This window comes from Streptomyces sp. Y309 (assembly GCF_056712025.1).
In genome coordinates this window covers 112,443-227,785 of the sequence record NZ_JBWYAE010000002.1, presented here as the reverse complement: position 1 = coordinate 227,785, position 115,343 = coordinate 112,443, and the positions used below count along the sequence as shown (strand labels likewise).

General features: G+C 70.0%; 94 protein-coding genes, 2 tRNA genes, 8 pseudogenes and 1 riboswitch (2 of these 105 cut by a window edge). Of the genes and pseudogenes, 36 read left to right on the top strand and 68 right to left on the bottom strand.

Going from position 1 to position 115,343, the window contains the following annotated elements; all coding sequences use genetic code 11:
- The 4 genes from AC0KTA_RS40400 to AC0KTA_RS40385 form a co-directional block, all read left to right on the top strand.
- Positions 1–174, top strand: partial view of an AfsR/SARP family transcriptional regulator gene (locus AC0KTA_RS40400; protein ID WP_481056936.1) — the end only. Its footprint begins 693 nt before the window's first position; the window shows 174 of its 867 coding nt (coding positions 694–867); its start codon lies off the left edge, out of view; its stop codon occupies positions 172–174.
- 531 nt (positions 175–705) lie between these two features.
- Complete coding sequence (locus AC0KTA_RS40395; protein WP_481056935.1) at positions 706–1,527, top strand: AfsR/SARP family transcriptional regulator; 822 nt, start codon at positions 706–708, stop codon at positions 1,525–1,527.
- A 204-nt stretch (positions 1,528–1,731) separates the two neighbouring features.
- Positions 1,732–2,691, top strand: a complete 960-nt coding sequence (locus AC0KTA_RS40390) for an aromatase/cyclase (RefSeq protein ID WP_481056934.1) — start codon at positions 1,732–1,734, stop codon at positions 2,689–2,691.
- Between the two features lie 345 nt (positions 2,692–3,036).
- Complete coding sequence (locus AC0KTA_RS40385; RefSeq protein WP_481056933.1) at positions 3,037–5,472, top strand: condensation domain-containing protein; 2,436 nt, start codon at positions 3,037–3,039, stop codon at positions 5,470–5,472.
- A 236-nt stretch (positions 5,473–5,708) separates the two neighbouring features.
- On the opposite strand, the gene AC0KTA_RS40380 is transcribed toward AC0KTA_RS40385, so the two are convergent.
- Both AC0KTA_RS40380 and AC0KTA_RS40375 read right to left on the bottom strand, forming a co-directional pair.
- Complete coding sequence (locus AC0KTA_RS40380; protein ID WP_481056932.1) at positions 5,709–6,731, bottom strand: AfsR/SARP family transcriptional regulator; 1,023 nt, start codon at positions 6,729–6,731, stop codon at positions 5,709–5,711.
- A 44-nt stretch (positions 6,732–6,775) separates the two neighbouring features.
- Positions 6,776–7,579 carry a thioesterase II family protein gene (locus AC0KTA_RS40375; protein ID WP_481056931.1) on the bottom strand — a complete coding sequence of 268 codons (804 nt, stop codon included), beginning with the start codon at positions 7,577–7,579 and terminating at the stop codon, positions 6,776–6,778.
- Positions 7,580–8,228: 649 nt separating this feature from the next.
- Here AC0KTA_RS40375 and AC0KTA_RS40370 point away from each other — a divergent pair.
- The 3 genes from AC0KTA_RS40370 (at position 8,229) to AC0KTA_RS40360 (ending at position 11,353) form a co-directional block, all read left to right on the top strand.
- Positions 8,229–10,025 carry an acyl-CoA dehydrogenase family protein gene (locus tag AC0KTA_RS40370; protein ID WP_481056930.1) on the top strand — a complete coding sequence of 599 codons (1,797 nt, stop codon included), beginning with the start codon at positions 8,229–8,231 and terminating at the stop codon, positions 10,023–10,025.
- A gap of 87 nt (positions 10,026–10,112) precedes the next feature.
- A complete protein-coding gene (locus tag AC0KTA_RS40365) occupies positions 10,113–10,454 on the top strand; it encodes an acyl carrier protein (protein ID WP_481056929.1) in 342 nt (113 codons plus the stop codon).
- Positions 10,451–11,353 (top strand): 4'-phosphopantetheinyl transferase family protein, encoded by a 903-nt coding sequence (locus AC0KTA_RS40360; protein ID WP_481056928.1) that lies wholly within the window; start codon positions 10,451–10,453, stop codon positions 11,351–11,353. Before AC0KTA_RS40365 ends, AC0KTA_RS40360 begins: the two co-directional genes overlap by 4 nt.
- A 197-nt stretch (positions 11,354–11,550) precedes the next feature.
- Here the strand turns inward: AC0KTA_RS40360 and AC0KTA_RS40355 are convergent.
- A tRNA-OTHER gene (locus AC0KTA_RS40355) sits at positions 11,551–11,637 on the bottom strand.
- Positions 11,638–11,862: 225 nt separating this feature from the next.
- Here AC0KTA_RS40355 and AC0KTA_RS40350 point away from each other — a divergent pair.
- Positions 11,863–12,300 (top strand): hypothetical protein, encoded by a 438-nt coding sequence (locus AC0KTA_RS40350; RefSeq protein ID WP_481056927.1) that lies wholly within the window; start codon positions 11,863–11,865, stop codon positions 12,298–12,300.
- A 100-nt stretch (positions 12,301–12,400) separates the two neighbouring features.
- On the opposite strand, the gene AC0KTA_RS40345 is transcribed toward AC0KTA_RS40350, so the two are convergent.
- The 8 genes from AC0KTA_RS40345 to AC0KTA_RS40310 all read right to left on the bottom strand — a co-directional run bounded on the left by AC0KTA_RS40345 (position 12,401) and on the right by AC0KTA_RS40310 (position 25,937).
- Entirely contained in the window at positions 12,401–13,231 is an 831-nt protein-coding gene (locus AC0KTA_RS40345; RefSeq protein WP_481056926.1) for an alpha/beta fold hydrolase, read from the bottom strand.
- A 119-nt stretch (positions 13,232–13,350) separates the two neighbouring features.
- A complete protein-coding gene (locus AC0KTA_RS40340) occupies positions 13,351–14,142 on the bottom strand; it encodes a thioesterase II family protein (RefSeq protein ID WP_481056925.1) in 792 nt (263 codons plus the stop codon).
- On the bottom strand, positions 14,139–15,125 hold the full coding sequence (locus AC0KTA_RS40335) for an LLM class flavin-dependent oxidoreductase (RefSeq protein ID WP_481056924.1): 987 nt from the start codon (positions 15,123–15,125) through the stop codon (positions 14,139–14,141). Before AC0KTA_RS40335 ends, AC0KTA_RS40340 begins: the two co-directional genes overlap by 4 nt.
- A 268-nt stretch (positions 15,126–15,393) precedes the next feature.
- Positions 15,394–16,968 (bottom strand): long-chain-fatty-acid--CoA ligase, encoded by a 1,575-nt coding sequence (locus AC0KTA_RS40330; protein WP_481056953.1) that lies wholly within the window; start codon positions 16,966–16,968, stop codon positions 15,394–15,396.
- Between the two features lie 104 nt (positions 16,969–17,072).
- Positions 17,073–23,345 carry a type I polyketide synthase gene (locus AC0KTA_RS40325; RefSeq protein ID WP_481056923.1) on the bottom strand — a complete coding sequence of 2,091 codons (6,273 nt, stop codon included), beginning with the start codon at positions 23,343–23,345 and terminating at the stop codon, positions 17,073–17,075.
- Positions 23,346–23,380: 35 nt separating this feature from the next.
- Positions 23,381–23,704: an acyl carrier protein gene (locus AC0KTA_RS40320; RefSeq protein ID WP_481056922.1), complete on the bottom strand. Its 324-nt coding sequence runs from the start codon at positions 23,702–23,704 to the stop codon at positions 23,381–23,383.
- A gap of 255 nt (positions 23,705–23,959) precedes the next feature.
- Complete coding sequence (locus AC0KTA_RS40315) at positions 23,960–25,417, bottom strand: MFS transporter (RefSeq protein WP_481056921.1); 1,458 nt, start codon at positions 25,415–25,417, stop codon at positions 23,960–23,962.
- A 148-nt stretch (positions 25,418–25,565) separates the two neighbouring features.
- Positions 25,566–25,937 (bottom strand): nuclear transport factor 2 family protein, encoded by a 372-nt coding sequence (locus AC0KTA_RS40310; RefSeq protein ID WP_481056920.1) that lies wholly within the window; start codon positions 25,935–25,937, stop codon positions 25,566–25,568.
- A gap of 476 nt (positions 25,938–26,413) precedes the next feature.
- Between AC0KTA_RS40310 and AC0KTA_RS40305 the strand changes: the two genes are divergently transcribed.
- Positions 26,414–27,196 carry an AfsR/SARP family transcriptional regulator gene (locus tag AC0KTA_RS40305; protein ID WP_481056919.1) on the top strand — a complete coding sequence of 261 codons (783 nt, stop codon included), beginning with the start codon at positions 26,414–26,416 and terminating at the stop codon, positions 27,194–27,196.
- A 59-nt stretch (positions 27,197–27,255) separates the two neighbouring features.
- Here the strand turns inward: AC0KTA_RS40305 and serS are convergent, their stop codons facing one another.
- From serS to AC0KTA_RS40245, 12 genes are all read right to left on the bottom strand, one after another.
- Complete coding sequence (gene serS, locus AC0KTA_RS40300; protein ID WP_481056918.1) at positions 27,256–28,533, bottom strand: serine--tRNA ligase; 1,278 nt, start codon at positions 28,531–28,533, stop codon at positions 27,256–27,258.
- A gap of 133 nt (positions 28,534–28,666) precedes the next feature.
- Complete coding sequence (locus AC0KTA_RS40295; protein ID WP_481056917.1) at positions 28,667–28,900, bottom strand: acyl carrier protein; 234 nt, start codon at positions 28,898–28,900, stop codon at positions 28,667–28,669.
- A 15-nt stretch (positions 28,901–28,915) separates the two neighbouring features.
- The gene (locus AC0KTA_RS40290) at positions 28,916–29,935 is read right to left on the bottom strand and encodes a beta-ketoacyl-ACP synthase III (RefSeq protein WP_481056916.1); all 1,020 of its coding nucleotides are present in this window, start codon (positions 29,933–29,935) and stop codon (positions 28,916–28,918) included.
- Positions 29,932–31,002, bottom strand: coding sequence for a ferritin family protein (locus tag AC0KTA_RS40285; protein ID WP_481056915.1), 1,071 nt, complete (start codon positions 31,000–31,002; stop codon positions 29,932–29,934). Before AC0KTA_RS40285 ends, AC0KTA_RS40290 begins: the two co-directional genes overlap by 4 nt.
- Before the next feature lie 76 nt (positions 31,003–31,078).
- A complete protein-coding gene (locus tag AC0KTA_RS40280) occupies positions 31,079–31,699 on the bottom strand; it encodes a hypothetical protein (protein ID WP_481056914.1) in 621 nt (206 codons plus the stop codon).
- A gap of 18 nt (positions 31,700–31,717) precedes the next feature.
- Positions 31,718–32,203: an SRPBCC family protein gene (locus tag AC0KTA_RS40275; RefSeq protein WP_481056913.1), complete on the bottom strand. Its 486-nt coding sequence runs from the start codon at positions 32,201–32,203 to the stop codon at positions 31,718–31,720.
- Positions 32,203–33,489, bottom strand: a complete 1,287-nt coding sequence (locus tag AC0KTA_RS40270; protein ID WP_481056912.1) for an aspartate aminotransferase family protein — start codon at positions 33,487–33,489, stop codon at positions 32,203–32,205. The genes AC0KTA_RS40275 and AC0KTA_RS40270 overlap by 1 nt, the downstream gene beginning before the upstream one ends.
- Before the next feature lie 59 nt (positions 33,490–33,548).
- Complete coding sequence (locus AC0KTA_RS40265; RefSeq protein ID WP_481056911.1) at positions 33,549–34,688, bottom strand: acyl-CoA dehydrogenase; 1,140 nt, start codon at positions 34,686–34,688, stop codon at positions 33,549–33,551.
- 37 nt (positions 34,689–34,725) lie between these two features.
- On the bottom strand, positions 34,726–36,333 hold the full coding sequence (locus AC0KTA_RS40260) for an aldehyde dehydrogenase family protein (RefSeq protein ID WP_481056910.1): 1,608 nt from the start codon (positions 36,331–36,333) through the stop codon (positions 34,726–34,728).
- Positions 36,334–36,558: 225 nt separating this feature from the next.
- Positions 36,559–38,028, bottom strand: coding sequence for an MmgE/PrpD family protein (locus AC0KTA_RS40255; RefSeq protein ID WP_481056909.1), 1,470 nt, complete (start codon positions 38,026–38,028; stop codon positions 36,559–36,561).
- Positions 37,979–39,043: a diacylglycerol/lipid kinase family protein gene (locus AC0KTA_RS40250; RefSeq protein WP_481056908.1), complete on the bottom strand. Its 1,065-nt coding sequence runs from the start codon at positions 39,041–39,043 to the stop codon at positions 37,979–37,981. Before AC0KTA_RS40250 ends, AC0KTA_RS40255 begins: the two co-directional genes overlap by 50 nt.
- A 127-nt stretch (positions 39,044–39,170) precedes the next feature.
- A tRNA-OTHER gene (locus tag AC0KTA_RS40245) sits at positions 39,171–39,257 on the bottom strand.
- A 184-nt stretch (positions 39,258–39,441) separates the two neighbouring features.
- Between AC0KTA_RS40245 and AC0KTA_RS40240 the strand changes: the two genes are divergently transcribed.
- From AC0KTA_RS40240 to AC0KTA_RS40225, 4 genes are all read left to right on the top strand, one after another.
- Entirely contained in the window at positions 39,442–40,557 is a 1,116-nt protein-coding gene (locus tag AC0KTA_RS40240; RefSeq protein ID WP_481056907.1) for a DUF2156 domain-containing protein, read from the top strand.
- Positions 40,558–40,632: 75 nt separating this feature from the next.
- A complete protein-coding gene (locus tag AC0KTA_RS40235; protein ID WP_481056906.1) occupies positions 40,633–40,911 on the top strand; it encodes a hypothetical protein in 279 nt (92 codons plus the stop codon).
- Between the two features lie 160 nt (positions 40,912–41,071).
- Complete coding sequence (locus AC0KTA_RS40230) at positions 41,072–42,178, top strand: fatty acid desaturase family protein (RefSeq protein ID WP_481056905.1); 1,107 nt, start codon at positions 41,072–41,074, stop codon at positions 42,176–42,178.
- Positions 42,179–42,455: 277 nt separating this feature from the next.
- Positions 42,456–43,925, top strand: coding sequence for an MFS transporter (locus tag AC0KTA_RS40225; RefSeq protein WP_481056904.1), 1,470 nt, complete (start codon positions 42,456–42,458; stop codon positions 43,923–43,925).
- Positions 43,926–44,090: 165 nt separating this feature from the next.
- Here AC0KTA_RS40225 and AC0KTA_RS40220 read toward each other — a convergent pair whose 3' ends face one another.
- The gene (locus AC0KTA_RS40220) at positions 44,091–44,366 is read right to left on the bottom strand and encodes an acyl carrier protein (RefSeq protein ID WP_481056903.1); all 276 of its coding nucleotides are present in this window, start codon (positions 44,364–44,366) and stop codon (positions 44,091–44,093) included.
- A gap of 220 nt (positions 44,367–44,586) precedes the next feature.
- Between AC0KTA_RS40220 and AC0KTA_RS40215 the strand changes: the two genes are divergently transcribed.
- The 3 genes from AC0KTA_RS40215 to AC0KTA_RS40205 all read left to right on the top strand — a co-directional run bounded on the left by AC0KTA_RS40215 (position 44,587) and on the right by AC0KTA_RS40205 (position 47,872).
- Positions 44,587–45,120 (top strand): flavin reductase family protein, encoded by a 534-nt coding sequence (locus AC0KTA_RS40215; RefSeq protein ID WP_481056902.1) that lies wholly within the window; start codon positions 44,587–44,589, stop codon positions 45,118–45,120.
- Positions 45,121–45,325: 205 nt separating this feature from the next.
- Positions 45,326–46,501, top strand: a complete 1,176-nt coding sequence (locus tag AC0KTA_RS40210; RefSeq protein WP_481056901.1) for a cytochrome P450 — start codon at positions 45,326–45,328, stop codon at positions 46,499–46,501.
- A 165-nt stretch (positions 46,502–46,666) separates the two neighbouring features.
- Entirely contained in the window at positions 46,667–47,872 is a 1,206-nt protein-coding gene (locus AC0KTA_RS40205) for a cytochrome P450 family protein (RefSeq protein ID WP_481056900.1), read from the top strand.
- A gap of 339 nt (positions 47,873–48,211) precedes the next feature.
- On the opposite strand, the gene AC0KTA_RS40200 is transcribed toward AC0KTA_RS40205, so the two are convergent.
- The 4 genes from AC0KTA_RS40200 to AC0KTA_RS40185 all read right to left on the bottom strand — a co-directional run bounded on the left by AC0KTA_RS40200 (position 48,212) and on the right by AC0KTA_RS40185 (position 50,229).
- The gene (locus tag AC0KTA_RS40200; protein WP_481056952.1) at positions 48,212–48,580 is read right to left on the bottom strand and encodes a PIN domain-containing protein; all 369 of its coding nucleotides are present in this window, start codon (positions 48,578–48,580) and stop codon (positions 48,212–48,214) included.
- An 8-nt stretch (positions 48,581–48,588) separates the two neighbouring features.
- Complete coding sequence (locus tag AC0KTA_RS40195; RefSeq protein WP_481056899.1) at positions 48,589–48,846, bottom strand: hypothetical protein; 258 nt, start codon at positions 48,844–48,846, stop codon at positions 48,589–48,591.
- Positions 48,847–49,391: 545 nt separating this feature from the next.
- Entirely contained in the window at positions 49,392–49,754 is a 363-nt protein-coding gene (locus AC0KTA_RS40190) for a hypothetical protein (RefSeq protein ID WP_481056898.1), read from the bottom strand.
- A gap of 295 nt (positions 49,755–50,049) precedes the next feature.
- Positions 50,050–50,229, bottom strand: a complete 180-nt coding sequence (locus tag AC0KTA_RS40185) for a hypothetical protein (RefSeq protein WP_481056897.1) — start codon at positions 50,227–50,229, stop codon at positions 50,050–50,052.
- A 212-nt stretch (positions 50,230–50,441) separates the two neighbouring features.
- Here AC0KTA_RS40185 and AC0KTA_RS40180 point away from each other — a divergent pair, with 212 nt between their 5' ends.
- The 4 genes and pseudogenes from AC0KTA_RS40180 (at position 50,442) to AC0KTA_RS40165 (ending at position 56,447) form a co-directional block, all read left to right on the top strand.
- Positions 50,442–54,683 carry a glycosyl hydrolase family 18 protein gene (locus AC0KTA_RS40180; protein ID WP_481056896.1) on the top strand — a complete coding sequence of 1,414 codons (4,242 nt, stop codon included), beginning with the start codon at positions 50,442–50,444 and terminating at the stop codon, positions 54,681–54,683.
- A 91-nt stretch (positions 54,684–54,774) separates the two neighbouring features.
- Positions 54,775–55,096 (top strand): annotated as a pseudogene (locus AC0KTA_RS40175) (IS30 family transposase); the annotation flags it as partial.
- A 29-nt stretch (positions 55,097–55,125) separates the two neighbouring features.
- Positions 55,126–55,311: a hypothetical protein gene (locus tag AC0KTA_RS40170; RefSeq protein ID WP_481056895.1), complete on the top strand. Its 186-nt coding sequence runs from the start codon at positions 55,126–55,128 to the stop codon at positions 55,309–55,311.
- Positions 55,312–55,385: 74 nt separating this feature from the next.
- A complete protein-coding gene (locus tag AC0KTA_RS40165; RefSeq protein WP_481056951.1) occupies positions 55,386–56,447 on the top strand; it encodes a M20 family metallopeptidase in 1,062 nt (353 codons plus the stop codon).
- A gap of 208 nt (positions 56,448–56,655) precedes the next feature.
- Here AC0KTA_RS40165 and AC0KTA_RS40160 read toward each other — a convergent pair.
- A pseudogene (locus AC0KTA_RS40160) lies at positions 56,656–57,023 on the bottom strand (transposase); the annotation flags it as partial.
- Positions 57,024–57,256: 233 nt separating this feature from the next.
- On the opposite strand from AC0KTA_RS40160, the gene AC0KTA_RS40155 reads away from it, so the two are divergent.
- Positions 57,257–58,033, top strand: a complete 777-nt coding sequence (locus tag AC0KTA_RS40155; RefSeq protein ID WP_481056894.1) for an SAVMC3_10250 family protein — start codon at positions 57,257–57,259, stop codon at positions 58,031–58,033.
- A gap of 3 nt (positions 58,034–58,036) precedes the next feature.
- On the opposite strand, the gene AC0KTA_RS40150 is transcribed toward AC0KTA_RS40155, so the two are convergent.
- Positions 58,037–58,669, bottom strand: a complete 633-nt coding sequence (locus AC0KTA_RS40150) for a hypothetical protein (protein ID WP_481056893.1) — start codon at positions 58,667–58,669, stop codon at positions 58,037–58,039.
- A gap of 612 nt (positions 58,670–59,281) precedes the next feature.
- On the opposite strand from AC0KTA_RS40150, the gene AC0KTA_RS40145 reads away from it, so the two are divergent.
- Positions 59,282–59,794 (top strand): hypothetical protein, encoded by a 513-nt coding sequence (locus AC0KTA_RS40145; protein ID WP_481056892.1) that lies wholly within the window; start codon positions 59,282–59,284, stop codon positions 59,792–59,794.
- A gap of 30 nt (positions 59,795–59,824) precedes the next feature.
- On the opposite strand, the gene AC0KTA_RS40140 is transcribed toward AC0KTA_RS40145, so the two are convergent.
- A complete protein-coding gene (locus AC0KTA_RS40140) occupies positions 59,825–60,589 on the bottom strand; it encodes a LysM peptidoglycan-binding domain-containing protein (protein ID WP_481056891.1) in 765 nt (254 codons plus the stop codon).
- A gap of 2 nt (positions 60,590–60,591) precedes the next feature.
- Positions 60,592–60,756, bottom strand: a riboswitch (cyclic di-AMP (ydaO/yuaA leader).
- Between the two features lie 1,136 nt (positions 60,757–61,892).
- On the opposite strand from AC0KTA_RS40140, the gene AC0KTA_RS40135 reads away from it, so the two are divergent.
- Entirely contained in the window at positions 61,893–63,170 is a 1,278-nt protein-coding gene (locus AC0KTA_RS40135; protein ID WP_481056890.1) for a HEPN-associated N-terminal domain-containing protein, read from the top strand.
- A 147-nt stretch (positions 63,171–63,317) separates the two neighbouring features.
- Entirely contained in the window at positions 63,318–63,911 is a 594-nt protein-coding gene (locus tag AC0KTA_RS40130) for a hypothetical protein (RefSeq protein ID WP_481056889.1), read from the top strand.
- A 191-nt stretch (positions 63,912–64,102) separates the two neighbouring features.
- Here AC0KTA_RS40130 and AC0KTA_RS40125 read toward each other — a convergent pair whose 3' ends face one another.
- The 3 genes and pseudogenes from AC0KTA_RS40125 to AC0KTA_RS40115 form a co-directional block, all read right to left on the bottom strand.
- On the bottom strand, positions 64,103–64,444 hold the full coding sequence (locus AC0KTA_RS40125; protein WP_481056888.1) for a hypothetical protein: 342 nt from the start codon (positions 64,442–64,444) through the stop codon (positions 64,103–64,105).
- 195 nt (positions 64,445–64,639) lie between these two features.
- Positions 64,640–64,834, bottom strand: a pseudogene (locus tag AC0KTA_RS40120) (helix-turn-helix domain-containing protein); the annotation flags it as partial.
- Positions 64,835–65,560: 726 nt separating this feature from the next.
- Positions 65,561–65,785: pseudogene (locus AC0KTA_RS40115) on the bottom strand (helix-turn-helix domain-containing protein); the annotation flags it as partial.
- A gap of 120 nt (positions 65,786–65,905) precedes the next feature.
- Between AC0KTA_RS40115 and AC0KTA_RS40110 the strand changes: the two are divergent.
- Positions 65,906–66,283, top strand: a complete 378-nt coding sequence (locus AC0KTA_RS40110) for a hypothetical protein (protein WP_481056887.1) — start codon at positions 65,906–65,908, stop codon at positions 66,281–66,283.
- On the opposite strand, the gene AC0KTA_RS40105 is transcribed toward AC0KTA_RS40110, so the two are convergent.
- Positions 66,234–67,424: a hypothetical protein gene (locus tag AC0KTA_RS40105; RefSeq protein WP_481056886.1), complete on the bottom strand. Its 1,191-nt coding sequence runs from the start codon at positions 67,422–67,424 to the stop codon at positions 66,234–66,236. The genes AC0KTA_RS40110 and AC0KTA_RS40105 overlap by 50 nt on opposite strands.
- A 1,682-nt stretch (positions 67,425–69,106) precedes the next feature.
- Between AC0KTA_RS40105 and AC0KTA_RS40100 the strand changes: the two genes are divergently transcribed.
- Positions 69,107–73,174, top strand: coding sequence for an AAA domain-containing protein (locus AC0KTA_RS40100; protein WP_481056885.1), 4,068 nt, complete (start codon positions 69,107–69,109; stop codon positions 73,172–73,174).
- Positions 73,171–74,001: a hypothetical protein gene (locus tag AC0KTA_RS40095; protein WP_481056884.1), complete on the top strand. Its 831-nt coding sequence runs from the start codon at positions 73,171–73,173 to the stop codon at positions 73,999–74,001. The genes AC0KTA_RS40100 and AC0KTA_RS40095 overlap by 4 nt, the downstream gene beginning before the upstream one ends.
- A 64-nt stretch (positions 74,002–74,065) precedes the next feature.
- Here the strand turns inward: AC0KTA_RS40095 and AC0KTA_RS40090 are convergent, their stop codons facing one another.
- The 3 genes from AC0KTA_RS40090 to AC0KTA_RS40080 all read right to left on the bottom strand — a co-directional run bounded on the left by AC0KTA_RS40090 (position 74,066) and on the right by AC0KTA_RS40080 (position 76,988).
- Positions 74,066–74,695 carry a hypothetical protein gene (locus AC0KTA_RS40090; RefSeq protein WP_481056883.1) on the bottom strand — a complete coding sequence of 210 codons (630 nt, stop codon included), beginning with the start codon at positions 74,693–74,695 and terminating at the stop codon, positions 74,066–74,068.
- Positions 74,696–75,666: 971 nt separating this feature from the next.
- Complete coding sequence (locus tag AC0KTA_RS40085; RefSeq protein WP_481056882.1) at positions 75,667–76,068, bottom strand: DUF6283 family protein; 402 nt, start codon at positions 76,066–76,068, stop codon at positions 75,667–75,669.
- Between the two features lie 92 nt (positions 76,069–76,160).
- Positions 76,161–76,988: an endonuclease I family protein gene (locus AC0KTA_RS40080; RefSeq protein ID WP_481056881.1), complete on the bottom strand. Its 828-nt coding sequence runs from the start codon at positions 76,986–76,988 to the stop codon at positions 76,161–76,163.
- A 317-nt stretch (positions 76,989–77,305) separates the two neighbouring features.
- Between AC0KTA_RS40080 and AC0KTA_RS40075 the strand changes: the two genes are divergently transcribed.
- Positions 77,306–77,779 (top strand): Haze protective factor 1, encoded by a 474-nt coding sequence (locus AC0KTA_RS40075; protein ID WP_481056880.1) that lies wholly within the window; start codon positions 77,306–77,308, stop codon positions 77,777–77,779.
- Between the two features lie 126 nt (positions 77,780–77,905).
- Here AC0KTA_RS40075 and AC0KTA_RS40070 read toward each other — a convergent pair whose 3' ends face one another.
- The 3 genes from AC0KTA_RS40070 to AC0KTA_RS40060 form a co-directional block, all read right to left on the bottom strand.
- Positions 77,906–79,231, bottom strand: a complete 1,326-nt coding sequence (locus AC0KTA_RS40070) for a NucA/NucB deoxyribonuclease domain-containing protein (protein WP_481056879.1) — start codon at positions 79,229–79,231, stop codon at positions 77,906–77,908.
- Between the two features lie 452 nt (positions 79,232–79,683).
- Entirely contained in the window at positions 79,684–79,929 is a 246-nt protein-coding gene (locus AC0KTA_RS40065; RefSeq protein WP_481056878.1) for a DUF6207 family protein, read from the bottom strand.
- A gap of 199 nt (positions 79,930–80,128) precedes the next feature.
- On the bottom strand, positions 80,129–80,788 hold the full coding sequence (locus AC0KTA_RS40060) for an HNH endonuclease family protein (protein WP_481056877.1): 660 nt from the start codon (positions 80,786–80,788) through the stop codon (positions 80,129–80,131).
- A gap of 206 nt (positions 80,789–80,994) precedes the next feature.
- On the opposite strand from AC0KTA_RS40060, the gene AC0KTA_RS40055 reads away from it, so the two are divergent.
- Positions 80,995–81,972 carry an endonuclease/exonuclease/phosphatase family protein gene (locus AC0KTA_RS40055; RefSeq protein WP_481056876.1) on the top strand — a complete coding sequence of 326 codons (978 nt, stop codon included), beginning with the start codon at positions 80,995–80,997 and terminating at the stop codon, positions 81,970–81,972.
- 267 nt (positions 81,973–82,239) lie between these two features.
- Positions 82,240–82,398 (top strand): annotated as a pseudogene (locus tag AC0KTA_RS40050) (IS5/IS1182 family transposase); the annotation flags it as partial.
- A 7-nt stretch (positions 82,399–82,405) separates the two neighbouring features.
- Here the strand turns inward: AC0KTA_RS40050 and AC0KTA_RS40045 are convergent.
- The 6 genes and pseudogenes from AC0KTA_RS40045 to AC0KTA_RS40020 all read right to left on the bottom strand — a co-directional run bounded on the left by AC0KTA_RS40045 (position 82,406) and on the right by AC0KTA_RS40020 (position 86,435).
- Entirely contained in the window at positions 82,406–82,840 is a 435-nt protein-coding gene (locus tag AC0KTA_RS40045; protein WP_481056875.1) for a DUF6283 family protein, read from the bottom strand.
- Positions 82,841–82,868: 28 nt separating this feature from the next.
- Positions 82,869–83,011, bottom strand: a pseudogene (locus AC0KTA_RS40040) (DUF742 domain-containing protein); the annotation flags it as partial.
- A gap of 348 nt (positions 83,012–83,359) precedes the next feature.
- On the bottom strand, positions 83,360–83,632 hold the full coding sequence (locus AC0KTA_RS40035) for a hypothetical protein (RefSeq protein ID WP_481056874.1): 273 nt from the start codon (positions 83,630–83,632) through the stop codon (positions 83,360–83,362).
- A gap of 72 nt (positions 83,633–83,704) precedes the next feature.
- On the bottom strand, positions 83,705–84,187 hold the full coding sequence (locus AC0KTA_RS40030) for a hypothetical protein (protein WP_481056873.1): 483 nt from the start codon (positions 84,185–84,187) through the stop codon (positions 83,705–83,707).
- Positions 84,177–85,031 (bottom strand): LexA family protein, encoded by an 855-nt coding sequence (locus AC0KTA_RS40025; protein ID WP_481056872.1) that lies wholly within the window; start codon positions 85,029–85,031, stop codon positions 84,177–84,179. The genes AC0KTA_RS40030 and AC0KTA_RS40025 overlap by 11 nt, the downstream gene beginning before the upstream one ends.
- A 329-nt stretch (positions 85,032–85,360) precedes the next feature.
- Positions 85,361–86,435, bottom strand: a pseudogene (locus AC0KTA_RS40020) (IS630 family transposase).
- 272 nt (positions 86,436–86,707) lie between these two features.
- On the opposite strand from AC0KTA_RS40020, the gene AC0KTA_RS40015 reads away from it, so the two are divergent.
- Positions 86,708–87,148, top strand: a complete 441-nt coding sequence (locus tag AC0KTA_RS40015) for a hypothetical protein (protein ID WP_481056871.1) — start codon at positions 86,708–86,710, stop codon at positions 87,146–87,148.
- A gap of 1,799 nt (positions 87,149–88,947) precedes the next feature.
- Positions 88,948–89,649 carry an MmyB family transcriptional regulator gene (locus AC0KTA_RS40010; protein WP_481056870.1) on the top strand — a complete coding sequence of 234 codons (702 nt, stop codon included), beginning with the start codon at positions 88,948–88,950 and terminating at the stop codon, positions 89,647–89,649.
- A gap of 731 nt (positions 89,650–90,380) precedes the next feature.
- Here the strand turns inward: AC0KTA_RS40010 and AC0KTA_RS40005 are convergent.
- Complete coding sequence (locus tag AC0KTA_RS40005; RefSeq protein WP_481056869.1) at positions 90,381–91,106, bottom strand: hypothetical protein; 726 nt, start codon at positions 91,104–91,106, stop codon at positions 90,381–90,383.
- Between the two features lie 461 nt (positions 91,107–91,567).
- Between AC0KTA_RS40005 and AC0KTA_RS40000 the strand changes: the two genes are divergently transcribed.
- On the top strand, positions 91,568–91,855 hold the full coding sequence (locus tag AC0KTA_RS40000; RefSeq protein WP_481056868.1) for a helix-turn-helix domain-containing protein: 288 nt from the start codon (positions 91,568–91,570) through the stop codon (positions 91,853–91,855).
- 53 nt (positions 91,856–91,908) lie between these two features.
- Here AC0KTA_RS40000 and AC0KTA_RS39995 read toward each other — a convergent pair whose 3' ends face one another.
- Together AC0KTA_RS39995 and AC0KTA_RS39990 are read right to left on the bottom strand one after the other, a co-directional pair.
- Positions 91,909–92,778 carry a hypothetical protein gene (locus AC0KTA_RS39995; RefSeq protein WP_481056867.1) on the bottom strand — a complete coding sequence of 290 codons (870 nt, stop codon included), beginning with the start codon at positions 92,776–92,778 and terminating at the stop codon, positions 91,909–91,911.
- The gene (locus AC0KTA_RS39990; RefSeq protein WP_481056866.1) at positions 92,775–93,683 is read right to left on the bottom strand and encodes an ABC transporter ATP-binding protein; all 909 of its coding nucleotides are present in this window, start codon (positions 93,681–93,683) and stop codon (positions 92,775–92,777) included. Before AC0KTA_RS39990 ends, AC0KTA_RS39995 begins: the two co-directional genes overlap by 4 nt.
- A 645-nt stretch (positions 93,684–94,328) precedes the next feature.
- On the opposite strand from AC0KTA_RS39990, the gene AC0KTA_RS39985 reads away from it, so the two are divergent.
- Positions 94,329–94,760 (top strand): hypothetical protein, encoded by a 432-nt coding sequence (locus AC0KTA_RS39985; RefSeq protein ID WP_481056865.1) that lies wholly within the window; start codon positions 94,329–94,331, stop codon positions 94,758–94,760.
- A gap of 821 nt (positions 94,761–95,581) precedes the next feature.
- Here the strand turns inward: AC0KTA_RS39985 and AC0KTA_RS39980 are convergent.
- A complete protein-coding gene (locus AC0KTA_RS39980) occupies positions 95,582–95,767 on the bottom strand; it encodes a hypothetical protein (protein ID WP_481056864.1) in 186 nt (61 codons plus the stop codon).
- Between the two features lie 369 nt (positions 95,768–96,136).
- On the opposite strand from AC0KTA_RS39980, the gene AC0KTA_RS39975 reads away from it, so the two are divergent.
- On the top strand, positions 96,137–96,538 hold the full coding sequence (locus AC0KTA_RS39975) for a hypothetical protein (RefSeq protein WP_481056863.1): 402 nt from the start codon (positions 96,137–96,139) through the stop codon (positions 96,536–96,538).
- 882 nt (positions 96,539–97,420) lie between these two features.
- Here the strand turns inward: AC0KTA_RS39975 and zapE are convergent.
- From zapE to AC0KTA_RS39900, 15 genes and pseudogenes are all read right to left on the bottom strand, one after another.
- A pseudogene (gene zapE / locus AC0KTA_RS39970) lies at positions 97,421–97,918 on the bottom strand (AFG1/ZapE family ATPase); the annotation flags it as partial.
- A gap of 302 nt (positions 97,919–98,220) precedes the next feature.
- Positions 98,221–99,579, bottom strand: coding sequence for a helix-turn-helix domain-containing protein (locus tag AC0KTA_RS39965; RefSeq protein WP_481056862.1), 1,359 nt, complete (start codon positions 99,577–99,579; stop codon positions 98,221–98,223).
- Between the two features lie 357 nt (positions 99,580–99,936).
- Positions 99,937–100,059 (bottom strand): hypothetical protein, encoded by a 123-nt coding sequence (locus tag AC0KTA_RS39960; protein WP_481056861.1) that lies wholly within the window; start codon positions 100,057–100,059, stop codon positions 99,937–99,939.
- An 824-nt stretch (positions 100,060–100,883) separates the two neighbouring features.
- Positions 100,884–104,408, bottom strand: coding sequence for a LysM peptidoglycan-binding domain-containing protein (locus AC0KTA_RS39955; protein ID WP_481056860.1), 3,525 nt, complete (start codon positions 104,406–104,408; stop codon positions 100,884–100,886).
- 1 nt (position 104,409) lies between these two features.
- Positions 104,410–104,799, bottom strand: a complete 390-nt coding sequence (locus tag AC0KTA_RS39950) for a pilus assembly protein TadG-related protein (RefSeq protein WP_481056859.1) — start codon at positions 104,797–104,799, stop codon at positions 104,410–104,412.
- A gap of 92 nt (positions 104,800–104,891) precedes the next feature.
- Positions 104,892–105,275, bottom strand: coding sequence for a hypothetical protein (locus AC0KTA_RS39945; protein WP_481056950.1), 384 nt, complete (start codon positions 105,273–105,275; stop codon positions 104,892–104,894).
- Positions 105,276–105,421: 146 nt separating this feature from the next.
- Positions 105,422–105,835, bottom strand: a complete 414-nt coding sequence (locus AC0KTA_RS39940; RefSeq protein ID WP_481056858.1) for a TadE/TadG family type IV pilus assembly protein — start codon at positions 105,833–105,835, stop codon at positions 105,422–105,424.
- Positions 105,832–106,053, bottom strand: coding sequence for a hypothetical protein (locus tag AC0KTA_RS39935; RefSeq protein WP_481056857.1), 222 nt, complete (start codon positions 106,051–106,053; stop codon positions 105,832–105,834). Before AC0KTA_RS39935 ends, AC0KTA_RS39940 begins: the two co-directional genes overlap by 4 nt.
- 40 nt (positions 106,054–106,093) lie before the next feature.
- Positions 106,094–106,993, bottom strand: coding sequence for a hypothetical protein (locus AC0KTA_RS39930; protein WP_481056856.1), 900 nt, complete (start codon positions 106,991–106,993; stop codon positions 106,094–106,096).
- Positions 106,990–107,973: a type II secretion system F family protein gene (locus tag AC0KTA_RS39925; RefSeq protein WP_481056855.1), complete on the bottom strand. Its 984-nt coding sequence runs from the start codon at positions 107,971–107,973 to the stop codon at positions 106,990–106,992. The genes AC0KTA_RS39930 and AC0KTA_RS39925 overlap by 4 nt, the downstream gene beginning before the upstream one ends.
- Complete coding sequence (locus AC0KTA_RS39920; RefSeq protein ID WP_481056854.1) at positions 107,970–109,442, bottom strand: TadA family conjugal transfer-associated ATPase; 1,473 nt, start codon at positions 109,440–109,442, stop codon at positions 107,970–107,972. Before AC0KTA_RS39920 ends, AC0KTA_RS39925 begins: the two co-directional genes overlap by 4 nt.
- A 52-nt stretch (positions 109,443–109,494) precedes the next feature.
- Entirely contained in the window at positions 109,495–110,415 is a 921-nt protein-coding gene (locus tag AC0KTA_RS39915; RefSeq protein WP_481056853.1) for a hypothetical protein, read from the bottom strand.
- A gap of 2 nt (positions 110,416–110,417) precedes the next feature.
- Positions 110,418–111,098 (bottom strand): SAF domain-containing protein, encoded by a 681-nt coding sequence (locus AC0KTA_RS39910; RefSeq protein WP_481056852.1) that lies wholly within the window; start codon positions 111,096–111,098, stop codon positions 110,418–110,420.
- Positions 111,099–111,124: 26 nt separating this feature from the next.
- Positions 111,125–111,790 (bottom strand): ATP/GTP-binding protein, encoded by a 666-nt coding sequence (locus AC0KTA_RS39905; protein WP_481056851.1) that lies wholly within the window; start codon positions 111,788–111,790, stop codon positions 111,125–111,127.
- A gap of 224 nt (positions 111,791–112,014) precedes the next feature.
- Complete coding sequence (locus tag AC0KTA_RS39900; protein ID WP_481056850.1) at positions 112,015–112,605, bottom strand: hypothetical protein; 591 nt, start codon at positions 112,603–112,605, stop codon at positions 112,015–112,017.
- Positions 112,606–113,222: 617 nt separating this feature from the next.
- Between AC0KTA_RS39900 and AC0KTA_RS39895 the strand changes: the two genes are divergently transcribed.
- Positions 113,223–113,528: a hypothetical protein gene (locus AC0KTA_RS39895; protein WP_481056849.1), complete on the top strand. Its 306-nt coding sequence runs from the start codon at positions 113,223–113,225 to the stop codon at positions 113,526–113,528.
- Positions 113,529–113,555: 27 nt separating this feature from the next.
- On the opposite strand, the gene AC0KTA_RS39890 is transcribed toward AC0KTA_RS39895, so the two are convergent.
- Together AC0KTA_RS39890 and AC0KTA_RS39885 are read right to left on the bottom strand one after the other, a co-directional pair.
- Positions 113,556–114,281, bottom strand: coding sequence for a hypothetical protein (locus tag AC0KTA_RS39890; protein ID WP_481056848.1), 726 nt, complete (start codon positions 114,279–114,281; stop codon positions 113,556–113,558).
- A 671-nt stretch (positions 114,282–114,952) separates the two neighbouring features.
- Positions 114,953–115,343, bottom strand: the 3' end of a protein-coding gene (locus tag AC0KTA_RS39885) for a methyltransferase domain-containing protein (RefSeq protein WP_481056847.1). The gene runs 797 nt beyond the window's last position; only the last 391 of its 1,188 coding nucleotides appear in the window; the start codon falls outside the window, past its right edge; it ends in the stop codon at positions 114,953–114,955.

The following is a 115,343-nucleotide window of genomic DNA, read 5'->3' as shown; positions in this document are numbered from 1 at the left end:
GGGGAGGCCCTGGAGGTCTACCAGCGGCTGCGCACCACCCTGGTCAGGGAACTGGGCCTGGAGCCGTCTGCGGGACTGCGCCGGCTGCAGCACTCCATCCTCACCACCGGACCCGAACCCGCCGCACCGACGGCGCCCGAGACAGCCAACGAACCCCTCATCCCCGCAAGATGAACACCCCACCCGCTTCGCCTCCTTCACCCCCTCCGCTGCTGTCCCTGCGCCCGCCGCCTCGAACGCGGCGGGCGCACGCGTCTGTTCGCGGGGCCGGGGGCGGGGGTCTGGTGCCCCCGGCGGCCCGGCCGGCGGGCCCGGGCGGCCGGGGGAGCTGGTGAGCGGGGAGACGGAAGGCGGAAGGCGGCCGCCGCCCGGCCCGCCCGCCGCCCCGCCCCCGTGCACAAAAGGCCGCACCCCGTAAACAGAAGAACGGAAGAACGGAAGAACGGGAAAGCGGGGGAGGTTTTCTCTTGGACGGTAGCGGGGACGGGTTTTCGCCGATATGCCGCGCGAGTTGTGCTCCAGCGGTCTTTCACGCTTTCTCGAGCGGCCCCCGGTAGGGGGTGAATTCGCGGCCGGTGGCGGCTGGTCGGGGAAGCCTTGAGTCCTGGTCGACCAAAAGGAGGGGGCCGGGCAATTACGGCTAGTGTGCTCGCGGCGACGGAAATCAGTCACTGAGAGGAACTCGACGAGGTACGGAGGAAACCAGTGAAGATTCAGGTTCTGGGTCCGTTGAGTGCCGAGGTCAACGGGGGATCCATCGTCCCGACGGCCGGCAAGCCGCGGCAGATTCTGTCGCTGCTGGCCCTGTATCCCGGACGGGTGATGCCCGTCCCCATGCTCATGGAGGAGATCTGGGGGACCGAGCCGCCGCAGAGCGCGCTCACCACGCTGCAGACCTACATCCTGCAGCTGCGCCGGCGCCTGGGCACCGCGATGGGCCCCGACGCCCCGGGCGCGGCCAAGGAAGTCCTGGCCACCCGGCACGGCGGCTACCTGATGCAGATACCGGCCACCAGCGTGGACGTGCACGAGTACGAACGCATGGTCACCGAGGGGCGTGCGGCGTTCGAGGCGGGCGACGACGACGCCTCGGCCGGCTGTTTCCGCCAGGCCCTTGACCTGTGGCGGGGGCCCGCGCTGGTCGACGTGCGCCTGGGGCCGATCCTGGAGATCGAGGTCATGCGCCTGGAGGAGAGCCGGCTCGGCACCGTCGAGCGGCGCATCGACGCCGACCTGCGCCTGGGCCGGCACTCCGAACTCATCGCCGAACTCACCGAGCTGACCGCCCGCTACCCCCAGCACGAAGGACTGCACTCCCAGGCCATGGTGGCCCTCTACCGCTCCGGCCGGCAGGCCTCCGCCCTGGACATCTACCGCAAGCTGCGCGTGCGCCTGATCGAGGAACTGGGCGTGGAGCCCTCCCCGCAGGTGCAGCGCCTGCACCAGGCCATGCTGGCCGTCGACCCCCAGCTCGACGTCGTCGCCGGCCCCCGGCGCAGCTCGACCTTCGACCTCTACGCCGCCTGACCCCCCGCCCCCGCCCCCTGCCCCCTTCCAGGCCCCCCGGGAGGGCCCGGCCCGGGGCAACGGCAGGCTCCAGGGGGACTCCGGCCGTCCTTGAGCGGCACCGGACAGACTCTGTCGGACGGCCGCCGTCCGCAGGGCACGCCGAGCGCGGCCGGGCGCCGACGGCACGCGGGCGGCCCTTTTCGACGAGAGAAGGTGGTCTTGGTGGCGGGTGAGCGTGTACGCCGTCTGTCGCACGCGGTCGAGGTGGCCGCGCCCGCGGGAGTCGTCTACGGGTTGATCGCCGATGCCGAGCGCTGGCCGCTGTACTTCCCGCCCAACGTGCACGTGGAGCGCCTCGACTTCGACGGGGTGCGCGAACGGCTGCGGATGTGGGTCCTGGCCGACGGACAGGTCAGGTCCTGGATCTCCACCCGGATCCAGGACTCCGCCCGGCGCCGGGTCACCTTCCGCCAGGACCAGGTCATGGAGCAGGCCGAATCGATGGGCGGCACCTGGACGGTGACCGCGCTGGGGCCCGGGCGCTGCCGGCTGAGCGTGGACCACGAGTTCACCGCCGCCGGCGAACGGCCCCAGGACGTGGCCTGGCTTCAGGCGGCCACCGCCGCCAACGCCCGCTCCGACCTGAAAAGCCTGCGCTTTGTGGCCCAGCACTGGGCGCGCCTGGACGAACTGGTGATGTCCTTCGAGGAGTCGGTACGCGTCAAGGGGCCCGCCGAACTCGTCTACGGCTTCCTCTACGACGTCGCCGACTGGCCCGAGCAGGTCCCGCACGTGCGCCGGGCCGAGGTGGCCGAGCCCCAGGTCGGCGTCCAGCAGGTGGCCCTGGACCTCGCCGGCGGAGACGGCGGCGGCGTGCGCACCGTCACCTCGGTACGGGTGTGCTTCCCCCACGCCGGCCGCATCGTCCACAAGGAGACCGCGCCGCGCCGGCTGCTGGCCGCGCACTGCGGCGAATGGTCGGTCGTGCCCGACGAACACGGCGTCACCGTGCTGGCCCAGCACCACGCCGTGCTGCGCGAGAAGGACATCGAAGCGGTCCTCGGCGCCGGCGCCACCCTCAGCGACGCCCGCCGCCGCGTGCAGGCCGAACTCAGCTACCAGAGCCTGCAGACCCTGCGCCTGGCCCAGCAGCACGCCGAATCCGCCGTCCGCGTCCTGTAACCGGGCGGCGGCAGGGGGCGGGGCCAGGGGCTGCCGGACCTGGCGGGCCCCGGCCCCTGAGGGCCGCTCGACAGGCCGGCCAGGCGGCACGGAACACCGCTCAAGACGCCCACCGCACCGCCCGCGCCCGCCCCGCGCAGGCCACACCCGCCCCGGCGGGCAGGCCAGGGCAGCGGCTGCACCGGGCAGGGCAGCACGCGGGGAAACCTGCAGCGGCCGCTGTCAGCGGCACGTCAGCCCGCCGTGGGGCCGCGGACCATACTCGGTCCCCGCGCTCGAAGGAGAGGAGGGAGGGGCCCCTTCGCCGCCGCACTCCGTGCGGGGTGCGCGGGCCCCGCAGAGCCGATGACCGTCGAACGCACCGTACAGGTGTCGCTGACCGCCGTGCTTGCCCTCAACGGCCCGGCACACGACGCCCCGTGCACCCTCGAACTGCGCGGCCCCCTCCAGGCCGAGCTGCTGGACGCCGCGCTCGCCCGCCTCGCCGCCGACCGGCCCGCACTGCGCCAGATCGAGCCCCCCACCGTGCGCCGGACACCGGGAGGCCACATCCTTACCTGCGCCGCCGCCTACCCGCTGGGCGTACTCGCCGACCTGCTCACCGCCGCACCCGCCCACCCCCACACCGCCCCCGCCGACACCGGATACGACACCGCTGCCGGCGACACCGAGTACGGCACCGCTGTTGGCGGGACCGGATACGACACCGGGCAGGGCGGAACCGGGTACGACACCGCCGTCGGCGACACCGGGCACGGCACCGGGGACGGCGGCGCCGGGTACGGCGGGACCGGGTACGGCGCCGGGTACGGCGGCACCGGCAGAGCCGAGGACGGTGACACCAGGTATGGCACCGGGGACGGGACCGGATACGGCGCCGGGGACGGCGGCGACACCGGGGACGGCGGCACCGGGGACGGCGGGATCGGATACGGCGCCGGGGACGGCGGGGGCGGGCCGCAGGGTCTGTCTGCCCGGCGGCGGCCGGTGCGGCTGCCGGAGCCGCTGGCGCTGAGCCCGCTGCAGCGTGAACTGCTGGCCGGCACCGCCGAGTTCCCCCACCAGCAGATCGCCCAGCTGCTGCGGCGCTGGCACGGGCCGCTGGACACCGGCCGGTTCACCGCCGCCTGGCAGCGCGTCTTCGACCACGAGAGCGTGCTGCGCGCGGCCCTGGTCTTCGATCCCCACCCCGCGCTTGCGCTGCACGCCCATGCCCGCGCGGACGTGCGCCGCCACCGGCACGGCACGCTGAGCCGGCGGGCTCTGATGGAACAGGAGCGCCGGCGCGGCTTCGAGCCGGGCCTGCCGGGCCTGCTGCGGGCCGCGCTGCTGGACGGGCCGCCCCCCGAACCGCAGCAGGGCAGTGTGTCGCCCACCGACGTCATCCTCACCTACCACCGCGGGTTGCTGGACGGGCGCAGCGTGCGCCTGCTGCTGCAGGAGTTCTACCGCGCCTATCTCGCCGCGGGCCGCGGGCACGGCGGCGAACGCCGCCCCGACCTGCGCGACTACCGGCGCTGGCTGGCCGCCCAGGACCCGGCGCCGGCCCGGGACTTCTGGACCCGCACCACCAACGCGGCCGGCCTCGGCGCCGGGCTGCCGCGCGCCCGGGCGGGCGCCGTCACCGGCCGCCGCGGCACCGGCCGCACCCTGGCCCGGCTCAGCCGCGCCGAGGCCGCGCGCCTGGCGGAGTGGGCGGCCCGCTGGGGAGCCACGCCCAGCAGCGCGCTGCAGACGGTGTGGGCGATGGTCCTGTTCGCCGCGGCCGGCCCGGGACGCGGCCCGGCCCCGGTCACCTTCAGCGTCACGGTGTCCGGGCGCGGCATCGCGATGGAGGGCATCGAACGCGTTCCCGGCCCCTTCGACAACCCGCTGCCCCTGAGCCTCACCGTGGACCCGGCCGCCCCGGTGGGCGCCCTGCTGCGCGCGGTGCGCGACCGGGTCCTGGACCTGTCCGCCTACGAATGGGTCTCCGCCGGACAGATCCGCCACTGGCTCACCCCCACCCCCGCCGGCACCAACACCGGCGGTGGCGGGGGCGGGCCGGCGACGCTGCTGTGTTTCGAGCATCCTCCGCGCCCGCCCAGGGGCCTGGCCGCGGAACTCGCCGCGCAGGGCGTCCGCGTGGAGGACACCGGCCCGGCCACCGGCGCGACCGCCTTCGCCGTCGGTGTCGTCGCCCACCACGACAGCGCCGGAGATCTCGTGCTGAGCGCGGTGCACGACCGCGGCCGGCTGCACGACGACCAGGTGGCGCAGCTGCTCGCCCACAGCGCCCGGCTGCTGCGCGAACTGCCCGCCGGCGCGGGGGAGTCGACCACCGTCGCCCAGGCGCTCTCCCCCCTGGCCCGCACCGAGACGCCGCGCCTGTACGAGCCGGTGGCCCGGCCGGCCGGGCGGCGCCTGCTGCACCTGCGCGGCCCGGCCAGGACCGGCGCCGGAACCATCTGCCTGATCGCCCCGCCCGGCACCCCCGAGCGCTGCCACACCGACTTCGCCCGCCGCTACCAGGGGCCCCAGGCCCTGGCCGTGCTGCGCGCGGACGCGGACCGGATGCCGCAGTGCCTCACGGCGCTGCGGCCCCTGCTGGGCGCGGGCGAGCGCCTGGTGCTCGGCGGCTTCTCCGGGGCCGGCGCGCTGGCCTGCCACCTCGCCGGGCACATCGCGGCCGCCGGCGGCCGGGCGCCGCTGGTGGTCCTGGGCGCGCCGCACGCCGCGGGCGAGGGCCGGATGCGCGACCTGGCGCGGGCGCTGGCCGCGGCCGCCCGGCGCCCGAGATGACCCCGGCCGCCGTACAAAGCAGCAACAGGGCGGCAGGGAGCGGCGGCCGGCCCGGGAGCCGGGGGAAGCCCTGGACGGGCCGCCGCGGACAGGGGGGCGAGATACCCGAGCACCCCGGCGGCCGGGGCCGGGGTGCTCGCGTATCTCGCCCCGCAACCGTGCCGCGCACCGCCACAGCCGTCCTGGAGCACCGCTGGTGTACGGGCAGAAGGGGGCCAGGGGGGCGGGGGGTGCGGTCAGCGGCCTCCGGCCGCGGCGCCGGCCGCGGCCGTCAACTGCTCGAAGCGGCGCAGCAGTTGTTGCTGCTCCAGCCGCAGGCCCTCGATGCGGTGGTGCAGGCGGGCGATCTGGCTGCCCAGCGAGACAACCGACGCCTCACCCCCGCCCCCGCCTCCGCCCCCGCCTCCGGCCCCGGGGCCGGTCCTGACATCGCCCCGGTCCGGGCCCCGGTCCGGGCCGGTGTGCCGCGGGGCAGGGGGGCTCGGCCGGGCCAGGGCCGGGTCCTGTCTGAGGATGGCTTCCATGCGGCCGCGCAAGCCCGGGCCCGGCTCCACGCCGAGTTCGTGCACCAGGCGTTTGCGCGCCCGGTCGTAGACGCCGAGCGCCTCCGCCTGGCGGCCGCAGCGGTAGAGCGCGACCATCAGCAGGTCGTAGAACCGCTCGCGCATGGGGTGATCGCAGGTCAGCTCCTCCAGCTCGCCGGTGACCTCGCCGTGCCGCCCGGCGAGCAGCGACGCCTCGTAGAGCATCTCCAGGGCGCTGATGCGGTGTTCCTCCAGCTGCGCGGCCTCGGCCGCGCAGATGTCGCCGTGCGTGCTGCCCTCCAGGGCCGGGCCGCGCCACAACGACAGCGCCCTGCGCCAGAGTCCGGCGGCCCGGGCCGGGTCGTGGGGCGCGGCCTGCCGGGCCTGTGCGGCCAGGTGGTTGAAGCGCTGGGCGTCGGTGCCGGCCGGGCCCAGGCGCAGCACATAGCCCAGCGAGCGGGTGGTGATCCACTCGTGCGGCGGCCTGCCGGGCGTCCCGGCGGGCTCGGGCAGGCGGCGCCGCAGCCGGGCCACATGGGCCTGCAGGGCGTTCGCCGCGTTCGCCGGGGGGTGATCGCCCCACAGTTCGTCGATCAGCCGGTGCACCGACACCTCGTGGCCGGCCTTGACCACGAGCGCGCCGAGCAGGGCGCGCTGCTTGGCGCCGGCCGGATGGATCCACCGGCCGGCTGCCTCGTCCTGGATCTCCACGGGACCGAGGATGCGGAACTGCATCTGTCCCCCTTCATGTCGCAAGCGGGCAGTGGGTGGCGCCGCGGTCAGCGGGACGTGCCGGCCCGCCCCGCCGACGCCGCCCCGGCCGCCCCGGCGGCTTCAGTGGGCTCGGCGGGCCGGGCGGGCTCGGTGAGGGCCGTGGTCACGTCCTGGCGGATCCGTGCGAGCAGCGGGCCGGGGTCGTCCTGGAAGTAGAAGTGGCCGCCCTGAAGGACCCGCAGGCCCAGGAAGCGCTCGGTGTGCCGCTCCCAGCCGGCCAGGCGCCGCGGCGGCACCGACACGTCCTCGCTGCCCCCGAACACCGACAGCGCCACCGGCAGCGGCCCGGTGCCCGGCCGCGGCCGCCAGGTCTCCGCCAGCCGCAGGTCGCCGCGGATCAGCGGGTCGTACAGCGCCCACAGATCGGGGTTGTCGAAGACCTCCTCGGGGGTGCCGCCCAGCAGCTCCAGGTGGGTCTGCAGTTCGGCGTCGGGCAGCTGGTGACGCTGGGTGTCCTGGCCCTGGGCGCCGGGGGCGGCGCGCGCGGACAGCCCCAGCCACACCGGCAGCGCCCGGCCCCGGGCGGCGAGCTGGACACACATCTCGTAGGCGAGCACGGCGCCCATGCTGTGCCCGAAGAAGGCGTAGGGGGGCTCGAGTTCGGGTGTGATGCGGCGCAGGAAGAAGTCGGCGAGGCGCACGGCGTCGTCCAGCGGCGGCAGGTCACCGAGCCGGCCGCGCCCGGGGGCGTCCAGCAGGCGCACGTCCCACCGGCCGGGCAGCAGGCCGGGCCAGTGGCGGTAGGTCACGTGCGAGCCGCCCGCGTGGTGGAAGACGAACAGGCGCAGCGCCGTCGGGGTGGCGTCCATCGCTCTCCCTCAAAAACGGGGCCGCACATTCCCTGTGCGGCCGGGGGGAAGTCGGGGCGGAAGTCATGCGCGCAAAAACGCGGGCGAAAAGTGCGGGAGGAAGTGCGGGTGGAAGCAGGGGCGGGCGGTTCTTCACCGGGCAGGGGTGCGCGGTGCGGATTTCGTTTCCCGGTGTACTTTCGAAACCCTAGTGGGTGTACGGAAAACGGGGCGCGGACGCCAGGGGGATTCCGCTCGCCGTGTGAGCGTTCTTGAGTGCCTTTCAGCCCGCCGGACCGCACGGGAAACCCCGGGAAACACGGGGAAACCACGGGGAACGCGGGGAACACGGGAAGCCGGGGAAGCACGGGAAGGTCCGGGAAGCGCCGGGGGGATCTTTTCCCGCGCCTGCGGCCCGCCCGCGAATGATCCGCCCGTAAATGATCGGGGCATAAATGATCCGGTGCGCGCAATTCGGGAAAGCCCCGCCGGGCGGGCGCGCGGGGCCCGCCGGGATGTGCCCGGTGTACAGGGGGGGGCGGGGTCTGTGGCCGTCCGCGTGCGCATCTCAAGTGATCCTCCAGAGGGGTTGGTGAGGCTCGGCACACAAGGTTGGTGAGGACTGCCGCGGGACGCGGGGTGTCCTTGCCCGGCGGAAGGTGGCGGATCGATGGCTTGGACGACGCTCGCCGTATCCCACAACGAGGCGGCCGGCCGGCCGCGGGCAGCGGACCCCCTGCATTCCGAGGCGGCGGTCGCCGCCCGCGTCGCCGACCTGGAGCGGCGTTTCGGCGACCCCTGGGATGCGGCCAACACCCTGGGGCACGCCGGGATCCTGGCCGCCGACGAGCGCGGGCTGCCCCAGGCCGAGGCCGAGCAGCTCCTGGACGGCTTCGGCCTCAACGCCGAGTTCGTGCCCGCGGCCCTGGGCGGGCGCCTGGTGCGGGCCGACTCCCTGGCCCGGGTGCTGCGCGCGGTCTTCCGCCGCGACCAGGCGCTGGGCACCGGCTACGGCGCCTTCTCGGTGCTGGCCGGCGCCTCGGTGTGGGCGGCCGGCAGCCGCGCCCAGCAGCGGTGGGCGGCCGGCCTGCTGCTCGGCGGCGGCCGCCTGGCCGTCTCCTACCGCGAACTGGCGCACGGCAACGCCTTCCTGCGCGACGAGTTCACCCTCACCCCCGGCCCCGGCGCGGGGCGGGTGCTCAGCGGCACCAAGCGGGTCATCATCAACGCCGACCGGGCCCGCGGCCTGGTGATCGTGTGCCGCAGCTCCGCCGGTGCGGGCAGCCGGTCCCACTCCACCCTGCTGCTGGACCGCGAGGCGCTGCCCGCCGGCCGGGTCCGCGACCTTGAGCGCTATCCGATGGTGGGGATGCGCGGCTGCCCGATGACCGGCCTTGAGTTCACCGACTGCCCCGTGCCCGAGTCCGGCCTGCTGGGCGCGGAGGGTGACGGCGTCGAACTGGCCCTGCGGTCCTTCGCGTTCACCCGCAGCGTGCTGCCCTCGATGGTGCTGGGCGGCGCCGACACCGCGCTGCGCACCGCGCTGCGCTTCGCCGTCCTGCGCGGGGTCGGCGGGCGCGCGGTGGAGCGCAACCCGCAGGCACGCCGCACCCTGGCCGGCGCCTTCACCGACCTGCTGATCTGCGACAGCCTGGCCCTGGCGAGCACCCGCGCGGCCGGCCTGTGCCTGGGCATCACCGGCGTCTACGCCGCGGCCACCAAGTACCTGCTGCCCATCCTGCTGCACGACGCCGTGCACGAGCTGTCCGTGCTGCTGGGCTCCAGCATCTACGTGCGCGACGGCGAGTTCGGCATCTTCCAGAAACACGTACGGGACCTGCCGGTGACCAGCCTCGGGCACGCCGGGGCGGCCGCCGCGCTGTCCACCATCAGCCCCGAGCTGTCCGCCCTGGCCCGCCGCTCCTGGCTCACCGGCACGCCTGGCGGCGCCGCCGCCCCTGCCCTGTTCACGCTGCGCGGCGAGCTGCCCGCCCTGGACTTCGCCCGCCTGGGCACCCTGGCCGCCGACGACGTGCTGTGCGCCGAACTGGCCGCCGCCGAAAGCCTGGACACCTCCATGGCGGGGGAGTGCGCGGGCGTGCTGCGCCCCCTGCTGGGCCACCTGGCCGGCGAGCTGCGCCGGCTGCGCGAGGCGTGCGCGGCCCTTGCCCCCTTGAGCCGGCACTCGCTGGCCAACCCGCACACCTACGCGCTGGCCGACCGCTACACGCTGCTGCTGGCCGCCGCCGCCTGCCTGGGCGTGTGGCGCCACCAGCAGGCCGGCACGGACACCTTCCTGGCCAGGCCGCACTGGCTGGTGAGCGCGCTGCTGCGGATCTGCACCCGCCTGGGCATCGGCACCCCCGCCCACGCGCCCGGCCCCGAGGCCGAGGTCTTCACCGAGCTGTCGCGCCGCTTCACCCAGGCCGCCAGCTTCGATCTGTACGACACCCCGCTGGCCGCCTGACCCCCGCCCCGCCGGAGGCCCGGCACACACCGCACCGCACGCACCGCACCGCACGCATCGCATGGATCGCACGTACCGGAGGAGAACATGAGTGAACTGCTGCTGGACCGGGTCGCCGACGACGTCGTCGCGGCGCTGGAGACGGGGCGGGCACCGGCCGGTGCGCACAGCCGGCTCTATGAGGACCTGGGCTTTGACTCCCTGATGCTCATCGAGCTGGTGGACCGGCTGCAGGAACGCCGCCCGGCCCTGGGCGAACTGCCGCTGCCCGACATGGTGGGCGGCATGGCCGACATCGGCTCCCTGACCGACCTGCTGCGCGCCGCCGCACAGCCCGCCGAGCCCGCACAGCCCGCACAGCCCGCCGAGCCCGTGCAGGGCGCGCCCTCCGCCGCGGGGGACGCGGGGGACGCGGGGGGCGCGGCGTGACGACGGGCGGGGCGGCCTCCGCGGTGCTGCCCGCGCCGTCCGCGCTCGCGGAGCCGCTGCAGGTGACACCCCAGGGCCCCTGGCACACCGTGCGCCGTGAACTGGCCGGGCGGGGCAGCGTGGTGGTCTTCGCCCGCCTGGGCGACTGGCTGAGCGACTGGCAGGCCGACACCGGCGCCGACTCCGCGCTGCCGGCGCTGCTCGGGCGGGACTGGGAACGCTTCACGCAGATGACCAACGACGACGTCCGCGGCCGCTTCCTGGCCTCGCGGCTGCTGCTGAAGTACGCGGCCGCCGCGGTCCTGGAGGCCCGCCCGGCCGACATCGACCTGGCCTACAAACCCGGCGGGCGCCCCTACCTGCGCGGCTGCGACCAGGTGGACATCAGCCTCAGCCACACCGCCGACCTGCTGGTCGTCGGCGTCACCCGGCGCGGCTGGATCGGCGTGGACGCGGAACTGTCCAGCCGGCAGCTGCGCGGATCGGCGGTGGAGCGCCAGATCTGCACCCCCTACGAGACCGAGCTGCTGGCCAGGACGGGACAGCGGGCGCGCAACGCGGCCCTGGTGCGGCTGTGGACGCTGAAAGAGGCCTACAGCAAGGCGATCGGGCAGGGCCTGCGGTTCCGTTTCACCGAGTTCGGGTTCGCGCCCGGGGCCCGGCGCGTGCAGGTGCTGCGCCCGGACGGCACGCCGGGCTCGGGCGACGAGTGGAGCTTTTGCACCTGGTCGGTGGCCGGCCAGTACACGGTGAGCGTCGCGCTGGTCGACCTCGGCTTCGACGACGCGGTCGATGTCGCCGCCCGCACGATGCTGGACGAGGGCATGGCCGAGGCGCTGCTGCGCCGGCCCCAGCCCACCACGTGGACGGCCCAGCGGGAGGTCCGCGGCCCGCTGTGAGCCGGGCGGAGCATGGATGGCCGGGCGGGTGCCGGGGGCGGATTCCCGGCCGCCCGGCCCTTGCCACGCCGCCACGCATACGGCCCCGCCGCCACGCATACGGTGCGGCGGCCGCGTGTGCGGTGCGGCGGCGGGCCGTACGCACGAAGACCGGCCCCCTGCTGCGGGGCCGGTCTTCATACGAGGGTCGCCTCGGGCGGAGAGGGCAGGATTCGAACCTGCGTGGGCTTGCACCCGACTGAAGCGAACTCCGGTCCCCGATAAGCCACTCCGGGCACCTCTCCCTGCCGTCAAAGGGGGGGCGGTCCGGTCCGGTTTCCCGTCCCTTGGTCCGTTCCCTTTCGACAACAACCAGCATGCCGGTGCCTGCTGATACGCCTCTGACGCGCCCCTGGCGGCCCGGTGGTGCGGTGGTGCGGTGGGTGCGAGGGCAGTGTCAGGTGCTGGTCAGAGACCCGTGGCAGCGTCGCTTCAGCGACACCCACCCCCTAAGGAGACCGGGAGACATCATGACGACGAACCAGGCCACGGGGAGGACCGCGGGCGCGGCGGGTGCGGGCGCGGCGGCTGCGGCGGGGCCGCTGCGGCTGTTCCTCGCACTGGACGCCGCGGTGACCGGGGCATGCGGCCTGATCTACCTGCTCGCCGCCGGCCCGGTGGGCCGGCTGCTCGATGTGGACAGCGCCTTGGTGCGCGGCGCCGGCGCCTTTCTGGCCGTCTACGGCGTGCTGGTGGTGCTCCTGGCGGCCCGGCCCGTGCCGCCGGCCGCACCCACCAAGGCGGTCATCGAGGTCAATGTGCTGTGGGCGGTGGCCTCTGTCGCCGTGCTCGTCTTCGGCCTGTTGGAGCCTTCCGTGGCGGGCACCGTGTGGATCCCGCTGCAGGCGCTCGTGGTCGCCGCCTTCGCCGCCCTCCAGCTCGGCGGGCTGCGCCGGGCGCACGGCTAGCCGCGGCGTCCGCCCGCAGCGCCGCGCCCGCACCGCCCGGCAGTCCCGGGTGGTGCGGGCGCGGCATGCATGTCCCCCCCCGGGCGCCGGGGGCGGGGGGCTACTGGGTGGCGAAGTCGAGGAGTTCGGTGTTCAGGCGGTCGGTGTGGGTGGCGAACAGGCCGTGCGCGGCGCCTTCGTAGACCACGGTGCGGCTGCCGGGGATCAGTGAGGCGCTGCGGTGCGCGCACAGCTCAAGGGGTGCGCTGGGGTCGGCGTCGCCGTGGACGATGAGGGTGGGCACGTCGACGTCGCACAGGTCCTGGCGCAGGTCCTCGGTGAACAGGGTGCGGGTGATTTCCACGCTCGCGCGCGGGGAGCTGTCCAGGGCCTGGCGGGTCATGAAGTCCACCAGCTGGGGCGAGAGGGTCAGCGAGTCCGGTGCGGCCCCGGGGCCGCCGAAGAACGGGACGGCGCACTGGGCCATGTAGTCGGCCCGGTCGGTTCGCATCGCGGTGGTGATCTCTTCCAGGACGGCCGCCTCGATGCCGTCGGGGTTGTCCTCGGCGCGCAGCAGGTAGGGGGTGGTGGAGCAGACCAGGGCCAGGCGGTCCACCTGCCGGGAGCCGTGGCGGGCCAGGTAGCGCACGGCTTCGCCGCCGCCCATCGCGTAGCCGACCAGGGTGATGCCGGACAGCTGCAGGTGGTCGATGAGGCCGGCGAGGTCGTCGGCCAGGGTGTCGTAGTCGTAGCCGTTCCAGGGCCGCTCGGAGCGGCCGAAGCCGCGCCGGTCGGGCAGGATGCAGCGCAGTCCGTGCTCGGCCAGGTGCAGGGCCTGGAACTCCCACATGCGGGAGTTCATGGTGGCCGAGGCCAGGAGGACGACCGGCCGGCCGGCCCCCCAGTCCTCGTAGTGCAGCTGGGTGCCGTCCTTGGCGGTGAACAGGGGCATGGTGACCTACCAGATGAAGACGGGCGGGCAGGGGGAAGGGAGAGAAAGGGGAGAAAGGGGAGAAAGGGGAGAAGGGGGAGAAGGGGGAGAAGGGGAGGGAGCGGGCGGTTCGGCGGTGGTCAGGCGGCCGGCTGTGCGGCCAGGCGCCGCAGGTGGCGGCAGAAGTCCGTGATCAGGGCCAGGCCGTGGTGGTCGATGTAGAAGTGGCCGCCCTCGAAGCCGCGGTGGCCCAGGTAGTTCGGGCTGCGGGCGGCCCAGTGGGTCATCGCGTCCGGTGCCTCCTGCAGCGGGTCGCTGTCGCCGCCGTAGGAGGCCAGCGGGCAGGACACGCCCGCGCCGTCGTCCTCGTACTGGGCCGAGACGCGCAGGTCTGCGCGCAGCGCGGGCACGATGAGGGCGAGCAGGTCGGGGTTGTCGTAGACCTCGGCGGGGAACGAGCCCAGCTTTTTGATCCACTGCAGCATCTCGGCATCGGGCATCCGGCTCTGCTCCTCGGTCGGCTTGAAGAAGCCGATGGGTGACCAGCCGGACATGCCAAGGAGCACCGGCTGGCGCTCGCCTTCCTCCCTGAGCCGCACCGCCACCCTGAATCCCAGCTGGGCGCCCAGGCAGTGACCGAAGATCGCGAAGGGCCGTTCGTCGTCCAGTTCGTCCAGGACCGCCTCGTACAGGCCGTCCAGGAGCGGCTCGAAGTCCTCGAAGGTTTCTTCCTCGTGCCGGTTGTGGCGGCCGGGCAGGGTCACCGCCTGGGCCGTCACCTCCGGCGGCAGCAGGGTGGGCCAGTCCCGGTAGATGATGGCGCCGCTGCCGGCGTGGGGGAGCAGGAACAGCCGGATGCTTGCTGCGGGGTCGCTGTGGACGGGGTGGAACCAGGAGCCGGCGGTGGACATGTCCTGGCCGTAGCCGCTCACCGGGAGGCCTCCTTCAGGGCGGGCAGCACCACGTCGGCGATCTGCTTGAGCTGTGAGGCGCAGTCCAGCGAGCCGATCCGGATGATCAGGTGCCGGGCGCCGGAGCGGACGTAGGCGGCCAGCGCGTCGGCGCAGCTCTCGGCGCTGCCCCAGGCGTAGGCCTGCACGGCGGCCATCTGCTCCAAGGTGCGCCCGTAGTAGCGCTGGATGTAGTGCTCGAGTTCGGCGCGGGCGGCGGCCGGGTCCTGGTTGACGGTGATGGTGGCATACAGCGCCGGGGTGATGGCGCCCGCGGGCCGGCCGGCGGCCGCGGCCAGTTCGCTGATGCGCCGCCAGGCGGCTCCGTACGCTGCGGCGCTGGGCAAAAAGGGCATCCAGCCGTCGTAGTGGCGGGCCACCCGCTCCAAGACGCGGGGGGTGTCGCTGCCGGCCAGCCACAGCGGCGGCCCGCCGGGTTGCTGCGGCGCGGGCAGCCGCTCAAGGCCTGCTGCCTGCCAGTAGCGTCCCTCGAAGCCGGCCGGTGTGCCTGTCTGGCCGGCGCGCCAGGCCTGGCGCCACAGCGAGACGATCTCGTCCAGGCGGGCGGCGCGGCCGGTGAACGAGGCGCCCACGGCGGCGAATTCCTCCTCGGTCTCGGGCATCGGGAAGCCCGAGCCGAGGCCGAGCACGAGCCGCGAGCCGGCCACGTGGTCGAGGCTGGCCACCTGGTGGGCGCCGGTGAGGGGGTGGCGCAGCGCGGGGGTCAGGGCGGCCGTGCCCAGGGTGACGCGGCTGGTGACCGCGGCCGCGGCGGACAGCACCACCAGGGGGTCCAGGCGGGGCCGTGCGGTCAGCGAGTCGCCCGCCCACAGCGAGTCGAAGCCGAGCTGTTCGGCCTGGCGGGCGAAGTCCAGCAGCGGGGCGGCGGCGAAGGTGCCGGTGATGGCCTGCTCCCGGGTCGGCAGCAGCACGCCGACGGACGCAGGGCCCGGTGAGGTGTCCATGGGTCGGACTCCGTTCAAGGTCTTCTCGGGGTCAGGTCAGGTCAGGTCGGGTCGGGTCGTTGCGGTGCGGGTCGATGACGGGTCGATGACGGGTCGGAGCGGGTGCGGGTGCGGGTGCGGTGCGATTACGGGCCGGTGCGGTGCGGGTTGGCGCGGGCCGGTGCGGGGTGCGCCGGTGCGGTGCGGGCCGGTGCGGTGCTGGGTGCGGGCGGCGGGGCCCGGGCGCGCCGGTGCCCGCGCGCCCGCGCCCGCGAACTCGCCCCGCGTCTCAGGCCGGTGCGGCCCTCTCGCCCGCCTCGCCGTGGCCGAGCTGCTCGCGGACCGCGCGGCGCAGGATCTTGCCGGAGGGGTTGCGGGGCAGCGCGTCAAGGACGTGGTAGCGGATGGGGATCTTGTAGTCGGCGAGGCGGCCGCGCAGGAACAGCAGCAGCTCGCGCGGGCGCGCGCTCGCGCCGGGGCGCAGCACCACGGCGGCGTGCACCGCCTCGCCCCAGCGCTCGTCGGGGACGCCGACCACGGCCGCGTCCGCCACCGCCGGGTGCTCGCCGAGCTGCTTTTCCACCTCGGCGGGGTAGATGTTCTGCCCGGCCACGATGATCGTGTCGTTGATGCGGTCGCACAGGAACAGGTGGCCGTCCTCGTCGAGGTAGCCGGCGTCGCCCATGTGCAGCCAGCCCCCCGCCAGGGCCTTCGCGGTGGCCTCGGGCCGCCTCCAGTAGCCGATCATGCGGGCCGGGGTGCGGATGCAGACCTGCCCGATCTCGCCCGGGCCCAGGGTGGTGCCGTCGCGGTCGACAATCTTGATGTCGTTGCCGGGGCAGGCCTTCCCGGCGGCCTGCAGCAGGGCGCTGCCCACCTGGTGCGCGGACGGCGGCAGGCACACCGCGACACTGCCCGCCTCGGTGCTGGCGTAGATCTGGGCGAGCTGGCAGTCGAACATCTGAAGGCTGCGCCGCAGCAGCGCCTGCGAGATCGGCGCCGCACCGTAGGCGATCTTGCGCAGGGAGGCGAAGGTCTCCCTGGTGACGCCGCGTTCGTCCAGCATCATCTGCAGCATCGCGGGCGCCACGAAGGTGATGGTCACCCCGTACTCGCCGATCACGCGCACCGCTTCGCTGGGCCCGTACATCGGCAGCACCACATGGGTGGCCCCGGCGCACAGGCCGTGCAGGAACCAGCCCAGGCCCGCGATGCCGAAGCCGGGCAGGGAGATCAGGCTGACGTCGTCGGCGCGCCAGTCGATCCAGTCGCCGCCGTCGGCGCCGGCGGCGGCGATCGCGGCGGGCAGCGTGAAGAACGTCCGGTGGGCGATGACCACGCCCTTGGGCAGGCCGGTGGTGCCGCTGGTGTAGATCTGCAGCACCGCGTCGTCGCGGCCGGTGCCCGGGTCCGGGTCGTGCCCGGGCGCGCCGGCGTACCAGGCGCGCAGGCCCGCCCCGCGGTCGTGGCTGCCGTCCGCTGCGGTGCCGTCCAGGCGCACCGTGGCCCGCAGGCCCGGCCCGCAGCCGGCCTCGGCGGCGGTGGCCGCGAACTCCTGGTCCACAAAGAGCAGTTCGGCGCCGGAGTCGGCCAGGATGTGCGCCACCTCGCCCGCGGTCAGCCGCCAGTTGACCGGCACGATCACCGCGCCCGCCTTGGCGCAGGCCAGGACGGTGACGTAGTAGTGCTCGCTCTCGCGGCCGAGGTAGGCCACCCGGCTGCCGCGGCCGATGCCCGCCGCGGCCAGCGCGTGCGCGGCCCGGTTGCTGTCGCGGTGCAGATCCGCGTAGCTGGTGCGGCGGTCCTCGCAGATCAGCGCCGTGTGCCGCGGGCGCTGCGCGGCATGGCGGGCACACACCTCCATCAGCGTCCAGCCCGTCTCCGGGCCTTCCGTCTCCGGGCCGCCCGCTTCGGGGGGCGGTTCCTGGCGGCGCGTCGGGTGGTGGATCGGGTGGTGGAGGGCGTCGGTCATCGGGCCTCCCCGGACAGCTGGCCCTCGATGAACTCGGTGATCGCGCGCACCGAGGGGTGGTCGAAGGTCAGCGAGGCCGGCAGGCTCAGGCCGAAGTCCGCCTCCAGGCGGGACTTCACCTCCATGCCCATCACCGAGTCCAGGCCGAGGCTGACGAAGTCGGCGGCCGGCTCCACCTCGTCTGCCGAGGCGAAGTGCAGCACCGCGGCCACCCGTTCGCCCACGCTCGCCCCGATCAGCTTCAGCCGCTCGGGGCGGGGCCGGTCCAGCAGCCCCTGAAGATCACCGGCCGCCTCCGCCGCGTCCGCCGCCCGGGCGCCTGTGACGTGCTCGAACAGGGCGTTGGGCACGGGCAGGCGGCCCGTGAACTGCGGCCAGTCGAAGACGTTCACCACCCGCTGCGCGCCGCTCTGGCCCCACAGCCGCTGAAGCGCACGCAGCCCCCAGGAGGGCGAGAACAGCCGCACGCCGCTGCGTTCGATCTCCTTGATGTACGCGGCGTCCAGGCGGGCCGAGGCCCCCACCCGCCCCCAGGAGCCCCAGTTGACGCTCAGCGCGGGCAGCTGTTGGGCCGCGCGCCAGCGGGCCAGGCCGTCCAGGAAGGAGAAGGCCGCCGCGTAGTGCGCCTGGCCCGCTCCGCCGCGGGCGCCGGCGACCGAGGCGATGGAGGAGTACACCGTGAAGAAGTCCAGGTGCTCAAAGGAGGCGGCCGCCTCGTGCAGCAGCCAGCCGCCGTAGACCTTGGGCGCCAGCTGCTCCTCGATGGCCGGCCAGGTAAGGGCGGAGATCAGCGCGCTGCCGATGGCGCCGGCCGCGTGCACGATGCCGCCCACCGGGTGCGCCATCGCGTGCAGCTGCTCCACCAGCCGGTCCACCTCCTTGCTGCTGCCCAGGTCGGCCTGCAGCAGCGACACGTCGGCCCGCTGGGAGAGGTCGGCGAGGATGCCGGCGGCCTCCTCGGCGGGGCGTCCGCTGCGGCTGACCAGGGCCAGGTGCCGGGCGCCCAGGTCCACCAGCTTGCGGGCGGTGACCAGCCCCAGGCCGCCCAGGCCGCCGGTCACCACATAGGTGCGGTCGGCCCGGACGGCGAAGGCTCCCGCGGCGGGCGCTCCCCCTCCCGCAGCACCGCTGCCGCTGCCGCTGCCGCTGCCGGTGTCGGTGTCGGTGTCGGTGTCGCTGCCGGTGCTGGTGTCGGGGGCCGGTTCGGGGGCGGTGACCACGACCGGGCCCGGGCGCGCGGCCAGCACCCGCAGCGCCTCGTCCACCTCATCGGTCCCGAACACCTCATACGGATGGGGGCTGTTCACGTCGGCGGCATCCGCCAGCCCGGCGGCGGTGGCGGTGTCCGCGGCGCGGGCCGCCGCCACGGCCGGCCGCACCCCCGCCTCCAGGACGCTGACCGCGTCCGCCGCCACGGTCACCGGGGAGCCCAGGACCCCGCCCTGGCGGACACTCACCCGCGTGCCGACGGCGATCCCTGCTTCGGGGCCCGCCGCGACGACGGTGCCCGCGCAGGCGGTCGCGGTCACCGGCGAAGCCTCCAAGGCCTCCAAGGCCTCCAAGGCCTCGGGGGCGCCGGGGGTTTGGGGGGCGGGGTCCGGGCGGTCGGGCGCGGGGAGGTCCTGCCCGGTCAGGGCCCAGGCGCTCACCGCCACCCGCACCTGGTCGCCCTGGGGCACCTGCTCCGGGCCGGTGGCGGGCACCGCGCGGGGCGGGCCCGCGGGCAGGTGGTGCAGCTCGAAGGCGCCGGGCCAGGACGGTGTGCTGTCCCCGGCCAGCACCCTGCGCACATGGCGCCGTCCGGCCCGGTAGGCGATCTGGTACTCGTCCGGTTCGGGCGCGCGCCACTCGGCCAGCAGGGCCTGTGCCGCGCCGGGGCCGTCACGGTCGACGTCGACGAGGGTGGCCTGCAGCTTGGGGTGCTCGTTCAGCAGGACGTGGCCGAACCCCCACAGGGCGGCGGCCGCGAGCTGTTCGGTGCCGTCGGCGCCGTCGCCGGGCAGCCACTGGGCGCGCTCGGTGACCAGCCACACCCGCGGGGTGCGCCGCGGGTCGGCCAGGCCCGGCGCGGCCAGCGCCGCAAGCAGCGTACGGAAGTTGTGCTCCAGTTCGGTGCGCAGCCTGCCGTAGGACATCTCGCCGGGGGCGGGCTGCCAGAACCAGGCGACGTCGGTGACCGAGGTGTCGGCGAGCGCCTCGCACAGAGCGGCCGTATCCGGTGCCAGGCTCAGCCGCACGCCGTCCTGCGCGCCGCCCTGCCCGTCCTGCGCGCCGCCCTGCCCGTCCTGCGCGCCGCCCTGCCCGTCCTGCGCGCCGCCCTGCCCGTCCTGCTCGTGCCGGCCGTCCTGCTCGCCCTGCCCGTCCTGCTCGCCCTGCTCGTGCCGGCCGTCCTGCTCGTGCCGGCCGGGGGTGTGGCAGAGGCCGGTGAGGGCGGTGAGTACGGCGGGCGGGGCGGTGCCGGTGTCCGTGGCCGTGCCCGCGAGCAGCACATGACGGTCCGGGCCCCCCTCCGCGCCCCCGGCCCGGGCCGGGGGCTGGGGCAGGGAGCGGCGCAGCCACTCGATGCGGTGGGTGAAGTGCGGTGGGCCGGCCGCTCCTTCGGGCCGGGCCAGCACGGCGCCGAGGACCTCGGCGACCGGCTCGCCGCCCCCGCCCCCGCTGCTCTCTCGGTCCTCGCTGTCTTCCAGCAGGAGCAGGTCGACCAGGCGGTCGGGGCCGTGGGGGCCGTGGGGGCGGACCGTGGCGGCCAGGCGCAGCCGCTCGCCGCGCGGTTTCTTGAACAGCCGTACGCTGTCCGCGCTCTGGAGGGTGAAGACCGGTCCTTGGTCGTCCAGGGCGACGGCGCCGGTCAGGGCGCTTTCCAGGAGGGCGGCGGGAAGCTGTTCCACCGGGCTCGTCTCGCCGGTGGCCAGGGTGCCGGTGACCGTGGCGGGGGTGTGCCGGGCGATGCTCAGCAGGCGCGGCGGGGTGTCGCCGAAGCCGCGGCCGACGGCGGACAGGTCGGTGGCGATGTCCGTGGCGTCGGCCTGGTCGGTGACCGTGCCGGGCCGCTCGGCCAGGGCCCGCAGCCCGGCATCGGGGGCGGGGCTGGTTTCGGGTGTGATCCGGGCGCGTACGAAGGTCCGCACCCCGCCCTCGGCTCCCGCACCGGCTTCATCGCCCGGGTCCGCTTCGCCGCTGCCACCGCTGTCTGTGTCGCTGTTGTCGTTGTTGTTGCTGTCGGTCACGGTGCCGGTGACGGTGATGTCGGCCCGGCCGCTGCCGGTGCGGTGCAGCCGTGTCGTCAGCCGTACGGTCTGCTCGTCGGTGAGGTCGAGGGGCTGGGGCAGGCGGAGTTCGGTGACGGGGTTGCGGGTGTGGCCGAACACCGCGTCCTGCAGGGCCAGCAGCAGGTCCGCCCAGGCGGCCGGGGGCAGGCAGGGCCGCCCGCCATGGTGGTGGCCGGACAGGTCGCCGAGCTCGGCGCGGGTGAATTCGCTGGTGAACTCCCAGACGTGTGCGGGGAGTTCGGCGGGCGGGGTGCGCCGGCCGAGCAGCGGGTGGCGGGCCGGGCCGTGGGGGCCACCTTGGGTGCGGGTCTTGGGGATGGGCAGCCAGTAGGGCTTGCGCTGGAAGGCGTAGGTGGGCAGCTGCTGCTTGGCCGGGCGGCTGCTGCTGGCGGAGTGGTAGGCGTTCCAGTCGACGGGGAGTCCGGCGGTGTAGAAGTCGGCCAGGGCGTGCAGCGTGGCGTCGCCGGTGTCGTCGTTGCGGCGCAGGCTGGCCAGCCAGAGGTGCTCCTCGGCGCTGACGCACTGCTTTCCCAGCGCGCACAGCATGGCCGAGGGGCCCATTTCCACGAAGGCGTGCCGGCCGCGTTTGGCCACCGCGCGCATGCCGGCCAGGAACCGTACCGGTTCGCCGATGTGGCGTACCCAGTAGTCGGCGCTTGCGATCTCGCGCATGCGTGCCACTTTGCCGGTGAGGTTGGAGATGAGGGAGATGGAGGGTTCGCGGAAGGTGACGGTCTGCAGGGCGGTGCGGAACTGTTCGGACACCTCGGCCATCAGGGGGGAGTGGAAGGCGTGGGAGACCGACAGCGGCTTCACCCGGATGCCGTCGGCGGCCAGTTGGGCGCTCGCCTCGGCCAGGGCGTGGGTGGCGCCGGAGATGACGCAGGCCTCGGGGCCGTTGACGGCGGCGACGGCCAGGTCGGGGCGGTCTTGCAGGAGGGGTTCGATGCGTTCGGCGGCGGCGGCGACGGAGGCCATGCCGCCGTGTGTGCTGACGGACTGCATGAGCCGGGCGCGGGCGGCGACCAGGGTGACGGCGTCGGGAAGGGAGAACAGGCCGGCCACGGCGGCGGCGACGACCTCGCCGATGCTGTGCCCGATGAGCACGTTGGGGCGCACTCCCCAGGACATCCACTGGCGGGCGAGTGCGTATTCCAGGGTGAACAGCGCGGACTGGGTGAACAGGGTCTGGTCGATCACGTGCGGGTCGTCGGCGGTGCCCAGCAGCAGTTCGCGGACGGAGCGGCCCAGATGGGGGGTGAAGAGCCGGTCGCATTCGTCGACGATCTCGCGGAACAGGGCGAAGCGGGCGTAGGGGGCGGCGCCCATGCCGGCGTACTGCGCGCCCTGGCCGGTGAACATGAAGGCGACCTTGCGGATGCCGGAGGGTTCGGCGGCGGCCTGCGGCTGCCGGGCGGCGTCCAGGGCGGCCAGCAGGTCCTCGCGGCCGTGGACGGGGGCGGCGGTGCGGTGGGGGAAGTGGGCGCGGCCGGTGTTGGCGGTGTAGCACAGGCCGGTGATGTCCAGGCCGGGGTGCTGGGTGACGAACTGGTGGTAGCGCTCGGCCTGTTCGCGCAGGGCGGCGGCGCTCTTGGCGGAGAGGGTGAGCACCGGCGCGGCCGCCCCACTCCCGCCCCCGCTGTCGCCGCCGTCACCGTGGGCGGGTGCGGGGGCTTGTTCGAGGATGACGGCGCTGATGGTGCCGGCGAAGCCGAAGCTGTTGACCGCGGCCCGGCGCACCGGCGCCTTCCACGGCTCCGAGCGGGTGGGGATCCGTACCGGATACACCTCCCAGGGGATGCGGGTGGAGGGGGTGGTGAAGTTCAGGTGCGGGTAGATCGTCGCCGAGCGGAGCTGGAGGACGGTCTTGAGGACGCCGACGAGTCCGGAGGCGGGTTCCATGTGGCCCAGGTTGGTCTTGACCGAGCCCACCAGGAGCGGGTCGTCCTGGGTGTGGGTGTCGGCGAAGACGTTGCTGATGGCGCCGATCTCGATGGGGTCGCCCAGCGGGGTGCCGGTGCCGTGGGCCTCCACGTACTGGATGTCGCCGGAGGTGAGCGCGGCGTCGGCCAGGGCGAGGTGCAGGACGCGTTCCTGGGCGGGGCCGTTGGGCACGGTCAGTCCGGCGCTGTCGCCGTCCTGGCCGACGGCGGTGCCGCGGATGACGGCGAGCACCTCATCACCGTCACGGGTGGCGTCGGTGAGGCGTTTGAGGACCACAACGCCGCAGCCCTCGGCGCGCGCGTAGCCGTCGGCGCTCTCGTCGAAGGTCTTGCACTGGCCGTCGCCGGCGAGCATCTGGGCGTTGGAGAACATCACCGGGATGCGCGGGTTGTGCAGGGCGTTGACGCCTCCGCCCAGCGCGATGTCGCACTCGCCGCGGCGCAGCGCGGTCACGGCCAGGTGCAGTGCGGCAAGCGAGGAGGAGCAGGCGGTGTCGACGCTGATGCTCGGCCCGCGCCAGCCCAGGAAGTAGGAGAGCCGTCCGGCCAGCGGGAAGAGGGTGATGCCGGAGGCCAGGTGGCCGTCGAGCTCTTCGTAGGGCAGCGCGTCCAGTTCCAGGGCGTAGTCCACGGAGCTGGCGCCGATGAACACGCCGCCGTTGGACTTGCGCAGCGGCGTGGGGTCGATGTTGGCGTGTTCCAGGGCCTGCCAGGCGGTCTCCAGGAGCATGCGCTGCTGGGGGTCGATGTACTGCGCTTCCTTGGGGGAGATGTTGAAGAAGCCCGCGTCGAACAGGTCGATCCGGTCCAGGTAGCCGCCGGCGGCGGCGCGTATCTTGCCCTTGTCGTCGGAGTGCTGGGGGGTGAAGGCGGCGGCGTCCCAGCGGTCGGTGGGCAGCGCGGTGATGCCGGAGGCGCCCTGGGCCAGGAACTCCTCGAAGTCCTCCAGGCAGTTGCTGCCGCCGGGAAAGCGCAGGCCGGCCCCGACGATGGCGACCGGTTCCTGCGCCTGCCCGGCCGCGGCCGGGGTGGTGACGTGGCTGGTGTGGCGCGACATGGCCGCGGCTCCTTCCGTCCAGGGGGATCGGTTGCTTAAGCGCGCCGGCCCGCAGGGGAGGGGGCGCCGGCGAGCAGGCCGGTCAGATACAGGACCAGTTGCTCGACGGTGGGCTCGTTGAACAGCACGTTGGTGTTGATGGACAGATCGAGCATCTCCTCGAGCTGCTGCTTGAGCCGGGTCAGCCGCAGCGAGGTCAGGCCCAGGTCGAAGTAGCTGGCGTCCAGGGGCAGTTCCTCGTCGGCCTCCATCAGCAGAGCGTCCTTGAACAGCTCCTCGACGAGGGCTTCGATCTCTTCTTTGATCTCGTGGGCGGGCAGCTCGCGCAGCCCGTGCGGGGCCGTGTTCGTCTCAGGCATGAAGGTGACCGATCCGCAGAACGTAGGCCGGTGTACGTCTTGACGCACCGGCGAAGGAGCATCCAGCCAAACACCGGCACCTGACACGCCGCTGACCCGCCACTGGCCTGCCCCAGGCCCCGGCCCGAGGCCCGATCCGGGTGCGGAGCTGGTTCCGTACGGGTGCGGGTGCGGGCATGCCGTCAGGCCGGACCGGCATGGTGTACCGGTCCGGCCTGAAGGGGCGCTTGCAAGGTCAGCGGCCGGGGCGGGTGTTCACCGCTGGGCGCGCGGCCGCATGTACCGCACGATGACGCTGGCGGCCAGGCAGAACGCCACCAGCGGGATCAGGCCGGTGCCGAAGGCCTGCGGGTAGTCGCCGGGGCGGGCGCTGTCGCCCAGGGCGGGGAAGAACACCGCGCCGACGACGGCCACGCCGACGGCGACGCCGCCCTCCTGGACGGTGTTGGCGGCGCCGGAGGCCGCGGCCGCGTGCTGGGGGTCGGCGCCGGCCAGGACGGCGCCGGTCAGCGGTCCGGTGGTCATGCCCATCCCGATGCCGGCGAGGACCAGCGGGGCGAGGATCCACAGGATGTGGCCGTCGGTGCCCAGCCACCTCGCGGTCAGCGCGGTCAGGACGTAGCCGGCGGCCAGGGTGAGCGGGCCCGCCGCGTACAGGCGCTCGCCCAGGCGCTCGGCCAGGCGGGTGGACAGCAGCGAGGAGCCGAAGTAGCCGCCGCCCAGGGTGAGGAAGACCAGTCCGGCCTCGGCCGGCGACAGGCCCCGGCCCTGCTGCAGATACAGCGCGAGCAGGAAGAAGAAGGAGCCCATGGCCAGGAAGTAGGTGAGCATGGCCACCAGGCCGACGGAGAAGGTGCGCGAGCGGAACAGCTCCAGGTCGATCAGCGGGCTGAGCCCCTGGCGGGTGCGCCGGCGCTGGTGGGCGATGAAGCCGGCGCCCAGCGGCACCGCGCACGCGAGCAGCAGCCAGCTCCACAGCGGCCAGTCCTGCTCCTGGCCCTGGATGAGCGAGAACACGATCGCCACCAGGGCCGCGGTGGACAGCACCGCGCCGAACAGGTCCAGGCTGCCGCCCTTGTCGCTGCGGGATTCGGGGATCAGGCGCGGGGTGAGGACCAGGGCCACCACGCCGATGGGCAGATTGATCAGGAAGATGGTGCGCCAGTCAAGGCCTGCCACGTCGACGGAGATCAGGGCGCCGCCGATGACCTGGCCGAACACCCCGGCGAGCCCGACCACCAGGCCGTAGACGACGAACGCGCGGGCCCGGGCGGCCCCGGTGTAGACGACGCCGAGGATGCCGAGGACCTGGGGGACCATCAGCGCGGCGGCGGCGCCCTGCAGCACCCTAAAGGCGGTCAGGGCATCGGCGCTCTGCGCCACCCCGCACAGCCCGGAGGCCAGGGTGAAGCCCAGCATGCCCAGCGCGAACATCCGCCGCCTGCCGTAGAGGTCGCCGAGCCGCCCGCCGGTGATCATGCCGGCGGTGAAGGCCACCCCGTAGCCGACGATGACCAGCTGCGACTGGGCGTGGGTGGCGCCCAGGTCGGCCTGGATGGAGGGCACGGCGACGTTGGTGATGAAGTAGTCCAGGACGGTGATGAAGGTGCCCACCATCACGATGGCCAGCGCACCCCAGCGGGGGCCGGCCGCCGCATCCGGTGGTGTCACCTCCTGTTGTGCCCTGGTCGTCGATCCGGCGTCCGTAGTCATCGTGGTGCTCCTTGGGGGACCTTGGGAGATGAGGAAAGGCCGTCAGGCCGGCCGCCGCGCGGGGTCGGGCGCGCGCACTCGCACAGACGGGCAGACCCCCCTTCGTCCCGCGGGGATCCGCCCGGTGTGCGCGTGCGCGGGGCTGTCCTCAGGCGCCGGCGGGGACCTTGTCGAGGAAGCCGTAGACGGCCCTGATCTTTCCGGCGCCGTCGCTCACCGCGACGTCGAAGCCGATGACGAGGTTCTCGCCGCCGCCGGCCGGCACCAGCTCCCACTGGAAGCGGGCGATGTGGTGGTTGGCGTCGACCTCGCCGAGGATGCGGAAGTCGAAGCCCGTGAACTGCTCCCGGGCGCCGGTGATCACGGCGCCGATGCCCTCGTGTCCCTGCACGTCGGCCAGCGGGTCGGTGTAGGTGGCATCCGCCGTGAACAGCTCGGAGATCGCGGCGGCGCGCTTGTGCTGGTCCGGCTCGTTCCACACGGCGATGTATCGGCCGGCCAGTTCGGTCAGGTCACTCACGCGTACTCCTTGATCGCTAGCGATTGCGTCGGGGCCCGATCGGCCCAAGGGCCCAGGGGCTCAGGGGCGCGATCGGCTCGGGCGGCTCGGTCTGCTCGGGCAGCTCGATGTGCCCGCGGCTGCCGGCCCGGGCGCGCGGGGCGCACGGCTCGGGGCGGCACCTCACTTCACTGTGACAGAGCCGGCTCAAGGGGCACTCGAAGGCAACTCGAGGTCCGAGCCGCCCCCGCCCCCCACCCCGTCAACTCCCGCTGCGCGCCCGCCTGTCCGGCCGCCTGAGGCCCGCTCCTCCGGCCGCCTGAGCCCGGCTCGTCCGGCCGCCGCGGGCGCGGCGCGTTCGGCCGCGCCGATGCCGTATCTCCAGCGGCGTTCGAGGCGCCGCTGCCAGGTTCAACCAACGCGGACACACTCCGCAGCGCCCTTCGGACGGGAGCCGACACCCCGCCCGGGGGGCGACAGGCAGGGAGGAGCAGTCAGTGAAGTTCAAGATTCTCGGCTCACTGGGAGTCGAGGTGGACGGGCACTTCCACAGCATCCGCGGCGGACACCAGCGGGTGCTGCTCGCCGTGCTCCTGGTCAACGGCGGCCGTCTCGTCTCGGCCGAGGAGCTCTATGGCGAACTGTGGGGCGAGAAGCCGCCGGTGACGGTGGAGAACGCCCTGCACGCCCATGTCTCCCGGCTGCGCCGCACCCTGCAGGCGCTGGGGCCGGGCGCCCCGTCGCTGCGCACCCGCTCCACCGGCTACAGCCTGGAGTTTCCCGCCGGGGATCTCGACCTGAACGTCTTCCGCCGCCAGGTGGCCCGGGCCCGCTCGGTGATGGCCGCCGACCCGCGGGCGGCGGCCGCGCTGCTGGATGAGTCGCTCGGCCTGTGGCGGGGGGCGGCGCTGCAGGACGTCGCCGGGGGGCTGCTGTGCCGGTCGGTGGCGGTGCAGCTGGCCGAGGAGCACCTGGCGGCGACGGAGGACAAGCTGTGGCTGGACTTCGAGCGTGAAGTGCCCTCCGCGATCGGGGAGTTGAAGCGGATGAGTGTGGTGCATCCGTGGCGGGAGCGGGTCACCGAGATGCTGATGCTGGCGCTGTACCGGTGCGGGCGCCAGGCGGAGGCGATCGAGACCTACAACGCGGCCCGCGCCCGGATGGTCGCCGAGCTGGGCACCGAGCCCTCCCCGCAGCTTCGGGAGCGGTTCCTGGACATCCTCAACCAGGTGCCGGCCTGCGGCACGCAGCCGGGCAGGACGGCCCCGCTGCCGGTGTGAGCCCCGCACCCCGGCTGTGAGCCCCGCACCCCGCCCCCGCCCCGTGCCGGGGGCGGGGTTCACTCGGTGGTGCCGTCGGGGAGGATCCGGGCGAAGCCGGCGTAGGGCTGCAGGGCCGCGGGCAGGCGGACGGATCCGTCCGGTTGCTGGCCCTGTTCGAGCAGGGCGGCCAGGGTGCGTCCGATGGGCAGCGCCGAGCCGTTGAGGGTGGCGGCCGGCTCCTTGGTGCCGTCGGGGGTGCGGATGCGGATGCCGGCGCGGCGGGCCTGGAAGGTGCCGCAGTCGGAGACGGAGGAGATCTCGCGGAAGGCGCCGCTGCCGGGCAGCCACACCTCGATGTCGTAGGTCATGCGGGCGGCAAAGCCCAGGTCGCCGGCGGCCAGCAGCACCACGCGGTAGGAGAGTTCAAGGCGGCGCAGGCACTCCTCGGCGTGCGCGAGCATCGCCTGGAGCTGTCGGGGGGCGTCCCTTGCGGCGCAGATGCGCACCAGTTCCACCTTCTCGAACTGGTGCAGGCGCAGGATGCCGCGGGTGTCGCGGCCGTAGGAGCCGGCCTCGGCGCGGAAGCAGGGGGTGCGGGCGGTGAAGGCCAGCGGCAGGTCGGCTGGGTCGAGTATCTCGCCGGCGGCGAGGTTGGTGAGCGGCACCTCGGCGGTGGGCACCAGGAACAGTTCGCGTTCGCCGACGGCGGTGGCGAACAAGTCGTCCTCGAATTTGGGAAGTTGGCCGGTCGCGGTCATGGTGGCGCGGTTGACCAGGTGGGGCACGGAGTGCTCGGTGTAGCCGTGTTCGCGGGTGTGCAGGTCCAGGAAGAAGTCGGCCAGCGCGCGCTCGAGGCGGGCGCCGGGCCCGCGGGCCACGGTGAAGCGGGCGCCGGACAGCCGCGCGGCGCGCGCGGCGTCCAGGATGCCCAGCGCCTCGCCGAGGTCGGCGTGGTGGCGGGCCTTGTCGCTGCTCGCCGGGGGCGGTCCGCCGCGGCGGATCTCGACGGCGTCCTGCTCGCTGTGGCCGTCGGGCACCGTGTCCGCGGGCAGGTTGGGGATCGCCAGGAGCAGTTCGGTCAGCTGTGTCTCGGCGTGGTGTGCGGCGGCCTCGGCCTGCTGCACCCGTGCGCGCAGGTGCCGCAAGGCGTCGCGGGCCTGCTGGGTGGGCCGGGTGCCGCGGTGGGAGCGGGAGGCGGCCTTGAGTTCGGCGCGCAGGGCGGACACGGTCTCAAGGGCGTCGGCGCGGCGCCGGTGGGCGTCCTGGAGCGCGGCCGCGGCAAGGGTGTGCCGGCGCCGGGCCAGGCTCCGCACCGCCTCGGGCCCCCGCTCCAGCAGCTCACGTACGTCGTGCATGGGACTCTCCCTTGGATACGTGCCGGATGCCGGCCGATGCCCGCGGGCACCGGGCAGTGGGGTGCCGGGGTGCCGGGCCCCGACGCGCGGGCGGGGCCGGCGGGGGCCGGCGGGGGGCGGTGGGGGGTGGTGTTCAGGCGGCGGCGGGGCGGCGCTGCGTCATCATCCGGGCCATCTCGCCGATGGTGTCGGCCTCCATCAGCTCGTCGTCGCTGATCGTGATGCCGTAGTCCTTCTCCAGGAGCATCGACAGTTCGACGACGGCCAGGGAGTCCAGTTCGGCCTCTTCGCGGGTGGCGTGTTCGGTGATCTTCTCGGGGGAGACCTTGAGCATGGCGACCAGGATGTCTTTGAGGGTCTCGAACATGGCGGGTGTTTCCTTTCAGGACGTCGGCGCGGTGAGGGGGATGTCGGGCCAGGTGAGGGTGGCCGCGCCCCAGGACAGCCCGCCGCCGAAGGCGGTGAGCAGCACCCGGTGGCCGGCCCTCAGGGAGCCGTTGGCCGCACAGTGGGCGAGCAGGGTGGGCAGGGAGGCCACGGCGGTGTTGCCGACCTCGGCGATGTTGGAGAGCTGCCGTTCGGGTTCGAAGCCGAGTTCGTCGGCGACGGCGGTGAGGATGCGCAGGTTGGCCTGGTGGGCGCAGAGGCGGTGGACGTCGGTGAGGTCCCAGCCGGCGCGGGTCACGGCCTGGCGGGAGGCCTCGCTCATCCGCCGCACGGCGTGGCGGAAGGTCTCGCGGCCGTTCATGCGGAAGTAGACGTCGCCCGGGTCGGGCTGTTTGCTGGGCGGCTGGGTGGAGCGTGAGCGGGAGCCGCCGGCGGGGACCTGGATGAGGTCGGTGAGGGAGCCGTCGCTGCCCAGCACGGGCATGCCGACGGCTCCGGGCTCTGCCGGGTGGCCGGCGCGCAGCACCACGGCGCCGGCGGCGTCGCCGAAGAGGACCACGGTGGCGCGGTCGTCGGGGTCGACCATGGTGGTGAAGGCGTCGGCGCCGATCAGCAGGATCCGCTCGGCGGCACCGGCGGCGATCATCCCGGCCGCGGTGGCGAGGCCGTAGAGGAATCCGGCGCAGGCGGCGGACAGGTCGAAGGCGGCGAGGGTGCCCAGCCCGAGCCGGGTGGCGACGTCGGGTGCGGTGGGCGGCACCTGGCGGTCGGGTGTGGTGGTGGCCAGGATGAGTGCGTCGGCGCCGCCGCCCCCGGCGGATTCAAGGGCGCGGCGGCCGGCTTCGACGGCGAGGTCGGAGGTGGCGTCGCCGGGCTCGACGACGTGGCGTACCGACATGCCGGTGCGGGTGCGGATCCACTCGTCGCTGGTGTCCAGGCGTGCGCACAGGTCGGCGTTGGTGACCTGGGTGGGCGGCAGGTAGGAGCCGATGCCCGCGATGACGGCGGACTTCATGCCCGCGCCCCGGCGGCCGGCGCCCCCGGCGCCCCGGACCCCGAAGGCCCCGAGGAGCCCGGAGTGCCGGACCCGGAAGGGCTGGTGGGGCTGGTGAGGGCTTCGAGGGGCAGGTCCATGTAGGCCATGCGGGACTCGGCCATCTCATCGGTCCAGCGTTCGGCCATGTCGTAGCGCTGGTCGGGGGTGGTGTCCAGCAGGCGGGTGCCGGGCCAGATCTCGTAGTCGCCGATTTTGTCGGCGTGTTCGGCCATGCCCTGCTGGAAGAGTTCCTCGCGGTGGATGACGAACTTGCGGTCGTCGATGGCGTCCCAGAGCTGGACGCCGGCGGCGAGGATCTCCATCAGCCGGGGCCGGTATTCGGGGTGGGCGCGTACGTGGTCGCGCAGGATGGTGCTGGCGACGGTGAGGTGGCGGATCTCGTCGATCGCGGTGCCGCGGGAGATCTCGCCGGTGGCCGGGGACAGCGGGGTCCATTTGCGTTCGCTGAGTTCGGCGGCCGGTGCGAGGACGCCCTCGATGACGATGGCGAAGACCGCGACGCCGCCGGGGAAGTCGCGCCGGCTCTGGACGATGTCGAGGGTGAAGTCGATGACGGGCTGCAGTACTTCGCGCCGGTAGTCGGCGGCCATGTCCTCGATGTCGCTGAGCAGGGTGGCCTCGGGCATGCCCAGTTCGACCAGGTGGTTGCGGAACACCCGGGCGTGGCGGGCCTCGTCGATGAGCTGGGTGGCGTAGAACTCCAGCTCGTCGATGCCGGGGGCGATCGCCACGTAGGGGGCCAGGATGCGGGTGGCGACCTCCTCGGACAGGCCGCGGAAGCCGAACTCCAGGATCAGGGCCTCGCGCAGCGGGCCCGGCGCCTTGAGGAAGTCCGGCACGTGTGCCTGTTCGTGGTGGCCGGTGATGCCGCGCTCGCGCAGGGTGCCCTGGGCGACCTGGGTGATCCAGTAGGCGAGGTTGCACTCCTTGGGGCCGAGGGTGAGTTCCTTGGCGCCGTCGAGCAGACCAGGAGCGGTGTCCCAGTCTGCCTCCCGTGCCACGGTGCTGGGCGGGGAACCGGTCATGGCGGGTGGTGCTCCTTTGGGTGTCTTTTTTTCAGGGTCCGGGGCGGGCGCCCGGCAGGCGGCGGCGTGGGGCGGGTCAGCGGGCGGCCGGGGACACCGGCCGCTCGGCGGCTCCGGCGTGTTCGGCGGGGGCGGCCGTCGGTGCCGTAGCGGCGCGGCCGGCGCTCTCGGCCGGGGCCGGGGGTGGGGGTGGGGGAGTGGGGGCGAGGTGGCCGACCGGCTCCGGGTCGAAGGTGTGGGCCACCGGTTTGGGGTGGGCCAGGCGCAGGTCGTCCAGCAGGCGCAGGTAGCCCTTCTGGGCGACGGGTTCGTAGGGAAGCGCGAAGGACTTCATGAAGTTGCCGAACAGTCCCCGGTCCCCGCTGAGGTGCCAGGGGATGGCCAGCAGCGCCCACTCCGGGCCGATCGTCCAGCACCACAGGGCGACGACCGCGCCTTGCGTGATCAGGCTGTGCATCACGTTGTAGAGCACGTAGTAGACCTTGGAGATGGGCCGGCCGCCGCTGCGTTTGAAGGCGATCGCGCCCGGCAGGTAGCCGATCACGTCGATGTACAGAAAGAGCGCGATCCATACCGGCCAGCGGATGTCGCCGAAGTTGGCGATGATCAGGCCGGTCGAGGCCGCGAAGGCGACGAGGTATTCGGCGCGGTGCAGGGCGAAGGTGCGCGGGGTCTCGAAGGGGTTCGCCTGGTCCATGACGGGTGTCCTCCCTTGTCAGGCGGCGGTGGCGTCGGCCGGGGTGCCCAGTTCGACGTCGCCGCGCAGCTCGGTGTGGGGGAACAGGCCGGTGACGGCCCAGGCCACGGTCTCCTTGATGACGCGTTCGGCGATCGGGTCGAGGATGCCCTGGAGGCTGGGGATGCCGAAGTCGAAGTCGACCTCGAAGTGCACGGCGACGTCGGCGCCCTGCTGGGTCATGGCCCACTTGCCTGCGAAGGTGTCGAAGTCGCCGTCGCTCTGCTCGAAGCGGATCTCGCCCTGTTCGCGGGCGAAGAGGTCGGTCTCGGTCCAGCGCAGCAGGCCGCTGCGGAAGTGCAGTTCCCAGCTGGAGCTGCCCTCATCTCCGGGCAGGTCGCCGTGCACGGTGGTGGACTGCACGTGCGGTGCCAGTTCGGGGAAGCGGTCGAACCTGGCGAGGGACTCGTAGACGGTTTCGGTGTTCTCGCCCAAGACCACCGCGTCCAGTGACACGTGACGCATCAGTTGTTACCGCCTTCCGGCATCCTGGCCGAGCCGGCGACCAGATCGAGGGTTGCTTTGTCGAAGGAGTTGATCAGGAACTCCACGTCCAGGGGGGTCAGGGTGGCGGGCGGGGTGAAGCGCACCACCGAGCTGCCGTTCATGGAGTGGTTGGCGACGACGCCGTGGTTGAAGAGCTCGATCAGCAGCTCTCCGGCCAGGCCGGGCTCGGCCAGTTCCACGCCGATGAGCAGGCCGCGGCCGCGTACGTCCTTGACCAGGTGGCCGATGTTGCGCCGGGCGATCTCGGTGATCTGGGGCAGGAGCTGGGCGCCGAGGTCCATGGCCTTGGTGACCAGGCGCTCTTCCTTCATGGCGCGGATCGCGCCCTGGACGGCGGCCATCAGCAGGGGCTGGCCGGAGAAGGTCGCGGTGTGGACGTAGGGGTCCTTGTCGAAGGGGCGGAACGCGGTGCGGGTGGCGATGGCCGCGGAGACCGGCACGACGCCGCCGCCCAGGGCCTTGCCCGCCAGCAGCACGTCGGGCACGACGCCCTCGATGTCGGCGCCCCACCATTCGCCGAGGCGGCCCATGCCGCTTTGTACTTCGTCCAGGATGAGGAAGCCGTCGTACTCGCGCACGAGTTCCTCGACGCGCTTGAGGTAGCCCCTGGGCGGGATGATCACGCCGCCCTCGCCCTGGACCGGCTCCAGGATCACGCAGACCTCGCCGGGGTGGGCGCGCAGTTCGCCCTCGAGGGCGTCGGCGTCGCCGAAGGGCAGGTGATGGACGTCGGGGATCAGGGGGCGGAAGGGCTTTTGGTAGACCTCCTTGGCGGTGGCCGACAGGGCGCCCAGGGTTTTGCCGTGGTAGCCGCCGCCCATGGACACGGTGCGCCTGCGGCCGCCGGCGCGGGCCAGCTTCAGGCCGGTCTCGACGGCTTCGGCGCCCGAGAGCGCGAAGTGCACCCGGTCCAGGCCCGGCGGCATGACCGAGACCAGGGCCTCGGCGGCGCGGGCCACGGTCGGCTCCAGCAGGATGCGGGTGGCCACCGGGTGGGTGGCCAGCTGGCGCTGCACGGCCTCGACCACGATCGGGTGGCGGGCGCCCATGATGAACACGCCGTAGCCGCCGGCGTTGAGGAAACGCTCGCCGTCGCTGGTGGTCAGCCAGTTCCCGCTGGAGGCCACCTCCATGTGGCTGCCGAACAGTTCGGCGAGGGTGGCCCGGCCCTTGCTGAGGTGGGCCCGGTAGAGGCCGAGGATGTCTTCCTCGGTGTCGACCCGGATGTCCTGGGTCACGGTCACGGATAACTCCCTGGGAAGGACGGGCTGTTGGGATCCTCCGCCCGGGGCGGCGGGGCGGGTCAGGACAGGTCGAGCGGGGCGCCGCTGAAGTAGTCGGCCAGCGGGCCGCAGGTCGCCGAGCGGCCCGGCGGGTGGAAGATCAGCGGCCGTACCGAGGCGGCGAGGCGGGCGTGGTCGGGGCTGTGGATGAAGTCCATGCCGCCCAGCAGCTCCAGGCTGTGCTCCGCGCAGCGGGCCAGCAGGTCCTGGGCGGCGTAGCGGGCGATGAGGACCTGGGCGACGGCTTCCTCACCGGTAAGGCCGTCGCGTACGGCGCGGGCCACGCCCTCCAGCAGCGCGAAGGCGCTCTCGGCGTCGATGACCACTGCGGCGCGCTCGGCGGGCGTGCCGCGGCCGCGGTCCAGGACCACCTCGGCCAGGGCGGCGGCCGCGCCCGCGTAGCCGGCCGAGACCAGCATCTCGAACCAGATGACGCCCGCGGCCTGCAGGTCGTCCACGCGGGTGGGGTCCTCGGCGGTGGTACGGATGACCATGTCGTCGGGGACGAACACGTCGGTGAGGCGGACCTCTTCGCTCTCGGAGGCGGCCAGCACGTCGCTGCCCCAGAAGGGGTGCACGCTCAATCCCGGCGCGCCGGCCGGGACCAGGGCGAGGGCGAGTTCGGGGCGGCCGTCGGGGCCGGGCACGGCGATGGAGGCGGTGAGCAGTTCCATGGAGCGGGCCAGGCTGCAGGGCTTCTTGGCGCCACTCAGGCGGTAGCCGCCGGCGACGGGCTCGGCGGCCACGGAGGGGGTGAAGATGTTCTGCTGGGTCTTGCCCTCGGCCCAGCCGGAGGCCATCAGCACCTGGTCGGGCACGATCCGGTGCAGCAGGTCCACCTGGGTCCGGGCGAGCCGGCCGGCCGGCTCGGCCAGCGCGTAGAGCATCGACACGGTGAAGTGGTGCATGGTCACCCCGGCGGCCACCGACGGTGAGGCGGCGCCGACGGCGCGCTGCACCCGCACCACGTCCACCGGGTCGGCGCCGTGTCCGCCGAACGCGGCGGGCACCATCAGGCCGACGCCGCCGTGGGCGCGGAAGATGCCGATCGCGGGGCTGTGCAGGGCCTCGCGCTCGGCGAAGGGGATGGCTTCCAGCGCCTTGAGCAGCCCGGGGTGGTACCGGTCGCAGACCGCGCGGGCGAAGTCGAGGGAGCGCAACTGCAAACACCTCCGTGGGGGTGGGTGAGGGGGCGGCTCAGGGGCCGAAGACGGCCTCGTGCGGGCTGACGTCGTGGGCGATGCTGACGCCCTGGATGTGGGAGGTCTTCAGGATCGGGTAGTTGGCCTCGCCGTAGACGCCGCCGGTCAGGCCGGTGCCGCCGTGGCTGGGCAGATACGGCAGGAACCCGATGTGCGAGTCGTTGATCTTCAGCAGGCCGCCGTTGACGACGCGCTGCACGAAGGCGTTCATGACCCGGGCCGACTTCACCCACAGGGAGTTGCGCAGCCCGTACTCGTTGGAGTTGACGAAGTCGATGAAGGCGTTGAGCAGTTCGTCGTCGCCGGCCGCGTCCGCCGCCTGGGGCACCACGACGGGCAGCAGCGGGAAGAACGTCTCGCTGCGGACGATTGTGTGCTGGCGGGCGCCGGCCAGGCCGTCCACGCGCACCACGGTGGGCTGCAGGAACACGCCCGTCTCGGAGACGGTGCCGTCGACCTCGGTGCGCTGCCCGCCGGTGATGACCTGCCCGCCGTGCTGAAGGGACTGCGCGAGCAGGGCGAAGAACTTCTCGCTGCGCCGCACCGGGGACAGCAGCACGTCCTCGTCCTCGGGGTAGCCGGGCTTGACCAGGGTGATGCGTTGTTTGACGGCGGCGATGAGGTCGTCGGCGACCTCGGGGTGGACCAGGACGCAGTTGGGCACCATGCAGATCTGGCCGGAGCCGTAGAAGGACTCGCAGATCGCCTCGGCGGCCTTGGTCAGGTCCGCGCCCTTCCAGATGACGATGGTGTCGTTGCCGGCCAGTTCCAGGATCGGCTTCTTGCCGGCTGCCACGCATTGTTCCTGGAAGCGCAGGCCTTCCTCGCTGCCGCCGATGTAGAAGATGTCGTTGATCATCGGGGAGGCGACCCAGCGGTCCAGGGTCTGCTTGGGGTTGGAGCAGACCGCGTTCAGGATGCCGGCGGGCGCGTCGATCTCCTCAAGGAGCGGGCCGACGACGTCGCGCATCAGCCACATGGTGCTCAGCGCGATGCTGCGCGGGGCGCGCATGACGACGGCGTTGCCGGCCATCAGCGCGAGCACGGCCAGGGCGGCGCTGGGCGCGGGCGCGTTCTGCGGCGGGTTGAAGGCGACCACGCCGTCGGGCTGGCGGCGCACGATCAGGCGCCGGCCCTCGTGCTCGAACTCGGTGTGCATGCGCTGGCGGTACCAGTACAGGCTCTCGTCGCTGTAGATCTGCTTCATGCAGCTCAGTTCCCAGCGGGCCAGGCGCAGCGGGTGCGCCTCGGCGGTGAGGATGTCGAGGAACTCCTGCTCGCGCCGGATGAGTTCCTCGCGGAACATCGCTCCCAGGCGCATCCGCCGCTCCAGGGGCACCTCCGCCCAGGCGGGGGCGGCGGCCGCGGCGGCCTCGGTGGCCAGGTCGATGGAGGCGTCCCCGGCCACGGCGCAGCGGCCCACCACGTAGGGGTGGCCGGCGGCGTCGGAGTCGGGGTGCTGTTCGAGTTCCCGCTTCAGGCTGACGCTGGTGAAGACGTCCTCGAGCAGGGACCGGGCGCTGACCGTGTAGACCCAGCCGTCACCTTCGACGTCCTTGCCCGCGATGTAGAGCTTGTAGCTGCGGAGTTCCTTGTCAGGCATCAAAGGGACCTTTCCCGTCTGTGGTCCGGCTCTTGTCCGCTGGCCCGCTGATCCATGGGATGTCGCCCGGCCCGCCGGGCCATGGGGATTTCGCTGGCGCATGGGGTTCATCGGCCCCGGGTTCATGGGCCCGTCGGGTTCATCGCCCACTGGGAACCGATGTTTTCAGCGGCACCTGACCCGCTGCTGACAAGCGCCTCGTGAATTACCGCAGCGCCTCGTGAATTACCGCAGTGCCGAGGCGATCCAGTGCTGCAGCGCGTCGGCGTCCATGGACGGAAGGTGGGCGGCGGCGTCGGCGACTTCGGGGGATCCGCCGAATTCCAGGAATTTCTCCCGCATCAGCTCGCCGTGGTGGGCGCGGGTGTGCGCCCCGGCCGCGGCGACGGGGATCATGCGCCGGCGGCTGGCGGTGCGCCCGTCGGCCAGGCGCACCGTGACCCGGGCGCCGGTGGCCTTGGCGGAGGAGGTGAAGGCCTCCCGGGTGGTGGTGCCGGCCGCGCTCCGGGCGAGCTCGGCCGCCTCCTCGCCGGCGAAGGCGCGCAGCCAGGGCCCGGCCGCGTCACCGGCCTGGCGCACCGCCTCGCCGAAGGGGGCCTCCGAGGCGAACAGGGCCTTCGTCAGCTCCGGGTCGTGCACCAGGCGCACCCGCTCGGCCAGCGCCCAGCGGGCCCGGTCGTTGAGCAGCGGGGCGGCGAAGTCGTTGACCGTCAGGCCGCCGGTCAGCAGCGCGGTGGCCACCGGGTAGGGGGTGTGCAGCACCAGCGCCCCCAGCGGCGAGCCGGGCCCGACGATGTAGGAGGCCGCCTTCTTGCCCGCGAACAGGGTGTACAGGGAGGCCTCGACGACGATCTCCTCGATGTCCTGCTCCCCGAACGGGCCGAGCTGGCGGTGCAGCGCGGCCGCGCAGTCCACGGCCGCGTCCACGCCCGGGCCGCCCGGGTGCATCTTGAACGACAGGGTCTCGGTGTGCCAGCGCGTGCCCAGGCCGGCGCTGACCGCGTCCGGCAGCGGCACCGAGGCGAAACGGTCCAGGAACCCGTCGGGGTGTTCCAGGATGTCGATCGCGCCGGTGAGCCCGGCGCGGGCGGCGTCGCAGGAGTCCATCGCGGTGCGCACCGGGGTGAAGGTGTTGAACAGCCGGGCGTCACTGGCCAGAAAGGCCCGCATGAGCGGCCAGTTGGGCATGGCGAAGGCCAGCCCGAGCGCGTTGGACCACACCGCGTCGTCGGCGCCCTCGCAGTGCAGCCGCCCGCACACCGCGCCCGCCAGATGGGTGTGCACCGCACTGTGGCCGCGCAGCGGGCCAAGGGTGGCGGCCGCGGTGATCCGGGCCGCGCACTCGTTGGCGGCGACGACCGCGGCCAGCAGCGCGGGCCCGTCAAGGCGCCGGGCGTAGGCGTAGGCGAGCGGCACCGACACCGTGGAGTTCGACAGATGCCCCGCGTACGCGGTGTCGTCCAGGTTCAGCCAGGAGCCGAGCCCGGACAGCACGCACGCGGAGGTGCGCGGGTCGGCCTGCAGCGGCGGCCCGAAGCCCTCGATGAGGCGCCGGCCCAGCCGGTGCGCGGCCCCCGCCCGGATCGAGGCGAGCTGGGAGAGCAGCTGGCTGGAGGCCAGGGCCTGCACCCGGTCGGGGATGTCCTCAGGTCGCAGCCACGCCGCCCAGCGGCACAGCTCCTTGAGTATCGGCACGCGTCACTTCCTCCTTGGGGGCACCCCAGACGGCGAGCGCGCCCGCCAGCACCTCGACGGTCATGCTCGGCCAGGTCAGGTGCTGCAGTTCACCGTCGTGCTCGAAACGCAGGGGACGGCCGTCGACGCGTTCGACGACGATGCGCCGGCCCCGGCCGTGCAGCACGCCCGCGCGGGTGTGCAGCAGGCCCGCCCGGGCCAGGCGCGCCACCTCGGCGGGGGCGACCTCGGCGCCGACGACGCACACGTCGAGCAGCCCGTCGTCCAGTTCGGAGCCGGGCAGCAGCAGGTACTGCCCGCCGCGGTGGCGGCCGCCGCCCACGTTCGCAAGGACGGTGGGGCCCTCGTGCAGCACGCGCCCGTCGACCGTGACGCGCCCGGGGTAGGGGGTGAAGGACGCGGCCGCCTCGGGCAGGGCCCTGGTGTACTTCTCGCGCCCCGCGGCGGTGACGGCGCGGGCCGCGATCAGCCCCTCGGCGATGAGCCCCGAGCAGGCCCCCAGCAGCACCGGCGCGCCGGTCTCGGCCAGCTGCCCCACATCGATGCGGCGCAGCCGCGCCCCGCTCCGCTCGCCCGTCAGGGTCGCCTTGAGGGACTGGGGCCAGGGCCTGTCGGCCCACAGCATGCGGTAGCTGGAGTTGCCGGTGCCCGCGGGCACGACGGCCAGCGCGGCGGTGTGCGCGGTGCCGGCGGTGTTCGCGGTGTCTGTGGTGTGCGCGGGGCCAGCGGTGTCGGTGGTGTCGGTGGCGGTCAGTGCCTGGACGGCCTCGTGCACCGTGCCGTCACCGCCGACCGCGACCACCAGATCCACGCCCGGCCCCCGCGCGGGGGCGAGGGCGGCGCGCACGGCCTCACCGGCGCTGCCGCGGTGCGTCGTACGGTGCACCGCGACCGCTTCCAGGTGCTCCCGGCACAGCCGCAGCACCTGCTCGACGAGGCCGGAGCGGGCCGTGCCCGCGGTGGGGTTGACGACGACGAGGGCCCGCCGGGGGGCAGGGGATGCCGGGGTCGGCATGAGGCGATTCTCCAGACGCTGCGTCGATGAACCGGCGGGCAGGCGCGAATGCACGGGTGCCGCATCCCGTTTTCCGGGTGCCGCATTCCGTTGTACGGGTGGCACATTCCGTGCCACGGGCCCGAGGCGGAGAGGGCAGGATTCGAACCTGCGTGGGCTTGCACCCGACTGAAGCGAACTCCGGTCCCCGATAAGCCACTCCGGGCACCTCTCCCAGTTCCCGGGAGCAATTTCCCTCCCGGTCACGGGAATTACGTTGACACCCGTCTCTGATATTCGCCTGACGGGCCGCTGACGCCCCGATCGGGCCCCGAATTCCCGCTCTTCCGAGACTCAAATATCCAGTGCTCTACTGCCCCCAGTCCAGTCCCGATCCAGAGTGGGAAGGAAGAGACTCGATGTCTTCGACGACCACCATGACCACAGCGACCACGCCGGCCGCAGCGACCGAGCCGACCACAGCGGCCGCCTCGACGGCGTCGCCTGCGGTGCCGGCGCCGGTGCCGGAGCACACCGCACCGGGCAAGACAGCCGCGTACGACACCGTCCTGCGCGCCATCCGCACGCACACCCAGGCCGACAACCCCAGCGCCTTCCTCGCGATGAGCCGGCACACCAGCGCCTTCACCGCCCCCGGCCTCGACGGCGTCATCGCCTACCGCCAGGCCGGCCGCTACCTGGTCCAGCTCGGCGGCCCGTTCGCCGCCCAAGACGCCTACCGACCGCTGCTCGACGCCTTCGTGGCCCACGCCCACGGCCAGGGCCGAAGCGTGGTGGGCGCCCAGCTGCAGCGCCACGACGCGGCCGTCTACGCCGAACGCGGCTTCACCGTCAACCAGTTCGGCTCCTCCTGGGTCGTGCACCTGCCCGACTTCACCCTGCGCGGCAGCCGCTTCATGCGCATGCGCAACAAGATCTCCCGGGCCTTCCGCAGCGGCCTTCAGGTCACCGAGGTGTCCGCACACGACATGAGCGCGGCCATCGACGAGATCGACACCGCCTGGCTGGGCTCCAAGGGAGAACAGGCACGCCCGCTGACCTTCCTGGTCGGCGAACTGGGCGGCCGGGCCCAGGAACACCGCCGCCTGTTCGTGGGCACCATCGACGCCAAGCCCGTCGGCTACATCTCCTACTCGCCGGTGTACGGCAGCCGCGCGGGCTGGATGCACGACCTGAGCCGGCGCATCCCCGACGGCACGCCGGGCCTGATGGAAGCCATCAACTCCCACGTCATCGAGGTGCTGCGCGCCGAGGGCACCGAGTGGCTGCACTTCGGCTTCACGCCCTTCACGGGCCTGGACGCCGCCCGCGAACTGCCCGGCCACAGCGCGTCCTTCCAGTGGCTGATGCACTTCCTGTGGGAGCAGGGCGCGGCGCTGTACCCCGCCCAGACGCAGCTCGCCTACAAGGAGAAGTGGGCGCCCGAAGAGCCGATCACCGAGTACGTGGCCTTCGACGGCCCGCCGTCCGTCACGGCGTTCGCGCACATCTTCCGTGCCTGCAACGCCTTCTGACGCCCCCTCACCCCACCACCGTTTCCCGCCGCCCGCCCCTCTTCTTCGCGGGAGGGGAGGAAGGAGCAGACCCCCATGTCCACCGAGCCCCCCATGTCCACCGAGCCCCTCGAGCCCACCGAGCCCGCAGAGTCCACCAGGCCCGCAGAGTCCACCGGGTCCGCCGAGCGCAGCGCCCCCGCCGGGACCGAGGCCCTGCAGCAGCAGCTCGTCGAGTCCCTGATGGCCGTCATCGGCGCCCCCGACGACGTACACGTCGCGCGCGCCGCCGACGGCGTCCTGCACACCCTGGACACCCGCCTCACCCCCGCACCCACCCCCGCGCCCGCGCCTGCGGGGGAGCGCGCCGCGTGAACAGGCGGGCGGACCACCCCCGTTGAGCGGAAGGGCCCGCCCGCCCCCGGCGGTCTTCCAGGGCGCCATCAGCGCCTCATCAGCACGCTGGACAACGCTGAAGCGTGCTTTTCATCCGGCGCCCGGCGCCGGGATACGTCCTGCCCAAGGAGATCCTTCTATGCAGTCTCCGAACATCACCGAGACACAGCCAGGCACGGTACGGCAGCTCGATCCCGGCCTGGCGGTCGCGACGGGGGAGCAGAGCAGCAAGGGCGCCTCCGCCAGCTTCGCCGAGCTGCTCAAGCGGGTGAAGGCCGAGGGCTTGCTGGACCTCGACACACGCTACGACTACCGCCGCCTGGCGTTGAACATGTCCCTCATCCTGGCCGGCCTGGTCGCGTTCTTCCTGATCGGCGAGTCCTGGTGGCAGATGCCGGTCGCGGTGTGGATGGGCCTGTGCGGGGTGCAGAGCGCCTACATGTGGCACGAGGTCGGCCACAAGGCGATGTTCCGTGACAAGCGCATCGGCACCCTGACCGCCTACTTCCACGCCAACTTCTTCAGCGGGGTCAGCTACGCCTGGTGGGTCAACCACCACAACCGGCACCACAGCCACCCCAACCACATCAGCCTCGACCCCGACATCGGCCGCCGCACCGCGATCTTCGACATCAAGCAGTACGCCACCCGCACCCCCCTGCAGCGCTTCATCGTGCGCCACCAGCGGGTGCTCTTCTTCGTCCTGCTCGTCCTCGAGGGCTACAAGATGGAGAAGACCACGATCAAGGAGCTGGCCAAGAGCGGCGCCAAGCACCGCCACCTGGAGATCGCCCTGGTGGTCCTGCGCACCGTGATCTACCTGACGGCCGTGTTCACCGTCCTGACCCCGTGGCAGGCCATCGCCTTCATCGCCGTGCAGCACGCCGCGCTCGGCGTCTACTTCGGCCTGATGTTCGCCCCCAACCACAAGGGCATGGAGGTCCGCGACGGCGAGAAGGAGACCCTGGACTGGCTGGAGCGCCAGGTCCTCACCTCCCGCAACATCCGCCCCAACTGGTGGATCGACTTCCTGTACGGGGGCCTGAACTACCAGGTGGAGCACCACCTGTTCCCGGCGATGCCGCAGCGCCACCTGGCCCGTGCCCGCGAACTCACCCGCGACTACTGCGCCGAGCGGGGCATCCCGTATGTCGAGGTCGGCTTCTGGGAGTCCTACCGGCAGGTCGCCACCTTCCTGCACGAGGTGAGCGAGCCGACCCGGCAGAAGGAACCCGCAGCCGCCTGACCCCCACCCCCTGCACCGGCCACAGCACCACCTGCCCCACACCCCCACACTCCCCAACACCCCGCCCCCACACCCGGACCGGCCCCCCACGTCCACGTCCCCGCTTCCCCCTCCCCGCTTCCCCCCGGGGCCACCCCTCTCGGGGGGGCCACCCCTCTCGGCCTCCCCGGTCCACCCCCCCATTCCCCCCTCTCTTTCGCCTCCGCCCCGGCCGACGGCCGGGGCGGAGGCGCACCTGAGCCCGCTCCCACCACACATCCCAGGAGCTCTGAGCCCCATGTCCCAGCCGACGGCGCTGCGGGAAAAACCCGTGGCGGCGCCCACGCCCACCATCGGCGACCGGATCGACCGGATGCCGATCACCCCGACCCACCGCAGGCTCACCGCCGTGGTCGGCGTGGGCCTGCTCTTCGACACCTTCGAGAACAACCTCGCCGGCACCATCTCCCAAGTCCTGCAAGAGGACTTCGCCTTCAACGGCACCACCCTCAAACTCGTCCTCGCCTCGGCCTTCATCGGCCAGTTCGTCGGCTCCGTCGTCCTGGGCCGCGTCGCCGACCGCTACGGCAGACGCCGCGCCTTCCTCATCAACCTCGCGCTGTACTCGGGGTTCTCCCTGCTCGGCGCCTTCTCCCCGAACGCCGCGTGGCTGATCGTGACCCGCTTCTTCGCCGGCGTGGGCATCGGCGCCGAACAGTCCCTCTCGGACTGCTACCTGGCCGACGTACTGCCCGCCAAACAGCGCGGCCGCTACACCGCCTGGGCCTACACCCTGGCCTTCTGCGGCGTGCCCGCGGTCGGCTTCGCCGCGCTGTGGCTGGTGCCGCTCAGCCCGCTGGGCATCGACGGCTGGCGCTGGCTGTTCGTCCTGGGCGCTCTCGGCTCGGCCGTCGTATGGACGCTGCGCCGCAACCTCATCGAATCCCCGCGCTGGCTGGCCGCCAACGGCCAGGAGCAGCAGGCACACGAGCTGGTCGCGCGCATGGAGGCCGAAGTCCCCGCCGCCCAGCGCCCTCAGCCCCAGCCCCAGCAGTCTGCTCCCGCCCTCACCGGGCCCGCACCCGCCGCGCCCGCACCCGCCGGGCCTTCCGCGTCTGTGGAGGCCCTGGCCACCGCCCGCCCCCCGGCGGGCCGGGCGGCCCGCCCGGCCCGTCTGCGCGAGGTGTTCCGGGCCCGCTACCGGCGCCGCACGGCCATGCTGTGGCTGTTCTGCACCCTGTCGGTGGTCGGCTATTACGGCTTCGGCGCGCTCGCCCCGCAGATCCTGGCGGCCAAGGGATACGACGTGGTCACCAGCATCGGCTTCACGGCCGTGTCCTTCCTCGGCTATCCCGTCGGCGCGCTGCTCTCGGTCCCGGTCATGGACCGTATGGAACGCAAACGGCTCGTCGCCCTCTCGGCCGCGGCGATGGCCCTGTCCGGACTGGGTTTCGCCTACGCCGGATCGGCCGCGCTCATCATGGTCCTGGGCATCGCCTACACCCTGGTGAGCAACATCTTCTCCACCGCCAGCCACGTCTACCTGGCCGAGCAGTACCCCACGGCGATCCGCGCCCAGGCCACCGGGCTCGCCTATTCGCTGTCCAAACTCAGCGCCGCGGCCCTGCCCTTCGTTCTGCTGCCGGTCCTCGACACGCACGGCCCGGGCCCGATGTTCGGTGTCATCGCCGGCGCCATGGGCACCCTGGTGGCGGTGGTCCTGCTCCTGGGCCCGCGCACCACCGGCGTCTCCGTCGACCGCGACTGACGCCCCCGCCCCCGGGCCTCGGTCCCGGCACCGACCCGCACCCCGCACCCGTACAGCCCGCCGCCCCCGGCCGCACACAGCCGGCGGGGCCGGATCCCCCCGATAGGGATCCGGCCCCGCCCCCTCACCGGCCGGCCGGTCATCCATCACGTCCGGCCGGACGACTCAGCTGTGGACGACCTCTTTCTGCTCCGCGGCCAGGAACTGCGCCATCAAGGACAGCGTCGAGTACTCCAGGGCAATGCTCGGGTCCAGGACGAGACCGAACTCCTCCTCGATGTCACCGAACAGGCCCAGGGCCGCCACCGAGTCAAGGCCGTACTCGACATAGGGGACGTCGGGACTGATCTGCGAAACGGGCAGGGACACCTGAGCGCCCAGCCTCTGCGTGAGCCAGCCGAGAATCTCGCTCTCGGACATGACCGGCTCCCTGTCTGCCATGAGCAACTCCTTACGTGTCCTCACGTGGTCCGTCGGCAAGTGCCTACGCCCATTGCCTGCGAAAGCCATCCTGCTCCCCGCCACTCAACCGCCACTTGACCGAGGCCAGCCCCGGCAGGCGGCCCCCGGGAGCCTTGAGCGGGTCTTGAGTGGTTCTTGGCATCGTCTCCAGCAAGCCCGCCCCACCGCCCTTTGCCGCCCGCCCGATGAAGGAGCACCGATGACCCCCGTCCAGGAGCAGACCAAGCCGGTGACGGCCGACGCCCAGGCCTTCAAGGATGCGATGGCGCTGCTGGCCGCCCCCGTCAGCGTGGTGACCGCCCTCGACGCGGCCGGCCGGCGCTGGGGGTTCACCGCCAGCTCGGTGACCTCCGTCTCCCTTCACCCGCCGCTGGTGATGGTCGGCATCGCCCTGACCTCCAGCTGCCACCGCGCCATGACCCAGAGCGGCGAGTTCGTCATCAACCTCCTGGGCGAACACCACCGCCCCGTCGCCCAGCGCTTCGCTGCCCGCGGCGTCGACCGCTTCGCCCCGGGCGACTTCGACGCCTGGGAAGACACCGCCGGCCTGCCCTGCCTGCCGGACGCCAAGGTGCTCCTGCGCTGCACCACCGTGGACGTGATCCGCGCCGGCGACCACGACCTGCTGCTCGCCACCCCCCGCCAGATCCGCATCCGCGACCACGCCACGCCACCCCTGCTGTGGTACCGGCGCGGCTTCCACACCCCGGCCCCCGCCCAGCCCGCCGCCTGACCCCCACACCACACACACCCCCACACACATCCGCACACCGCCCCCCCACAGACATCGCCCCGCCTCACCCCTCCACCGGGCCGAACACGCCGCCCACCACCCCGGCGAGTTGTCAGGCACCAGTCAGCAGCACGTCAACGCGCCGTCCTACGGTCGGCTGTCGACCGGCAACCCCCGACCGGCAACGCATCCAAGGACGTGTGACATGGCGAACCCCACCTACCCCATGACCCGCCAGTGCCCGATGTCCCCACCCCCCCAATACGCCGAACTGCGCGCCCAGGGACCGGCGAAGGTGGACCTCCCCGACGGCGGCTGGGCCTGGCTGCTCACCAGCTACGACGACGTCCGCCAGGCCATGAACGACCCCCGCTTCAGCTCCGACGACAACAAGATGGGCCGCGCCCGCACCGAACTGCCCCCAGGCGAGAACCTGAACTCCTTCTGGCGCATGGACGAGCCCGAACACGGCCGCCAGCGGCACATGATGATGACGGAGTTCACCGCCCACCGCATCAAGGAATGGCGCCCGCGCATCCAGAAACTCGTCGACGAACTCCTGGACCGCCTCGAAACCCTCCCGCGCCCCCTCGACCTGTACGCCGAGTTCGCCCTCGCCCTGCCCACCCAGGTCATCGCCCAGCTCCTGGGCGTACCCCAGCAGGACTACCGCACCTTCGCCGAACAGAGCCGCACCATCCTGAGCCTGGACAAGCCCGAGGAATCCTGGGCCGCCTACTACGAGATGAACGCCTACCTCAACCGCCTCATCGCCGAACGTGAACTCAGGCCCCAGGACGACCTGATCAGCCGTCTGATCACCGAACGCGTCCGGACCGGCGAACTGCCCCGCGAAGACCTCCTGCCGATGGTCCGCTTCATCCTCGTCTCCGGCTACGAGACCACCACCAGCCAGATCGCGCTGAGCGCCCTGACCCTGATGACCAACCCCGACGTCCGCGACCGGCTCATCGAGGACCCCGGGCGCATCACCGCCTTCGTCGAGGAGTCCCTGCGCTTCTGGTCGGTCTCCCAGGACAACGTCCTGCGCGTCGTGGACGAGGACATGACCTTCTCCGGCGCGGACATGACCGTCGGCGAACTGGTGATCCTCGCCGTGCCGGCCGCCAACCACGACGCCGGCGCCTTCCCCGACCCCGAGCGCTTCGACCTCGAGCGCGGCGAGAACCGGCACGTCGCCTTCGGCTTCGGCACCCACCTGTGCGCCGGCGCCTCCCTGGCCCGCCGCGAGGTCGAGATAGCCATCACCTCCCTGCTGGCCCGCCTGCCCGACATCCGCCTGGCCGGCGACGTCGACCAGCTCACCTTCCGCCAGAAGAGCCTGGTATACGGCCTCGAACACCTCCCGGTGACCTGGTAGCCGCCCCAACACCCCGAGGCCGCACCGCACCCACCCGCAGCCGCCCCCCCATGAGGCCAGGCCCCTGCTCGCGGCCGGGAACCGACACCCTCCCCGACACCCGGCCGCGAGAACACCCCGACCGGCCCGGCACACGAGCCCAGCCACAGAAAGGCGCTCTCACCCTTGCCTGCCCCCGGCCCCACCGACCTGCAGCAGCTCACCCCCGACTTCACCCGCAACCCCCACCCCGCCTACGCAAAACTGCGCGCCCAGGGCCCGGTCCACCACGTACGCACCCCCGAGGGCACCCATGCCTACCTCGTACTCGGCCACGAAGCCTGCCGCGCCGCGTTCACCGACCCGCGGCTCAGCCGCGACTGGCGCCACACGGGCGACATGCGTCAGATCATCAACACCGCCCCCGACGACCCGGGCCTGGCCCACATGGCGATGTCCGACCCGCCCGACCACACCCGCCTGCGCCGCCTGGTGGCAGCAGAATTCACCCCGCGCCGCATCCAGGCCCTGGCCCCGCGCGTCCAGGACATCACCGACGCCCTCGTCGAGACCATGACCGCAGCCGGCAACCGCAGCGCCGACCTGGTGACCGCTCTCGCCTTTCCCCTGGCGATGACCGTCATCTGCGAACTCCTGGGCATCCCCGAACTGGACCGGGGCCACTTCCGCCGCTTCTCCAACGAAATGATGTCCCCCACCAGCCCGCAGACCCAGGCCGCCGCATACGCCGAACAGGCCGCCTACCTGCCCCGCCTCATCGACGCCAAGCGCACCGATCCCGGCCAGGACCTGCTCAGCGCACTGATCCACACCGCCGGCGAGGACGGCGACCGCCTCTCGGGCGACGAACTGATCGGCATGTGCGGCCTGCTGCTGATCGCCGGCCACGAGACCACCGTCAACCTGATCACCAACGGCATACGCGCCCTGCTCACCCACCCCGGCCAACTCGCCCTGCTCCACGCCGACATGAACCTCCTCGACAGTGCCATCGAGGAAATGCTGCGCTACGACGGCCCGGTGGAGTCCTCCCTGGAACGCCTGGCCGTCGAGGACATCGAGATGGGCGGCGTCCTCATCCCGGCCGGCTCCACCGTACGCATCGTCCTGGCCGACGCAGACCGCGACAGCGCACGCTTCACCGCCCCCGACCGCTTCGACATCCGCCGCGACGCCCGCGGCCACCTCGCCTTCGGCCACGGCCCGCACTACTGCCTGGGCGCCCCTCTGGCCCGCCTCGAGACCCGCACCGCCCTGCAGACCCTCCTCGAGCGCTGCCCCCACCTCGCCGCCGACACCGACCTGACCACCCTCACCCCGGTCCCCGGCCTCCTCATCAGAGGCATACGCGAACTCCCCGTACGCTGGTGAACCACCGCACCACGCAAGCCCCCAGGGCCTGAAGGGGCCCGCACCGCCACGGTCACCGCGAGCCCGCACAGCCCCTGCGACGGCTGACGGTGCGGGCGAAGACCGCGGGGCCATCGAACATCGGCAACCTGCTGGCCGGGGCGGGCGAGGGCATCCGGGCGGCCGCCAGGTTCGGCCTGCCGTACGACTGCAGGGCATCGACGAGCGAGCCCGCCTCGCGGAACTCCCACCGTGTACGCCGTCTGCCAGCGGGCCGTGCTCAACCTCCTCCAAACGGGCTGAAGAAAGCACGGGTGGCCCCGCCGAACTCGGGCGGGGCCACCGTCAGGGTGGTGTGGGTCAGGGGGTGAGATCCAGGATGCGGACCGGCTCGCCCGCCCAGCGGCTGGGAGCAGTGGTGGCCACGATCGCGCCGTCGGGACGGTCCGCGGTCGGCTGCGCCGCGTACTGGCTGTGCGCCGCGGACCAGGTCTCCTGCCGCGCCACCGCCAAGGCGGCGGGCAGGTCCAGGTCCAGGACGGTGATGCCGGGCAGAGCCGCGAGGTGTCCGGCCGCGCCGGGCCGGGCACGGTCGGCTTCGACGAGCGCGCACGCGGGGGCGTACAGGAACCAGCCGGGTTCGGCGTGGGCGCGGTGGATCAGGCGGGAAGCAAGGATGTTGCCCCGGCCTGCCGCGGCCATCGCCGTGTCATCCAGGATGATGTGCATGGCATCGCTCACCGGGCGCTCACCTGGGCCAGACGCCGGTCCAGCTCACCGTCCAGGTCCTGCTGCTCGGCCGCTGACGGCGCGTAGCCGTTCCACTCCTTCAGCTCGGCCCGGGCCTTCTCGGCCCGCTCGGCGCGCTCAGCCGGGGTGAGCAGCGTCCCGGCGAGCCGGGCGAGGTAGGCACGCAGCGACAGGCCCTCAGCAGCCGCGATCGCCGCCAGGCGGTCCTTGGCTTCCTCGGGGATACGGACATTGGCATCGGACATCGTCGTACTCCTTCCCACACCACCAGTGTACGGGTACGTACCCGTACCCGTTGCCGTTCTGGAGCGCCCATGCTCTTGCCAGGTCCGAGGGGACGGCGCGGCCGAGCCGCTTCGCCAGCCGCCCATACAGCTCCGGTGAACCGGTATCGGTTGCCGCGATCAGCGATGCCAGCAGCGGCTCGTCGGCCGGGGTCTTCGCCTCCACACCGGCCAGGAAACGATGAGGACTGCTCGGCCATGCCTTCACTATCGCCTGCCATGGCTATGACGGTCACACCACCGGCGCCCAGCATGCCCGGCCCGCCGGTCCGGGCACAGTCACTCTGCCCGGACCAACTGCTCCTCAACAACCGCACCGACCACAGCGCTCCGTCGGACACATCGACTTGGCTGCCCAGAAGCAGTTCACGCACCCAGCGGTGTGGACGAGCAGGATGCCGGCCCCTGGGGTGCGGCCTCGGGCCTGCTACACCCAAGCGCCGCAGCCCTCCTCCCGCACCGGATCGCCTCCCGGCACGGGAGCGGGCCCCGACCGGTGCCTCGCATCAGTTCAGCGGGGCCTTCGGCGGCGTCCCATAAAAAGTGATACGCGGCCAGCCACGCTGGGCGGCAAGTTCATTGAGGGCCTCCGCGATCTCCGCAGGCGAGATCTCCTGCTGCCCGGAGGTCTCCTCGTGCCGGACACTGAACGTCATCGACACCTCCGCATAACCCGTGCCGTGCTGGACCCGCCCGCTGAACTGAGTCCCCGGCTCGAACGCCACCCCCGCCTGGCTGCCCTCGCCCACCTGGGCACCCTGTGAACCCTTGCCGTCCTCCGCGTGCGCCGACCCGGCAGAGGCAAGCACCGCACCCGCCGCCGCCGAACCCGAATAACCCAGCACCGACCGTCTGGAAACTCCGGACATGGTTCCTCCCCAAAGAGACGGGCCTCCCCCCTGGAGACCCGCGGTGATCGTAAAAGCCAAAACAGCCCCACGGAGCGGAACGAGATCACCTACTTCGTCCCACACAACGCACCGGCCAAGCCCCAGGCCCTCAGCGACGCCAGCACCACATCCACCACCCGTTGACACCGGCCGGGTCAGGGCAGCACGCGCATCATGGCCACGAACATGGGAGAGTCAGGGAAGGGCTGCTGCTCGCCGACCTTCTCGTAACCCCACCACCGTTCGTAGACGGCCTGGACTGGCGGAAGACGGATCAGGCGCTGGCCCAGTCACGCAGTTGGCGAGCGATCCGGGCCACGCCGAGAGCTCTGGAGACCGCATCGCGCACGAGCGCGACGGCCGCCTTGGGCTGGAACTCGAGCTCGCACATGTTGAGCATCAGGTACGCCTCGGTGGCGTGCTCCGGGCTGGTGACGGCTATCGCGGTCGGCATGCGCACACCCCCGGCTCCGAGTCCTCATCCAACTTCCCACTGCTCAGCTTGTGCTTGTCGTGATACTGGCGCTGCTCTGCGGCGTAACTGGGCTTCGCCGCGGCGTTCATAAGACGTTGATCAATCAAAGATCGCTCCCCGTCAGTCTTCACCGCGGGCGCGTCCGCGCCCGGAATCGGCAAGAAGACCGGCAAGAAGAAGGGAGCGTCCCTGTGCGTAAGAGACGCACGGCGGCTGCCTGGTGCGCGGCACTGGCCTTCGCCCTGCTCGCGCCCCCCGCGGTCGCGGCGGACAGCCCGGAGGAGCCCACCAGGCCCGACCGCCCCCAGAAGCCACGGCCACCGGCGGCGGCGAAGGCGACCGGCGGGGCGGGAGCCCTGTCGGCGACGGCGGGCACGGAAGCCGCCGCGAGCGAGGACGAGGGGCCGCCGACGGACGGGAAGTTCTACATCCAGAACGCCGACAGCGGCTACAACATGTCGGCGACCAACAACCCGGTCGCCACCCACCGCCCCAAGGGTGACGAGGACCAACAGCAGTGGGAGTTTGCCCGGAACGCCGACGGAACGTACAAGATCAAGAACCCGGACTGGGACGGGCAGTGCGTTGCCGAGCAGAGCGGCGACCGGCTCGGGGTCGAGCCCTGTGGCAACGAGCAGACGGACTGGGAATTCCGGCACGAGAAGGGTGACCGGTACCGCATCCACGTGCCGGGGTCGGAGCGCAGGCTGCGGGGCGGGGAGGAAAAGGAGGCTCCGCTCTGGGTGGACGCCTGGAAACCGGACCCCGGGAAACCGACCCCCGAGAAGCAGGACTGGTACGTCACGCCGATCAATCCGCCGAAGTCGCCGATGCCGTCGGATCCGAAGCTCGACGACATGACGTTCCTGACGACGCACAACGCGTTCTTCAACTCGGAGGACTCGGAGGGCACGCCGGCGCCCGCAGCGCCCAACCAACCGCACTCCGTGTCCCGCCAACTCCGTGACGGCGTCCGGTCCGTGATGCTCGACGGGCACTACGCCAACGGGCGCGTGCGCATGTGTCACGGCAGCTGCCTGGGCGGCGAAGCCACCTCGACCATGACCTTCTCCAAGATCTTCGAGGACATCGTCGCCTACATGAAGGAGGACAAGGAGGCGGTCGTCACCGTCTTCCTTGAGGACTACACGACCGCGGAACAATTGGAGAGGGAACTCGGCGACGACCTCCGCCCCGGTACCGACGCGGCCAAGATGGTCTTCCGGCCCGACGCCGAGGACGTGAAGGAGAAGGGCTGGCCGACCGTCAAGTCCATGGTCGACTCGGGCAAACGCCTGCTGCTCTTCACGGGCGACGGGGACGCCGGCAAGAAGGAGAACGGCAAGAACAAGCTGGGGTTCATGTACGACCAGGACTGGACCGTGCAGAACCACTGGTCGATGGGGCTCGGCATCGGCAACGCCGACTGGAGCTGCTACAGCCGCTGGGGCCATCCGCTCACCCACGAGGACAAGAACTTCCGGCGCCTGTACGTGATGAACCACTTCCGGGACGCCCCTTTGGATCCCACCTACCGCAACGACAACCAGAAGCTCCAGAACCGCGCCGAGCGCTTCTGCATGCCGGCCGCACGCAAGAAGCCGAACTTCCTCGCGGTCGACCAGTACAAGGACGGCGACCCCATGGCCGCCGTCAAGGCCATGAACCAGTACACGTACCACGGCGACACCCCGGGCATGGGCGGCACGCCCGAGACCCCGCCCTCCACGGGCAGCGCCGGTGACCCCGTAGACAACGCCACCGACGACCGCTCCGCCAAGCCTTCCACGTCCGGCCCGCACGAGCGGTGCCGCCCCGAGGGGCTCGCCGCGACGAAGGGCGTCGACACCCCGTACTGCAGGGTGTACGGCGACGACGGGCGCGAGTGGCTCGGCGGCAACGGGCACGACAAGCGGGTCGTCGGCTACTTCACCGGCTGGCGCACCGGTGCCAAGGGCGACCCGCGCTATCTGGCGAAGAACATCCCCTGGTCGAAGGTGTCGCACGTCAACTACGCCTTCGCGAGCGTCGACGGCGGCGACAAGATCTCCGTGGGCGACACGGACGACCCGAAGAACCCAGCGACCGGAATGACCTGGCCGGGCGTGCGCGGGGCCGAGATGGACGACTCACTCCCGTACAAGGGCCACTTCAATCTCCTCAACCGCTACAAGAAGAAGCACCCGCAGGTGAAGACGTTGATCTCGGTCGGCGGCTGGGCCGAGACGAAGAACTTCTACACCATGGCCACCAACGCCGACGGCTCGGTGAACCAGGCGGGCATCGACACCTTCGCCGACTCGGTGACGGCCTTCCTCGACCGGTACGGCTTCGACGGCGTCGACATCGACTACGAGTACCCCACCGCGCTGCCCGACAGCGGCAACCCGGCCGACTGGGAGCTGTCCAACGGCCGCCGCAAGGGCCTCCAGGCCGGTTACAACGCGCTGATGAAGACCCTGCGCGAGAAGCTGGACCGCGCGGGCGCCGACAAGGACCGCTACTACCTCCTCACCTCGGCGGGCTCCGCCTCCGGCTACCTGGTACGCGGCTACGACGCGGGCCAGGCCCTCCAGTACCAGGACTTCGTCAACGTCATGTCGTACGACCTGCACGGCTCCTGGAACAAGTACGTCGGCCCGCAGGCGCCGCTGTACGACGACGGCAGGGACGCCGAGCTGGCCGCCGCGAAGGTCTACGACGAGAAGGAGTTCGACAAGACCGGCTACTTCAACGTCGACTGGTCGTACCGCTACTACCGGGGCGCGCTGCCGCCCGGCCGCATCAACCTCGGCGTCCCCTACTACACACGCGGCTGGCAGAACGTTTCCGGCGGCACGGACGGCCTGTGGGGCACCTCGTCACTCCCCGACCAGGGCGCCTGCCAGCCCGGCACCGGTGAGAAGGTCGACTGCGGCCACGGCGCCGAGGGCATCGACAACGTCTGGCACGACCTCGGCACCCGGGGCGAGGAGGTCGCCTCCGGCTCCAACCCCCTGTGGCACGCCCAAAACCTCCAGGACGGCATCACCCCCGGCTACCTCCCCTCCTACATCGACGCCGACAAGGAGTCCGGCAAGCTCAAGGGCACGTACACGCAGAAGTACGACGACACGCTCAAGGCGTCGTGGCTGTGGAACGCCGAGAAGAAGGTGTTCCTCTCCACGGAGAACGACGCCTCGATCGACGCCAAGGCGCAGTACGTGAAGGACAACGGCATCGGCGGCGTCATGCTGTGGGAGCTGGCGGGCGACTACACCAAGCGCGCCAACGGCGAGTACGGCATGGGGTACGACGTCACCAGCCGCCTGGACGGGGCGCTGCACGCCTCCGGGGGCTACAAGACGGAACGTGCCGGTGACACTCCCCTCCCCGACGAAGTCGTGGACGTCTCCGCCGAGTTCGTCGACTACTCGACGGCCGAGGGCGACATGTGGCCGATCCAGCCGAAGCTGCGCATCACCAACAACACGGAACGGAGCCTCGGCACCGGCACCGAGATCTCCTTCGACCTGCCCACGTCCACGTCCCCGCTCCTCAAGGACGACGGCTGGTCGGAGCTGAAGGACGCGGTGAAACCCGGCCGCTCCGGGCCCAACGTGGGCGGCCTGAAGGCCGACTTCCACCGCGTGACGCTGAAACTCGGCTTCTGCGAGGCCATCGCGCCCGGCAAGTCCCACGACATCGGCCTCAAGTACTACCTGCCGGTGACCGGCCCCGCGAACATCACCGTGTCGACCGGCGACCACACGTACGGCTCCGTCCAGGACGACCGCAAGGGCGTACGGACGGTCGAGCCGGACACCGGTGACGCCAAGGAGTGCGGCGCCCCGGAGTGGAAGCAGGGCTCCGCGCACGGCAAGACGGTCGGCCGGACCTTCGCGGCCTGGGACAAGGGCGACAAGGGCTGGCAGTTCGAGTACCAGGGCAACCTGATGGACCACCACCCCGGCGAGAACCGCGCCCACCTGGTGGAGCCGCAGCCCGGCAACCCCAACCAGCTCTGGACCCCCCGCAGCGCCGGGAACGGCTGGTACACCCTCACCAACGCCGGCAAGTGCCTGACCGCGACCGGCGCCCGCGAGGACATCAGGACCGCCAACTGCGCCTCCTCGGAGGCCCAGCGCTGGCACTTCATCCCCATCGACCCGGCGACGGGGTCGGAGGGCTCCCCCTCCACCCCCGCCCACGGCAAGCTCTTCACCCTCCGCTCGGCCAGCGGCAAGGACGTCGAGGCCGCCTTCGGCGCCACGACTTCCAGCACCCACCTGTGGAGCGGCAACACCGCCGACCCGGCGACCGGCGCCTACGTCTCCTGGAAGGGGTCGTACTGGGCGTCGTCCTGGTACACGACCGTCGAACCGGGCACATCGGAGCGGGACAGCCAGGGGAAGGAGGTGTTTCCTTGGCGGAAGTTGGGGCGGGCGAGCTGATGCTGCCCTGAGGTCCCAGGTTCCTGGGGTGTGAGCCCCGCCGGGGCTTGAGTTCTAGTGGTCGTCACAACACCCCAGCTCAGGGGATGCGATGGACTTCGAGATCCGCAAGGCGCGGAAGGCTCAGGGGCCTAAGAAGCTGCGCCGGGAGCGGGAGGAATACTTCCGCCTCATGCAGCTGGGGCACTCGGACATGGAAGCCTGCCGGGTCGTCGGGATCAACCTGAGGACCAGCCGTGAATGGCGGAACGACAGGACGAGTCCCAACCGGACCGTGGCGCCCGCGCTTGCTCCGCGGACGCCACGGTCCACCGCATCGCGGTACCTGCGCGAGGACGAGCGCATCCAACATCGCCGACCGGCTGCGGGAGAAGGCCACCATCCGGGCCATCGCGGCCGAACTGGGCCGCAGCCAGGGTGGTGCGGGCCCGACCAGCTGGAGATGACGTTCCTGGACGAGCGGACCGGGCAGCTGCACACCAAGCCAGTTCCCTTCGACCTGGGGCCATTCATGTTCGATCGCAAGATCTCAAGCGTTTGGGTCCGGCACGGTGCGCCGGGCAGCGGGCTGATCGTCAACGCCCAGCAGGGTTCCGCGGTCAACAGCGTCCTGCTCACACCCTCGTGAGCGAGGTCGTTCCGTCGGCCGGTTATCGTCGTGCCGTGATCACACACACGGCCGTTCCCCTCTCCGTCGACGCGATGCTCGACGACCTTAGGACTCTCGTCGAGATCGAATCGCCTTCAGGTGATCCAACCGCCTTGGCCGGTTCAGCCCAGGTTGTCGCCGGGATCCTGGAGAGCCGCCTCGGCGGCCGGGCCGTCCTTGTCGAGGGCGAGGCGGGTCCGCACGTACATTGGTCGGGCGGGGGTGAACCTCGGGTGCTGATCCTTGGACACCATGACACGGTGTTCCCGCTCGGCACTTTGGAGCGCCGCCCGTTCGTGGCCGAAGACGGGCGGGTGACCGGTCCGGGCGTCTTCGACATGCTGGGCGGCTTGGTGCAGGCGATCCACGGGCTGGCCGCGCTCGAGGACCTGACCGGCGTCGAGATCTTGGTGACGTGCGACGAGGAGAACGGCTCCCACACCTCGCGGGACCTCATCGAGGAACGCGCACGGGCGTGCGGCGCGGTGCTGGTGCTCGAGGGCACGGCGGAGGGTGGTGGGCTGAAGACCGGCCGCAAGGGGTGCGGCACGTTCGAAGTGCTGATCACCGGCCGGGCGTCGCACGCCGGTCTCGAACCCGAAGCCGGCGTAAACGCTCTGGTCGAGGCCGCTCACCAGGTGCTCCGAATCGAGGCGATGAGCCGTCCTGAAGCAGGCACCACGGTCACCCCGACCATCGCTTCAGCCGGAACGCAGAGCAACGTCGTCCCGGCTGAAGCAACCGTGATCGTGGATGTGCGGGTCGAGTCGGGAAACGAGAAGGACCGCGTCGAAGCAGCCTTCGCGGCATTGACGCCGCATGTCGAGGGAGCCGTGATCGAGGTGCGGGGTGGCGTGGGCCGACCGCCGATGCCCGAGTCCGTGGCAACAGAGCTCTTCGCGATGGCGAGCCGGCTGCTGCCCGGCATCGAGGCCGTGGCCGTGGGCGGCGGGAGCGACGGCAACTTCACGGCCGCGCTGGGGGTGCCGACCCTCGACGGCCTCGGAGCCGTCGGTGGCGGGGCCCATGCCGACCACGAATACCTGGTGGTCGGGAGCATGGTCGAACGAGCGGACCTGGTGACCGGCTTGGTGAACGCGATCCGGACAGCCTGAGCCGCGCGGTCCACGTCAGATCCATCCGCAATCTGATGTGGACCGGCAATCATCAGCTCTCCGACAGGCCTTCCTGCTGCCGTCCAGCCCACAGGCCGACACTGGTCCTGAGTTCAACGGGGTTCCTCGGTCGGCCGCAGTGGCCGGGTGGGGCTCCGATAAGGCTTAGTTCGCCCTGCGCAGGCCAGTGATTGGAGTGCTCCAAATCCCGCTTGGCATCTGCCTCGACCAGACGGGCACGGAACTCGCTGAGCTCGGAGAAGTCGAACCCTATGTCGGTCAGTTCCAGGCCCAGGGCGTACTTCCAGTCCAGGCATGAGCGGACCGCGTGCGCTGCCTGACGGTCGGTCAACCCCTCGGTGAACTGCAACACCGACACCAGAGCCAGCCGGGCTGGCGACACCGCCGGACGGCCCTTGACCGGAACAGGTCCTCGAAGTCGGCGTCGGCAAAGACCACCGGGCCCAGCACGTCGCGCATCCGCATCGTCAGACAGCCCCTGGGAAACACCGCACGAGCGACCGTCGGCGTACAAGTGAACGTGGCTCTGGCAAGACTTTCGTAGCCCGAGATCATCTCGGTGGCGCCACGGTCGACCGGTCCGCATAGCGGCGGCGGAAGTTGGCGATCGGGACGACGCGGTGGCGGAGGAGCGGGACGCCGGCACGTCCTGCCACCAGTCGTTTCTGGAGCTTGACGTCCGTGATGCGGCCCTCGTTGACGCGTGGTGCGGCCTTTCCGACGGGTGCTCGGTATCGTCACGCACGCTACGGAAGCAACTGCGGGGGAGCGCTGTGGATCTAGTCTATGTGTCGGAGCGCAAGCTCTACGGGCGGCTCGGGATGCGGCCTGCCATTGTGCAGCAGGGGTTACAGGCGTCAGTGAAGGTTCCGCCGCTGATCGAAGTGTCGGGGAGCCGGTCCTGGGAGAGTACGGCGGAGCCGATGGCCCCGCATGCGCTGGTGGAGAAGGCGAAGCGGACCATTGAGCGGCGGTTCGCGCCGGTGCCGTTCACCACCCGGAATCTTCAGGTGAATCAATGGATCAGCTTCGACGTGGACATGGCTCAGGTGGCCGTCCATGAGGACAGTGGCAGACCGCCTGAGGATGTTGCACTGTTTGTCGGGCAGGTCCCTGCAGAGGTAGCCGGGCAGCCGCGTGATCTGGGGCTCATGCTGTGCGGGTCGGTGCAGCATCTGCGCACTCAGGTGTGTGCGAATGGCCGAATGGGTTCGGACACCACATGGCTGCATGATCTGATTCTTGAGGTCGAGCGCCGCGAGGAGAGCGGGCTGCATGTGGTCCCCGAGTTCCTCAACGAGCTCATGCCGTATCACCGCAGTGAGGTGCTCATCGAGGATGCGGCGTTCGGGGTGCACGGCTGGATCGAGAGGGAGTATCCGCCGTCTACCCGTGGGCGGCTGCGTGGGCATGCCATCGTGCTGATGGACATTGATCGTCCGCGGTGGGTTCACCGGCTGGTGGTGGCGACGCCGTTGTATGTGGAGGCAGTGCATGAGCAGGCACAGGTGTCGCGCAGGCGAATCGCCTTTCCGGGGTTCCGCAGACGCGCGGGTGCGTCCTGACACTCAAGTGCGTTCGTTCAAAGAGGGAGGCAGGGCCATCAGGTCGTCCCGTGCTTGAGTTTTGATGTCCGCGATGAGTGAGTGCAACTCGTGCCAGTCGTGCCAGGCGTCCTGGCTGAACCGCGAGGACTGCGGGGTGCCGTCGGACTCTTCCTCTATCATCGCCAGCCGGGTGTGGGAGACGAACTGGGCGTAGGGGCCCTGCAGTTCGCGGATCTTCCGCAGGACGTCCGGGCTCCAGTAGAACTCCGCTGCGGCCGCGCTGGCTGGCGGCGAGACGGCCTCCCAGAGTCTGACGCTTATGAGAGCCTCGGCCTTGTTCCGCATCTTCTTATCGGCGGAAGCCGCCCCGTAGTGGATCTCGTCGACGGTCTGGCCCACCCGGTGGAGCCAAATACCGAGCACTTCGTAGCTGCTCTTCAGTTCGTCGCGTGACCGCCTGTGCAGGTCGATCTCACGTTGCATTTCCTGCTGGCGTTCGAAGAGCTGCCGACTGGTCTCGAAGTGCCGCTCCATCACATGCAGTTGGTGGGTTGTGCCGCGGCTGGCGACGATGTATCCGATCCGGGTGCCGATCGCCAGAGCGAGAAAGACAGTGATCAGATTGGCTATCAGAGAAACAGAGTGATCAGTCACGGGGGCAGTATCCACAGCCGCTGCGGCATGTGCAGGAGTGGGGGGAAACCTGGGTGGGAAACGAGTCCCGGCTGCCCCTGGTGCACCGCTGGTCGAAGCCAGAGTGCTGGGCTCTCAGGTCATCGTCATCGAGCACGCCAGCCTGGACGGTGATCCGTTCCGTTCTACGTCAAGCGGCTCGCCCAGTGGCGGGCCGGTGATCGGGCTGCGGCGCGCACTCGCGCGCCGGCTCCTCAAGCCGACTCGATGGGCTCGCACGTGATCAAGCATCTGGCCATCACCCGCGCCCTGGTCCGGCCCGGCACCCGCATCGACGAGGTGCAGGCCCGACACACCCGGGCCATGATCCGGTAGAGACGGTCCTGAACACCTGCCAGCGCTAGGGTCTGCAGGACCGGAGGGGGCGAATGACATGGACAGCGTTGTGGGAGCTGTGGGCTCGCAGGTTCTCAGCGCAGTGGTCGCCGCGGTACTCACCAGCATCGCCGGGCTGGCGCGTTGGCTCATGGCCAGACGGCTGCCCGCGCGCCGCACATGGCGCTATTCGGGGGCAGGTGAGTCTCCGTCGTTCTGGACACCGCACACATAGACACCGGCCGATACCAGCGCCCCGTGGCTGGCCTGGGCCAAATCCGGGCCCTGTCCCTGTTGGTCCCCTCCCTCACCCACGCCTACCGAGACCTCGACCTGGAGAAGGTCCGGCTATCGGCCCACCTGCCGGGCCATGAGATGGAGCACGACCTGCTCGTCCTCGGCGGACCGAAGAACAACGAGGTCGCTCACCGCCTCCTGGCCGCCATGACGGAGTCCTTGCCGTTCCATCTGAGCGGAGGAGAGATCACCTGGGACGGCACCGCATACCAGGGAGAGGCCGCAGACAGTGAGGTGATCCGGGACTGCGGCTATGTTGTCCGAGCCCCGAACCCCCTCAACCCGAGCAGGCGCGTCGTACTCATCGGCGGCTGGTCCACCCACGGCACGGTGGCCGCCGCCCGTTGGCTGGCAGAAGAAGGCGCCGACCGCTCGCTGGCCGCCGATATCGCTGTGCTCGTAGAAGCCTCAGTCCTGCGCGACGGCCACGTATCCGCACCTCACGTCCTACGTCAGAGAGCCCTGCACGTGTGAAGTGCGGCATCGCTTGTTTGAAGACGGGCCTTAGTACGGGCCGTTGACGTTGTCGATCGAGCCGTAGCGGTCGGCCGCGTAATTGCAGGCGGCGGTGATGTTGGCGACCGGGTCGAAGCTGTCCATCGACGTGCCGGGCACGTGGTAGGCGGCGAAGGTGGGGTCGATGACCTGCAGGAGCCCTTTGGACGGGATGCCGGCGGCAGCGTTGGAGTCCCAGTTGTTGGTGGCCAGCGGGTTGCCGGAGGACTCGCGCATGATGTTGCGGTGGATGCCCTCGTAGGAGCCGGGGATGCCGCGCTGGGCCATGATGTCGAGCGACTCCCTGATCCAGCCGTCGAGGTCGTTGGTGTAGGACTTCTTCGCCGGGGCAGCGGCGGGCTCGGCGGCGATCGCGTTGTTGCGCTCGGAGCGGTCCGCCCGCTCGGCGGACGCCCTGGAGGCGGCCGGCTTCTCCGCGGGCTCGGCCGGGCCCTTCTTGCCGAGGGTGAGCTTGAGACCGGGACGGATCAGCCTCGGGTCGTCGCCGAGGGCGCTGCGGTTGTCCTGGTAGAGCTTCTTCCAGCCGCCGCTCAGGGAATGCTCTCGGGCGATCTTGGAGAGGGAGTCGCCCGCGACGACGACATAGGTCTTGGGAGCCGCGGAGGGCTTGGCAGCCGTGCCGGCCTGCGCCGCACCGGCTGTGGTCGCGCCGAGCACCGGAAGAGCGAGCACGGCCCCGCCCGTGCCTGCGGCGGCGATGCCCCGGGTGAGCGGACTGGACTTGGGACGGCGGTGCTTTCCCTTTGCAGGCATGACGAATTCCTCTCCGTCGCCTACGAGGTGAGCTGTCGGGTTCGGACGGGAGATGTCCGGTCGCACTGCGAATGCGACTTCACCCCGAGCCGTTCCGGAATCCGGATCGGCGCCTTACCTGGGTCCCCCGCTCCTGCCGTGCGTTAGTGAGTGGGTGGGAGGGTTTCCGGACAGCGGCAGGATTCGGCGTTCCATCCGGATCGACGGTGACGTTAGGCGAGAAAGCCCGGACGGAACAAGGCCCGAATTCGAATAGGGAATGCGTGAGGTCCGTCCCTGGCGACCAGAATCCCTCGCCCTCTTTGATCGAAAAGCTCAACTCTCTTTGCGCAGAACAGAAGTGCGCTCAACGGATCCGCGGACCACCGCCATTGATGTGACCCATTTCACTGAATCGGATGCAGATCGGAATGCGGTTCAACGGCATATCAGAGCGCGCTATTTCGCACGAGCAAGTGCAATACGGGCAGCACTTCATTTACGTCATTAATGATGTGAAGAAGTGGCTTTTCATGCAAAGGCGGACATAGCGCAGAGGCGGTGTCACCCGGATCTCGTCGGTCTTCAGTGCCGCAGCGGGCCTGAACGGTGAGGACTGGGCAGCGCAGCGAAGTCGACGAGCCGTGTGCATGCGGCGCAGCCGGTTCGAGGGCTGCGAGATGGTCTGGCACCGGGCTGCGGGGCGGAGTAGGCCGTGGAACTGGGGGCAGCGGCCATGTGCTGCTGGGCCACGAGCCGTTGGTGGGGGAGTGGCCGCTTGGGGCGGCTGGACGCGAAGCTCAAGAGAGTCACTTGCAGAGAAGGGCATCGCCTGGCGGCCGGCGTGCGAGGCGCGCAAGCCAGGTGCGCGCACGAGGTGGGCCAAGTTCCACCGGTGTACGTATGCTGCTTAACGCCCCACTCAAATGGGGGAGTTGTGGTGGTCAGAAATGCTTAGGATGGCGGATCCTGCCCACATGTAAAAGGGTGAAGCTGTGAAGTCTCGCTTATGTTGCGGTAGTTACGTTCCTCTGACCTGTGCTGCAGAAGATGCGCAGTGAAAGGTGTTGGAACCTGTACAGTCCGGATGTACTGAGGTGCGGCAAGTTGGATGAGACTGCTGCAGATGTAGTGAGAATTCCTGATGCCCAGCACGCTCAGCCCGAGAGGCGTTCCGGACGGAGTGTGTCTGCCCGGACGGAGTGTGTCTGCGCGCAACACGGAAGCATTGAACAGCCCAGCACGGCGGAGGAGTCCCCCCGCTAGCCGGTCTCCGTCACCGTGAGCTCAGCCCCGTATCCGCGGGAACGGCTATCGTTTCCCTGTGGGTGCAGATGAGATGGAGCAAGCGCAGACAGAGCAGGGATGGAGCTATGGCTACGGCTTCGTCTGCGCCGGGTGTGTCGATGATGAGACCCTCGCTCGAAAGATCACAGCAGATGCCGACAGGGATGAAACCTGCGACTACTGCGCGCGCACGCCGGCGGCCCCCATCGACACCCTCCTGGAAGCATTCTTCGACGGGCTCCGCACCGAGTACGCCCTGGCGGGTGACGAACTTGCCTATTTCGAAGGCGAACTGGTGCCTGTCAAGCACTGGGACGGCGACGAGCTCGCCGACCAGTACGTGGACGTCTTGCGCAGTGAGGAACTGCGGGAGACCGTCCGCGCGGCGGCCCGGCACGATGACGTGTGGGTGGAGCGAGACTTCATCGCCCCTCGCCAGGACGAGGCGCTGCTCGATGGGTGGGAGCGTTTCAGTCACCAGGTGATGTACCGGACTCGGCATGTGTTCTGGTTGGCTCCGCCTGACAAGGACGAGGCTCATCTCGGCGGCGGCGAGGTCCCTGCCGCGGCCATCCTCGAGACGCTCGGCGGCCTCATCCCAGAGGCAGGACTGGTGCAGGAGATTCCGGCCGGGCAACGCCTGTGGCGCGCACGGGTACACGAGGCTGCCGAACAGCACTGGTCCGCCCGCCTACTGGGAACCGCTTCGCCCGCTCAGGCCCGACACCCAAACCGGATGAGTCCGGCAGGCATCCCTCTCTTCTACGGAGCCGACAGCCCCGCTACGGCCATCCAGGAAGTGGTACGGCATGCCACCGACTCCACCTCCTTGGTCACGTATGCGGCATTCGAAACCACCCGCCCCTGTGTGGTGGTCGACTTCACCCGCCTGGGGCCGGTCCCGACGATCTTCGACACAGACCACTCATACCTGCGGCATGCGCTGATGTTCTTCCACGAGTTCGTGACACGCATCAGTGCCGATGCCGATGGTCGCGAGCACCTCGAGTACGTGCCGACGCAGATCGTCACCGAGTACTTGCTGCGGGTCTTCGGGCAGGAACGGCCCATCGACGGGCTGGTGTTCACTTCTTCCGCTGCCAGCCACGACGGGCTGTGCACCGTGCTCGACATCTCTCAGCACGACTGTCTCGATCCCATTGACCCGGAACCCGACGGGCGCCCCGCTCTGCGCTTGGTCCCCGGCACGCTGCACGCAAACCAGTCCCTGCCGCCTGTGCGTCACTCCGGTCAGGTGGCTGCTGCCCGGCATCGTCCTCCCGCGGCGCGTGTGTCACAGGAGCCGGATGAGTAGCCCTTCCACACGCAGTCATGACGACGCTTGGCAGCCGGGCGGCGGGCCACAGTACAACTCCGAACTTTATGATCGCCACGATAGATGCAGGAGTGGTGAAGGCGCGGAATGCCGGGCGTCGCGCTTGTCCGACATGAGGTGGGGGCTGTGGGGCAGATTTGGGGTGCGCTCGCTGTGGCGGTCGTCGGTGTCGTCGGTACCTTGGGCGCAGCGCTGCTGACACAGAGCAGAGCCGACCGTCTCAAGCGTCACGAACTGGAAGCAATGGCCCGCCAGCAGCGCGAAGAGCGAGCCCATGCCGAAGAGGTCCGGCAGCAGGAAGCACGTGCTGCGGCACATCGTGACCTGACTGATCTGCGGCGGGCCTGCTATATCTCTCTCAACACCACGGCACGTCAGTACCAGACCGCGCAGATCAACCTGATGCACGCCCTGCGGGCTCGAGACGGCGCGGAGACCCGGGTCTGCGCAGAGCAACTTGAGGAGCGGCGTCTGGCGCTTCGCGACAGCTACGCCGAGGCGCAGATGATCGTGCCCGCGGCAGTGCTGACAGGCGCCCGGGCGGCGAGCCGTCAGCTCAACGAGACCTACGGCCTGTTGAAACGCCTCCTGGCCGGCGGTGAGGCCAGCGATAGCGGACTCGATGTCCTGGAAGCTGAGACGGAGATGTCGTGGGTGCTGCTGGCGGACCTCCGGGGTGCCATGCGCAGTGATCTCGGGGTGGACGAGGCCTCCGGATAGCGGCTACAGAACCCGCGCCGGGCGTAGTTGTACTGGGCCGGGGAGGTACCGCCTGCGTACAAGAAGCGAGACCTTCTCAGCGAGGCAGCCTGGTTGGTGGGCGCGGTGACTGGCGAGTCCGGGTGCCACCACACAACGTGCCCTCAGACGCCCCGGGTGCCGCTGGGGTTTGGTGCATACTTCGGCCTCGCTCAGGTCCTCGTCGAGCAGTACGAGGAGTCCGCGGTGATCAGCCGGGCGAACTTCCAGGAAACCGGGGCCAGTTCGGCGGCGCGCCGGTGCCGACGATCGTCACGGACTGGTCGGGGTGCGGGCGTATTGGGTCGATGACCGGGCGCCGCCATCTCGCCGCGTCGGCCGCCCTTGACCCGCACCCAGGTGGGCGCGGTCTCCAGGTACAGCCGGAAGGTGTCGGCGAGCGCGAACTTCACGGCCATCGGGTGCGTGCCGTGCTCGCTGGCGAACTCCTCAACACCTTGAAGCCACGGGCGTACGCGCGCTGGGTACGCACCGAACGCTGGTGGGCGACCCATGCGGCCGCGAGGGTGGGCAGCAGGTCGTCCGCGCGTTACAGGCCGACGAGGTGCTCGTAGAGCCTGCGGGCGTGCTCGGGCCACTGCTCGTGCGGGTCGCGGTGCAGCGTGTCGGGGGTGGACCGGGTGCGCGGACCGGCGCAGTTGTGGTCACCGGGCCGTGGACCCGTTCGGCGTCTGTGACACCACGCCCGACTGCTCGGCTACCTCGCCGAGCACGAACACGCCCTTCTCGCGGCGCAGGTAGCCCGCGTGGGTCAGGGCGCGCAGCAGGTGGTAGGCGGAAGGCAGGGCGATCCCCGCCGCACGGGCCAACTGCTTTGCGGACGCCCCGCCCTCATGCGCGGCGGCGGCTTCCAGCAGTCGCCGCGCCCGCTGCTCGGAGTTGATGCGGGGCGGCTTGACCGCCTCGTCAGGCGCCGGTTCGGCGACCGCGTCGTAGAAGGCCAGTTCGTCGTCGGGCACGGGCAGGACGGGGACGACGTCGACCTCGACGGGGCCGCTTTCGGGCCCGGTGCCGAAGTCCAGCAGGACGCTGCGGGCTTCGGCGACGCTGTGCTGCAGGTCGTGCAGCAGGCGCACGAAGTCGTCGTCGGCCCGCAGCTCGCCAGCGGCGAGCCGGTGTTCCATGTCGGTGGCGCGCCGGGCCAGGCGGCGCAGGGCCGCCTCGGCCTGCTCGCCGGGGTTCGTACCCCGGTCCGGGCGGCGGCTTGGGGGCTCGGCCCGCGGGGTGCGTGACGCCCCGGCTTCCTCGGCGATGCGCTGCCGCAGCAGCGGGGCCAGGTCGGCGAAGGCCGCCCGCTGATGGGGGTCAACCCGGCGGAGAAGGACGTCGGCGAGGTCCGGCGCCCGCAGTGGGGTGCTCGCCGCGAAGCTGCCCGGTCGCAGGATGCGGTGGACCGTGCTGCGGGAGAGCCCGCAGGCCGCCTCCAGGGTGCGCGCACTGGGCGCGCCCGCCGCGCCGTGCAGCTCCAGCAGGCGGCCCCGTAGCACGGGGCGCGGCACCGCCGGGGCCGGGCCGCTGCCGGAGCCCGCGGCCTTGGCCGTGGCCTCGGCGAACTGTCGGGCCGCCGTCTGCTCGGCGGCCTCCCAGGCCTGTTGCCACCGGACGCGTTCGTCCCCCGGCACGCCCAGCGCCCCGAGCAGGGAGACCAGCAGCGCGGCATTCGGCACCTGGCGTCCGTTCAGCACGCGCGAGAGGGTCGCGGGACTGAACGGGGAGCCCTCGGCCAGCTCGCGGTAGCCCAGGCCCCGGTCTCTGCGCAACTTCCGCAGTTTCTCGACGAGTTCGCGGCGCGGGGCGGGGATGTCCGGGTCCAGCGGCCTTTCCTGGCGTGCCATCAGCTCTTACCCCTCTCCTGGTGTCCCATTGTTTCACTGGCCCATTGTTTCGCTAGACTCCGGTGCGGTGGGGCGCCGCGGCCGCGCGACCCCAAGAGCATCTGGGCAAGGGGTCGATGGGTGTCCGTTCTGCAGGCCGAGTTCCTGGCCCTCGTCGTGGTGGCGGCGGCCCTCACGGCCTTCGTCGCGTTCCGGCTGGCCGTCGCCGACGGCGCCGCCCCCGAGGCCGCCTGGCGGTGCGCCGGGCTGGGTGCGGCGGCCGCCGTGCTGGACCTGATGCTGCTGTACGGCGTGCTGGACCTGGCCGAAGGGGCGCCGAGCGCGGCCCGCGCCGGGGCCGCCGCACTCGGGGTGCTGGGCGCGCTGTTCGTCGCGGTGGTCTCGTATGGCCTGACCGCGGCCGCGGCCTGGAGCATCCCGCGGCGCTGCTCGGCCGCCGCGGCGTCATTCACCGTCGCCATGGCCGTGCTCGCCGCGCTGACGCCCCTGGCTGGCTGACCCCCCCGGTCCGGCCACGGCGAACGCCCGCCCGTGGCCGGGGAGTTCGCGGGCGCCCGGTCCGGTCCGCGGTGTGGCGGTCACGCGCCGTCCGCCCCGTCGGCGGGGCCCGGGTCGAAGCTGAGCTTGCGCAGGCCCGCGTGCAGGTGAGGCGGCGGCCGCCTGCGCGTCCGCGAGCACGCGGTCGAGGTCCGGATCGCCGAGCGTCGCCCAACTGGTTGCTGCCGGGGGCGGGGACGGGTCCCGGGCAGCCGAAGCAGAACGCCACACGTTCGCCCGTGGCGATCGGAACGTCCCCCACCAGGGTGGGTTGCGTGCATCGGGGGCAGACCCCGATCTGGCTCTCAGGCTCGGGGTGCCCGACCAGGTAGAGGCGGATCATCAACTGTGTGGTGGTCACCACTAGGCCGCAGAAGTGGCAGCGGTTGACCCTCCCGTCCGCGACCGGGGTCAGTTCGTCGCACTCGGGGCAGTGGACAGTGCGGTCCTCGTAGCCCTTCAGCGTCCCGCGCAGGCGCCGCAGGCGCTGGTAGGCGAAGGTCTGGATGCCGTCGAGTCCGTTCTTGATGCGGACCATGTCCGGGCCGAGGTCGTTCCGCTCGTCCAGATCAAGGTCGGGCACGAGGACGTCGTCGATGAAGCGGACCAGGAAGTCGAGCACCCGGCCCGCGCGGGCTTCGAGGGCACGGGCGTTGTGGGTCAGACCGTAGTGCTGGAGGGCGTTGCGGTCCCGGCCGAGGTCAGCAAGAGCGGACTCCTCCTTCTCAGTGATGGTGACGCCGGCGATGTTGCGCAGCCGTCGCACAGCTTCTGCGAGGGTGCAGCTCTTGAAGTCGCCGGAGCGGAAGCGGCCCTCGGTGGCCTGGCCCGGGTTGTCGAAGACGAGGCTCCAGTGCGCGTGGACGAGCCGCGCCTTGAGAAGGACCTCCGTCGCGGCGTGCAGGTGGAGCATCGCGTACTTAATGTCGCGGGGGCCGACCTCGTCGGTGGTCAGGTGATCGACGACGGAGACGAGGTAGTCGACCCCGTTGCGAACGGGCGGGAAGTCGAGCTCGTGGACACCCTGGCCTCGCGCCAGCTCTTCCCTCGGCATGTCGGGTGATTCCCCCGATTGCCGGGCGTTCTGATCCGGCGTCGGCATGGGCACAGGATAACCGTCATTATCCTGTGCGTTCCTGTGCCTCGCCCGGAACTGGAGTTGCCGCCCCTGGCTCGACATCGCGCGGACGGGGCCGGTGAGCAACTGCTCGGGCAGCTCGTCGTGTTCGAGCCGTGCGCCCAACTCGGGGCAGGAGTCCTCCCATACGTCTCGGATCTCCTGCTGATCAGGGTTTGCAGCACCGGGCACTGTCTAACCAGAAGGTCGCCGGTTGTGGAAGGTCTCCAGCCCCTGGCGCTGTCCCCGGCCAGGCCCGCCGGTACAGGATCATGCGCTCCTTGGGGCGCTCGACGTCGAAGAAGCACTGCCCCGACCAGGCCATGTGCAGCGGCAGGCCGACCGTGTGTCGCGTTGTGGGGCCCTGCGAGGTCTTCCGCAGGGAGGGCAGCGGGTTGGCGTACCGCGCGCGGTACGTCGGCAGCATTCGGTGCCGGGGCGGGAGAGGGCTGTGCCCTGCGGGTGGATGCGCGGTGACGACAGTGGACGCCGGGTGATCTTCTATAACCCGTCCGGGACGATCCTCTCCCAATGGCTCCCCGTCATGCAGGGCGATTTGCCCAACTCGCCACATAGGGAGCCCTCGTAGGAGGTGAGCTGACAGTTGCTGCGCGGGAGCGGCCGACTAGGTCTCGCCATACTGCAACGCAGAGGGACAAGTGCATCGGGGGACCCGCTGTAGACCCGCGCACCCAGAGGCGGCCCGGGACGATTCCCCATTAGAAGGCGGTGCCCGCCTGAGAGGTGCCGGGCACCGCCAGTTGGTCGCGGGATCGTAGTTCGAGCCCGTTCAGCCGCCGCTGGTAAGCAGCAGCACAATGAGCACAAACAGCAGAACACCGCCTCCCCCCACCGCTACGGCAGAGGGAGCACCAATTCGACGGCGATGCGGGCGGACGTAGGTGCCGTCGCCACGGCGGTAGCCCCGTACGGGCGTCGTCGAGCCAGCGGGAACGGTCGTGCGAGGGCGGGAGGGTGAGGTGCTGCGGGTCGTTCGCCGTGAGCGGCGGTGATGCGGACGGACGTAGGTGCCATCTTTGCGGTGGTGCCCACGAACATGTGCCATCTGGGATTCCTAGGGTCAGTCGGGTCAGGAGTGGAGAGCAGGCCCAAACCGGGCATTCAGATGACGGTACAGCCGCCCACTGACACTCAACTCCCGTGATCTATAAGGCCATTGAGGGGATCCGCCCTTCGTGTGCGTGAGGGGGACCGGCTTCTCGTTCCCCCTCACATGCGCTCAGGCTCCCCGCACCGCGGTTCCGCCTCCGTGATGTCCGGCAGTTGCGCCGCGCTTGAGGTTCTGGTGCGCCGCGGCTTCAGCCATCGCCGGGGCCTCGCCGACGAGCTGCTCACCGGGGGCGGGCTGGCGCCGGTACAGGCCTCGCAGCGCACACGACCCCAGAAGCCAGCTACCTGTGACCAGCCTGATGGAAGTCCTCTTGCCTGCCAGGGAACGGTCGATGACGACGGTCTGCGGGCAATGGAGCCCAGTCTTCCGGGCGCTCCCGGTGCGCCGTATGTGCTTCTTTCACGCCCTGTGCGCGCTCCAACTCCCTCTGTCTGATGGCGTCGTGGGCTCCGTACGTTGGCCTGTTCGCCTCGTAGCAGGGCGGGCCCCGGCGCGAGGCGGGCCGGGTTCGGCAGCCGAATCAGAAGGGGGACACGTGGAAGCCATCGTGCGGCACGCTCGCCGGGAGAAAGTGGCCGCCGAGGCACAACAGTGGGCCGACGAGCTGATCGACTTCGGGCCCTACAACACACTGTTGCACTTCAAGGACACCAAAACCGCGTCCCTGGATGTGACCGACGCTCATCCGCAGCCCCTGACCTCATTCCTGGCCGGCCGCAAGACCCGCCTGGCCAGCCTCTTTCCCGATGCCACCGACCACGGTCCTGCCTGCACCCGGGCACGAAGCCTGCGCCGCAGGATGGTGGAGCTGGATGAGGAACAGGGCATCGAGGCCGGGCGCCTGGCCCTAGGCCTGCTGCGTGTTGACTCGCCGCCCACTCGAGGGAGCACTCCTGTGCCGGCGCTCCGCGCCCCGGTGCTGCTTCAGCCTCTGGCCATTCAGCCGCGCACCGCCTCCGAGAACGACTTCGTCCTCGAGGCGGCTGGCGAAGCGGAGATCAACCCGGTGCTGCTGTACGCGCTCAGCCGCCAGTACGGCATGGACGGCGACATCGAGGCCCTCGCCGACAAGGTGGCCACCGCTCTGGAGGAGTGCGCGGACGCGGCCGGTCGCATCCGCATCGCGTACGGCATCCTCGAAGCCGATCTCATACGCAGTAACCTGACGGTCGAGCTGGAAGAACGCATCGTAGCCAGTGTCTTCAGCTTTGACCGGCTCCCTATGGTGCAGGACCTGCACAACGCCACCGACCTGCTGGCCGAACACCCGGTAATCGCCGCTCTGGCCGGTGACCAGGAAGCAAACCGTGCCCTGGCCGAGGACACCGGCTCACGGGCTCCCGATGGCGCCGACGACATCCCGCCCCGGTCGGAGTACCTGGTTCTCGACGCGGACGCCTCCCAGCAGAAGGCCATCAGCGCCGCTCTGACCGGCTCCCACCTGGTGATCGAAGGGCCGCCGGGAACGGGCAAGAGCCAGACCATCGCCAACCTGATCGCCACCTTCGCAGCCCTTGGCAAACGCGTCCTGTTCGTGGCCGAGAAGCGCGCCGCGATCGAAGCCGTCACCGACACCCTCGCCACCGTGGACCTGGACGGCCTGGTCTTCGACCTTCACGGCAAGAAACTCAGCCGCCGCCAGATTGCCCAGCAACTGCACGAGGCCCTGGAGCGAGCCGGCCAACAAGCCCCGCCTCGCCCGGCCGACCTGCACACCGGCCTGGCCCACTACCGCGAGCAGACACTGCGGCACATACAGGAGTTCCACCAGCTGCTCGATCCCTGGCAGGTGAGCCCACACCAGACGATCACCCGCCTGATGGGCTGCCCGCCGGCCCACCACACGCGCCTTCGTCTGCGCGGCCCCGCACTGCGGCACCTTCACGGCGAGCACTACCGCCAAACCGAGCAGGACCTGCGGACTTTCGTCGCCAAGAAGGGACTGACAGTCCGCCGCGGAGAGTCACCCTGGTCGCACACGCAGGCCCGCACCGAGGACGAACTGCGCGCTGTGATGGTCGGCCTCGACCAGCTCACCGGCACGGCACTGAACGACACTCGCCGGGCTCTGGAGGACCTGGTGGACACCGCAGGCCTGCGCCGAGCCGACGACCTCCAGGGATGGCAGGCCCTGCTTGCCCTGCTGCACGACGTTGCCGCGACACTGGCCCGCTTCGAAGCGGCCGTCTTCGCCCCCGGCCTGGACGATCTCATCGCCGCCACCGCCGACCGATCCTGGCGCAACGAACGCAACCGGCACATCGGTTGGTGGCATCGCCGGAAACTGATCAAACGGGCTCGCGGGCTGTCCAAGGATGGCCTACGCGAACGCTCGGCGCTGCACGCCGCCCTTCTGCAGGCGGCTGACCAGCACACCCGCTGGCAGTCGCTGTCCGCGACCAGCGACGCGAACCCCTGGACCGTCCCCGGAGTCTCCCGCGCTCTGGCCGCCTTCACTCACCTGCACACTCAGTTGGCTGCGATAGCCCTGTGCGTGCGCTGGGACGGCTGGGAGACCGCACCCGCGGACGAGGTGGACAAAACCCTTCAGCGCCTCGACGGTGACCGCGACACCCTGCTGCGCATGCCCGAACTCAACCAGCTCACCGATCGGCTCGAAGCCGCCGGACTCGGCAGCCTCCTTGACGAGCTGGCCCGCGCGGACGCGAACCCCGACACGGCGGTGGCCACCTTCCGCTATCTGTGGCGGTCCTCGGTTCTGGAGGAAGCGCACATGCGCTCCGCCTACCTGCGGTCCTTCACCCGTCTGGAACACGACCACGTCGTCGAACAGTTCCGCCGCAACGACGTGATCCACCGGGACAGCAATCCCGCTCGTGTCCGTTACGAGGTCGCCACCCGGCTGCGGAAGGTCCGCGACGCCCACTCCGGCCAGAACACCTTGGTGCGCACCCAGGCCCGCCGCAAGTCCCGGCACCTTCCGTTGCGCAGGCTCGTCGCCAAGGCCCCCGACGTGCTGCTAGCCGCCATGCCGTGCTGGGCCATGTCGCCCCTCGTCGTCAGCCGTGTCCTGCCGGCTACTCCCTTGTTCGATGTCGTCATCTTCGACGAGGCCAGCCAGGTCATGCCACACGACGCGATCACCTCCATCATGCGTGCACGGCAGGTCATCGTTGCCGGAGACCCTCACCAGTTGCCGCCGACCACCTTCTTCCAACGCGTCCTGAGCGGCAGCCAAGAGCGCACCGACGATGACCTCGAGGACGATGCGACACCGGCCGTCTACGAGTCACTGCTGGACATGCTCTGCAGTCGGCTACCCCACGTCCACACCCTGAAATGGCACTACCGCAGCCGCGACGAACGCCTGATCGCCTTCTCCAACCACGCCATCTACGACGACCGGCTCGTCACTCTTCCCGGCACCACCCTTACCAGCCCCATCCGCCTGGAAGCCGTTGACGGCCACGCCCGGCCCGGCCAGAGCGGTTCCGTCCCCGAGGAAGTCGAACGCGTCGTCGAGCTGGCCCTCGACCACGCCACCCACACACCTCACCTGAGCCTCGGCGTCATCACCATGGGCCAGCGCCACGCCGACCGCATCAACCTCGCCCTGCGCCACGCCCTCCAAGAGCGCCCCGAACTCCAGGAGTTCTTCAGCCCGGACGCCGGACCCCGGCGGCGCTTCTTCACCAAGAACCTCGAACAGGTCCAGGGCGACGAACGCGACGCCATCATCCTCAGCATCGGCTACGGCAAAGCCGCCAACGGCCGGCTGTCCATGGCCTTCGGCCCGCTCAACAACGACGGGGGAGAGCGTCGTCTGAATGTCGCCGTCACCCGCGCCCGCCAAACGATGACGGTCGTCAGCTCCTTCACTCACCACGACTTCGACCCCGGCAAACTCAAGAACACCCGCAACCGCGGGCCCGAACTGCTGCGTGCCTTCCTCGAGTACTGCTCCCACGGAGGAGACCTCCAGCGCACCGGAACAGCACGCACCGACTGGAATCTCAACCCGTTCGAACAGCAGGTCCTCGCGACTCTCGAAGCCGCCCATGTCCCCGTCACACCGCAGTGGGGCGTGTCCGGCTACCGCATCGACTTCGCCCTCGGCCACCCCGATCGCCCCGGCCAGATGATCCTCGCCGTCGAAACCGACGGCGAGCGCTACCACAGCGCTCCCAGCGCGCGCGACCGCGACCGTCTGCGCCAGGCGCACCTGGAGCGACTCGGCTGGCGCTTCCACCGCATCTGGGCCGCCGACTGGTTCACCAACCCGCACACTGAACTCGACCGCCTCCTTGCCACGTGGCGCGATGCCGCACGAGAGGCAGACGAAACTCCAGCCGACCCCGCCGGCACGCCCCGCCCGGCAGCACCTCCGCCTCCGGCGGCAGCCAAACGCCGCCCTCGTCCCGCCCTGCCCGCAGCGGCACGTATCGGCGACTACAGCGACGCCGACCTGCTGGCTTTGACCTCCTGGCTGCTGAGCGACGGATTCCAACTCGACCGTGACACCCGCATCACCCAGGCCATCACCGAACTGGGCTTCAAGAAACGCGGCCGCGTCATCGTCGAACGGCTCACCCGCGCTTTCGAACAGGCCCAGCACACAGCAGACAAGGACTCCCAGCGATGAAACCCCTCGACCCCCTTACTCTCGAGCGCGTCGCCCGCCTCATCGTCGACATCGACGGCCCCTTCGAACGCCGCGGCTACCAACTCATCCAACTCCTGCAATGTGCCGCCTGGCCCCAGCCCGCCGAGTACGACGGCTCACCCCGCATCCCCTGGCTCACCGACATCCTGATCAGCACCGACGATCCGGCCGCCGTCAGCCGGCTGCTGTGCCGCATCTGCGACCCACTCGAATACGACGACGGCCTTGCCTCCGCCGACATCATCCGCCGAGAACTCAACACCCATCTCGCCGCCGAACAGCTCACCGTCACCTACGTCTCCGAGCGCCCCGTCCTTGGCCAGCCCGGTACCGACGGCCACACCACCGTCTTCACCGCCCCCGACGACCTCGAAGCCCGCATACGCCCCCTCGTCAGCAGCGAAGAATTCCTCCAGCAGCTCATGGAACGTGTCACCGAAACGCAGATCTGCGAGCAGCACGGTGCCTACGGCCTCACCATCATCGGGATCGGCAGCTTCGCCGAAGCACTGCTCCTGGACGTCCTCACCCACCGTGACCCCAGCCTGCTGCAGGGCTTCCCCCTGCCGAACGGCAAGCGGGTCGCTCCCGAACGAGCAAGCTTCTCCCTCCTGCTCGACACCGCTCGGACCCGCGGCTGGATCCAGATGGACGCCCACGACTTCATGAAGATCGTCCGCGACTACCGAAACTTCGTCCACCTGCGCAACCAGCAAGAACGAGGCGTCACACCTGACGACGACACCGTCGGCATGTGCTGGGGCCCAGTCCTTGCCGTCCTCAACGACCTGGAGACCAGCCGCTAGCGGGTTCGGCTTCGATTCCTGCCCCGGCGTTCGTCGAGCGACTGCAGGAGAATCCGGCGACCTGTCACTCGGCGGGGTCGGACTGAGGCTCTTCCTCAGGGGCGGCTGTCTGGGCGGAGGCATCGGGGGCGGTGTAGAAGACCGACGAACCCTGCTTGGTGCGCTGGGCCCGGTTCTTGGCCACAAGATTTTCGAGCGTGGTGCGTACGACGGTGGTCTTGATGTTGCGAGCGGGATGCGCCTGACCGAGGTCGGTGGCGATTTCCGCCGCGGAACGTGGCTCGCTCTGCGCGGCAAGGTGGCGGCCGATGAGCTCGACCAACGTGGGCTCGGCGGCCTTTGCGGCCGCGGCCTTGGGGGCCTGTTGTGTGCGGCGTTGAGGTGCACCAGTCTTCTTGGCTGCCGGCCGCTTGCTCTTGCTGGCAGCGGCTGAGGCTTTGCCCCGGGGAGCGGGAATCGCGCCGGCCCTCTGCGGCGTTTCAGCGAGTCCGGCGGGCGGGGTCGCAACTTCCAGGGCCTGGCGGATGTTCATCAGCACGGTGTGGTCACGGTGCAGGGCGGCCAGTTGCTCCTGCAGGGTGTCGATCTCCGCCCGGATACGTTCCTGCTCCTTGACGTTGCGTTCCAGGTCGCTGCTCACCTGGGTGGCGTACTGCGATGCCAGTGCCGTGGCGGCGCTCGTGCTCTCGGTCATGGTGTGGCCCTTCCATTGTTCTTCGGCCGTGGCTCTGGTCGGCGGACGGGTGCCACGGCAACGCCCACGCACCTTTCGGGCAGGTGGTCCGTGTGGCGGTGACGATAGCTCCTGTTCAGGGCTTTGGCGTAATGATCGTACGGACGAAGTGAGCCCGGCTGCGGTGAGCAACGACTCGTGCGCTCCCTGAAGTTCACAGCCCGGGTGGGGGCGGACATCGTGAATCCCCATCAGTGGACAGCAAGTGGGAGTCTTGATCATTCACTCAGAGGGATTGGCGCCGTCGTAGGCTCGTGCTGCTGTGCCATGTCTGTTCGTTCACTCGGCATGGCACGATCCAGGGGCCTGCTTAGCCCTCCAACTTGTAGGCGCAGGCGTGCAATGTGGCGTCCTCGGCCGGGCTGGGGCAGGGGATGTACTCGTAGGTGGCCGATGGGGTGTCAGTGGGCACGCTGCCTGGGTCAGCCGCCTGGCCCTGATCATCATGCAGGTACAGCGTGAGGAGCCCGCCCCCGACCACGAGGGCCGCCCACATCGCAATGGCCAACGGCCACCATCGTCTCCGCACCCGCGTCGCCTTCCCCACGTCCGGGCAACCGCCACCCAGGCAGTCTGCCAAGGGGAGCTGCGGGCCGTCACCGAGACGGCCCGGCGGTCCGTGGCGTCGCCGGCGGCGGGGCAGTGCCGACTGCCCTGGGATGTATGGCCTCCACTGTCAGAGCGCGGCCCATGCTCGACCGGGTTCGCCTCTGCGGTGACCGCGGTCAGCCCTTGCCGTCCCTGGGGTTGTGAGCGAGCGCCGAGGTCACCTCTCGTCGCCTGAGGCCACTCATCGTCGGGGGCCGACAGCCGGCAGGCAGCGCGCGCTCCGCCTCGGCACCGTCACTGGTGCCGCATTCCTCATCTGGCTCCACTGGTCACCGAGGTTCCTTACTGCACGACGTCTCTGCGCGTCCGAGAGATCTTGCTGATCAGGCGACGGGCGTCATCGGTCGGCGTGTCGATGCCTGCCTCACCGTGAGCAGCGGCTTCACTGCCCGAGTGCCCGAGGGGAACAACAGTATGGGCGACTCGTAGTCGATCACGGCCCTGTACGTGGTGGTGTCCATGGAGCCGTCGAGCACGGCCAGCCGCAGAGCGAGCAGGTCCTCGCCCTGGTGGCACCCGGCCCAGCCGGCACAGACACGCCGGGCATTACTGTCGGCATCGGCTTGATGGCACTGGAACAGTCCTGGGGGCTGGTTGGGGGTTTCGGCGTCGTAGCGTCGGAGCTTCTCGTACTCCTCACTCGCCCAGATCCCCGCGGGTACATCGCGCCGATAAGGACAGCTCTCGCAGGGCCGCGGTGCCGGAGGGCGAAGTGACGAGGACATGCAGCCAGTATGGCTGAGGAGCATGATCGGAGAGTCACGCCCTAAGCGACCGCGCACGCCGCCCTGCGGCCCCGGCGTGCGCGGTGAGGGTGTTACTTCCAGATGTCGTTGACCCATTCGGGGTGGTCGATGAAGGGGTTGCGGTTCTTCTGGATTCCGAAGATCCGGTCGTTGCGGGTCTTCTCGAGGGTGTCGGGCGGGTCGGCCTGATGCCACTGCTTGAGTACGGAGAGGCGGCCCATGGCCGGCGCGCTGCCGTTGTTGATCTTGTCGTTGGGTTCGAGGTCGGGGAAGGCGTCGGTGCCGTCGTAGCGGACGGCCATGTAGAGGATCATGCGGGCGACGTCGCCCTTGACGGCATCGCGCGGCTCGAAGGAGTCCCCGTCCACGGAGCTGCCGGGCGCTTCGTCGACGGGGCTGCCGCCGTTGTCGAAGTCCAGGTTGCCGCGGGTGGAGTTCACTGAGGCGTCCTCGGGGCGCAGGTGGTGGATGTCGGTGCCCGGGCCGGTCGCGGTGCCGAAGTCGCCGTGCGACTTGGCCCAGACATGTTCGCGGTTCCAGTCATCCGAGCCGCCGCCGTGGGCACTCTTGGCCTGGGATCGGCCGGAGTAGATGAGCAGGACGTTGTCCCGGTTGCCGGGGTCCTCGTCGGTGGTCTGCAACGCATCCCAGACCTGGTCGTAGGACAGCTTGGTCTGCTCGCTGATGATCGTGTGCAGGGCCGTCTTGAGTTCCGGCCCGGTCTTGCCGAGGGCTCCCTCGTAGTAGGAGTCATCCAACGGCACGGCCACCGGCGGGTTCTGCGCGTCTGTGGGGGAGCTGTCTGTGGCGAAGGCCGCCGCGGGCGCGGCGACGGCGGCCGCCACGGCCACGGTCAGGACGGGGCGCCGCCAGCGGCGGCGTAGACGGTGAGCGGACATGATGTGGGGGCGTCCTCTCGCTCATGACGGGGCGTGCGCCCGGGGCCGGCCAGGCCAAGGCGCGTACCCGTACGGGCAGTTACTGGGAGGTTCAGGCCATGGAGCGTGCCACGCACCACGCGCGTAGAAGTGGACAGCCCGCGATCATTGAGTGCCGAGACCGTGAAGAGCCGCCTGAGGTAGGACAAGTCGTCGGTGAGCCGCGCACCTGGTGGTGGCTGTGATGTGGTGAAAGTGCGCTCGGCGCTCTGCTGCCGATCGCACCGAGGGCCCCATCAGTGCTGGGTAGGGAGCGGTGCAGGAGAAGGGAGATCGGCATGGCCGTCGACCTCGGTGTTTCGGGAATCGCGAGTCTGGACAGGGGGATGTTTGCGATTGATCAAATGCGCAGGCCGTCGGAGGCCGAGCGGCCTGCCTGCTGGGAGCTGGAGATCGACTTCGAGTGTGCTGTCACGGTCGGGGACGGCACGTTGGTGTTCAACAGCAATGCACCGTCCCACGACGCGGCGGTGACTCTGCGGTGCGGAAGCGAACCCCCGGCCCCTGGGCCGGAGTTCACCGAGCTGGGGTCGTGGCCTTTCGCCAGTTACAGCGGTGATCTCGTGGTTTCCACGATCGACGGGCCCGAGCCGGAGCTGTGCATACAGCTTCTGGACGCCGACCGCGAATACCGCGTGCGGGTATGGGCGAAGGGCAGAGATACGGCCCGGGAGGCCTTTGAGCGCCTGCAGGGGGAGGTGTACCCGATCACCGGCCTGGAGGAGTACGTCATCTGCTTCGAGACCACCTGAACCCGCTGCCTGCCCCCGCCCGGCCACAGCAGCGGCCTCCAAGGCCATGGGCAAGCCTTGGAGGCCGCAGCACTGAGAAGAAGCGAGGGTCAACGTGGCGGGCGGGCCCGCCTGCCGGCGCGGTGGTCAGTCGACGTAGATGCCGTACGGGTCCCCGTCGAGGATGCGGTCCTTGCCGTACCAGTTGACGAGCTTGGCGCCGGCGGATCGGTTCTCCGACTCGGGGACCATGCGGACGGAGAAGTTGCCGTCGCCCTTGCCTGCCCCTTCCTTGGTGGAGGCGAAGGGGAACTCGTCACAGTCGTGCTGGGCCGGGCGGTTGAGTCCGGCGCACGCCTTGTCCTTCTCCCGCTTGTTGTCGTCAGCGACCTTCTTCGACTGCGCGTCGAACTTTGAGTAGTTGCGGTGGATGGGCTGCCATTCGCCGTGCCAGATGTAGCCCGGAATGTCCTTGTCGGCCTTCTTCGGGTAGGTGAGTTGCGGCGCGTGCAGGGCGTCAAACACATGCTCGGCTACGCCCTTGACCGAGGTGTCCCTGCGGTCGTAGGAGAAGTTCGGCGTGACGCGGTTGAAGACGGCCCCCTTGTTGCCGTAATTGCCCATATAGGTGGCCGAGTCGAACCGGAAACCGCCCGTGGGGCCGTTGTTCCACGGCGTCATCGCGCCTCTGGGGCTGGTGACCTGGTAGTGGGTCTGGAACGCGCAGTACGCCGGCTTGTCGATGCGGCTCTGGTCCCCGCCCGATTCGGAGGAGCGCACCTCGTAGGCGACATACTGATCCCGCCACCCCGCCACCGGGAGGGTGTGGACGTTGTTGCCGTTGCCGAAATCTGCCGCGCACGCCCCCGCGCCGGAACCGGCCTGCGGCGTGGCAGTCGGCGAAAACGACATGATCGATCCGGTCTGGTCGGCGAAGATGCCCTGCGCCTCGAGCTCGTCGGTCTTGACGTTGATGAACCCCTTGCGGTCCCCGTCGGACCCCGTGCCCACCTCCGTCTCCCGGAACTTGACGAACCCTTCGACCTGCCCCTGGCCGCCGAGCTTGATGGCCGTGTTGTAGCCCCACCGGCAGAAGTTGAAGTGGTTGAGGACACGGCCCTCCTTGCGGTGACCCAGCGGATCGTCCTGGCACTTCTTGAAGTCGATGGTTCCGTCGTCCCTGAGGAACCGCTGCTTGTCCGTGTTCGTCTGGTCGTCGGCGACGTAGGTTCCGCCCTCGCGGGCCAGTTCCGCCTCCTGCTGCCTGGTCGTCGGCGCGGCAGGGGCCGGCGCCGAGCCCCTGGCATCGGATGTGGTGTCGGTGCCCCGTTCGCGAAGCGCGCCTAAGTCAAGCGGCTCGCCCAGTGCCGGGGCGGCTATCGGGCTGCTGCTGCGCAGCCACACGATGCCCTCACCACCGGCGCTTGAAGGGCCGTCAGCCGTCGAGGCAGCCGCGGCGGTCCCGCTCAACACGGCACCGACACTGACGAGCACAAGGGCTGTTGCGGTCGCACGTCTGAGACGCAAAGAAATCCCCTCCCCATCACAACGTGATCCTGTGCGCCGACGGGACCTGCGCGGTCGCCGGGGCAGCAGCGGCTGCGTGCCGCCAGCCCTGCTGCACCGATCGCCCGACCATGGTCCAGACCAGCCGACGCATCCCGAACTGTTGCAGATGTAAGGATCGGGAGCGAGAAGTTTCATGGACCGTGGCTGACAGGCGCGAGGCAAGTGGAACCGTGACCGTACGGGGGCGCAGAAGTCATGAACTGCCGCTTCCCTCAGCCCTCTTCACAGACTGGGAGAAGAGGGAGAACCTCGCGGCCGGATGTGGAGGGGCCGATTCTTTGCTGTAGGAACCAGAGGCTCACGACGTCAGACAGATCCCGGTACGTCCCAGGACCGCCGTGCTTGTTGTTACCGGGCTACGGCGCATCCGGTGCAGCGGGATCGGCTTGCGGTGTTGTGCAGGTGGCCAGCGGCTGCGCGTCGCCGTACATCTGCACGCGCACGCCGTCTTCGCCGGGGATCCGGTACGGGGCCGAGGGGGCGGTGAGGTTGTGGCGGGCGATGAGCCGGCGGGCGACGGCGAGTGCGGTCTGCTCGTCAGCAGCTTCGACGGTGAGCCGGGCGATGTGGGGCTGCGTCAGATGGGCGGGGCGATAGGTCATGCCTGCAGGGATGCGGGCGGCTCTGCGGCAGTTCGGCCCGCCAGGGTGATTCACCCGCACGAGACGGGCACTGGCTCAGCCGATCCCGGGGTCCGTGCCCAACCTGCGCCAGTGCGTGGGCAGATGCGGAGACCGATGAGGGCCTGGCGGTGCGGCGAGCGAGCCCTCGCGCCGTCAGTGCGCGAGGGCTGTGTGTCGTCTAGCGCGCGAGCTCGACCTCGATGGGGGTATTCGGGCAGGCGGACAGGGTCTCGTTGAGTTTGGTGGCTTCGGCCGGGTCGATGCTGAGCTTCCACCGGGTCTTGATGGTCACCCAGGTGGTCGCGTACTCGCAGTGGTAGCCGGCGGCTGGTGGCATCCAAGTGGCCGGGTCCTGGTCGGCCTTGGAGCGGTTACTCGCCGCGGTGACCGCGATCAGGGCGCGCTCGTCGTCGAGGTCGTTGGCATACGCCTGGCGCTCCGCGGGCGTCCAGCCCGATGCGCCGGAGTCCCAGCTCTCGGCGAGCGGGACGTAGTGATCGATGTCGATGGTGCGCGGCCCGTCGACGTACCGGTCGTCGTAGGGGGAGTACCACTTTCCTCCGGACAGCACGCAGCGAGCTCCCTGCTGAGGGGCATCGACGGCTTCGTCGAGGAGGACCTCGGCACGGGTGTTACAGCCGTCGCGGTCGGCGTCGATCCAGTGCTTGAACTTGGTGCGTTCGTAGCCCGCGCGGGACTCGTCGGCGACAGTCAGGGCGGCGAGGGCGTCGCGGACGGGCAGGGTGACGTCCTCGCCGGGGTCGGCGGCATGGGCAGCTGCGGTGGGGATGAGCAGGGCGGCGAGGGCGGCCAGGGTGGCTGCGGCACGGATGCGCACGATCTCCTCCAAGAGCGCGACAACAGGTCGTGATCTTCGTAGCGCCGTAGCGGACAGCCGGGCAGGCGATTGGCTGCTGCCTCACCCGGGCGGGCGGTAAGTCACACTTCTGGGCCCGGGGTTGGTGTCACCGGAATGGGCCTTGTCCCGCCGGGCTGCGATCTTGCAGGCTCCAAGTGCCCGCTCCCCGTGTCGAGGAGGCTTGCGTGCCGCCTGAAGCTGACATCCTGGCCCCGCCGAAGACGATCGCCACCCGGATCGCCCGGTGGGAGGCAGCGCTTGACCAGGTGGTGCCGGCGAGGGCGGCGGGCGCGAACCTGCTGATCGCGACGTGGAACCTGCGGGCCTTCGGGGACTTGACCAAGGCCTGGAAGACCGCGGTAGGGGAGTCGCCGAAGCGGAACTTCACCGACGTGCATCTGATCGCGTCGGTGGTACGCCGGTTTGATGTGGTCGCGGTGCAGGAGGTGCGCGGCAACCTTCGTGCCCTGCGTTACCTGCTCAAAGTCCTGGGGGAGGAGTGGGCGTTCATCCTCACCGATGTGACCTTGGGCAAGGCCGGAAACAACGAGCGCCTCGCCTTCCTGTTCAACACCACCAGGGTCAAGCCCTCCGGCCTGGCATGCGAGCTCGTGGTGCCCCTCGAGCAGGCCGCGGGGGTGAGTGCGGCCGGGCTGGACCGCCAGTTCGCCCGCACCCCGTACGCGGTCAGTTTCCTCTCCTCCGGGCAGACGTTCACCCTGGTCACCCTGCACGTCAACTACGGCAAGAAGGCCACCGAGCGGGTCCCCGAGCTGAAAGCCATCGCCAAGTGGCTGGCCAGTTGGGCGGAGCGGGAGTTCGGCTGGGAACACAACCTCATCGCGCTGGGCGACTTCAACATCGACCGCCACGGCGACCCGCTGTTCGAGGCCTTCACCTCCACCGGCCTGACCCCGGCACCGCAACTGGACGGGCTGCCGCGGACCATCTTCGACAAGCCCGGCGCCGAGCACTTCTACGACCAGATCGCCTGGTTCACCAAGGGCCAGAGGCACCGCCCTGTCCTACGTCTGGAAGCCGTGGCGGGTGGCCAGGTGGACTTCGTCCCCGCCCTGCAGGGCGATCAGACCCTGACCGAGTTGTCCTGGCACCTGTCCGATCACTTCCCTCTGTGGGTGGAGTTCACCATCCCGGCAAGCTGAGGAAGCGACCGGAGCCGGCCGCACGGCCATGCGAGTTCGCTCGTTGTGGGATGCCGCAGCGGCCCGTCACGGCCGGTGGTGTATCCGTCGCCAGCCGGGTGACTGCCGGTACGGAAGGGAACTGCCCGGAACGCGCCATCGTCGAGCTCGGCGAGCCTCCTGTCCAGGCCCCGAATGCCTCGTAGGCGTGGAAGGGCCAGTCCGTCCGGGACTGCGGGGCGGGGCCATGGCGATGCCGACCCGGATCGTCGCGTTGAGCTCGCTGTCGGCTTCGACAAGACCAGGTACCGAGCTCGGAACACTGTCGAGAGGGCGATCAACAAGCTCAAGCAGTTCAGGGCCGTCGCTACCCGCTACGACAAACGCGGATACGTCTTCCTCGGCACGGTGACCGTCGCCGCCCTCCTCATCTGGCTCCGCTTGTGATCGCTGCCTACTGCACCAGATCTCCGCGCGTGCTGGAAATCTTGTCCATCACACGACGGGCTTCCTTGGACGGCTTGTCGATGCCCGCCTCACCGTGAGTGGCAGCTGCACTGCCTGACGCGAACAGCGGTACTGGCGACTCGTACGCAACCACGGCCCTGTACGTCGTGGTATCCATGGAGCCGTCGAGCAACGCCAGACGCAATGCCAGTAGATCCTCGCCCTCGTGACACCCGGCCCAGCCGGCACAGACACGTCGGGCGTCGCTGTCGACATCAGCCTGATGGCACTGAAACATGCGAGTGGGCTGGTGGGGAGTGTCAGCGTCGTACCGCCGGAGCTTCTCGTACTCCTCACGCGCCCAGATCCCGGCAGGGACATCGCAGCGATAGGGACAGCTCTCGCAAGGGCGCGGTGCCGGGGAACGAAGCGACGAGGACATGAGGCCAGTATGACCAAGGAAACATGATCGGGGAGTCACGCCCTAGTTGGGCTGGCTCCGCCGCCGTATGCCCAGGGCCTCGATGGCGAGTTGGTAACGCGGCCGTGTCCGGCCACTGATCATCGTGTACGGACGGACCAGCGGATCGCCACCCTCTGCGGGCGGCGGCATGTAGTGGTCCGGAGTGCGGCGTCAGCGCGCACCCACTGAAGGTGAATCGGCCTGGTCGACGCTGCCCGCTGTACCTGGAGGCCAACCCCACCTGGGTGCGGGTCAAGGGCGCGGCCCGCGCCGCGAGTTGGTCCGGGCCGGGAAGCGGCGCCGTACTCGGAGGGGGCGCGGGCGAGTGCCCTGTCGTCGGCCAGGCACGCGAAGCTCCTGGCGGGCACGGGTGATCTTGGTTGAGAACCGTCTGCCAGGAGCTTCGTCGTGGCGCAGGACGCCCAACTCACGGCCAGCACCGTCAGCTTGGAACAGGCTCACTGGCCGAAAGGGAATCTGCGAGCTGGGGGCGAGTGCCTATGACCAGCCGAAATTGAACGCAAAGACGATGCCGCTTAGGCCGCTGATGCTGGTCAAGTACTTCGCTCCGACCCACGGATCGCGCTCGGAATAGGCGCCCCAGACGATGGCCATGATCAGGGGAATCCAGCCGATTCCGTACACGAGCCATCCCAGAGAGATATCTCCTTGAGCCATCAAGATGGCGGCAGCAGCTACGGAGGCTGCTGCGGTGCCCCTCATAGCTATCTCTGCTTTGGGAGTCTCGCGGGTGGCGACGTAGTTCTCCATGCTCCGATTCCTCTCGCAACGCGCACTGGGGCGCCGGAAGAGTTCCGGCGCCCCATCAGATATGTTCAGCGGTCAGACCAGATGCTTGATCACCCAGACGATGACCTCGGTGCTAGCCACCTTGACGGCCCACTTGATGGGATCCCTCCATGAGAGGCCACTGGCCCACTTCTTGAATTTCTTGACTCCGCCGCGGGCGGCCTTCTTCGCGGCCTTGTAAGTCCCCTTGCCAGCCTTCTTGATCAGCTTGATGATGGCACGGCCGGCCGACGATCCGATGCCCTTTTGCTGGACCTCACCGGAGGCGACTCCAGCAGGGCCGGGAGCGGTCGAAGCGCCCTGCACCGTGCCGGAGACGGCGCCTGTGGCAGCTGAAGAGCCCTGTACCGCACCGGTGAAGGTGCCGATGTTGGCGGGTGTGGTGCTTCCGGCGGTCTGGACCGAGGAGATGGCCGGGGTGCGGGAATGCTCAACGGCCGCGGCCATCGGCGCGGCGACGCCGAGGGCGACAGCAGTGGCTATGGACGCGGCGGCTATGCGCATTTTATTGCGCATGGGTACCCCCTTCACATGACTGGGTACGGCTGTTCGCGCAGGGACACACGAACGGTCGTAGTCCTCCCAGGAGTTCTGGGAGGGCGGGGGAAATCCTTCCTGCGGCGCGGGGGTGCCACCATTGGATCTTTGGGCATGGGACGGAAGGTCTATGCCCTTCAGGGCGATATGAGGTCGGATACTGGCCAGATGATCCAGACCATGAGGTGGTGCCTGCGATGACGGGCATGGGTGCCGCATGCTGAGCCTCCGCCCAGGGGCTGATGTCCGCCGGAGCGGCACTCCCAGACGGCCACACCGAAGGGCAACCTCGCCTGCCGCACAGACGTGATGCGACCTCGGTGTCGCGCCGAGTCTGATCAGGACGAAGACTCCAAGGTCCTTTAGGCGATATGGTCTGCGGGCGACCTCTGCCGCCTAGGGGCTTGCAGGTCACTATCGTGTTTTCTTGATCTTGGAGTAACTCAACTCCCGTGTCCTGCGCCGGAGTTACATCAAGATCATACAGTGCCCGCTGCCCGTCAGTGTTCGCAGCGGGGGCAGCGCACACTGCTGCGGCGCCGCGGGTCTCGACGAGGATGCCCTGCTTGCGCGGCCGGTGCAGCTGGTAGTGGACCGACGATGTCGAGTTCAGGCCTGCGGCTTGGGCGAGATCGCGCATGGTGGGCGCCTCCCCGTGCGTGGCCACCCACTCGCGGGCGCTGCGCACGATGCGCGCCTGGCGGTCGGTGAGCGTCAGGGCCCGCCCCGTCTGCGCGCGGGCCGTCTCCTTGAGTGCGACCCGGGCGGCAGGGGTGCCTGCGGGGGTCTGCCAGTAAGGGTGGGCCGCGATGAGCCGGGACAACTGCAGCAGCCGACGGCGGTGCGCGGCCGCGCCGTGTCCGGGTGCGGTGGCGAGCTGTTCGTGACGTACCAGGCCTTCTGGATTCGTCCGGAAACAAGCCTCTCCTGCCCTCTCCAGTCATGGGCAGCTGGCGACCGCCGTGCTCACACCGGCCAGGCGGTCGCGCAGATTGTGCGATAGCCCGGTGGGGCGGTCAGTTCAGAGGAGGACATCGCCACGACGGGGAATACGGCGGCCCGGACCTATGCTGGGCCCGCACCGACCATGCTCGCCCAGGCCATGGGTTGGACGATCGCATTCGCTACTGATGTTTTCGCTTTGGGGTGACGTCATGGTGGGGCCAGGGTGAGACCGGTCTCGGCCATGAATCCGTCGAGCAGGTCGGGCCGGTACTGCATGCGCTTGAGGCGAGTCCGGGTCAGGTCAGCGAGCTGGTCGACGGTGCAGGCGGCGAGGTTGCCCAGGTCGTTCTTGAGGTTCGCCCACACGCCTTCCGTCGGGTTCAGATCCGGTGTGTACGGCGGGAAGCAAAAGGCGGTCAGCCACGAGGCTCGGGCCGTCAGCAACTCGAGCATCAACGCGTCTTTGTGATGACTGGAGTTGTCCCACAGCAGCACGATGCGTCCGCCCAGCTGCTCACGGGCGGCGTCCAGCAGCGCGGCGAAGTCCCGCTCCCGAAAGCCACGCTTCTCACCGCGGCGACCGGAGTGATGCACCAGCATCCGGAAGATCAACCGGGTCCGCACGCCCGGCTTCGCGCAGACCAGGCCGACCAGCGACACCTTTCCCGACCCCTTGCCCGACACCCGCACGATGGGCGACATCCCGATCCGGGACCAGGTGCGGGCCTTGGGCGGCCGGAGGGACTGTCCCGACTCGTCCTCGAAGACCAGCCACGCACCCTGCTCCCTCACCTTCTTTCCACGCGCGGCCAGGTCTCTCGCCACCACGCAGCCACCCGTTCGTCATCACGCTCGGCCGCCCGGTGCACGGAACCTGAACCGAGAAGCCCATCTGCCGCAGAATCCGGGACAGTTGGGACTGGCTGAAGCGGACATGGAAGCGGCGCGCGACCAGCACCGAGATCCGGGCCAGCGTCCACCGCTGATCCTCACTCCACCCGTGCACCGCCGGCCCCTGCTCCAGGGCTCTGGCCAGCCAGGCCCGCCAGGACGGCTTCATCCGTGACTCCACACCCGACGGCCCTTTGGAACGCAGGGCCTTGATCCCGCCAGCCCGCCAGTCGGCGTGCCAGGCATAGGCGGACTTCCGCGAGACACGTAAAGCCCGCGCGACCTGCGGCGGCTTCATCCCCGCCGCGAACATCTCGGCAGCCTGGAACCGCACCCGTTCCCGCCGGACCCGCTCGATCGCGGTCAGGCCGCCCCCATCGGGATACCGCATGGCACCGGGATACACCCACCGCCATGAACACCGTCACCCCGAAGCGAAAGGATCAGTAGCGGAGTGGCCCGCTGCCAGGGGGCATTCCGGCCTGCCGTAGCGGCCAACGCCCGGGACAGTCCGTCCGAGCTGACGGATACCCTGGCCGATATTGCTCTCTGCGTATCTTCTGCTTGATACCGTTTCATCTTCTCCGCGCCGACATCCCGCGTCGGCGGACGTTGTCCTATCTGCCCCCGAATCTACCGACACCGCAACCCTCAGGAACAGAGATGACCCAGTACTGCACGATCAGGGTATTCTGGAACAGGTTTCACGTCGTTGTGAAAAAAGATGGACTCCTTGGCCTTTCGGTTTCCGAGCATTCTGACTTGCTGACCGCACAGGAAGAAGCACGGACCCTTAGCGGCCCTGTGACCTCCGGAGCTCCTCACGTGGACGGCGCTTTCGGTGACACCTTGACTGCGCTGAAAATAGAAGCTGACGACCTGGCAACCTATATCGAGTTGCAGCGCCTTTCGCAAAGCCATCACGAGAACATGCAATCTGTAATCTTGGCCGAGAGTAACGTGAAATATCACACCGAGATGGCAGAGCGGGCCGCGAAGAACCTCCGAATACACGAAGACCGTCTCCTTGCGGTGAGGGGAGTGATGGCCCGTATCGAGCAGAACGCAGGAGAACGCGGGTGTGACCTCGACGACGGTTCATAGACGGCATACGCTGCGCCCCAACCGGTGACTTGTGGCGAAACGTGCCTGTGAGCGGTACGGGCCATTGGGCCGGGTCCAGGACCTCTTCAGGTGCTGGTAGCGGGACATCACCTGTGCCCGGATCGCTGCCCAACGACCGGGGCATGGGGCAGCGCCGGGGGGCAGCGTCACCGGGCGAGGGGCCTGTCCTCTTTCAACGGCGGAGTTCCGGCGGGAGCTCCGCCCAGCGTTGAGGGGCGCTTCGCTGAACGGCGGCGCGGCCTCCGTCGATACGCAGCCTGGCCGCTGAGCAGGCGCAGGCGAGGCTGACTGCACAGCGTGGGGTGGGTGTACCGCGCGGCCAGAGGCGAAGGCGGCAGTCGGCGGGCGGGTTGGTCTCGTCCGGCGCCAGCACGATCTCCTCGTAGAGGATGGCTTTGGCCGTCGCGGGCGAGGCAGCAGTGGGTGCCGCCCATGGGGGGGGGGAGTACACCCCGTAGCCGCGGTCTTGGTCGATATCGTGGTGCGCACGGCGCTGTCGCCCGGCAGGTACCGGTCCTGTGCGACAGCGCAGCCGCCGGGCGTGCCGGGTACCTCGGCCACGGCCTCGTGGTCACCCTGGGGGTGTCCACCGCGTCGGCGCCGCGAATGCCCGAGGGGTCGGCATTGAGTCTCCGGGTGAGCTCGTCGACGTCCAGGCCGCGGACGACGGCGATACCGAGGCCTTGGTATACAGGTGCTTGTCGCCGAAAGCTTGGATGAGAGTGCGTCCGTAGCCTGGAAGACAGCAACGTCCTCGTCCGGAAGTGCAGCCGCACCCGGCAGTTGGCGACAAGCGTCGTGACCAGCGGTACCAGCCAGGGGGCCAGGCCCCGGACTGCGACGTCCAGACGTGGGTGCCAGCATCAATCAGCACGCGGATGCCGTTCTCGTCCAGGCGGCAGGCCGCGTGCCAGAGGGCGGTGTGTTCCTCCTCGTCCAGCAGGCGGCCTCCGTTACGTGTTCTGGCAGTACCGCGATGGCATCGGCCACGCCCTGTTCCACCGCAAGGTGTGCAGTGGGGTGGAGCCGTACAGGTCGGCGCCGGCCGATGCACCGCCGGCCGGCCGGGTCTGGAGCAGCGCGGCATCGCCCCAGGCCCGGTACTCCATTCCCGTCCAGGGACCTCGGCACATAGCGCTGCCGTGCCTCTTCCTGCTCACGCAGCATGGTGAGCTGTCGTCTCGGCAACGGCGGGGCGAGGAGGCTCGGCTGGCCGATCACCCGGCTGTGCTGCTGGGGCTGGCGACTCGCGACCGTGGCCATGTCTCCGCGGTTTGTCGGGTAGCGTCGACTGGCGTGCTGGTCTCCTCGGCCCCCCCATCCGGCCACTTGACCAGCCGAGCCTCATCCACGGGGCAGCTCCGCCGGGTGCCGGTCGGCGTCGGTCTTGACCCGCGCTGGTCTTCCCGCCCGCTCTGGAGCGCTTCCCCGTGCGCTCCTCATGAACCTCACGTTCCTGAGGAGCGATCCTCAGGACACCCTTGTGGCCCTGGTGTACATCGCGGGCGCGCTAACGGCGACGCGCGAGCGGACAGGGACCCCTTCGCCGATCTTAGAGCTGCACCATAGTGTTTTCGCGACGCCTCTTTGCAGGCGATTCCTTCGCCCATTAAAAATGGTTCACAAGTGCATATATTCTGTGAGAACGGTGCATAATGGACAACGAGGCTATTCAGCAGATGCTCAGTCAACGGAGGGCTCTGATAGACCCCGAAAGCATGGGCTTCACTCGAGGCGACCCCAGGGGGAGGAAGTCGCCAGGCCTCTCGCAGTCCCACATGGATCTGCTGACCTTCCGATCTCCGGGTACCTACGGAAGACTTGAACGAGGAGTTCTGGATAACCCCTCCCCGACCTATCTTCATTCCGTTGCCACTATTCTCGGGCTAACCGAGCAGGAATGGAGCGCGCTCTATGGTTACGCTCACGGGGAACGGGTTCCGTTCTCGCTCAACAGGGAAAGCGATGAGGTAGTATCACGCCGCTTGACGGAAGTCGTAGAGGCGTTTACATCCATGGCGTATATCTGCGATTATGCCGGAAATTTGCTTGCGTACAACGAGCCTTTCGCGAGACTATTTCCGAACCGGCAAGTGCCGGTTAACACTCTAGGGTGGATACTGTTTTCCGGCGACGCCCGTGAAAGGGTTCTGATGGATTGGGAGAACTCCTGGGCGCCGGTCATAGTGCCTCAAGTTCGCGCAGCCTTGGCCCAGCACGAGAATGATCCGACACTCCTGCACTTGAAGGATCTCTGCCTGGCCGACCCGCTTACGCGGGGCCTCTACAGGGAGGTGCCTGCCGGCTATATCCATCCGGACGGCGATGAGCAGCCGATATGTCATACAGAGTTGGGCCCTGGCAGAGTCAGCATTCATGCCAGCATGCCACTGCGTTCACCGGAACTGCGCCTGTTCCTAATGCTGTTCCGGGCAGAAGAGGATCTGGTCCAAGGACGTCAACGCGCCAGTCTGCGATAAGTAACGGTACTGTCGAGCTTTTTCCTCTCGGAGACGGGCTGCAGATCGATAGCCCTTCGCCCCGTAGACTCCTACGCTCACCTCTATCCGGGCCTGATCGGCAATGCAGGCATTCCGCGGAGAGATATCGTCAGCCCCTAGCAGAAGACATGGAACCGACTGCGGTGTCAGCGCCTGTGAGCACCCGTGTCACGCAGTCATGGCAGATGCCACACGGTATGGCACTTGTGAGGTCCCCGGCCTGAGCCGGGGTAAGCCAGGGGTTCTGGCTTACCCCGACTCAGGCGTACTGGGTCAGTTCCAGCGCACCTGCCGGCGCCGGCTACCCGGTGGCCTGATTCACCCGTGACGAACGCGCGGAACCGGCGACGTTGAGTGAAGGATCCCGCCCTCCGGTCTGTTGCAATGAACGAGGCAGCGCCGCTGCAAGCCGTCCTCGAACGCTCAATGGCGCCGTCCCGACACTGATATGGGCCTCGTTGGCGCAGGTTGCCGATTGTCAATCTTTGGCGCGTTGATACCAGGGAAAGCCTTCCCTGTTGATATCGACCGCCCTGCCGGTGAGGCTGCCCATGTCGCGCGATCTGCCGTTTGGCGTGTGGTGCTGCAAAGGACCCGAGGGGGATTGGGGACTGTGTGTGGGAGGGTGGGGTCAAGAAGTGATGCGGAGGCGGCGCTGGGCCCAGCTGCCCGCACGAGGAGCGGGAACGAGCGGGAGAGGCACGCGCCGGTCACTTGTTGCGAAGAGAAGCCTTCCAGGAGCTGCCGACGCCCGCGGTCACCTGTTGCTTCTTGGCCAGGGCCTTGCCGAAGCCGGCGTACTGCGGCGCGGCGTTCCACGTGACGGCGGAGCTCGCGTAGCTGCCGAGGTCGTGCCCCTTAGCGCCTGTGGGCACGATCCGGATTGCAGCGTTGGTGTTGGTGGCCTTGGCACCGGAGCCGGTCAACTTGATGAACTTGCCCTTCTTGGTCTGGTACTTGAGCCAGACCTGTTCGCTAGTGACGGGGATTCCGTAGATCTTTTCCGTCATCGTGAATACGACGCGCGCGGCGTTCTTGGTGCGGGAGATGGAGACGTCGCGGACGAAGGAGACGTGCTTGTTGTACGGGACTTCGCGGTTGAAGCGGCTGCTGCCCTTCGTGTCGGCTGTGAATGCCTTGTAGACGCCTCGGTTTTGGAGATAGGAGACGAACTTGGCCTGCTTGGCCGGGGAAAGCGTCTTGAACGCCTTGAGGGTCTTGGCGGCCTCGGGGGTCTGGGTGTGCTGCAGCCAGTTCCGGTAGCCGTTGACAGTGAGCTTGGCCTGGGCATCGGCGGGTGCGGCCGTGACGGTGGCCGGCCTCTCCGGGCTGGGGGCGGCCTCCAAGGCAGAGGCGGCCGGGGCGAGTACCGCGACCGCTGCCGCGCTGGCGATCGCTGCCGAGGTGAGACCCCGCAGGGTGGAAGCGCGATGCATTTCTGCTCCTCTTCGTTGAGATCACGTGCTTGAGCCTGTGACCCTAAGGAGCGGGTGTGGTATCGGGTATTGGACCTTCGAGCATGGGACTTTTGGGCACCGCCTCAGAGAACGATCGCGCCCGGGTTTTATTGTGCTCACCTGGTGCGTGAAATTAATCGGCCAGTTCTCAAGTGGGCTGGCCGAAAGTAGAGTTACGTTCGGTGACGCGACTCAAACCGCGTGTAAAGTACTCGCTTGGCGGTTGAGACCGGGCCTTCCGCATAGCCGCCGACTGGCCAGTCCCCAAGGGGGGTTGGCCGCACAAATCAAGGTAGAGCCAAATCCCCGCGCTTATCCGACCAGAAGCGGCAAGGGGATAGTCGGCTAAAGCAGTCCAGCTGAGAAGAGTTACGGGGAAGGGTAAAGCTGCTTTGCGAGAACCGACAAACGATGTCGAAACATCCATATCGTGGCACGCTGTGCGCCGGGCGTCAGGGCTCCCCACACCAGGAGAACCCAGTGCCATCACCAGCCTCACGCCCCGCGAACGCCAGGTTCTTCTTCTCCTTGGCCATGCGGCACCGAACCGTGAGATAGGTAAGCGTCTCGGCATCGCCGAGCGCACCGTCAAGGCCCACCTGACCAGCATCATGGTGAAGATCTGCGTGACGAGCCGTACGGAGGCGGCCATCTTTGCATACGCCTATCATCACGCCATCGACGCCGATGGCGGGCCCTGCGCGGCTCTCGGGGCATGGCCCGCGTGAACGAGGAGACTCCGCCCGCAGACGGTGCGGGCGGGCCGCCACCGATGGTCGTGTCAGGCAGAGCGTCGGCAATAGACGGCGTGGCCGACGGCCACCACGAGGGCGGTGAAGGCACAGAAGGCCACGGAGGCCGGAAGGGCGGAGAGGTCGCTGCCGACGAAGACGGATGCCATGCCGCGGTCGTCCGGGGGCAGTGACGCGACATCGACCAGCATGGCCCGACCTGCTGCGAAGGGTAGCCAGTCCTGCGCCCCGGACAGGTCGACTCCGGGAACGTGGCCCAGGAGCATGCCGACGGCCCGCTCGCCGATCAACGGCGTCAGGCACAGCACCAGAATTGGGCCGACACGGTTGCGGATCAGCGCAGAGACGGCGGTGCACAGCATCATCCAGCAGGCCGCCCAGAGCAGCAGGCGCCCAACGGGCAGGACCAACTCCCCCCAGTGGGGCTGCTGGCCGCCCTTCAGAGCGATCGCGGTCGCGGTCAGGAAGGACTCCACCAGTGCACCGCCGAGAGCGAGCGAGCAGCCGAGACCGGCGCCGACAGCGCACTTGGCCCAGTAGGCGGTGGAGCGTCCGCCCGCCGTGAGCCAGGTGGTGCGAGCGGTTCCGCGGACGAGCTCGGCCGAGACCGGCCCCGTACCCATGACCATCAGGTAGAACCCGAGGGAACAGAGCTGTGTGGCTTCGGGAGACCACATGAGCGAGGACCTGAGGTCGGTCGCAGCCACGCGCGTGTTCTCGTGCACCTCGAAGAGCGCGAAGACTCCGGACGGGATGCAGAGCAGTGTGATGATGGCGAGCAGGATCCAGGTGGAGCGCAAGCCGGTCAGGTGGCGGAGTTCGAAGCGGCAGGCGCGCCTGAACGCATCCCGGGGGCTCACGTTCACGAGGTCGGCGGCAGGCACCGGCGCAGTGCTCATGAGATCTTGAACTCCTCTTCCGCGATCGTGAGGTAGAAGTCCTCCAGGGAGGATGTGTTCTCCGTCAGCAGATACAGGACAACGCCGTTCTGAGCGGCGAGGAAGCCGACCTTGCGGCGGTCCAGGCCAGTGACGGTGGCGGTTGAGGGGCCAGTGGCCTGCAGCCTGCCACCGTGGGCCTCGACGAGGGTTTCCAGGCCGGTGATGTCCGGCGTCTCCACGTTCACGGCGGTCTGCTTGCCGGCACGGTCGAGCATGTCCTGCATGGCCCCTTCGGCGGCGATCCGGCCGCGCGAGAGGACCGTTACCCGATCGGCGAGCTGTTGCATCTCCGCCAGCAGATGACTGGATACCAGCACGGCCTTACCCTCCGCGGTGAGCTGGCGCAGGTAGTCTCGCAGCCAGCGGATCGAGTGCGGGTCCAAGCCGTTGGCGGGCTCGTCCAGCATCAGCACCGGCGGGTTGCCGAGCGTCGCCTGGGCGATCCCTACACGTTGTGCCATGCCTAAGGACAACTGCGACAGACGCAGCTTCGCGGCCTCGGCCAGGCCGACGGTCTCCAATACCTCCTCCACCCGTGTATCAGGCATACCGGCGCCGGCCGCGACCATGCGCAGGTGCCCGCGGACGGTGTGCTTGGGGTGGCCGGCCACCCCACCGAAGACCGCGCCGACGACGCGGGAGGGGGCATTCCACTCCTCAAGCCGCCGCCCGAGGTAGAGCGTTGTTCCCCCGCCGTTGAGGAGGCCCAGCATGACGCGGAGCGTGGTGGTCTTGCCTGCCCCGTTCGCCCCGACGAAGCCGGTCACGCACCCGGCTTGCAGTGTCAGCGAGACGTCGTCGATCACCTGCTTCTCGCCGAACGTGTGACACAACTGGCGTGCCTCCAGCAGTACTTCACCCACGAGGTAGCTTCTCCCTTGGCTTCGCGAAGGCCGAGTTCTGCGGCCCGCGGTCGCAGACGCTGTCCCGTGGGGGAACGTTGCTCTTCCGCCAGCCCTTCAGCACCGGGGGCAACCGGCGAGATTGGCATCGTAGGGGCGTGGCGGAAGCGGCACGATGAGACCTTCGGGCATCGTCCGTCCGTTCCATGCCCGAAGATCCAATAGCGCTACCAGCGGGCACTTCAGGAGGGATTCCCCGCCGTCGCCTTCGGCATCTTCTTCCTCGGCTCAGGCAGTCACCGTGACGACGAGAGAGCCTGGTACGTCTGCTTAGTCGGCTGGACCCCGTCATCTTGATGGGCCTGTGGTGCCTCGTCGCCCGCAGGAAGCCTGACTTCCCCACGGCCTCATAGGTCTCGCGGTGATGCTCGTCGTCGGACTGGCCAATCTGCCCTTCCACGGCGGCCACTTCCCGATATGAGCTCCCCGGCACGCACCTGCCCCAACGGCCCATGCCCAAAGATCCAATACCGGCCAACCGGGGTGACCAGGAAGGCTCCTGAGCGGTCGATCGGACCGTTCCGGTCAGGCAGCAGTCTCCTGCGCGACGGCGTCCCGCCCAGGGAGGCTGCTGTTTCGACGAGCCGAGGATGAGGAGTCTTCTCCATGCGTAACAAGCTGCGCATAGCCGCCATGACTGGCGCTGCGGCCGCCGCACTCGGCGTGGCCGCCCCGATGGCTTCGGCTACCGAGGCCGCCCGTACCCCCGCCGTATCCTCCGTCCGCATCGGCGCCGTCTCCAACGCCGCAGACGTGAACACCATCACGCTCGCCGCTCACGACCAAACCGCGGGCCAGAGCAGCACCAAGGCTGGGGCGGCGAAGACCACCCCGGAAACCAAGCGCATCGCCCAGGAGATCGTCAACTACATCAAGACCAAGCTCAAGAAGGAGTACGCCAAGGCACGCGCCGCCAAGGAGGGCTACGCCGCCTTCGTCGAGTGGGTCAAGTCCCTCAAGGCGGACACCCCGGTCCGCATCATCGTCGAGCTGGGCCACAAGACAGTCATCAAGCTGATCATTCAGTTCCTTCGGTAGCCGCACTGGAGACCGGCCCGTCCGGCCGCCGCACCCTCCCGTCCCCCGTTTCACCGATATGAGCCAGGGATTCCACATGATGATCGTCCTCGGCGCCGGCATCGCGGGACTTGCCCTCTCGTATATCTTCAGGCCCGGCGAGCCCGCGCCCTGGAAGAGAATCCGCAGCAGACGACGCAAGCACTAGCGAACCAGACGGCACAGAGCGCGCGTCAGCTGCTCAGAACGAGCGGCGCCCGTAGAGACTCCCCTCCTGCCCTGGTCAGGCAAACCAGTCTCACGCGTACAGACTGGCCGGGCATCGCTCCTGTGGTCCCGGGAACCTTTCCCGTGCCTCCCCCCGGCCTTCAGGCACTCCGCCCACGAGACCGTGATGGGCGCACCTCAGCGAGGGCGGCGAACGCCTGGAGGGGCGTCTCCTCGTTGCCTCCAGCGCGACCTACCTCGGGTTTCTCCCGCACTGGACACCACCCACCTTCACTGGCACAACTCAGCGGCGCAGGACGGCGCGCCGGAGCTCGGTGAAGGCGTGCAGCGACTCGCTGCCGTGGATTCCGCCCGGCTGCTGCTGCAGCTCCTGCGTAATCCGGGGAGGTTCTCGGCCCTGCAGGACACCTGCCCGTGGATCATGTGGTCGAGGAAGCGGCAGGCGTCGGCTTGCCGTGCCACCGTCCTTGATGCGCGCCGTCCGGCGTAGAGCGAAGCACCACAGAACCGTGAAGTAGGCGGTCTGTACGTCGCGCAGGGCTTCCCCGCGAGGGGATGCGAGTTGTGGATGAAGGTGCTCAGCACATCACGGGCCCTCGCGACCTCGCCCGCCGTCAGGCCCGCATGGAGCATGCGGACCAAGTACGAAGTCGCCGTGCCTTCTCCCCTGTCGGGATCTGGAAGACCCCGTGCACCGGCCCCTTGCTGCCTGGGTTGAGACCGAAGGTCGGCGCCGTCTGTCCCCTGCTGGTCCAGTACTGGGCGTAGTCCGAGGCGTAGTCGGAATCCTTCTGCGACATGGTGTAGCGCGTATCCGCGACGTTCAGGCTCACTGTGTTGTCGGCGTTCCAGACCGCCATACTCTTGCCTACATTGGGGTGTTCTTGAGTGGTTCTGCGCTGCGGCTGAGGGAGGGTTGGGGAGATCGTTGCCCGGCCTGGCTTCATTGTGAGTGGCCGGGGTGGATCGCCTGAGCGTGAGCCTCACAATCTGATGGCATGGACTCGACATTTCTGGCCGCGTTGATCGCTGCGGTGGTCGCAGCTGGCGGATGGATTGCCAACCATGCGCTCTCAGCACGAGCCGACACGCAGTGAAGGCAGTCCGAGGCGAGACTCGCCTACGTAGAAGCCCAACTCGAGCAGCTCTACGGTCCGCTCCTCTTTCTGGTGACGGAAGGGCGGTCCGCTTTCCAGGACTTTATTGGCACACTCGGCCGCGACTACATCTTCGCGTCTGACGGGTCGCTCGGCCCGGAGGATCAGGATCTCTGGCTGTTCTGGATCGATCACGAGTTCATGCCGCGAAATGAGGCGATCCAGAAGCTTCTGTCCTCAAAGGCGCATCTCATGGTGGGGGGCCAGGTGCCGGACTCATATCTGGCGTTCATCGAGCACTACAACTCTTGGCGTGTTACCCATCTGAGATGGAAGGAGGAGGGGGTGCCCTACTCCTGGCGCGCCAAAGTCAACTGGCCGGTGTCATTTGATGAGGACGTGATCGAGGCCTATGAACAACTCAAGAACGTGCAAGTACAGCTGGCGGGGCTGGTGAGGGGAATGGAGGCGTGATGGCGGACCGTTCCTGAGCCGGCTGATCAGCGGTGGCAGCAGGTCTGTGGAGATCGTCGCCCGTTGAATGCAGCGACTGCCGAGCAGGGATGGGCTCTGTGGTATCGCGCCCCGGCCTTCCGTCGGCTGGAGCACGGACTCACGCCTCGCTCTCTCCGTTGCTGGCCCGATGCATCACGGACCAATGGGTGTGCCGGGGTGACGGCATCGCTCTTCGCCATTGTCAGAGGTGGTTCGGGTGCTGACTGGGGCCCTCAGGTGTCGACGTCTGACGGTGATCCAAGGACCCGGCGGAGCCCAGCCTCGACATCGAGAACCGTTTCGAGATCGTGGATGGCGGCATCATGCTGGGATTGGAGGAGAGTCTCGCGGGAGACCAGCCTCAACGTCGACGACCTCGTCGAGATCGTCGACCAGCGCGTGGTAGCTGTCCGCGAGCAGTTGTCGCTCGTCTGCTGTCGACGACGGCGATTTTCCGGGGGGTTGTCGGGGAAATTCCCCACCCACTGGGCCGAGGTGCACCGACGAAACTCGCTGTCGTCTGAGGCGACAGAAGGAGTCAAGCATGTGGATCATCAGTGAGCGTGTGAGGCCCGCAGACCCCCGTTCGGAGGAGCGGGTGGTGCACCGGGCCGTAGGCCGCGCCGAGCACGAATTCCAGCGCCTGTCTTGCAGCGACGGCCCCGACGATGGCATCCACGTCCCAGGGCAGAAGCGCAGTGTGCGCCGTGACCACCCTCTCGGAGAAGGACAGCGGTGTGCGCCGACTGCTTCCCCGAGAGGGTGCAGGGGGTCTGATCTCCACCAGCTTGAGAAGCGGCCCCTGCCAGGCGTTCAACTCGCCTGGTCGCGGACTTCCGTCTGTGCCCCGCCGAGAACCGGTTACTTGATCGGGGGCCTTTTCGGCCGCTTGTTGGGCCGGTAGCTGGGGCCGTTCATGATGACCTGATGGCTTGCGTTGATCATCCGGTCCAGCAGAGACTCGGCGACGACCGGGTTCGGGAACAGTGGATACCAGTCGCTGGGCGCCCTGTTGCTGGTAATGATCAAGGACCGTCCTTGCCTCTCCGAAACCAGTTTGTAGAGGTCGTCGGCCTGGGACGCAGACGGCTGGCGCATCGCGAAGTCGTCGAGGATGAGCAGGTCGGCGCGGATGAGGTCGCGCATACGCTTGTCCCAGGTGCGGTCGGCGTGGCCGCCGGCGAGCTCGCCGAGGATCCGGCTCGTTTTGGCGAAGCGGACGTTGGCGCCCTGACGGACGGCCTGGTGGCCGAGGGCCTGGGCGACGTGTGTCTTCCCGATGCCGACGGGTCCGAACAAAATGACGGACTCGCCCGGCTGGAGCCACCGCGGGGCCGCGAGGTCACGGATCTGGGCGGCGGAGGCCTGCTTCCTCCGTCCGAGCGCGGCTGCCACGCTGACGGCGGCGGTGGTCGGCGTGCTGACGGCCTTCGGCCACCGTCTGCACACCGTGTACGAGCGCCACAACCAGCAGGTCCCGCCCAACGCGCGGGGCCTGTCTCCGTATGAATTCCCCTGAGCCGTACCACGACCGGGCGGCAGACGAGTGGCCTCGATGCCAGCGACGAGGAGGTCATCGCGACCGTAGGGCCCGGCCAGTCGGCCCGGCTTCGTTCCGCGCACGGGCGTGCTCGCCGAGGCCGAAATCCCCTCCGGTTGTTCTATTTGATCACCTGCGTTCGGCTTCGCTGGCGAGGCAGTACCTGCTTGTCGTCGGGCAGGTCGAACAAGAGCTGATCGTTATGCGGGGTCTCGTCCGGTCCCAGGATGGTGGGTGTCCGGTTGCGGCTGATTCCGATCTTGAGTATGAAATCGGGCGCGAATTCTACGTCGACGATGCCCCGGGCTTCGACGTCGCGGACCAGTTGGGTCCAGATTCGCGGCGGGATTGCCAGCCGCTCCAGGCGCTTGGGCAGCGGGAACTGCACAACGTGGTCGGCCAGGTAGCGGTCGCGGTTGCCAGGGCGTGCTGCAGTACTTGGAGGGCGGATACCGGGATAGAGAGCTGCGTAGAGCTCGCCAAAACGGCGTACATGCCCCAGGCCTGCCTCGGTGAGCCGGGCGACCTCGACGTTCAAGATCTTCCACCGTTCGACCAGCGAGGGGGGCAGTAGTTCAAGAGTGTCGGGCTTCGTCAACAGCTTGGACGGCACCAACAAGGAACCCTCGGGTGTGGCCTTGGCGTCGTGCAGGTCGACCATGACCTGCCAGGCGTCGGATGGCTGGGCACTGCGGTGGAACAGCTCCAGTCGCTGGGGTATCGCGTAGAGCGCGCGGTCATACGACTGGGACCATAGCCGGATTCCCCTAGCTGCCCGTTCTTGACGGGCTGGGTCCGGACCGTAGGCCGCAACCGCACGCTCACGCTCTACCCGCAGTTTCCACTCGCGCAGACTGCCCAGTTCGTGTGAGAGGACACGCCGTGTCCTCTGCGGAGGCCGGCCGTACAGTGCCGCGAGTTCAAGCAGGTCCGGGTCCTCAGCGCTGGGCCCGTTCCATGTCCCGGGCCGTGCGACGTAGCGCTCAGCGAGCATTTCGACTAGCTCCGCAGCCCGTTTCCGCCGGGCCCGCACTGCTGGGATCCGACTGATCGCTCGTTCCAGGTCGCCCAACGGCACCCCCAAGGACTCGGCGGTGTCGTCGAGGAATCGCGCGCGCCGGGCCGGAACGATGCCCTGTTGCTCAAAGCGCCGGTAGGTCTTCAGTGAGATGCCTAGTTGCTCTGCGACGTCCTGCGCTCGATGGCCGGTGGCCCGACGCAAGTCGGAAACCTCCCAGAACTTCGACTGCCGGACGTCCATCAGATCCATGGGGGTGGCGCCCAGTGCGTCGGCCAATGCCTTGATGCGCGGAGGATCGGGGACGCGCTGGCCGTTCTCATAGGCAAGGATCTGTGCCTTCGTCGCACCCACCATGGCCGCCAGGCGCTCGGCAGTGAGACTGCTGCCGTCAGGCAAGCGCTGCTTGGCCCTCAACAGCCACAGTGCTGAGGGGTTGAAGTCTGCGAGTCCTCGCGCCATGGTGCCCCCATCGTCCAACTGGCCACCGGAACTACCAAAGGTACAGTTTAGAGGCAATCTCTGATTACACTAGGCGGGTACTAACAGTGTCCTTACAGCGCGCTGACCTGCATGTATTCTCTGTTCAGTGGCCAAAGTGCTGGCCGCGACAGTGAAAGTGCGCGAAGTTGTGGGACGCGGAGGGCAAGTTATAAGAGTCATCCAAGCGGCCTGTCAGGCTTGGGAGTTGGACATCCGCACGTAGCGAAAGCGGCCCCGTACCCCCCTGGTTCGTCATGCCTTCGAGGGGCACGAGGCCTGCTGGTGGGAGCTACGGCTCCAGAAGGGTCCCCTGTTCCAGCAGGGGACCTTCGCCGTTTACGGCCCCTCGACGTGGCTCTGGATGAGGGCCCAGAGGGCCTTCAGGGTGAGCCAGCCGAGGATTCGTTTGACGATCTTCCGGCCGCGTTTCTCCCCGCCCGTGGGCGGAGTGGCTTCCACTCGCATCACCTCCCTTCCCGGAGCGGTCGGCCCCGGCCGGAGACCAACCGGCCGCCGCTGGAAAGGAGGTGCGTTCAAACTCTACCGGGTCCCACATGCACCTCTGGCCCATCAGGCATCCAGCCGGTTGCGAACCCGCCCTGGATGAAGGCGCGTTGGGACAAGTAGGGAAGCGGCGTCGCAAAGGAGAACACCCGAACTTGCCCTTTGAGTAATGCACGTTGAGTCGTTTGTGCAGGTCACGTGTGCGACCAGGAACGGGCAAGGTTGAACGGAGAACGGATTCGGGACGCTGGTGCCGAAATTGGTCTGGTCCACTCGTCATGCACGTGCATTCTGTCCGGCACTGCAACGAGTTGTTCGTCGCTGCCGCCATCCGCTGTTTCGTGGCCCCCAGGGTCGGGGCCACCGCCGTGGACCTGGACTCCGAATCAGGGGTGGCTTATCCGGAGTCCAGACGTCCGGAGCACTGCTGGTGTCGCAGTTTCTGTGACAGCGCAGGCCCGGCTGACAGAAGGCGAGGGCAATCAGTCCGTATGGCCGTCGTCGAAGAGACTTCCCTGCGTTCTGTGCAGGGGGCGAGGCTGCTGGTCGAGCTCTGGGGCTGCTGGCACAGTCAGGGCCCGGCGGAAGGCGGCCCTGGCTCTTCGGCAACGACGGCGGCAAGCCGCCTGCCGGAGTACTCTGCCTCGCGTTGAGCACGGTAGTCGACGGCACCAGATTTACTTCCTACTTGGCACCGCCGTCGATATTGCGGGCTTGTTGGCACCAGAGCTCGGGCAGGGCCCGGCCCTTGAGCAGGCAAGACACGGCTGCTCTGCTTGTCACAGGTGACGCGTGGTGCTGGTCTTGTCCAGGAGCTCGCGGATCAGGCCCTCGGTCCCTGGCTCAATGGGTAGTGCCAGGGAGCGATTGATCTGCTCCAGGCGGGCGATCGCGGCGTTGAGTCCGCTGCGGTTGTCGGCTGCTGCCTCGATGCGGAACCAGTCGCGGAACAGCAGTTCCGCGGTGTCGTCGGCCTCGAGTCCGGTGGCGATCGCGCGCCGGGCGAGGGTGAGATGGCGGTGCGGGCCGGGCTGGAGACGGTGGGTGGCGACGGTGTGCGCGATGCTGATGATACGCATAGTCATCTCCTGCTGCAGGGGCTCGCTCCAGGGCAGCGGCTGCGTGCCGAAGGGCCTGCCTCGCACCTGGTTGAGGGCCGCTTCGAGCTGGGCGAGCCCGGCAGGGCCGTGGGGAAGGGCTTCCTCGACACTCTGTTGGAAAAGGTGCCAGTCGCAGCAGATCTTCTCGGAGAGCAAGAACGGGTCGGACTTCACGGCCCGGCGCGGTACATAGGGCTTGCCGTCGGCGTCGTTGCCCAGGCTGCGGCGCAGGCCTCCCAGCCGGGCGTTGAGGGTGGCGGGGGTCCAGGGGTGGGAGGGGTCCATGTCCGTACACAGGGTGTCCGCGTCGCGGCCGGGCTTGAGGTGCAGCAGGGCGGCAAGTTGGGCCTCGCGGGGGCCATGCTTGGACGCGGCGGCACCGGAGATGGTGACCGGCCCCAGCAGCCGGATGAGCGGGACCTCCGGGTCTGTTGCCGCAGTGGTGCCCGGGGCGGCGGTAGGAGTGTCCGGTGGGGAGGCGTCACGGGTGGGCAACGTCATGCCGGTGACGGGCACCGCCCCGCTCGCCGAATCCGGCGCTGCCGAAGGAGTTTCGGTGGTGCTGGGTGGGATCTGCTGGTCGTGTGCGGCCGCCGCGTCGATGGGTCGGGCGGCCGCGGCTGGCTGGGTGATGACGGCGGCAGGTTCGGGGGAGGCGGCCAGCAGCGCGGGAAACACTCCGAGATCGGCTGCGTCCGTGGCGGCTGCCCCAGGCCTGGCTGCCGTGGTGCGCTTGTCCAGGTCGACGGCGAGATCGTCGGCTTCGGCGTCCTTCGCGGTGGTGGGCGCTGGCCGTTGCTCGTGCCCTGCGCCGCCCTCCGCACCGGGAACTGTGCGGGCGGCGGTGCGGTGTGCTGCGTACACGGACTGCGCCTCGGAAGGCACATGCCGCCAGGCGCCCTCGGCGGGCTGCGGGTCCTTGCCCGACACGGCCAGCGCCGCGGTGATCTCCTCGAACACCTGGCGGCTCAGGCGCTGCAGGACGACGTCGGCCGCCAGGGCGTCGATGCGCTGCGGCCCTCGGTCGGCGGCATTGAGGAGTTCGCTCGCATCGAACAGCAGACCCGCGTGCGGGGCCGGCGCGATGATCGCGGCCTTCATCAGGCCGGTGGTGCGGCTGAAGGTCTCCGCGATGGTCCAGGCGCTGTCGGCATCGAGCTCGGCCGCGCACAGGATCAGGTAGGGGGTCCGCTGCAGGTCGGCGTCGTGTTCCTGGTGGGCTTCCAGCAGCCGCTCGGCGAAGTCCTGTGCGGCGTGGGCGCCGCGTTCCATGTGCGCGATCCGCGCGGTGGGCAGCAGGTGGTTGAGTCCGTCACCGAAGCTGGCCACCACGACTTCGACGTCCTCGGCCCACGGGCTCATCCCCAGTTCCAGGGCGAGTGAGGTGAGGATCTCCTCGCGCGGCTCGCGGTCACCGTTGAGCAGGATGACGCCGCTGTGCGGCAGGTTGAGCAGCACGAGGTTGCCGGATGTGTCGGAGCCGATCGTGACCAGCCCCGGATACGGGGCGCCCATCTGGGCGGCTTCGCCGGGCAGTTCGGCGGTGTTGTCCAGCGTCCACCAGCAGCCCTCGCCGTTGGTGAACGGTGCCAGCGGCGCCGCGGTGAGGTCCGCGGGCAGGACCTCCACACTGGTCGTGGTGATCCGCGCGCCCCGCAGCTCGGGCAGTTCGCGATCGTCCTGGTCGGTGTGGCGGGCGAGTGCGCGCAGGGCGAGGTCCAGGCGGCGGATGCCGTCTGCTTCGGGGGCCTGGGCGGCCTGCGCCAACTGGGCCTCGGTCGGGGAGGGTTCGTCCGGCATGGCGATGAGCTGGCCCGGCTTGGCGCGGCGGCGCTGCAGGATGCGTCGGATCGACAGCGCCAGTGTCACCGCGGCGGCCAGCGACACGAGCACTCCCGCCGTGCGGGCGTTCACGAACGCCGAGGAGGACGAGCCCGCGGACTCCTCATCACCGGGCGCCGAGGCGGAGGGGGCCGGCGTCTCAGGTGCGGGCGGCGCCGGTTCGCGCTCAGGACTGTCCGGGGAGGTGGGCCTGCTCTCCTTGGGGCCGGGTGTCGCCGGGGCGGAGGGCTTGTCCTTCGGTGGCGCGGCGTTGTCCTTCCGCCCGTCCTGCTGTGCGCCCTCCTGCTCGTGCCGGTCCTTGCCGGGCGTGCGGGACTCCTCGTGCTGGCCGCCGCGTTCACCCGGCGGGCTCGGCGGCGTGATGGTATTCGCGGGAATGGTGATCTTCTGGCCCGGGAAGATGACGTCCGGGTCCTTGAGCGAAGGTGCGCCCGCGGGCTGGGCCCGGTCCTTGCTTGCCTCGTACAGGCGCGGCCAGTTCGCGGCATTGCCGGTCTCGTCCTCGGCGATGCTGGACAGCGACTCGCCGGCCGTGACCGTATGCGTCCGGTCGTCGCCGCCTGCGTGCCCCGTGCTCTCGGCGAGCGGCCGTTCGCTGGCAGCGAGCTGTACCTCGGCACGGTCTGGCTGGGCCGGGAGTTGAGGGGGAGCCGTGGCGGGCGAGGATGTGGTGCGTGCGTCGGCCGGCAGCCGGACCTCCTGGCCTGGGGGCAGCAAGGCGGTCTGGGGCAGGTCGGGGTTGAGGGCGCGGATCTCGTCGGCCCGCAGACCCGAGCCGAGGTACTCCACGGCCAGGTCCCACACCGTCTCGCCAGTCTCACCCACCACATGCACCGGCCCCGTCGGCGCCCCATGCTGGTCCGGCTTGCCCGGTGCATCGGTGCCGGCCCGGGGGATGACGGTGTGCTCCCCGCTGCAGCTGTCGTCGTCGGTGGCGGGTTGGAGCGGGGCGCTGGCGGCGAGGGCCGGGGCCGGGGCGGCGACGGCGGCCTGGGCGGGCAGCACCAGCAGGCCGCCCAGCAGGAATCCGGCCAGACGTTGCGGCGCGCCCAACGGCCGCCGGCGGCGGGCCGGGCGACGGCGCAGCCGCTGCGGGAGCTCCGCCAAGACCCCCAGAGCAAACCAGCCCCAGAGAGCCCAGGCCAGCACAGTGAGCACGGTGAACAGCACGTGCCCGCCGTCGTCGCGCGACATCAAGGTGTCAGCGATGTCCGGGCCGCTGGGTACGCCGCGGGGCAGGGTGCCCGCGATGGCCAGGATCCACGGCACCCCGGCCAGCAGCACGGCCAGGGCGGCGAGGCTGCCCGCGGCGCGCAGCAGACGCAGGGCAAGGGCCGGGAGACCGGGCAAGGAGTGCGGCATGTCAGCCTCCGGGGTCGGTGCGTTCGAGGGTGACGTCGGCGGTCGCGGTCACTGACATACGGGAGTAGCCGAACCCGCCCAGCAGCAGTGGGGCATAGGTGTCGTGGACGGTGATGGTGACCCTCTGGCCGTCCTCGGCCACGCGCACCGACCCCTTCACCCCGGCGTCGGCAAGGAAGGCCTGAGCGGCCGCGACGGCCCTGTGCGGGTCGGCGCGGGTGCCTTCACCGGTGATGGCATCGGGAGCGTTGACTTCCTGCCCGGCGGCGCGGGCGGCTTCGGCAGCGATATCGTCGGCATCGGCATCGGCCATCATCAGGCGCCCGCCGTCCACCAGCACGGCCAGCAGAAGGAGCATGACGAACGCGAAGCCGATGAAGTACAACGTCACCGACCCGCCGTCACCAGCACACCCGCGCGCGCAGTCGGCACACCAACGACGCATCCCGCAGGTCCGGGCCCACCTGGTGGAGCTGCTCCGCATCAGCCCCGCCCCTCGCCGCGCGCGACGTAGCGGTCCACTGAGCTGCGCCGCGTTGCCGTGAGCGTCTTGGATCCCGGCAGCCCCGGAACGGCCAACTGCTCCAGCGCAAGGGTGCAGTTCACACGGACCGAGACGCTCCCGGCCTGCCCCGGCTGGCTGGGGAAACGACTGGTGTCGACCTGGATATCGGAACTGCTGCAGGTGCGCTGCGCCTGCCCCAGAGACGTCAGTGCGGCCTGACGGGCGCGGGACTGAGCGGTGGCGGGGTCGTCGGACTCGCTGGCCGCCCGCGCCGCCGCGGCTGCCGCGTTCGCCGCGGTCGAATCGCCGAGCCCGGCCAGCCCGTAGGCGGCCAGGATGCCCAGGAACGGCACCAACACCACCAAGCACAGCAGAGCCTCCAGGGTGTACGTGCCCCGGTCATCCAGGCACCGCGCAGCCCGTGACTCCGGTGACTCCGGCCTGGCGCGGGCGCTCACCCGGCTCGCTATCTGCCTCCACAGCAGCCCTGTTGCACTCCATGCCCTGATCACTGGTTCTGCTCCACGGTGTCCTCGGCGCTGCGCTCGACGCGCAGTTCCCACGGCAGGAAGCTCATGACCTGGCCCGTCACCGTGACCCGCACCCGCTCACCCGTGGAACCGGCCGTGCTGACCCGCGCCTGGCGTACGACACCGACCTGGCTGAGCCAGGACTCGGCGCGCGCCGCTCCCTGGCCGGCACTGGCGTGGTAGGCGGCGCCGGCCTGGGCGCCCTTGCGGGCCGCAGTGTGGGCGGCGGTGCTGGCCAAGAAGAACACCCCCAGTTGCAGGACGATGCACGAGATGATCAGCAGGGCCGGGGCCAAGAGGAGGAACTCCAGCGTGGAGATCCCCGCCTGCCCGCGCACCCCGCGTGCGGCCTCCAGGCGCACACGCCACCACCGGCGCAAGCGGGATCTCACTGCCCGACGGCGGACTTGAAGCGGTCCATCAACGTCGTCGAAATGGGCCTGAGGACGGTGCCGAAGGCGACGGCGATGCCAAGCACTACCGCGCCCGTGATGAGCTTTTCGAGGGTGTCCAGGCCCGCGTCGCGGCGTGGGCCCGTCATCCGCTCGAAGTGCACCAGCGCGAACGTCCGCACCCGGATGACGGCCTTGTCGAATCTGCTGAACTTCATGATCCCTTTCTCCTTGGTGAGGCGCCGTACGAGCGAGTGGTCAGATCGAGGTCAGCGCGCTGAAAGCCGGATAGGCGAACATCGCCAGCACCACCGTGAACAGGACCGTGCCGGGCACCACCAGCCGCTCGGAGGCCGAGTTCGCCTCGGCCTCGCGGTCGGTGAGCAGCCGCTGGCGCAACAAAAGCGCCTGCGTGGCCAGCGTCTTCTGGATCGAAGCGCCCTCACCGGCCAGTGAGAAACTCTCTGCAGGGGCGGCCAGTTCAGGGATGTCGAGCTGCTCCCCAAGCAGCTTGAGGGCCTCCCACTGCGGGATACCGGCGAGCTCGGCCCGTTTGAGGGCCGCGCTGATGCGGGTGAGGATCCAGTGGTCGCCGACCTCGGCGGTGCGCTGCACCGCCGCTTCGACGCCGACGTTCGCCCCGCGCTCGAGCTGCGCGCGCTCCAGGAACGAAGCGATCGCATAGCGCACTTCCAGGCGTGCCTTCTTGGCCTTGCGCCGCACATCGGCATCCGCGTCGATCCAGATGTAGGCGGCGAACACCAGCGAGCCCAGCAGCGGCAGCGCCAACGACATGCCAAACCCCACCAGGGCCAGCAGCAGCCCACCGACCTGCACCATCACCAGCGCCAGCACCGTGCCGATCACCTTGGTGCCGACGTGGCGGGCAACCGACTTGCCCAGCAGCTCCAGATCCGCGCGCGGCACGCTCAGCCGGTGACCATGCGCGGCCAGGATCTGCTCCCCGGCCCGCTCCCACACAGAACCCTGCTGCCCGCCGTGTTGGGCGGCAGCAGTGGGGTGGCCGGGGGTATGGGTGTTCTCCAGCCGGTCCAGGACGGCGTTCATGTCCGGGCGGGCCGGCCAGAACTCCTGCACGAGGAGGAACAGCCCGCCGCCGACGAGCGCCCCGCACACGAGTACTCCGGGCGAGATCACAGCGCAGCCCCCTTCAACTTCCGCTTCTTCGAAGCCGAGCCCCTGCGCTGCCCCTCTGTGCCGGGGGACGTTGCAGCGCCGCGCGGGGCAATGGTGGGCAGCGGAGCCAGCAGGCGCGGGGCGGGATGGGACTGGGCGAGTGTGCGCATCCACACCAGCGCCGCGGCGAAGACCGTACCGAGGACGAACATCACGCCCTGCCCGGCGGCGGTGCGGTAGATCTCGCCCCAGGAGGGGTTGGTGAAGATGTACGCGGCGATCAGCAGGGTGATGACCGACACCCAGCGGGTGCCGGTGCGGACCTGGCTGCGCTTGGCATCCACCGTGCGCAACTGGATCGCTTCCTGCTCGGTCAGGGAGGCCATGGACTGCAGGGCCCGGCTCAGACCGGGCCCGTGCTCCTGGGCGTGGGTGAGGAACAACATCACCGCGTTGTCGACCGCCCCGTCGGCAAATTCATCGGCGAACTGCCGGTACGCGATAGACGGGGTGGCGCCCACCCGCAACCTTGCGGCGAGCAACCGCACTTGCGGGCGGATCACCTGCGGGGCCCGGGTCGCGGAGGTGGTGATCGCGCTGTCCAGGGTGCCGCCGGACTCGTGCACCCCGGCGAGCTGCTGCATCCACTCCGCCAGCGCCTCCAGGCGAACGATCTGCCGCTCGCTGGTCCCCGCCGGATTCCAGATCCACGGAACCCCCAGCACCGCCACCCCAGCCAGCAGCCCGTGCACCGGCCGCGCCCAGTACAGCCACCCGCCCACCGTGGCGGCGCCGGCCGCGATGACGATGAGGCGGTAGCGGCGCGCCCACGCCTCGGGCAGCGAAGCCTTGGCCGCCTGCCAGCGCAACCCCCACCGCGACGGCGGCCGCTCCGCCGCTCCCACCGGCACCGGCGCGAAGCCGCGTACGACCACCAGCAGTCCGCCGACGATCAGCGCGCCGCACAGCGCGGCCAGCAGACTCCACTGATCACTGCTCACGCCGCACCCGCCTTCCGGCCGACCAGATCCAGCGGCGCGGGCCAGGCCCCGTACTGCGGCACAGTCAGCCAGCGCCGGTCGAAACCGGATAGCTCCTCCAGCTCGCCGATGCAGGAGGGCACCAGCTTCGGGACCGCGCGCTGGTCGGAGCCGGCCGGGCCGAAGATCTCCTGAATGGCAGGGCGGCCGCCCTCGCCGGGCTGGACCTCCAGGACCTGATGGACGTACCGGTGCCGACGGCCACCGATCCGGGTCTCGTTGACCTGCTTGAGGTAGACGATGAAGTTGATGGCGGTGCCGACGAGTTCATGGACGTCATCGCGGTGCATGCCCCGGCACAAGGTGACCAGGCGGGGCAGGACGAGGTTGGGGTAGGCGGCATGCAGCGTGCACATTGACCCCGCGCCGCCGGCGCTCATGGCCTGCAGCATCGCGATCGCCTCGCGGTCGCGGACCTCACCGACCAGCACACGCGTGGACAGCATCCGCAGAGCGTGCGGGAACATGTCCTCCACCGTCACCTGCCCGACCGGACGGCCGTCGGCGCCGCGTTCGCCGTTGGACTCGCGGGCCTCGAGCTCGATGAACTGGGCGCCCTCCTTGTAGCGGCTTAGGTGCAGCTCGCGGTCCGATTCCAGGACCACGACCCGCTCCTGCGCCGGGATCTTCTTGGCCAGCGCGCGCAGCAGCGATGTTTTCCCGGTGCCCATGTCCCCGCCGAACAGCACGTTCTTGCGGGCCAGGACCAGCGCGTGCAGGAACGCCGACAGGGCGGGGGACAGGCTGCCCCACTCCTGCAGCTGTTCCAGGGTGGAGTCCACCACGCCGTGGCGGCGCACGCCCAAAAACGGCTGCGGGCTGAGGATAGTGGCCTCGGCCCGCGAGCCGTCGGGAAGGCGGAAGGACACCATGGGCGAGGACGTCGACAGCCGCCGCTCCCGGTGCCCGGAGTTGGACGCCAGCCGGTTGATCAGAGCGATAAGTTCCTCATCGCTCTCGGCGACCGGCGGCACCTTCTGGGTGGCCTTGTTGACGTAGTCGACCTGGACGTCGCCACCGAGGACGACGATGTTCTCCACCAGCGGGTCATCCAGGTACTTCTGCAGTGGCCCGGCATGGAACACAGCGTCGTAGACGGCCTGCGTCAGGGCGTCGACCTGCGCCTGCTTCAGAGCCGTATTGCGCCGCGAATGTTCCACTGCCCACCGCGAGACGCGCACCGCGACCAGGGAGCGGGCCCGCTCGCGGCGGGCGCTCTCGTTGGGCAGCGGCTCCTGGTCGTCGGCGGCGACGATGTCGTCACTGACCTCATCGCGTAACTGCGCGATGTCCTGCGGCGTCGCCGGCAGCGCCCCCGACCGGTCGGTGATCTCCACCGACGCTGGCGACGCCAACGCCGCCGGCGCACTATGCCCCGCCCCGCCCTGGGCCGGGATACCCGCTGCGGGCGGGGCGGGCTGCTGGTTCACGGAGGCCCGCAAGACGTCCAGCAGCTGCGAACTCCTCCTGCCCCCGTGCTGGTTAGCCACGCGCCATCACCTGCCGCGGGTCTGGCTGCGCCGGGGGAGCCGGGAGGCGGCTTGCGGCCACCCGCTGCACCATCGCTGCCTCGTCCGGAGACATGGCTGGCGCCGCGGGCATGTCCAGCACGCGGCGGCGGGTGTTGACCTCCACCCCGATGGCCTGCGCGGTTTTGCGGGCCTGCTTGAGCAGGGCGAGTTTCGCCAACCGCGGCGGGCGCTGCGCACCGTGCGTGAACAGCAACCCGGCGGCCGGATCCCACGGCAGCAGGTCCACCACCGGAATGTTGAACCGGCGCGCGATCGCATCCGACCGCAACCCGCCTGCGGCCGCGGGCAGTTCCTGGACCACCAGAAGGCGCAGCGCGTCCGCGCCGCTGCCGTGCCGCTCCAGCTCACTCTGCAGCACCCGCGCCACTGGCAGCGTCTGGGCCACCGACGCCAGGGAGTTGCGCAGGACCAGCAGGACGACGTCCGCCCGGTGGGCCAGGACGGCCGGGAACAGGGCGCGGGAGAGTACGCCGCCCTCGACGACGACCTGCCCGGCATCGACGACGACGTCGAAGCCGGCCTGCTGGTCCATCGCCTGCAGCAGCCGCGACAGCGGCTCCCATGTCCCGGTCAGCGCTGCGGCCTGGGTGGGATCGGTCAGGCCCGGCAACAGCAGCCGGTCACCGCGTTTGTCCAGGCGCCGCAGATGCGCCGCGAACGCCTCGGCGAGCTGATGCTGCAGCTGGGCCTGCGCCAGGTGGTACAGCCCGACCTCCCCGCCCCAGGCGCCCTGCCGGTATCCGGTGCGGATCGATGCCTGCCGGGCGGCCGCCTCCACCAGCAGCGACGGGCGCGGCCCGGACAGTGCCAGCGCCAGCGAGGACACGGTGACCCCACAGGCATGTCCGCCGGTGAGCAGCATCACGGACATGATCAGCCCCTGCTCTTCAACACGATCGCCACCCGGCCCGCGCTCGCATCGGCCGCCACCGGGCCGCCGTCGGTCTCCGCGACCGCCGTCTGGACCACGACGTCACCGCTGCTGGACGGAGCACCGACCTTGACGACCCGCCCCTGCACCTCCGACAGCTCCGGCTGCTTGCCGCTCACCTCACCGTCCTGCGGGCGGGTCACCAGATGGACGGCATCGCCCGGGCGCAGCGCGTCCACCGGCGCCATGCCGCGCTTGACCTCGACAGCGACCAGCGCCTCGCCGGGCCGCAGCCCGCCCCGGCCGGCCAACTGCCCCTCGGTCAGCAGCGATCCCTGCGCCAGGGCGGCCGCTGCCCGGCGGCCGACCACGGCGTCCTTCTTCGCCGCCGCCACCGGCCTGAGACCCGGGTCCTCGGGCAGCGAGACCACCCGCAGATCACCGGCCGCGAGCTTCTTGCCCGACGGCACATCCCGGGCCAGCGCCAGCACGTCGGTGCGCTCACTGGAAGCGCTCATCAGCCCCGCGAATCCGATCGCCCCGGCCAGCACCATGACCGCGCCGAGCGCCATGAACGACCGACGGCGCCGGCGCGGTGGCTGCGGATCGACGATGTCGACCTCCGGACGCATCACCTCCCCGCCAGGCGGCGCGGGCACCGGCGACGACTTGCTCCTGCTCACGCTCTTCAACACGCCTGCCACCCGCCTTAGTCGAGGACTCTCATCTCGCCCACGGACACCGAGAAGCCGCTCTCGCGCACCTCGGTGAACTCACCCGACTCGCCGCCCCCGGTGACCTGCCACTCCACCGCCCAGGTCGCCACCGCAGTGCCCTTGAAGCGGCCGCCCGGCTTCTCCTTCGACGACGTCCGGTAGAAGTGGCCGCAGGTCGGGGACTTCGCCATGCCGTAGGAGGCCTTGTACTTCGTGCCTGCGCCGGTGCAGGTCACCGTCTCGCCGTCACCCATCGACCAGCGGATCGAGGACACCTTCGCCGTCGCTGACACCGTCACCCCCGCCAGCGACGCCGACGCCGTGTTCGGCCCGAACGTGGTGGGGGAGGGGGTCACCCACATCCACATCGGCACCCCAACCGTGTACCGGCCAGCCGCCCGCGGGCTCGCGATATCCGGTCCCGTCAGCAGCATCTTGTCGACCGCTTCCCGGGCCAACTGCTCCGGATCGACATCCACCGCAGGGGCCTCGGCCGCCCAGAACGTCTGCGGCGCCGCACCGGCCAGGGCTCCAGCGGCCGCGCCCAGCGCGTCGTCCAGACAGACCCGGGTGTAAATCGCGCCATCGCCCGGCTTGCGCCCCTTCCACAGCGGGTCGCTTGCGGGCGGCTGTGGATTCAGCCGCTTGACGGCGCACACTGCCGGTCGCGGCTTGCTGGCCTTGTTCTTCCCCTTGCCACCTGGGCGAGGACCATGATTCCGCACACCGCCGCCGCTTCCCGGAGCCTGGCGGCACACGGTGACGAACTTCGATGTGCCCTTACACCCACCGCCCACCACAGGCCCGTCATCGGCCCGAGCGACCCCAGGCAGTGTGCTCACCAGGACGGCGGCAACAATGGCCAGGGACTGCGGTAAGGGTTTCAGCAGGCACGATTGCCGTGAGGCGTGACCTTGGTGATCATCCACCGGTCCTTCCCCCATCGCTCTGCGTTGACTGTGGTCTGGTAGCGCAGCCGCTGTTTGGACGGGAACGGCTGGACTTTGCCGGTCTTTCGCTCGATCGTCTGCCACTTGGAAATGTCCAGGCAGTCGCGGATCCGGGCTGTGGGCACTTTCCGGTCCAGATTCACGTCGAGGACTTCGGCGTCGTGGCTGGGCGCGCCCTTGGTCGCGGTGCCCGCCTGTTTCATGGCCAAGAGGTCGCCCATCGCGTCGCCGAGTGCTTCCTTGGTGGAGTACTTCTCCAGATCGGTGTCCTTGATCTCGGTCTTTCCGTAGGCCTTGACCTGCTCCTCCCACATCCGCTCGTAGACCGTGAGGACAGCCTTCTTGTCCTTGGCTAGCGGGTCGGTGCTCGGGCTGGTCTCGGGCGCCGTGGGCGACTTGGTGGGGGAGGGGGAGGTCTTGCCGGCGTTGTCGGTGTCGTCATTGCCGCTGTCGCTGCAGGCGGTGAGCACAGCTGTGGTGCAGAGGGTGACGACGACGGCGGTCGCACGGCTCGTTTTCCTCATGCGAATGCCGGTATATGCCTGCTGGCTAGGTGCTCGTGTCACTGGGCCTCCGAGGGCGGCGTGATGCTGTGCCGTCGTCTCCCGGACCTGGAGCAAAGTGCCGCGGGGGAACATACGGCGGTTCGAGCTGCGGTGATTCGTTTGTGTGACGGCAAGACTACGACGCATGGCGCCCACAGCCCACACTTTCCACGCGTGTGCCGTCCAATAAATGGTCCGCATCTGGTCACAACAGGTCACTGTTGTCGACAAGTTGTCCCGCCTTGCGCCCAATGAGTCTTGCTTGAAGGTGAGATGGGACTGCAAAGGCGAACGCTCGCACCTCTACCTACTACCGCGCCTGACATCGTCATGAATCGCAGATGAGTGTCTGGCCATGGCGTGATCTGGCATGAGGGCTCGCTGTTCGGCGGGCCCCACACCCTCTCAGAGCCATGCTTTGCGAGGTTCTCTACGACAGCCCGCCGCCCGGGGCGTCTGCTGCAACAGGACGTAAGGGCAGCGCGATCACTGGTGTGGCCCAACAGGTGTGGGTGCCTCGCCCAGGGTGCTGGAGGCTGACCGGCAGTTGACAGCAGGCAGGCCGAGATGCGCCAGACGATGCGGAGGGGGCATGGGTGATCTCCAGGGCTGAGTTGGTGGATTGGTACAGCCAATCCACCGGCCCCGACCAATATGCCGACCACTGGACCCCAACCACGGTGACGGACTGGTCACGAAACCGCGTCCGGGGCGGTGGTAGCAGCTACCACCGCCCCGAACATGACCTGGTCCCGGCCGTCGTGACCGACCTGCTCTTTTCATCAGACGCAATGGGGCTGGCGGACGTGCTGGAGTTCTCGCGCCGTGCCAGTGTTGACCCAGACACGGTGGAACTGGCCCATGCGATGTTGATTGCGTTGTGTGGAGGTGGCCCCGGCTAATGAGGCCCGGAGCGGCGTGCTTAGCCGCTATGGGCGACGCTGTCGTGAGGCGAGCGTGGAGGAGTTGGGAGAGCGGTGGGCGCGCTGCTCGGTGGGCCGGTCGGCGGGCGTTCCGCGGGGCAGGTAGATGCCGGTTACCGCGGGCTTCGCGCTGTCGCTGCTCGGGACGGTGGTGATGCTCCATATAAGGCCGGCACTGTCGCGTACGAAGTGGTGGCCGGGAGTCTGCTGCCAGCTGTCGTACACCGTCAGGGCTTCGTCGGCCATGGTGTGGACGGTATGGGCGAAGTTGGCGGCGTCGATGCTCTGGTGGCCGAAGTGGTGGCGACCGTAGAAGGCGATGGCGGGTGGCAGGAAGGCGATGGGGAGACTGGTGGCGCGGCGGAGGATGCCACGCCATCCGTGCGGTGTGCCGGACGGAGGGAGGGGCGGGCGGTTGTCGAAGTGGGGGAGCCACGCGCGGGTTTCGTGCGGGTGTTCAGTGAGCTTGGGGCATTGGTCGTCGGGGTGGCCTGCCTTGTAGTGCTGGACGATGGTGCCCGTGTTGTTCCAGAGGAAGGTGTGGCATTGGCCGTCGGTGAGTCGGTAGTGCCCACGGGTAGTGTGGCGCTCCCACAGTCCGGTGGTCGCGAGGTCATAGAGTATGGGGCGTAAGAGCCTTGGGGCGACGGCGAGTTGTACGTCGTGGTGGTTGTTGAGTTCGTGGGTGACGCGCCCGTGGATCGGGATTCGGAAGGCTTCTTGCGGGGTCATGGGGGCGCCGATCAGTTCCCAGTGGGAGTGCTTGGGCTCCCGCGTGGAGGGCTTCAATGGGGCTGGTCCTTCCTGCGGTTGAGGCATGTGCGCCGCGGGTGGCTGGGCATGGGGGTGGGCCGGTAGGGGCATTGCCGATGGGGCGGGAGCTCTGCGGTGAGGGGACCGGAGGTGACGTGGGGTGCGCAGTCCGGGCACGCAAACTGGGTCAGCGCGGGACCGCTGGGGCTGACGATGTCGCGCACGGGCACGGCAGCGGCACTGAAGCGCTCGCATCTGCAACAGGTGGCGCTCATATCGCCAGAGCGGTGATGTCGTAGTCGATGTCCATGCTGGCCAGGGCTGCGGCTGTATGGCGCTCGTTTTGGAGGCGGTGGCGTTCGCGGGTGAGGCGGTAGGGGCGGAGTTCACCGGCCAGGGTGCGGCGGCGTTCTTGGATGCGATGTGACAGGGAACGTGGGGAGGGTACGGGCGCGGTGGGGCTCAGGCCGGGACCGGGCGACGCGGCGGTCGGCGGGGCAGGGCATCTCTGAGGCGCGATTAGGGATCGCAGCGTGTGGCAGAGCAGGGCGATAAGGTCGCGCATGCGTCGTCGGTTCCTGGATAGCTGGTGGCGTGAGCCCCGGCGGCCGGTCCTAAGCGGCCGCCGGGGCGTTGGGTTTGGTGGGGTGTTAGTGGGTGTTGAGGTGCCAGCGGGTGCCGTCGGGGATGTACCAGGCGCAGGCGTCGCCGTTGGCTTCGCGGCCGTAGCCGAAGTTGTCCTGTGTGGGCCGGCTGCGGGTGTTCCACCAGCGCCATGCGGTCTCGGCCTGCTTCCACAGGTCGGGGGCGCCGCCGTAGGTGACGGTGCGCTCGTCGGTGAAGGGGACGCGGGCCCATGCGCCGTCGCTGCGCTGGAGCTGGATGCTGGTGGTGCCGGTGGTGTCGTCGAGGTGGTAGACGAGTTCGGTCTGCGGCAGGTGGAAGGCGAGCAGGAGCCGCAGCGGGTAGTGCGCCTGGATGTCGGTGGCGGTGAGCGCGGTGGGGCGGGTTTCCGTCTGGGGGGCGCGTTCGGGGCGGTGG

Coding starts and splice junctions, on each gene's coding strand:
- AC0KTA_RS40030 (WP_481056873.1), bottom strand. CDS start 84,187: ATGCGCAATAAAATGCGCATAGCCGCCGCGTCCATAGCCACTGCTGTC.
- AC0KTA_RS39985 (WP_481056865.1), top strand. CDS start 94,329: ATGCGTAACAAGCTGCGCATAGCCGCCATGACTGGCGCTGCGGCCGCC.
- AC0KTA_RS40090 (WP_481056883.1), bottom strand. CDS start 74,695: ATGACCGAGAGCACGAGCGCCGCCACGGCACTGGCATCGCAGTACGCC.
- AC0KTA_RS39955 (WP_481056860.1), bottom strand. CDS start 104,408: ATGCCGCACTCCTTGCCCGGTCTCCCGGCCCTTGCCCTGCGTCTGCTG.
- AC0KTA_RS39980 (WP_481056864.1), bottom strand. CDS start 95,767: ATGTCGCAGAAGGATTCCGACTACGCCTCGGACTACGCCCAGTACTGG.
- AC0KTA_RS40105 (WP_481056886.1), bottom strand. CDS start 67,424: ATGCCGACGCCGGATCAGAACGCCCGGCAATCGGGGGAATCACCCGAC.
- AC0KTA_RS40330 (WP_481056953.1), bottom strand. CDS start 16,968: ATGGAGGTGTGTGCCCGCCATGCCGCGCAGCGCCCGCGGCACACGGCG.
- AC0KTA_RS40195 (WP_481056899.1), bottom strand. CDS start 48,846: ATGTCCGATGCCAATGTCCGTATCCCCGAGGAAGCCAAGGACCGCCTG.
- AC0KTA_RS40280 (WP_481056914.1), bottom strand. CDS start 31,699: ATGGACCAGGCGAACCCCTTCGAGACCCCGCGCACCTTCGCCCTGCAC.
- AC0KTA_RS40075 (WP_481056880.1), top strand. CDS start 77,306: ATGGCCGTCGACCTCGGTGTTTCGGGAATCGCGAGTCTGGACAGGGGG.
- AC0KTA_RS39965 (WP_481056862.1), bottom strand. CDS start 99,579: ATGGCGCGAGGACTCGCAGACTTCAACCCCTCAGCACTGTGGCTGTTG.
- AC0KTA_RS40035 (WP_481056874.1), bottom strand. CDS start 83,632: ATGGAGAACTACGTCGCCACCCGCGAGACTCCCAAAGCAGAGATAGCT.
- AC0KTA_RS40010 (WP_481056870.1), top strand. CDS start 88,948: ATGGATCTGCTGACCTTCCGATCTCCGGGTACCTACGGAAGACTTGAA.
- AC0KTA_RS40365 (WP_481056929.1), top strand. CDS start 10,113: ATGAGTGAACTGCTGCTGGACCGGGTCGCCGACGACGTCGTCGCGGCG.
- AC0KTA_RS39915 (WP_481056853.1), bottom strand. CDS start 110,415: ATGTCCGTGATGCTGCTCACCGGCGGACATGCCTGTGGGGTCACCGTG.
- AC0KTA_RS40225 (WP_481056904.1), top strand. CDS start 42,456: ATGTCCCAGCCGACGGCGCTGCGGGAAAAACCCGTGGCGGCGCCCACG.
- AC0KTA_RS40230 (WP_481056905.1), top strand. CDS start 41,072: ATGCAGTCTCCGAACATCACCGAGACACAGCCAGGCACGGTACGGCAG.
- serS (WP_481056918.1), bottom strand. CDS start 28,533: ATGCACGACGTACGTGAGCTGCTGGAGCGGGGGCCCGAGGCGGTGCGG.
- AC0KTA_RS40380 (WP_481056932.1), bottom strand. CDS start 6,731: ATGCAGTTCCGCATCCTCGGTCCCGTGGAGATCCAGGACGAGGCAGCC.
- AC0KTA_RS40095 (WP_481056884.1), top strand. CDS start 73,171: ATGAAACCCCTCGACCCCCTTACTCTCGAGCGCGTCGCCCGCCTCATC.
- AC0KTA_RS40080 (WP_481056881.1), bottom strand. CDS start 76,988: ATGTCCGCTCACCGTCTACGCCGCCGCTGGCGGCGCCCCGTCCTGACC.
- AC0KTA_RS40290 (WP_481056916.1), bottom strand. CDS start 29,935: ATGAAGTCCGCCGTCATCGCGGGCATCGGCTCCTACCTGCCGCCCACC.
- AC0KTA_RS40385 (WP_481056933.1), top strand. CDS start 3,037: ATGACCGTCGAACGCACCGTACAGGTGTCGCTGACCGCCGTGCTTGCC.
- AC0KTA_RS40295 (WP_481056917.1), bottom strand. CDS start 28,900: ATGTTCGAGACCCTCAAAGACATCCTGGTCGCCATGCTCAAGGTCTCC.
- AC0KTA_RS40125 (WP_481056888.1), bottom strand. CDS start 64,444: ATGGGTCGCCCACCAGCGTTCGGTGCGTACCCAGCGCGCGTACGCCCG.
- AC0KTA_RS40325 (WP_481056923.1), bottom strand. CDS start 23,345: ATGTCGCGCCACACCAGCCACGTCACCACCCCGGCCGCGGCCGGGCAG.
- AC0KTA_RS39890 (WP_481056848.1), bottom strand. CDS start 114,281: ATGACCCCGCAAGAAGCCTTCCGAATCCCGATCCACGGGCGCGTCACC.
- AC0KTA_RS40320 (WP_481056922.1), bottom strand. CDS start 23,704: ATGCCTGAGACGAACACGGCCCCGCACGGGCTGCGCGAGCTGCCCGCC.
- AC0KTA_RS39935 (WP_481056857.1), bottom strand. CDS start 106,053: ATGAAGTTCAGCAGATTCGACAAGGCCGTCATCCGGGTGCGGACGTTC.
- AC0KTA_RS40215 (WP_481056902.1), top strand. CDS start 44,587: ATGACCCCCGTCCAGGAGCAGACCAAGCCGGTGACGGCCGACGCCCAG.
- AC0KTA_RS40170 (WP_481056895.1), top strand. CDS start 55,126: ATGACGTTCCTGGACGAGCGGACCGGGCAGCTGCACACCAAGCCAGTT.
- AC0KTA_RS40350 (WP_481056927.1), top strand. CDS start 11,863: ATGACGACGAACCAGGCCACGGGGAGGACCGCGGGCGCGGCGGGTGCG.
- AC0KTA_RS40200 (WP_481056952.1), bottom strand. CDS start 48,580: ATGCACATCATCCTGGATGACACGGCGATGGCCGCGGCAGGCCGGGGC.
- AC0KTA_RS40275 (WP_481056913.1), bottom strand. CDS start 32,203: ATGCGTCACGTGTCACTGGACGCGGTGGTCTTGGGCGAGAACACCGAA.
- AC0KTA_RS40235 (WP_481056906.1), top strand. CDS start 40,633: ATGTCCACCGAGCCCCCCATGTCCACCGAGCCCCTCGAGCCCACCGAG.
- AC0KTA_RS40190 (WP_481056898.1), bottom strand. CDS start 49,754: ATGTCCGGAGTTTCCAGACGGTCGGTGCTGGGTTATTCGGGTTCGGCG.
- AC0KTA_RS40210 (WP_481056901.1), top strand. CDS start 45,326: ATGGCGAACCCCACCTACCCCATGACCCGCCAGTGCCCGATGTCCCCA.
- AC0KTA_RS40085 (WP_481056882.1), bottom strand. CDS start 76,068: ATGTCCTCGTCACTTCGCCCTCCGGCACCGCGGCCCTGCGAGAGCTGT.
- AC0KTA_RS40315 (WP_481056921.1), bottom strand. CDS start 25,417: ATGACTACGGACGCCGGATCGACGACCAGGGCACAACAGGAGGTGACA.
- AC0KTA_RS39995 (WP_481056867.1), bottom strand. CDS start 92,778: ATGAGCACTGCGCCGGTGCCTGCCGCCGACCTCGTGAACGTGAGCCCC.
- AC0KTA_RS40250 (WP_481056908.1), bottom strand. CDS start 39,043: ATGCCGACCCCGGCATCCCCTGCCCCCCGGCGGGCCCTCGTCGTCGTC.
- AC0KTA_RS40260 (WP_481056910.1), bottom strand. CDS start 36,333: ATGCCTGACAAGGAACTCCGCAGCTACAAGCTCTACATCGCGGGCAAG.
- AC0KTA_RS40140 (WP_481056891.1), bottom strand. CDS start 60,589: ATGCCTGCAAAGGGAAAGCACCGCCGTCCCAAGTCCAGTCCGCTCACC.
- AC0KTA_RS40285 (WP_481056915.1), bottom strand. CDS start 31,002: ATGACCGGTTCCCCGCCCAGCACCGTGGCACGGGAGGCAGACTGGGAC.
- AC0KTA_RS40375 (WP_481056931.1), bottom strand. CDS start 7,579: ATGGACGCCACCCCGACGGCGCTGCGCCTGTTCGTCTTCCACCACGCG.
- AC0KTA_RS40370 (WP_481056930.1), top strand. CDS start 8,229: ATGGCTTGGACGACGCTCGCCGTATCCCACAACGAGGCGGCCGGCCGG.
- AC0KTA_RS40045 (WP_481056875.1), bottom strand. CDS start 82,840: ATGTCCTCGTCGCTTCGTTCCCCGGCACCGCGCCCTTGCGAGAGCTGT.
- AC0KTA_RS40165 (WP_481056951.1), top strand. CDS start 55,386: ATGCTCGACGACCTTAGGACTCTCGTCGAGATCGAATCGCCTTCAGGT.
- AC0KTA_RS40065 (WP_481056878.1), bottom strand. CDS start 79,929: ATGACCTATCGCCCCGCCCATCTGACGCAGCCCCACATCGCCCGGCTC.
- AC0KTA_RS40335 (WP_481056924.1), bottom strand. CDS start 15,125: ATGGACACCTCACCGGGCCCTGCGTCCGTCGGCGTGCTGCTGCCGACC.
- AC0KTA_RS40220 (WP_481056903.1), bottom strand. CDS start 44,366: ATGGCAGACAGGGAGCCGGTCATGTCCGAGAGCGAGATTCTCGGCTGG.
- AC0KTA_RS40005 (WP_481056869.1), bottom strand. CDS start 91,106: ATGCATCGCGCTTCCACCCTGCGGGGTCTCACCTCGGCAGCGATCGCC.
- AC0KTA_RS40240 (WP_481056907.1), top strand. CDS start 39,442: ATGTCTTCGACGACCACCATGACCACAGCGACCACGCCGGCCGCAGCG.
- AC0KTA_RS39900 (WP_481056850.1), bottom strand. CDS start 112,605: ATGAGGAAAACGAGCCGTGCGACCGCCGTCGTCGTCACCCTCTGCACC.
- AC0KTA_RS40185 (WP_481056897.1), bottom strand. CDS start 50,229: ATGCCGACCGCGATAGCCGTCACCAGCCCGGAGCACGCCACCGAGGCG.
- AC0KTA_RS40015 (WP_481056871.1), top strand. CDS start 86,708: ATGACCCAGTACTGCACGATCAGGGTATTCTGGAACAGGTTTCACGTC.
- AC0KTA_RS40345 (WP_481056926.1), bottom strand. CDS start 13,231: ATGCCCCTGTTCACCGCCAAGGACGGCACCCAGCTGCACTACGAGGAC.